Annotated in this window: 96 protein-coding genes and 5 tRNA genes; 39 read left to right on the top strand and 62 right to left on the bottom strand. The window is 66.1% G+C overall.

Going from position 1 to position 97,066, the window contains the following annotated elements; translation table 11 throughout:
* Nucleotides 1–154: 154 nt before the first annotated feature.
* Nucleotides 155–961, bottom strand: a complete 807-nt coding sequence (locus tag ABWP84_RS03745; protein WP_353210650.1) for a UDP-2,3-diacylglucosamine diphosphatase — start codon at nt 959–961, stop codon at nt 155–157.
* A 324-nt stretch (nt 962–1,285) separates the two neighbouring features.
* On the opposite strand from ABWP84_RS03745, the gene ABWP84_RS03740 reads away from it, so the two are divergent.
* A complete protein-coding gene (locus ABWP84_RS03740; protein ID WP_353210649.1) occupies nt 1,286–2,827 on the top strand; it encodes a D-aminopeptidase in 1,542 nt (513 codons plus the stop codon).
* Here the strand turns inward: ABWP84_RS03740 and ABWP84_RS03735 are convergent.
* Genes ABWP84_RS03735 through ABWP84_RS03715 form a run of 5 tightly spaced genes read right to left on the bottom strand, consistent with a single transcriptional unit; the run spans nt 2,824 to nt 6,823 of the window.
* A complete protein-coding gene (locus tag ABWP84_RS03735) occupies nt 2,824–3,966 on the bottom strand; it encodes an NADH:flavin oxidoreductase/NADH oxidase (RefSeq protein WP_353210648.1) in 1,143 nt (380 codons plus the stop codon). The genes ABWP84_RS03740 and ABWP84_RS03735 overlap by 4 nt on opposite strands.
* A gap of 31 nt (nt 3,967–3,997) precedes the next feature.
* Nucleotides 3,998–4,393, bottom strand: coding sequence for a Rieske (2Fe-2S) protein (locus tag ABWP84_RS03730; protein ID WP_353210647.1), 396 nt, complete (start codon nt 4,391–4,393; stop codon nt 3,998–4,000).
* The gene (locus tag ABWP84_RS03725) at nt 4,390–5,487 is read right to left on the bottom strand and encodes an amidohydrolase family protein (RefSeq protein WP_353210646.1); all 1,098 of its coding nucleotides are present in this window, start codon (nt 5,485–5,487) and stop codon (nt 4,390–4,392) included. The genes ABWP84_RS03730 and ABWP84_RS03725 overlap by 4 nt, the downstream gene beginning before the upstream one ends.
* A complete protein-coding gene (locus ABWP84_RS03720) occupies nt 5,484–6,524 on the bottom strand; it encodes an amidohydrolase family protein (protein ID WP_353210645.1) in 1,041 nt (346 codons plus the stop codon). The genes ABWP84_RS03725 and ABWP84_RS03720 overlap by 4 nt, the downstream gene beginning before the upstream one ends.
* On the bottom strand, nt 6,524–6,823 hold the full coding sequence (locus tag ABWP84_RS03715; protein WP_353210644.1) for an antibiotic biosynthesis monooxygenase: 300 nt from the start codon (nt 6,821–6,823) through the stop codon (nt 6,524–6,526). Before ABWP84_RS03715 ends, ABWP84_RS03720 begins: the two co-directional genes overlap by 1 nt.
* Before the next feature lie 92 nt (nt 6,824–6,915).
* Here ABWP84_RS03715 and ABWP84_RS03710 point away from each other — a divergent pair, with 92 nt between their 5' ends.
* The gene (locus ABWP84_RS03710) at nt 6,916–7,884 is read left to right on the top strand and encodes a tripartite tricarboxylate transporter substrate-binding protein (protein WP_353210643.1); all 969 of its coding nucleotides are present in this window, start codon (nt 6,916–6,918) and stop codon (nt 7,882–7,884) included.
* A gap of 19 nt (nt 7,885–7,903) precedes the next feature.
* Here the strand turns inward: ABWP84_RS03710 and ABWP84_RS03705 are convergent, their stop codons facing one another.
* The 8 genes from ABWP84_RS03705 to ABWP84_RS03670 form a co-directional block, all read right to left on the bottom strand.
* A complete protein-coding gene (locus ABWP84_RS03705) occupies nt 7,904–8,860 on the bottom strand; it encodes an MBL fold metallo-hydrolase (protein WP_353210642.1) in 957 nt (318 codons plus the stop codon).
* Between the two features lie 41 nt (nt 8,861–8,901).
* Nucleotides 8,902–9,882: an MBL fold metallo-hydrolase gene (locus tag ABWP84_RS03700; RefSeq protein WP_353210641.1), complete on the bottom strand. Its 981-nt coding sequence runs from the start codon at nt 9,880–9,882 to the stop codon at nt 8,902–8,904.
* A gap of 98 nt (nt 9,883–9,980) precedes the next feature.
* Nucleotides 9,981–11,204: a class I SAM-dependent RNA methyltransferase gene (locus ABWP84_RS03695; protein WP_353210640.1), complete on the bottom strand. Its 1,224-nt coding sequence runs from the start codon at nt 11,202–11,204 to the stop codon at nt 9,981–9,983.
* Complete coding sequence (locus tag ABWP84_RS03690) at nt 11,201–11,362, bottom strand: hypothetical protein (protein WP_353210639.1); 162 nt, start codon at nt 11,360–11,362, stop codon at nt 11,201–11,203. The genes ABWP84_RS03695 and ABWP84_RS03690 overlap by 4 nt, the downstream gene beginning before the upstream one ends.
* A complete protein-coding gene (locus ABWP84_RS03685) occupies nt 11,359–12,549 on the bottom strand; it encodes an acyl-CoA dehydrogenase (RefSeq protein ID WP_353210638.1) in 1,191 nt (396 codons plus the stop codon). Before ABWP84_RS03685 ends, ABWP84_RS03690 begins: the two co-directional genes overlap by 4 nt.
* Nucleotides 12,550–12,636: 87 nt before the next feature.
* Nucleotides 12,637–14,667, bottom strand: a complete 2,031-nt coding sequence (locus tag ABWP84_RS03680; RefSeq protein WP_353210656.1) for a DEAD/DEAH box helicase — start codon at nt 14,665–14,667, stop codon at nt 12,637–12,639.
* 365 nt (nt 14,668–15,032) lie between these two features.
* Nucleotides 15,033–15,986, bottom strand: coding sequence for a tripartite tricarboxylate transporter substrate binding protein (locus tag ABWP84_RS03675; protein WP_353210637.1), 954 nt, complete (start codon nt 15,984–15,986; stop codon nt 15,033–15,035).
* On the bottom strand, nt 15,986–16,876 hold the full coding sequence (locus tag ABWP84_RS03670; protein WP_353210636.1) for an alpha/beta hydrolase: 891 nt from the start codon (nt 16,874–16,876) through the stop codon (nt 15,986–15,988). The genes ABWP84_RS03675 and ABWP84_RS03670 overlap by 1 nt, the downstream gene beginning before the upstream one ends.
* A gap of 129 nt (nt 16,877–17,005) precedes the next feature.
* Between ABWP84_RS03670 and ABWP84_RS03665 the strand changes: the two genes are divergently transcribed.
* The 3 genes from ABWP84_RS03665 to ABWP84_RS03655 are packed head-to-tail and all read left to right on the top strand — an operon-like array spanning nt 17,006 to nt 19,160.
* Nucleotides 17,006–17,485 carry a carboxymuconolactone decarboxylase family protein gene (locus ABWP84_RS03665; protein WP_353210635.1) on the top strand — a complete coding sequence of 160 codons (480 nt, stop codon included), beginning with the start codon at nt 17,006–17,008 and terminating at the stop codon, nt 17,483–17,485.
* The gene (locus ABWP84_RS03660; RefSeq protein ID WP_353210634.1) at nt 17,482–18,375 is read left to right on the top strand and encodes an NAD(P)-dependent oxidoreductase; all 894 of its coding nucleotides are present in this window, start codon (nt 17,482–17,484) and stop codon (nt 18,373–18,375) included. The genes ABWP84_RS03665 and ABWP84_RS03660 overlap by 4 nt, the downstream gene beginning before the upstream one ends.
* On the top strand, nt 18,372–19,160 hold the full coding sequence (locus tag ABWP84_RS03655; protein ID WP_353210633.1) for an N-acyl homoserine lactonase family protein: 789 nt from the start codon (nt 18,372–18,374) through the stop codon (nt 19,158–19,160). Before ABWP84_RS03660 ends, ABWP84_RS03655 begins: the two co-directional genes overlap by 4 nt.
* A gap of 351 nt (nt 19,161–19,511) precedes the next feature.
* Here the strand turns inward: ABWP84_RS03655 and ABWP84_RS03650 are convergent.
* Nucleotides 19,512–19,586: transfer RNA gene (locus ABWP84_RS03650), tRNA-Glu, on the bottom strand.
* 96 nt (nt 19,587–19,682) lie between these two features.
* Between ABWP84_RS03650 and ABWP84_RS03645 the strand changes: the two genes are divergently transcribed.
* Nucleotides 19,683–22,061 carry a 1-deoxy-D-xylulose-5-phosphate synthase N-terminal domain-containing protein gene (locus ABWP84_RS03645; protein ID WP_408904232.1) on the top strand — a complete coding sequence of 793 codons (2,379 nt, stop codon included), beginning with the start codon at nt 19,683–19,685 and terminating at the stop codon, nt 22,059–22,061.
* On the opposite strand, the gene ABWP84_RS03640 is transcribed toward ABWP84_RS03645, so the two are convergent.
* The 13 genes from ABWP84_RS03640 to ABWP84_RS03580 all read right to left on the bottom strand — a co-directional run bounded on the left by ABWP84_RS03640 (nt 22,062) and on the right by ABWP84_RS03580 (nt 37,748).
* Nucleotides 22,062–23,663, bottom strand: a complete 1,602-nt coding sequence (locus tag ABWP84_RS03640) for an MFS transporter (protein ID WP_353210632.1) — start codon at nt 23,661–23,663, stop codon at nt 22,062–22,064.
* A 145-nt stretch (nt 23,664–23,808) separates the two neighbouring features.
* Nucleotides 23,809–24,885 carry a photosynthetic reaction center cytochrome PufC gene (gene pufC, locus ABWP84_RS03635; RefSeq protein WP_353210631.1) on the bottom strand — a complete coding sequence of 359 codons (1,077 nt, stop codon included), beginning with the start codon at nt 24,883–24,885 and terminating at the stop codon, nt 23,809–23,811.
* The gene (gene pufM, locus ABWP84_RS03630) at nt 24,882–25,853 is read right to left on the bottom strand and encodes a photosynthetic reaction center subunit M (protein WP_353210630.1); all 972 of its coding nucleotides are present in this window, start codon (nt 25,851–25,853) and stop codon (nt 24,882–24,884) included. Before pufM ends, pufC begins: the two co-directional genes overlap by 4 nt.
* 17 nt (nt 25,854–25,870) lie before the next feature.
* The gene (gene pufL / locus ABWP84_RS03625) at nt 25,871–26,698 is read right to left on the bottom strand and encodes a photosynthetic reaction center subunit L (RefSeq protein ID WP_353210629.1); all 828 of its coding nucleotides are present in this window, start codon (nt 26,696–26,698) and stop codon (nt 25,871–25,873) included.
* A 134-nt stretch (nt 26,699–26,832) separates the two neighbouring features.
* Nucleotides 26,833–27,012: a light-harvesting antenna LH1, alpha subunit gene (gene pufA, locus ABWP84_RS03620; protein ID WP_353210628.1), complete on the bottom strand. Its 180-nt coding sequence runs from the start codon at nt 27,010–27,012 to the stop codon at nt 26,833–26,835.
* Between the two features lie 321 nt (nt 27,013–27,333).
* On the bottom strand, nt 27,334–28,776 hold the full coding sequence (gene bchZ, locus ABWP84_RS03615; RefSeq protein WP_353210627.1) for a chlorophyllide a reductase subunit Z: 1,443 nt from the start codon (nt 28,774–28,776) through the stop codon (nt 27,334–27,336).
* Nucleotides 28,773–30,260: a chlorophyllide a reductase subunit Y gene (gene bchY, locus ABWP84_RS03610; protein ID WP_353210626.1), complete on the bottom strand. Its 1,488-nt coding sequence runs from the start codon at nt 30,258–30,260 to the stop codon at nt 28,773–28,775. Before bchY ends, bchZ begins: the two co-directional genes overlap by 4 nt.
* Nucleotides 30,261–30,265: 5 nt before the next feature.
* Entirely contained in the window at nt 30,266–31,237 is a 972-nt protein-coding gene (locus ABWP84_RS03605) for a chlorophyllide a reductase iron protein subunit X (protein WP_353210625.1), read from the bottom strand.
* Nucleotides 31,238–31,275: 38 nt separating this feature from the next.
* Entirely contained in the window at nt 31,276–32,208 is a 933-nt protein-coding gene (bchC, locus tag ABWP84_RS03600) for a chlorophyll synthesis pathway protein BchC (protein WP_353210624.1), read from the bottom strand.
* 80 nt (nt 32,209–32,288) lie between these two features.
* On the bottom strand, nt 32,289–33,398 hold the full coding sequence (locus ABWP84_RS03595) for a methyltransferase (protein WP_353210623.1): 1,110 nt from the start codon (nt 33,396–33,398) through the stop codon (nt 32,289–32,291).
* Complete coding sequence (locus tag ABWP84_RS03590) at nt 33,398–34,276, bottom strand: polyprenyl synthetase family protein (protein WP_353210622.1); 879 nt, start codon at nt 34,274–34,276, stop codon at nt 33,398–33,400. Before ABWP84_RS03590 ends, ABWP84_RS03595 begins: the two co-directional genes overlap by 1 nt.
* A gap of 80 nt (nt 34,277–34,356) precedes the next feature.
* Complete coding sequence (locus tag ABWP84_RS03585) at nt 34,357–36,054, bottom strand: amidohydrolase family protein (protein ID WP_353210621.1); 1,698 nt, start codon at nt 36,052–36,054, stop codon at nt 34,357–34,359.
* Complete coding sequence (locus tag ABWP84_RS03580; RefSeq protein WP_353210620.1) at nt 36,051–37,748, bottom strand: amidohydrolase family protein; 1,698 nt, start codon at nt 37,746–37,748, stop codon at nt 36,051–36,053. Before ABWP84_RS03580 ends, ABWP84_RS03585 begins: the two co-directional genes overlap by 4 nt.
* A 103-nt stretch (nt 37,749–37,851) precedes the next feature.
* Between ABWP84_RS03580 and ABWP84_RS03575 the strand changes: the two genes are divergently transcribed.
* Nucleotides 37,852–38,166, top strand: coding sequence for an NADH dehydrogenase ubiquinone Fe-S protein 4 (locus tag ABWP84_RS03575; RefSeq protein WP_353210619.1), 315 nt, complete (start codon nt 37,852–37,854; stop codon nt 38,164–38,166).
* 39 nt (nt 38,167–38,205) lie between these two features.
* Nucleotides 38,206–38,282, top strand: a tRNA-Arg gene (locus ABWP84_RS03570).
* Between the two features lie 138 nt (nt 38,283–38,420).
* Here ABWP84_RS03570 and ABWP84_RS03565 read toward each other — a convergent pair.
* Nucleotides 38,421–38,494, bottom strand: a tRNA-Cys gene (locus ABWP84_RS03565).
* 90 nt (nt 38,495–38,584) lie between these two features.
* On the opposite strand from ABWP84_RS03565, the gene ABWP84_RS03560 reads away from it, so the two are divergent.
* The 3 genes from ABWP84_RS03560 (at nt 38,585) to ABWP84_RS03550 (ending at nt 41,472) form a co-directional block, all read left to right on the top strand.
* The gene (locus tag ABWP84_RS03560; RefSeq protein WP_353210618.1) at nt 38,585–39,241 is read left to right on the top strand and encodes a protein-L-isoaspartate O-methyltransferase; all 657 of its coding nucleotides are present in this window, start codon (nt 38,585–38,587) and stop codon (nt 39,239–39,241) included.
* A gap of 145 nt (nt 39,242–39,386) precedes the next feature.
* Entirely contained in the window at nt 39,387–40,886 is a 1,500-nt protein-coding gene (locus ABWP84_RS03555) for a TolC family outer membrane protein (RefSeq protein ID WP_353210617.1), read from the top strand.
* A gap of 55 nt (nt 40,887–40,941) precedes the next feature.
* Nucleotides 40,942–41,472: a DUF2497 domain-containing protein gene (locus ABWP84_RS03550; protein WP_353210616.1), complete on the top strand. Its 531-nt coding sequence runs from the start codon at nt 40,942–40,944 to the stop codon at nt 41,470–41,472.
* A 126-nt stretch (nt 41,473–41,598) separates the two neighbouring features.
* On the opposite strand, the gene ABWP84_RS03545 is transcribed toward ABWP84_RS03550, so the two are convergent.
* Nucleotides 41,599–42,714 (bottom strand): diguanylate cyclase, encoded by a 1,116-nt coding sequence (locus ABWP84_RS03545; protein ID WP_353210615.1) that lies wholly within the window; start codon nt 42,712–42,714, stop codon nt 41,599–41,601.
* 116 nt (nt 42,715–42,830) lie between these two features.
* On the opposite strand from ABWP84_RS03545, the gene ABWP84_RS03540 reads away from it, so the two are divergent.
* Nucleotides 42,831–43,988, top strand: coding sequence for an amidohydrolase (locus ABWP84_RS03540; protein WP_353210614.1), 1,158 nt, complete (start codon nt 42,831–42,833; stop codon nt 43,986–43,988).
* A 313-nt stretch (nt 43,989–44,301) separates the two neighbouring features.
* On the opposite strand, the gene ABWP84_RS03535 is transcribed toward ABWP84_RS03540, so the two are convergent.
* Both ABWP84_RS03535 and ABWP84_RS03530 read right to left on the bottom strand, forming a co-directional pair.
* Nucleotides 44,302–44,448 (bottom strand): hypothetical protein, encoded by a 147-nt coding sequence (locus tag ABWP84_RS03535; protein ID WP_353210613.1) that lies wholly within the window; start codon nt 44,446–44,448, stop codon nt 44,302–44,304.
* 247 nt (nt 44,449–44,695) lie between these two features.
* Nucleotides 44,696–45,532 carry a CarD family transcriptional regulator gene (locus ABWP84_RS03530; RefSeq protein WP_353210612.1) on the bottom strand — a complete coding sequence of 279 codons (837 nt, stop codon included), beginning with the start codon at nt 45,530–45,532 and terminating at the stop codon, nt 44,696–44,698.
* A 103-nt stretch (nt 45,533–45,635) separates the two neighbouring features.
* Here ABWP84_RS03530 and ABWP84_RS03525 point away from each other — a divergent pair, with 103 nt between their 5' ends.
* The 6 genes from ABWP84_RS03525 (at nt 45,636) to phnE (ABWP84_RS03500) (ending at nt 51,084) form a co-directional block, all read left to right on the top strand.
* A complete protein-coding gene (locus tag ABWP84_RS03525; RefSeq protein WP_353210611.1) occupies nt 45,636–46,139 on the top strand; it encodes a hypothetical protein in 504 nt (167 codons plus the stop codon).
* A gap of 267 nt (nt 46,140–46,406) precedes the next feature.
* Nucleotides 46,407–47,222 (top strand): phosphonate ABC transporter ATP-binding protein, encoded by an 816-nt coding sequence (phnC, locus tag ABWP84_RS03520; protein WP_353210610.1) that lies wholly within the window; start codon nt 46,407–46,409, stop codon nt 47,220–47,222.
* A 23-nt stretch (nt 47,223–47,245) separates the two neighbouring features.
* Nucleotides 47,246–48,268, top strand: a complete 1,023-nt coding sequence (gene phnD, locus ABWP84_RS03515) for a phosphate/phosphite/phosphonate ABC transporter substrate-binding protein (protein WP_353210609.1) — start codon at nt 47,246–47,248, stop codon at nt 48,266–48,268.
* A 31-nt stretch (nt 48,269–48,299) separates the two neighbouring features.
* Complete coding sequence (gene phnD, locus ABWP84_RS03510; protein ID WP_353210608.1) at nt 48,300–49,337, top strand: phosphate/phosphite/phosphonate ABC transporter substrate-binding protein; 1,038 nt, start codon at nt 48,300–48,302, stop codon at nt 49,335–49,337.
* A 5-nt stretch (nt 49,338–49,342) separates the two neighbouring features.
* Nucleotides 49,343–50,227, top strand: coding sequence for a phosphonate ABC transporter, permease protein PhnE (phnE, locus tag ABWP84_RS03505; RefSeq protein WP_353210654.1), 885 nt, complete (start codon nt 49,343–49,345; stop codon nt 50,225–50,227).
* On the top strand, nt 50,224–51,084 hold the full coding sequence (gene phnE / locus ABWP84_RS03500) for a phosphonate ABC transporter, permease protein PhnE (protein WP_353210607.1): 861 nt from the start codon (nt 50,224–50,226) through the stop codon (nt 51,082–51,084). The genes phnE (ABWP84_RS03505) and phnE (ABWP84_RS03500) overlap by 4 nt, the downstream gene beginning before the upstream one ends.
* A gap of 6 nt (nt 51,085–51,090) precedes the next feature.
* Here phnE (ABWP84_RS03500) and ABWP84_RS03495 read toward each other — a convergent pair whose 3' ends face one another.
* The gene (locus ABWP84_RS03495) at nt 51,091–52,062 is read right to left on the bottom strand and encodes a tripartite tricarboxylate transporter substrate binding protein (protein WP_353210606.1); all 972 of its coding nucleotides are present in this window, start codon (nt 52,060–52,062) and stop codon (nt 51,091–51,093) included.
* A gap of 179 nt (nt 52,063–52,241) precedes the next feature.
* Here ABWP84_RS03495 and ABWP84_RS03490 point away from each other — a divergent pair, with 179 nt between their 5' ends.
* Both ABWP84_RS03490 and ABWP84_RS03485 read left to right on the top strand, forming a co-directional pair.
* A complete protein-coding gene (locus tag ABWP84_RS03490) occupies nt 52,242–53,462 on the top strand; it encodes an acyl-CoA dehydrogenase family protein (RefSeq protein ID WP_353210605.1) in 1,221 nt (406 codons plus the stop codon).
* Nucleotides 53,463–53,477: 15 nt separating this feature from the next.
* The gene (locus ABWP84_RS03485; protein ID WP_353210604.1) at nt 53,478–53,885 is read left to right on the top strand and encodes a VOC family protein; all 408 of its coding nucleotides are present in this window, start codon (nt 53,478–53,480) and stop codon (nt 53,883–53,885) included.
* 3 nt (nt 53,886–53,888) lie between these two features.
* Here ABWP84_RS03485 and ABWP84_RS03480 read toward each other — a convergent pair whose 3' ends face one another.
* The 4 genes from ABWP84_RS03480 to mutM all read right to left on the bottom strand — a co-directional run bounded on the left by ABWP84_RS03480 (nt 53,889) and on the right by mutM (nt 56,835).
* Nucleotides 53,889–54,404, bottom strand: a complete 516-nt coding sequence (locus ABWP84_RS03480; protein WP_353210653.1) for a tripartite tricarboxylate transporter substrate-binding protein — start codon at nt 54,402–54,404, stop codon at nt 53,889–53,891.
* Nucleotides 54,307–54,855, bottom strand: coding sequence for a tripartite tricarboxylate transporter substrate-binding protein (locus ABWP84_RS03475; protein ID WP_353210603.1), 549 nt, complete (start codon nt 54,853–54,855; stop codon nt 54,307–54,309). Before ABWP84_RS03475 ends, ABWP84_RS03480 begins: the two co-directional genes overlap by 98 nt.
* 19 nt (nt 54,856–54,874) lie before the next feature.
* Nucleotides 54,875–55,837, bottom strand: a complete 963-nt coding sequence (locus ABWP84_RS03470; protein ID WP_353210602.1) for a tripartite tricarboxylate transporter substrate binding protein — start codon at nt 55,835–55,837, stop codon at nt 54,875–54,877.
* Between the two features lie 104 nt (nt 55,838–55,941).
* Entirely contained in the window at nt 55,942–56,835 is an 894-nt protein-coding gene (gene mutM, locus ABWP84_RS03465) for a bifunctional DNA-formamidopyrimidine glycosylase/DNA-(apurinic or apyrimidinic site) lyase (RefSeq protein ID WP_353210601.1), read from the bottom strand.
* Between the two features lie 26 nt (nt 56,836–56,861).
* Here mutM and ABWP84_RS03460 point away from each other — a divergent pair, with 26 nt between their 5' ends.
* The 8 genes from ABWP84_RS03460 (at nt 56,862) to ABWP84_RS03425 (ending at nt 63,594) form a co-directional block, all read left to right on the top strand.
* On the top strand, nt 56,862–57,629 hold the full coding sequence (locus tag ABWP84_RS03460; protein ID WP_353210600.1) for a class I SAM-dependent methyltransferase: 768 nt from the start codon (nt 56,862–56,864) through the stop codon (nt 57,627–57,629).
* A 55-nt stretch (nt 57,630–57,684) separates the two neighbouring features.
* Entirely contained in the window at nt 57,685–58,884 is a 1,200-nt protein-coding gene (gene coaBC, locus ABWP84_RS03455) for a bifunctional phosphopantothenoylcysteine decarboxylase/phosphopantothenate--cysteine ligase CoaBC (RefSeq protein WP_353210599.1), read from the top strand.
* Nucleotides 58,881–59,321, top strand: coding sequence for a dUTP diphosphatase (dut, locus tag ABWP84_RS03450; protein WP_353210598.1), 441 nt, complete (start codon nt 58,881–58,883; stop codon nt 59,319–59,321). Before coaBC ends, dut begins: the two co-directional genes overlap by 4 nt.
* Nucleotides 59,318–60,103: a molybdopterin-synthase adenylyltransferase MoeB gene (locus tag ABWP84_RS03445; RefSeq protein WP_353210597.1), complete on the top strand. Its 786-nt coding sequence runs from the start codon at nt 59,318–59,320 to the stop codon at nt 60,101–60,103. The genes dut and ABWP84_RS03445 overlap by 4 nt, the downstream gene beginning before the upstream one ends.
* Complete coding sequence (locus ABWP84_RS03440; protein WP_353210596.1) at nt 60,100–60,471, top strand: DsrE family protein; 372 nt, start codon at nt 60,100–60,102, stop codon at nt 60,469–60,471. Before ABWP84_RS03445 ends, ABWP84_RS03440 begins: the two co-directional genes overlap by 4 nt.
* Nucleotides 60,472–60,554: 83 nt before the next feature.
* A complete protein-coding gene (locus ABWP84_RS03435; RefSeq protein WP_353210595.1) occupies nt 60,555–61,514 on the top strand; it encodes a tripartite tricarboxylate transporter substrate binding protein in 960 nt (319 codons plus the stop codon).
* Nucleotides 61,511–62,641: a CaiB/BaiF CoA-transferase family protein gene (locus ABWP84_RS03430; RefSeq protein ID WP_353210594.1), complete on the top strand. Its 1,131-nt coding sequence runs from the start codon at nt 61,511–61,513 to the stop codon at nt 62,639–62,641. The genes ABWP84_RS03435 and ABWP84_RS03430 overlap by 4 nt, the downstream gene beginning before the upstream one ends.
* Nucleotides 62,638–63,594 carry a tripartite tricarboxylate transporter substrate-binding protein gene (locus tag ABWP84_RS03425; protein WP_353210593.1) on the top strand — a complete coding sequence of 319 codons (957 nt, stop codon included), beginning with the start codon at nt 62,638–62,640 and terminating at the stop codon, nt 63,592–63,594. Before ABWP84_RS03430 ends, ABWP84_RS03425 begins: the two co-directional genes overlap by 4 nt.
* A 343-nt stretch (nt 63,595–63,937) precedes the next feature.
* On the opposite strand, the gene ABWP84_RS03420 is transcribed toward ABWP84_RS03425, so the two are convergent.
* Nucleotides 63,938–65,014, bottom strand: a complete 1,077-nt coding sequence (locus ABWP84_RS03420; RefSeq protein ID WP_353210592.1) for a serine hydrolase domain-containing protein — start codon at nt 65,012–65,014, stop codon at nt 63,938–63,940.
* A gap of 90 nt (nt 65,015–65,104) precedes the next feature.
* On the opposite strand from ABWP84_RS03420, the gene ABWP84_RS03415 reads away from it, so the two are divergent.
* Nucleotides 65,105–65,854, top strand: a complete 750-nt coding sequence (locus ABWP84_RS03415; RefSeq protein ID WP_353210591.1) for an SDR family oxidoreductase — start codon at nt 65,105–65,107, stop codon at nt 65,852–65,854.
* A gap of 376 nt (nt 65,855–66,230) precedes the next feature.
* Here the strand turns inward: ABWP84_RS03415 and ABWP84_RS03410 are convergent, their stop codons facing one another.
* Together ABWP84_RS03410 and ABWP84_RS03405 are read right to left on the bottom strand one after the other, a co-directional pair.
* The gene (locus tag ABWP84_RS03410; RefSeq protein WP_353210590.1) at nt 66,231–66,386 is read right to left on the bottom strand and encodes a DUF2256 domain-containing protein; all 156 of its coding nucleotides are present in this window, start codon (nt 66,384–66,386) and stop codon (nt 66,231–66,233) included.
* Complete coding sequence (locus ABWP84_RS03405; protein WP_353210589.1) at nt 66,386–66,652, bottom strand: DUF6476 family protein; 267 nt, start codon at nt 66,650–66,652, stop codon at nt 66,386–66,388. Before ABWP84_RS03405 ends, ABWP84_RS03410 begins: the two co-directional genes overlap by 1 nt.
* Nucleotides 66,653–66,707: 55 nt before the next feature.
* Here ABWP84_RS03405 and ABWP84_RS03400 point away from each other — a divergent pair, with 55 nt between their 5' ends.
* The gene (locus tag ABWP84_RS03400; RefSeq protein ID WP_353210652.1) at nt 66,708–67,622 is read left to right on the top strand and encodes an RluA family pseudouridine synthase; all 915 of its coding nucleotides are present in this window, start codon (nt 66,708–66,710) and stop codon (nt 67,620–67,622) included.
* Between the two features lie 243 nt (nt 67,623–67,865).
* Nucleotides 67,866–68,729, top strand: coding sequence for an RNA polymerase sigma factor RpoH (gene rpoH, locus ABWP84_RS03395; RefSeq protein WP_408904231.1), 864 nt, complete (start codon nt 67,866–67,868; stop codon nt 68,727–68,729).
* A 995-nt stretch (nt 68,730–69,724) separates the two neighbouring features.
* Here the strand turns inward: rpoH and ABWP84_RS03390 are convergent.
* From ABWP84_RS03390 to phnG, 14 genes are all read right to left on the bottom strand, one after another.
* Entirely contained in the window at nt 69,725–70,255 is a 531-nt protein-coding gene (locus ABWP84_RS03390; protein WP_353210587.1) for a hypothetical protein, read from the bottom strand.
* A gap of 141 nt (nt 70,256–70,396) precedes the next feature.
* Nucleotides 70,397–70,486 (bottom strand) — tRNA-Ser (locus ABWP84_RS03385).
* Nucleotides 70,487–70,542: 56 nt separating this feature from the next.
* Complete coding sequence (locus ABWP84_RS03380; protein WP_353210586.1) at nt 70,543–71,436, bottom strand: helix-turn-helix transcriptional regulator; 894 nt, start codon at nt 71,434–71,436, stop codon at nt 70,543–70,545.
* Nucleotides 71,437–71,612: 176 nt separating this feature from the next.
* A complete protein-coding gene (locus ABWP84_RS03375; RefSeq protein ID WP_353210585.1) occupies nt 71,613–72,488 on the bottom strand; it encodes a 2-hydroxy-3-oxopropionate reductase in 876 nt (291 codons plus the stop codon).
* A gap of 5 nt (nt 72,489–72,493) precedes the next feature.
* Nucleotides 72,494–73,279 carry a 2-oxo-tetronate isomerase gene (otnI, locus tag ABWP84_RS03370; RefSeq protein ID WP_353210584.1) on the bottom strand — a complete coding sequence of 262 codons (786 nt, stop codon included), beginning with the start codon at nt 73,277–73,279 and terminating at the stop codon, nt 72,494–72,496.
* A 49-nt stretch (nt 73,280–73,328) separates the two neighbouring features.
* On the bottom strand, nt 73,329–73,922 hold the full coding sequence (locus ABWP84_RS03365; protein WP_353210583.1) for a pyridoxamine 5'-phosphate oxidase family protein: 594 nt from the start codon (nt 73,920–73,922) through the stop codon (nt 73,329–73,331).
* A gap of 8 nt (nt 73,923–73,930) precedes the next feature.
* Nucleotides 73,931–74,605, bottom strand: coding sequence for a DUF1045 domain-containing protein (locus tag ABWP84_RS03360; RefSeq protein ID WP_353210582.1), 675 nt, complete (start codon nt 74,603–74,605; stop codon nt 73,931–73,933).
* Complete coding sequence (locus tag ABWP84_RS03355; RefSeq protein ID WP_353210581.1) at nt 74,602–75,750, bottom strand: alpha-D-ribose 1-methylphosphonate 5-triphosphate diphosphatase; 1,149 nt, start codon at nt 75,748–75,750, stop codon at nt 74,602–74,604. Before ABWP84_RS03355 ends, ABWP84_RS03360 begins: the two co-directional genes overlap by 4 nt.
* Nucleotides 75,735–76,430 carry a phosphonate C-P lyase system protein PhnL gene (gene phnL / locus ABWP84_RS03350; protein ID WP_353210580.1) on the bottom strand — a complete coding sequence of 232 codons (696 nt, stop codon included), beginning with the start codon at nt 76,428–76,430 and terminating at the stop codon, nt 75,735–75,737. The genes ABWP84_RS03355 and phnL overlap by 16 nt, the downstream gene beginning before the upstream one ends.
* Before the next feature lie 55 nt (nt 76,431–76,485).
* Nucleotides 76,486–77,256 (bottom strand): phosphonate C-P lyase system protein PhnK, encoded by a 771-nt coding sequence (phnK, locus tag ABWP84_RS03345; protein ID WP_353210579.1) that lies wholly within the window; start codon nt 77,254–77,256, stop codon nt 76,486–76,488.
* Nucleotides 77,253–78,122, bottom strand: coding sequence for an alpha-D-ribose 1-methylphosphonate 5-phosphate C-P-lyase PhnJ (locus ABWP84_RS03340; RefSeq protein WP_353210578.1), 870 nt, complete (start codon nt 78,120–78,122; stop codon nt 77,253–77,255). The genes phnK and ABWP84_RS03340 overlap by 4 nt, the downstream gene beginning before the upstream one ends.
* Entirely contained in the window at nt 78,119–79,198 is a 1,080-nt protein-coding gene (locus ABWP84_RS03335; RefSeq protein ID WP_353210577.1) for a carbon-phosphorus lyase complex subunit PhnI, read from the bottom strand. Before ABWP84_RS03335 ends, ABWP84_RS03340 begins: the two co-directional genes overlap by 4 nt.
* On the bottom strand, nt 79,198–79,776 hold the full coding sequence (phnH, locus tag ABWP84_RS03330) for a phosphonate C-P lyase system protein PhnH (RefSeq protein ID WP_353210576.1): 579 nt from the start codon (nt 79,774–79,776) through the stop codon (nt 79,198–79,200). The genes ABWP84_RS03335 and phnH overlap by 1 nt, the downstream gene beginning before the upstream one ends.
* A complete protein-coding gene (gene phnG, locus ABWP84_RS03325; RefSeq protein ID WP_353210575.1) occupies nt 79,773–80,246 on the bottom strand; it encodes a phosphonate C-P lyase system protein PhnG in 474 nt (157 codons plus the stop codon). The genes phnH and phnG overlap by 4 nt, the downstream gene beginning before the upstream one ends.
* 86 nt (nt 80,247–80,332) lie before the next feature.
* On the opposite strand from phnG, the gene phnF reads away from it, so the two are divergent.
* A complete protein-coding gene (phnF, locus tag ABWP84_RS03320; protein ID WP_353210574.1) occupies nt 80,333–81,073 on the top strand; it encodes a phosphonate metabolism transcriptional regulator PhnF in 741 nt (246 codons plus the stop codon).
* Nucleotides 81,073–82,209 carry an alpha-D-ribose 1-methylphosphonate 5-triphosphate diphosphatase gene (locus ABWP84_RS03315; protein WP_353210573.1) on the top strand — a complete coding sequence of 379 codons (1,137 nt, stop codon included), beginning with the start codon at nt 81,073–81,075 and terminating at the stop codon, nt 82,207–82,209. The genes phnF and ABWP84_RS03315 overlap by 1 nt, the downstream gene beginning before the upstream one ends.
* An 85-nt stretch (nt 82,210–82,294) precedes the next feature.
* Here ABWP84_RS03315 and ABWP84_RS03310 read toward each other — a convergent pair whose 3' ends face one another.
* A complete protein-coding gene (locus tag ABWP84_RS03310) occupies nt 82,295–82,696 on the bottom strand; it encodes a MarR family transcriptional regulator (RefSeq protein ID WP_353210572.1) in 402 nt (133 codons plus the stop codon).
* Between the two features lie 227 nt (nt 82,697–82,923).
* Nucleotides 82,924–84,318 (bottom strand): leucyl aminopeptidase family protein, encoded by a 1,395-nt coding sequence (locus tag ABWP84_RS03305; RefSeq protein WP_353210571.1) that lies wholly within the window; start codon nt 84,316–84,318, stop codon nt 82,924–82,926.
* 67 nt (nt 84,319–84,385) lie between these two features.
* Here ABWP84_RS03305 and hslV point away from each other — a divergent pair, with 67 nt between their 5' ends.
* Both hslV and hslU read left to right on the top strand, forming a co-directional pair.
* Complete coding sequence (hslV, locus tag ABWP84_RS03300) at nt 84,386–84,964, top strand: ATP-dependent protease subunit HslV (protein ID WP_408904233.1); 579 nt, start codon at nt 84,386–84,388, stop codon at nt 84,962–84,964.
* The gene (hslU, locus tag ABWP84_RS03295) at nt 84,964–86,280 is read left to right on the top strand and encodes an ATP-dependent protease ATPase subunit HslU (protein ID WP_353210569.1); all 1,317 of its coding nucleotides are present in this window, start codon (nt 84,964–84,966) and stop codon (nt 86,278–86,280) included. The genes hslV and hslU overlap by 1 nt, the downstream gene beginning before the upstream one ends.
* A gap of 271 nt (nt 86,281–86,551) precedes the next feature.
* On the opposite strand, the gene ABWP84_RS03290 is transcribed toward hslU, so the two are convergent.
* From ABWP84_RS03290 to ABWP84_RS03265, 6 genes are all read right to left on the bottom strand, one after another.
* A tRNA-Glu gene (locus tag ABWP84_RS03290) sits at nt 86,552–86,626 on the bottom strand.
* Between the two features lie 74 nt (nt 86,627–86,700).
* Complete coding sequence (gene recJ / locus ABWP84_RS03285) at nt 86,701–88,386, bottom strand: single-stranded-DNA-specific exonuclease RecJ (protein ID WP_353210651.1); 1,686 nt, start codon at nt 88,384–88,386, stop codon at nt 86,701–86,703.
* Between the two features lie 157 nt (nt 88,387–88,543).
* Nucleotides 88,544–89,545 carry a class II fructose-bisphosphatase gene (glpX, locus tag ABWP84_RS03280; RefSeq protein ID WP_353210568.1) on the bottom strand — a complete coding sequence of 334 codons (1,002 nt, stop codon included), beginning with the start codon at nt 89,543–89,545 and terminating at the stop codon, nt 88,544–88,546.
* A 49-nt stretch (nt 89,546–89,594) separates the two neighbouring features.
* A complete protein-coding gene (locus ABWP84_RS03275) occupies nt 89,595–90,887 on the bottom strand; it encodes a homoserine dehydrogenase (RefSeq protein ID WP_353210567.1) in 1,293 nt (430 codons plus the stop codon).
* Nucleotides 90,884–92,095: an LL-diaminopimelate aminotransferase gene (locus ABWP84_RS03270; RefSeq protein WP_353210566.1), complete on the bottom strand. Its 1,212-nt coding sequence runs from the start codon at nt 92,093–92,095 to the stop codon at nt 90,884–90,886. The genes ABWP84_RS03275 and ABWP84_RS03270 overlap by 4 nt, the downstream gene beginning before the upstream one ends.
* A gap of 81 nt (nt 92,096–92,176) precedes the next feature.
* Nucleotides 92,177–92,653, bottom strand: a complete 477-nt coding sequence (locus ABWP84_RS03265; RefSeq protein WP_353210565.1) for a hypothetical protein — start codon at nt 92,651–92,653, stop codon at nt 92,177–92,179.
* A 147-nt stretch (nt 92,654–92,800) separates the two neighbouring features.
* On the opposite strand from ABWP84_RS03265, the gene ABWP84_RS03260 reads away from it, so the two are divergent.
* Genes ABWP84_RS03260 through ABWP84_RS03245 form a run of 4 tightly spaced genes read left to right on the top strand, consistent with a single transcriptional unit; the run spans nt 92,801 to nt 96,962 of the window.
* Nucleotides 92,801–94,603: a class I poly(R)-hydroxyalkanoic acid synthase gene (locus tag ABWP84_RS03260; RefSeq protein ID WP_353210564.1), complete on the top strand. Its 1,803-nt coding sequence runs from the start codon at nt 92,801–92,803 to the stop codon at nt 94,601–94,603.
* A 52-nt stretch (nt 94,604–94,655) separates the two neighbouring features.
* Nucleotides 94,656–94,913, top strand: a complete 258-nt coding sequence (locus ABWP84_RS03255) for a type II toxin-antitoxin system prevent-host-death family antitoxin (RefSeq protein ID WP_353210563.1) — start codon at nt 94,656–94,658, stop codon at nt 94,911–94,913.
* A complete protein-coding gene (locus tag ABWP84_RS03250; RefSeq protein WP_353210562.1) occupies nt 94,910–95,299 on the top strand; it encodes a type II toxin-antitoxin system VapC family toxin in 390 nt (129 codons plus the stop codon). Before ABWP84_RS03255 ends, ABWP84_RS03250 begins: the two co-directional genes overlap by 4 nt.
* A 31-nt stretch (nt 95,300–95,330) precedes the next feature.
* Nucleotides 95,331–96,962: an FAD-dependent protein gene (locus ABWP84_RS03245; RefSeq protein WP_353210561.1), complete on the top strand. Its 1,632-nt coding sequence runs from the start codon at nt 95,331–95,333 to the stop codon at nt 96,960–96,962.
* Nucleotides 96,963–97,066: the final 104 nt, after the last annotated feature.

Raw genomic sequence — 97,066 nt, 5'->3', positions numbered from 1 at the left:
GCGGCCCAGTCCGTCCAGGCCACGCTGGTGGGCGCGGCCAGGCCTTCCAGCGCCCGAACCACGCCATTGACCTGCGGCGTCCAGGCGTCGCTCACCATAAGCAGGCGGATGGGGGTGAGACGGCTCTGAGGGCGCTCCAGCGTGGCCAAGTCGCTCAAGCGGGAACAGGCTCCGTCACGGCCACAGGATTGCGCCACATGCTCAGGCGATTCTCCGCCGCCCAGTCGATCAGGCGGAACTGCCCATTGGCATCCTCGACCAGCGCGGTGCAGCTCTCCACCCAATCGCCGTCATTCATATACATCACGCCATTCACCTCGCGCATTTCGGCGTGATGGATATGGCCGCAGACCACGCCATCCAAACCGCGCCGGCGCGCCTCATTGGCCAGCGCCGCCTCAAAGCGGTCAATCGTCTTCACCGCCTCCTTCACCTGGCGCTTGAGCCATTGCGACAGTGACCAATAAGGGTAGCCAAACCGGCGGCGCACATTATTGAACACCCGATTGAACACCAACGCCCAATCATAGGCCCAGTCACCCAGTAGTGCCAGAAATTTGGCATAGCGGATCACGCCATCGAATTCATCGCCATGAATGATAAGATATTTGCGGCCATCAGCAGCCTCATGCACCGCCTCGCGCACCAACTTCACACCGGCGACCTCAAGGCCGAGCCATTGGCGAAACACCTCGTCATGATTGCCCGGTATGTAGGTCACGCGGGTGCCGGCCTCGGCCTTGTCGAGGATCATCCGCACCACGGTGTCGAATTCATCATGCCAGTACCAGCTCTTTTTCAGCCGCCAGCCATCCACCACATCACCCACCAGATAGAGATGGTCGCAATCCGTGCGGCGGAGAAAATCGATCAGAAAATCGCTGCGGCACCCTCTGGTGCCGAGATGAAGGTCCGAAATGAAGACGCTGCGGTAGCGTGTCTTGGGCCCGGTATGCTGCATGTCCGACTAGCCTATCTGTTCGACTCTGGAAACGCTCAAAGATCTCGGCCTCCGAATATACGCCGCACGCGGCATGTCGCGTGAAGTTTGCGTGAAGCAAGCAATTATCAGCACGCAGCATTGATGCCCATGCAGGCCCCGTCATTGAATCGTCATTAAAACGAAACCTTAGTGTCATATGATTTATTTATCAGCCTCGAAGATGGGCGATTTTTAATCTGAGCCTGACCTAATCCTGCCGCTGCGGATGAAAATCCACCCACCCCCATCCCCCTTCGCCTGAAGCGGGATTGACGCCCCCGCCTAGCGTGCTGGCATGGCGGCATGAACCTCGACACCTGCCTCTCCCATCTCCCACGCGCCTATCCCGGCCCCGGCGGCGCAGTGGCCGTGCTGCGCGGTTCCGAGGTGCTGGCCCGCCATGCCTGGGGCTATGCCAATGCCGAAAGGCGCATCCCCTTCACCCCGGCCAGCCTGTTTCGCGTCTGCTCCATCACCAAGCAATTCACCTGTGCCGCGATGCTCGATGCCTTCCCCGACCCGGCGCTGCTCGATGGTGATGTGCGCGCCATGCTGCCCGGGCTTGCCGGCCTGGTGCCGGGGGCGCTGCACCTCGCGCATAACCAATCGGGCCTGCGGGATTACTGGGCTGTGGCCATGCTGCATGGCAGCCCGGTGGAGGCGCCTTTTGGTGATGCCGAGGCCGCGCGAGTGCTGCGCGGCACCACCAGCCTGCATTTCGCCCCCGGCAGCCGCTATTCCTATGTGAACCAGAATTTCCGCATCCTCTCCGATATCCTCGCCGCCCGCGCGGGCCGGGATTTCGCCACCCTGCTGCGCGAGCGGGTGCTGCACCCTGCCGGTATGGGCAGCGCCATCCTCGCCGCCGATACCCGCGCGCTGCCCGATGGCAGCGAGGGCTATGAGGGCAATGTCGCCAGCGGCTTCCGCCCCGCCGAAAACCGCATCCTATGGACAGGCGATGCCGGCCTCGCCGCCTCCCTCGATGATATGATCGCCTGGGAGCGCTTTATCGACACCACGCGCGACGCGCCCGATGGGCTCTATCGCCGGCTCTCAGCACCGGTGCATTTCGCCGATGGCGCCCCGGCCCCCTATGGTTTTGGCCTTGGCCGAGGCGAGGAATTCGGCCGCGCCATCACCGGCCATGGCGGCGCCCTGCGCGGCTGGCGCAGCCACCGTCTGCATATGGCGGCTGAGCGGCTCTCGGTGGTGGTGCTGTTCAACCATTTCGGTGATGCCGCCAGCGCGGCGCTGGACCTCTTGGCCGCAGCCTTGGGCGAGTCCCGCCCCACACCTGAACCGCGCCCCGCCCTTCCAACTTGGCTAGGCGCCTATCGCGACCCCGAAAGCGGGCTGGCCGTGCGCTTCGATGCCACCCAAGATGGCCGGGTGCGGCTACGCTTCGGCCATGGGCCTGAAATGCTGGAGCCCGCCGAGGACGGCTCCGCCGGCAATGGCCGCACGCAGGTTTTCCCGCGCGACGGCACCCTCATCATGGCCCGGCCTCAGGAAAATTTCTCCACCACCCTGCAGCCGGCGCCCCTGGGCCAATCCGGCAGCATCGGAGGCCAATATCGTTGCGCCGAACTCGACGCCACGCTGACCATCACCGAGGCCGGCGGCGTGGCCTATGGCGGCTTTGGCGGTTTTCTGGGCCAGGGCCGAATGGAATTGCTGGAGCCCATCGCCCAGGACCTCTGGGCCCTGCCATGCCCCAGGGCGCTGGACCACACCCCTCCAGGGGATTGGACGCTGGATATCACCCGCGACGCCGGCGGCGCGGCAACCGGCATCACGCTAGGCTGCTGGCTGGCCCGCGGGCTGCGCTACCAGCGGGTTTAGCTCAGCATCGCCCGCTCATATTGCACCGGCCAGGCCTGGTCCGAACGCAATGCGCGCGCGGCCAGCAGCGGCCAGCTCGGCTCGGCCATCAGCTTGCGGCCCATCAGAATCAGGTCCGCCCTACCATTGGCCAGGATTTCCTCAGCCAGATCGGGCGTATTGATCATCCCCACCGCACCCGTGGCGATGGCCGCCTCGCGGCGGATCGTCTCGGCAAAGCGCACCTGATAGCCCGGCCCCGGGGTGATTTTCTGCCGCGGATCATTGCCCCCGGTCGAGCAATCCATCAGATCGACCTGCCCAGTGGCGGCCAGCATGCGGGAAATCTCCACCGCATCAGCCATGGTCAGCCCCCCCTCGACCCAATCGGTGCAGGAGAGGCGGACAAATAGCGGCAGCTCCGCTGGCCATTCGGTTCGCACCGCAGCCACCACCTCCAGCAGGAAGCGGGCACGCCCGGCCAGATCGCCGCCATAGCCGTCATTGCGCTGATTGCTCAGCGGGCTGAGGAATTCATGCAACAAATAGCCATGCGCCGCATGCAGGTCGATAATCTTGAAGCCGGCCTCGCGCGCCAATTTGGTCGAATGGACGAATTCGGCGGTAACGCGGGCAATATCCTCGTGGCTCATGGCGCGCGGCACATGATGCCCCGGGGCAAAGGCCAGCGCGGATGGCCCAATCACCTCCCAGCCACCATCGGCAATGGCATGCGGCCCGCTGCCCTGCCAGGGCACATGGATGGAAGCCTTGCGGCCTGCATGGGCAAGCTGCACCGCCGGCACCGCGCCCTGGCTTTCGATAAAGGCAACAATGCGCGCCAGCCCATCGCGCTGCGCCTCATTCCACAGCCCCAGGCATTTGGCGGTGATCCGCCCCTCGGCCGAAACATGGGTGGCCTCGGTGCAGACAATCCCCGCCCCGCCGGTCGCCCGCGCGCCCAGATGCACCAGGTGCCAATCATTGGGCATGCCATCAATGGCGGAATACTCGCAGAGCGGCGAGAGCATGATCCGGTTCTTCACCGTCACACCGCGAAAGGTGATGGGACGGAACAGATGCGGGTCACGGCCCGGCTTTTGGAGGCGGCGATGATCCTCGCCGGAATTGGGACCCTGGGGGGATGTGGCTGTGCTCATGCACCCAGGTTAACGCCACCCCGCGCGGCTGTCACACCTCCACCACGACATAAGAATTCTCCACCGCCACGCTGAAGGATTCGGCGGCCAACAACTCGCCGCATTCCACATGCGCATCATAGGCGCGCGTCTTCACCCGGCGCGGATCAAAGAAGGATTTGCCGGTGCGAATGTCGAATTCCCAGGCATGCCAGGGGCAGCGCACCACCTCACCCCGGCGGGCATAATCATATTGGCCCGGTGCGGTGCTGCAGACATGCCCCATAATCTGCCCCGCCGAGAGCGAAGCCCCCTGATGCGGGCAGCGATCAGCCAGCGCAAAAAATTCGCCGCCCAGATTATAAACCACAATGCGCTTGCCGCCGGCTTCCGTCACATGCCGTGCACCCGCAGGGATGGCAGCCACCTCCGCCACCACATGCTTCACCACCCGTAAACCGCCCTGGCATTGCCGCCATAAATCGCCGCCCGCGTCTCGGCCGGCAGCCAATTCGGGATCGACAGCCGCGGATCATCAAAATCCCAATGCGGATAGTCGGAGGCATAAAGGATCTTGTCCCAGCCAATCCATTCCATCGTATCCCGCAAATGCTCCGGCCGCTCGGGCTCCTCGATCGGCTGGGTGCTGACCCAGACATGGTCGCGGATATATTCGCTGGGCTTGCGCTTGAGATGCGGCACCTCGCAGCGCAGGCTGGGATAAATCTTGTCCAGCCGCCACGCCACCGAGGGCAGCCAGGCCATGCCGCATTCGATCAGCACGATCTTCAGCCGCGGGAAGCGCTCAAACACCCCCTCCACCACCATCGAGATCAGCAGCGACTGGCAGGAGGTGGCATGCTCGCTCACCTCCTCGATATAGAAGCTGGGCCAGCCGCCATTGGTCATCGCCCAGCCGGAATAGCCAAAGGCATGAATGCCCACCGGCAGCCCCGCCTCCTGCGCCGCCTCATAAATCGGCCAATAGCGCGGATTGCCCAGCGGCATCGACGTGCGGCTCATCAGCAGCACCTGCGAGAAGCGAGGGTCACCAGCGCGCTTGCGAATCTCCCGCGCACTCGCCTCGGGGTCCTCGTAGGGCACCACGATGGAGGCGCGCAGCCGCGGCTCCGGCACCACCCATTCCGCCAATTGCCACTCATTCACCGCATGCGCCATCGCGGCCGAGAAGCCATCATTGGTATCCCCCTGGCCCGAGGGTTGCAGCGGGTTCAACAGCCCCACATCCACGCCGTAATGGTCCAGATGCTGCGCGCGGAAGAAGGCGAGGTCGCTGGCGGGGGAGCCACCCTGCGGCGTCCAGGCATCCCGCCGGCTGGCCAGCGGCTGAGATTTCGGGAAGGGCGTGCCGCGCACATAGCCATGCCGCGGCCGCAGACCATAGCTGTGCATCCGGTGCCGCATCTCAGCCGAGAGCCAGGGGTCAAAGGCATGGCGGGATTGCGCGCGCGGATGAATATCCACATCGCATAGCCCCAGCGTGGCCGAGGCGGGCTTCGCATTGGCAAGCATCATGTTCATGCCGGCACCCTTTCGAGACGATGATACAACGCCGCCGCATTGCCGCGGAGGAATTTTTCGCGATCCACCCCGGGAGGCAGGCTCGGCAGCCCATCATAATTCCAATGCGGGAAATCACTGGCCCAGAGCAACAATTCCTGGCTGCCCAGATGGCCCAGCAGCTGCGCCGCCGCCTCATCGGGCGCATCAAAGGGCTGGGCGGTGAGACGAATATGCCGGCGCACCGTCTCGGCCGGCGGCTCGGCCTGCCAGGGGATTTCAAACCGCACCCCCTTCCAGCCCTTGCTCATCCGCCAGAGAAAAGCCGGCAACCAACTCACCCCACTCTCGGCCAGCACAACCCGCAGCCCGGGGAATTGCACAAACACCCCCTCGGTGATCAGCGAGGCCACAGCACTTTGAAATGCCTGCTGCTGGGCGGCCACATCCTCCATATACCAGGAGACCCAGCCCAGTGAGGTCACGGGGTGGCGATAGGCGCTGCCGGCATGCAGGCAAAGCGGCAGCCCATGCTTCTCCAGCGCCGCATAGACCGGCCAATGGGTCCGCCGCCCATGCGGAAGCTCACCCATCACCAGGCGCATGGCCTGCACGAAGCGCCGGTCGGGGGCGAGACGCTCAATCTCCGCCAACGCATGCTCGGTCTCATTGGGCAGCACGATGGAGGCCCGCAGCCTCGCGTCACGTTCCAGCCACTCCGCCCGCACCCAATTGTTCAGCCCTTGGGTGAAGGCGCGGTTCATATCGGCGTTGAAAATCAGTTGCACGCCATAGATCGGGTTGAGAATGCCAATGGCCGCACCCGTCTGATCCAGCCAGGCCTGCATCTCGGCCAGGCCAGGAAAGCCGTCCTGCGGGCGCCAATCGGCGCGCACCGTGCGCGGCGCATGGGGCGGGTAGGATTGGCTCTCAAACCCCTCCAGCCCGCGCTGGTCGATGCTATCGGCCCAGAAGGGCTCAAGATGCGGTCGCAGCGCATCGAGCCCCGGCACCATGGGGTGCAGATCGGCGTCGATGGCGCCTTCAAACCCCCGCATCACATGCTGCAAAGGCTGAGCGTGCGGCCGGTGATCAGGCTCGCATAGGCATCACGCACCCGCGCCAGACGCGGGTTTTCGCCATGCGCCTTGAAGGCGGCGTCATCGGCATAAACCTCGACCAGCATCACCCGGCTGCGATCCGGCTCACCCTTCTTCATCGGCTGCAGCACATCGAATTGCTGGCAGCCCGGCTCCTCCGCCTTAGTCATCCGGGCATGCTCGGAAATGATCGCGGTGAAGGCGGCATGATTGGCCTCCTCCATCTGGAATTCGACGATGATGCCAATGCGTGCCATGGCTGGTTTCCTCTTTCTGTTGGTGGCAGGTTAACCGCCAAGCGCCCATCTGCAAGGGCAGGTCGCCAATCTGGGAGAGAAACATGGCTGCAATGGACCGTCGCACCCTTCTGGGTGGTGCAATTCTGGCCGCGGGCCTGGCTGCCCCCGCGCGGGCGCAGACCGTGGGCCGCAATGGCCGCGTGGTCATCGGCTTTCCCGCCGGTGGCAGTTCGGATGTGGTGGCGCGGCTCTATGCCGAGCGGCTGCGCGGGGTTTACGCGCCTAATATGATCGTCGATGGCCGCGTCGGCGCTGCCGGGCGCATCGCGGTGGAACACGTGCGCGATGCGGATAAGGACGGCACGACCTATTTGCAGACCCCGGCCTCGATGCTCACCTCGCAGCCGCATATCTTCCCCCGCGAAGTCCGCTATGACGCGCTGACCGACCTGATCCCGGTCTCCACCGTCTGCTCCTTCCCCTTCGCGCTGATCGTGCCCATGGCCCATCCGGCGCGTGATCTGGCCGGCTTCGTGGCCTGGGCCCGGGCGCAGCAGGGTGAGATCCCCTTTGCCTCGCCGGCAGCCGGCGCCACGCCGCATTTCATGGGGCTGATGCTGGCCGAGGCGATTGGCGTGCGGATGACCCATGTGCCCTATCGTGGCGCGGTGCCGGCGATCCAGGATGTGATCGGCAATCGGCTGAACATGTTTGTCGGCGCGCTGGGCGATGTCTCGCCCCATCATGGCCAGGGGGTGCGGATGCTCGCTGTCTCCTCGGCGCAGCGTGTGGCGCGCTACCCCGATGTGCCGACCTTCGCCGAACTCGGCTATCCGGCGCTGAGCCAGGAGGAATGGTTCGGCGCGCTGCTGCCCGCCGGCACGCCAGCCCCCATTGTCCAGGGCCTCTTCGATGCCATCCGCCAGGTGGCGGCGCGGCCCGACATGGTCGAGGCGCTGGGCCGGCTGGAATTCGCCCCCACCATCTCCGCCAGCCCCGCAGCCTTCGCCGCGCAGATCAGGGCCGAGCGGGAGATGTGGGGCCCCATCATCCGCAATTCCGGCTTCAAGCCGGAATAACGCGCCGGGGGCGCCGCCTTCAGCCCCAATCGGCCGGCACAAACCGAAAGCCCTGCGCCTCGCGCAGGATGAAACCAGTGGCGGGGAAGGGAAAGTGAAACCCCGTCACCCGCACCCGATCCGCCGCCATCCGGTCCAACACCCGCCGGCGCGTGGCAGCCCCCGCCGCGCCATCAAAATCGAACAGGGTTTCGTAATCCGGCCGCCGCGCGATCAATTCCGGCCGATGGGTGATATCGGCCAGATAGACCAATTCCGCCGCGCCATCGGCGATATGCCAGATGGTATGGCCGGGCGAATGCCCCTCGGCTGCATGCATGCGAATGCCAGGCACCGCCTCGGCGCCATCGTTCAATTGGCAGATTTTGCCGCGATAGGGGGCAAAGCGCCGTGCAGTATTGGCGAAATTGGGCCGCTGGCGGGGCGGGCTGCGGGTTTCATTGCCCGCCTCCGTCCACCAGGCCCATTCGCGCGCCGGCACCACCACCTCGGCATTGGGGAAGGCGGCGCCGCCTTCGGCCGTGATCAGCCCATTGATATGGTCGCCATGGAAATGCGAGATCACCACGGTGGAAACCCTGGCCGGGTCCAGCCCCGCCGCCGGCATGGTGGCCAGCAGCCGCCCCAGCGTCGCCCCCGGCGCCTGCGGGCCATTGCCGGTGTCAAACACCACCAGATCCCGCCCGGTATCGACGATGGTGACGGCATAGATGTTGCGATAATCGGTCGGCCCCAGAAAGCTCTCGGCCAGCACCGCCTGCACCTCTTCCAAAGGCGCATTCTGCACCAGGCCCTGCACGGGCATGATGCGAAAGCCATCATAGATGGTGGTGACGGTGAATTGCCCCAGCTTGAAGCGATAAAAGCCCGGGGCAGTGGCAGGCGCCGCCGCGGCGGGCGTGGGCTGAGCCACCGCCGCGCGGGCCAGCAGCGGCGCGCCCAGCGCCGTGGTCATCATCAAGCGTCGTTGCGCCATGGGGTGTCCTCCGAGGTAAAAACCGGCCGTGGCCCTGATGATCAGACCGCGCTTGACCAATCGCCCGGCACAAAAATAAAGCCCTGCACCCCACCCGAGACATGCCGCGCCACATAACCATTGGCCGGGAAGGGGAAGTGATAGCCGGTGACGCGAATACGGTCCGTCGCCAACATATCCAGCACCCTCCGGCGGGTGGCTGCGGCCATATCGCCATCAAAGTCAAAAATGATCTGCCATTCCGGCCGGCGCATCATGAATTCCGGCCGATTGGTGATATCGGCCACGAAGACCATCTGCGCATTGCCATCGGCGATGCGATACAGCGTATGCCCCGGGGTATGGCCATAGGCGGCAATGGAGGTGATGCCCGGCAGCACCTCAACCCCCGCCGCCACCTGGCGGATCTTGCCCTGATAGGGCGCAAAACGCCGCGGCACATTGGCGAATTGCGGCCGCTGGCCCTCGGGGCTGCGGCTTTCATTCGCGGCTTCGGTCCACCAGGCCCATTCGGCGGCGGGCACGATCACCTCGGCATTGGGGAAGGCGGCGGCATTGGCGGCATTGAGCAGGCCATTGATGTGGTCGCCATGGAAATGGCTCTGAATCACATGGGTCACGCGGGCGGGGTCTATCCCTGCTGCGGCCATATTGGCAATCATCTTGCCATTGGTGGCAGCCGCCGGGGTCACGCCATTGCCGGCGTCAAACACCACCAGGGTCGCGTCCTTCTGGGCGAAGGTGATGGTGAAAGGCACGGAAAGCGAGTCGGTGGCCATGAAATTCTCGGCCAGAATCCCCTGCACCTCGGCAATCGGCGCATTGCGCACAAAGCCCTCCAGCGGCCGGCGAAAAAAGCCATCATGCACCGTGGTGATGGTCCAAGCCCCCACCTTGAAACGATAAAACCCGGGCGCCTGCCCCAAAGGCGCGGCGGCAGGGGCCTGCGCCATGGCGGGAAGCCCCCCCGCCGCGATGATGACCGCCGGGGCGGCGAGGGCGATGCGTCGTGCGATGGTCATGAAGGTTCCTCTCCGTGGCACAGGGCCTGATATGACCATGTGATGCGACAAAGCCGCGTCAAAAGCCATGGTAAAATATCCCGCTCCGGCGCTGCGGATCAGCGGCCCGGCTTGGGCGGGGCGAAACCCACCACCGCCTCGATATGAGGTGACCAGAGGAACTGATCGATCGCCGTGGCCGAGGTCATCACATAGCCCGCTTCGCGCAGGGTGCGGGCATCTCGCTCCAACGCCACCGGGTTGCAACTGACATAGACGAGATGCGGCTTGGGCCCACGCGCGATCTGCGCCACTTGCTCCGCCGCACCGGCATAGGGCGGGTCGAGCACCACCACGGCGCATTTCGCCAGTTCCGCCGGCAGCAGCGGCTGGCGAATGAGGTCTTTTCGCGCCGCGCTCACCCGCCCACCGGCAGCCCGCGCCGCGGCATCGAGGGCCGCCACCGCCTCGGGATCGCCCTCATAGGCCAGCACCCGGGCGCGCTCGGCCAGTGGAAAGCTCAGCGTCCCCAGCCCGGCAAAGAGATCAGCAATCAGCGCCCCGCGCGAGAGCTTGGCCGGCAGCGCCGCCAGCACAGCGGCAATAATCGCCGCCTCCCCCTCCACCGTGGCCTGCAAAAAGGCGCCCGGCGGGGGGGCCACAACGCCACGGCCAAAATTATGGCGCACCGAGGCAATCTGTGCTGCCACCCCCTCACGCGTGGCAATGCGCTTCAGCCCTTCGGCCCGGGCAAAATCCGCCAGGCGCTGAATATCCACCGGCGTCAGCTTGCCATCCAGCCGCAGCAGAATATCCGGCCCCGAATCGAGCAAATTGATCGCGGCATCCGCGCGCTGGCGCAGCGCCTGCAAGGGCCGCAGCGCCGCCGCCAGCCTGGGCAGCAGCGCCATGATCTCAGGGCGCAAGACCCGGCATTCGGGTATGGCCAGCACGCCCTGGGGCCCATGAAAGCCAATGGTCAGGCTGCCATCGGTGGCACGCAGAATCGACAAATCCGCCCGCCTGCGCGCGGCCGGTGGGCTGACATGGCCGAGCGTAACGCGCGCCTCGGCAAACCCCGCCTGGCGTAGCGCATGCTCAACCCGGCCGCGCTTCCATTCCGATTGCGCCGCTCCTGACCAATGCTGCAGCGCACAGGCGCCACAGAGCGAAAAATGCGGGCAGGGCGGGTCCACCCGCTCGGGGCTTTCGCGCAGCAACCGCCCTTCGGCCGAGAGAATCTCCCCCGGCAGCGCACGCGGGATATGCCGCCGCGCCCCATCCGGGGCCAGGGCCACGCCATCGCCGGCGCTGCCCATGGCAATAATGGTGGTCTCGCTCATCGCGCTCCCCGCTCGGCCATGATGGTCTCCGCCAGAAAAGCCAGCATCGCCGCCATGACGGCCAGCTTGGCATTGAGCGCCGTCATCGTGGTGGTGAGCAAAAAGTCGGGGGCGAGGGCGAGGCTGATCGCCCTCTCCACCGCCTCAGGCGGGGTCAACCAAAGGCATTCAGGCCGGTCTGCGCGCGGCCGAGGATGAGCGCATGCACATCATGCGTGCCCTCGTAAGTGTTGACGGTCTCCAAATTCATCACGTGGCGAATGACGTGGTACTCATCCACAATGCCATTGCCGCCATGCATATCGCGCGAGAGGCGGGCGATATCGAGGCTCTTGCCGCAATTGTTGCGCTTGACGAGGGAGATCATCTCCGGCGCCACGCGCCCCTCATCAAATAGCCGCCCAACCCGCAGCACCGCCTGCAAACCCAGCGTGATCTCTGTCTGCATATTGGCCAGCTTGAGCTGGATCAGCTGCGTCGCCGCCAGCGGCTTGCCGAACATTTTGCGGTTGAGCGTGTATTCCCGCGCGGCATGCCAGCAGAATTCCGCAGCACCCAGCGCGCCCCAGGCAATGCCATAGCGTGCGCGATTGAGGCAGGAGAAGGGCCCCGCAAGCGACTTCACGCCAGGTAGGCGGTTCTCATCGGGGACGAAAACCTCATCCATCATGATCATGCCGGTCACCGAGGCGCGCAGCGAGAACTTGCCCTCGATCTTGGGCGTCTCCAGCCCCTTCATGCCGCGCTCCAGCAGGAAGCCGCGCAGAATACCCTCATCATCCTTGGCCCAGACGACGCAAACATCGGCGATGGGTGAATTGGTGATCCAGGTCTTCGAGCCACTCAGCAGATAGCCGCCATCCACCTTCTTCGCCCGGGTGCGCATGGAGGAGGGGTCGGAGCCGGCATCAGGCTCGGTCAGGCCAAAGCAGCCCACCCATTCGCCGGTGCGCAGCTTGGGCAGAAATTTCTGCTTCTGCGCCTCCGAGCCAAAGGCGTGAATAGGGTACATCACCAGGGAGGATTGCACCGAGAAGGCCGAGCGATAGCCGCTATCCACCCGCTCAACCTCACGACTCATCAGCCCATAGGAGACGTAGGAGACGCCAGCGCAGCCATAGCCCTCCAGCGTGGCACCCAAAAACCCCTGCTCGCCGAACTCATTCATGATCTCGCGGTCGAATTTCTCCTGCCGATTGGCCATCAGCACGCGCGGCATCAGCCGGTCCTGGCAGAAGGCCCGGGCGGCGTCGCGGATCATCCGCTCATCTTCTGAGAGCTGATCATCGAGCAGCAGCGCGTCGTCCCACTGGAAGCTCGCCTTCACCGGCGTCATGGCGTTCATCGCTTTATCCTCCGAATGGCCCAGCCTCCCGCAATGGGGCTGGGCGATGCAAGGTTGAGTTTGGCCCGGGGGCCGGCTTGGCAAGCCTCAGCCGGCCTCGGTGGGGGCTTGCGCCATCACATGAGGGGCGGCGCTGTCGGCCATAGGCTCGGCGATGATCTCGGCCGCCATGGCCGGCGGCGGGAGCAACTCCGCCTCGATCTCCGCCGCACGGTCCCGACGGGGCTTGGGGATGGCAATCAGCATGAAGGCCGGAATGCTGTCACCAAAGCCGCGCACTGCCGGCCCCAGATCATCATCGCGCCGGCGCGGCCGGTCATCGCGGCCGCGGGCGCGGTCATCGCGGCGCGGCTCGACATCACGGCGCGGCTCGCCCTCGCGGCCGCGTGGGCGATCCTCGCGGCGGTGGCGCGGGGCCTCGGCCAGTTCTTCGGCGGCCACCACGGGGGCAGCCTCGCGGCGGGGGCGGTCCTCGCGGGCCGGGCGGTCCTCACGGGCGGGGCGGTCCTCACGGGCGGGGCGTTCACCCCGGTCACGTTCACCCCGGTCACGTTCGCCCCGGTCACGTTCGCCCCGCTCGGGCCGGCCCCGGGGGCCGCGCTCTTCCCGCGGGCGGTCGCCACCACGGCCACCGCGCTCGGACGAGCGGCCAGGTGCGCGCGCCGCACCACCCCGGCCACGGCCACGCGGCCTGGTCAGCGCCTCGGCAATTTCCTCATCGGCGATGGTGTCGAGGCCCGCAATCACGATGCGCGGCAATGGCTGGCCGATCAGCTTCTCGATGCCGGCCACATTGCGCGCATCATCGGCGGTGGCGATGGAGAAGGCGCGGCCCTCGCGCCCCGCCCGGCCGGTGCGGCCAATGCGGTGGACGTAATCTTCCGAATGGAAGGGCACGTCAAAATTGAACACATGGCTGAGGCCGCCAATATCAATGCCGCGGGCTGCGACATCCGAGCAGACCAAGAGTTGCAACTCATTCGCCTTGAAGGCGTTCAGCGTCGAAAACCGCACCGACTGGTCCAGATCACCATGCAGCGCGCCAACCCTGAACCCGTGCTTCTTCAGCGACTTGTAGAGGATATCCACCTCGATTTTGCGGTTGCAGAAGATCAGCGCATTGCCAACCTCCTCCGAGCGAATCAGGCGGCGCAGCGCCTCGCGCTTGTCATGCGGCTGCACATAGACAAGCCCCGAGGTGATGGTGGTGGCGACCGAGGCGGGCCGTGACACGGTGATCTCGCGCGGGTTCTGCAGGAAAGCATCCGCGAGCCGGCGAATTTCCGGCGCCATGGTGGCAGAGAAGAACAGCGTCTGCCGCGTCGGCGGCAACATGCCCACAATGCGCTCGACATCAGGGATGAAACCCATATCGAGCATGCGGTCAGCTTCGTCGATCACCAGCAGCTTGCAATCGGCCATCAAAATCCGGCCACGGTCGAACATATCCAGCAGCCGGCCGGGGGTGGCGATGAGCACGTCCACGCCCTCATTAAGCACCCGCTTCTGCTCATCCATGCTCTCGCCGCCAATCAGCAGCGCGTGGTTGAGGTTGAGGTATTTGCCGTATTTGACGAAATTCTCGGCCACCTGCAGCGCCAATTCGCGCGTCGGCTCCAAAATCAGGCTGCGCGGCATGCGCGCCTTGGCCCGGGAGCCGGAGAGGATATCCAGCATGGGCAGCACAAAACTGGCCGTCTTGCCCGTGCCAGTCTGGGCGCAGCCCAGAACGTCGCGGTTCATCAGGACGACAGGAATGGCCTGTTCCTGGATCGGCGTGGGGTAGAGATAGCCTGCCTCGCTCACGGCCCGGACCAACTCATCGCTCAGCCCCAGATCGGCGAAGGTGGCGCGGGGCGCCGCATCTTCCTCGGGCTCATCCGCCCCCGTCTCTTCCTCGGCCTCTTCCTTGGGCCCGTCAGCAGCATCCAGCTCCGCCAAAGGCTGCTCAGTCAGCGCCCCAGCAGTCAGCGCCCCAGCAGCCAGCGCCTCGGCAGCCACCGCCTCGGTAGCCACCGCCTCGGTAGCGACCGGCTCGGTAGCGACCGGCTCGGCAGCGACCGGCTCGGTGGCCGCAGCCTGAGCCTCGGCGACAGCAACAACCGCCACCGCCGCCATCTCGGGCGCTGCGGCGGCAAGCTCCGCCTCAGGGCGCGCCGCTGATGCGTCTGCCACCACCATCATGGCGGTTTCCTGGTTGGTTTCCGTCACTGGCTCTGCCGTGCGGGTGGTGTCTTCAGTCAAATGCAAACTCTTTTTGAACAGGGTGGTATCACTGCGCCGATGCCGCGCGGCCTCGGCCTTTTGGGTTGCGCTTCATCGAGCGTCCCGGGCGGGCCTGGCGCGGCTGGGGCAGGCTCTCCCGCCCCGCAACCTCGCCCATATGCGCCGGCGGCCTGCGTTGCGCAAGCATTTGCTGGTTTTGCCGCCCGCGCCGGATGCATGACAATTCTGCGCCATGGCCCCGGCGCGGCGGCGGGGCGTTATTCGATGGTGATTCCGGCCGCGCGAATCACCGCCCCCAACTCCTCCACCTCGCGCCGGGCGATGACGTCCAACTCGGCGATGGTCATGGGCGAAAGTGTCGCCCCGGCCTCGGTGGCGCGGGCCAGCAGGGTGGCGTCCTGCGCCAATTCGCGCAGCGCTGCGTTGAAGCGCTCGCGCATCGGCTGGCTCATGCCCGCGGGGCCGAAAAAGGCGAACCAGGCATCAATGGTAAAGCCGGGCAGCCCCGCCTCGGCCGTGGTGGGCACATCGGGCAAGCCTGCGGCGCGCCTGGCACTCGCCATGGCCAGCGCCTTCACCCGGCCGGCCTGAACAAGCTGCACCGCCGAACTCGGCGTGGTGATGAACATCTCCACCCGCCCGCCCACCACATCCTGCAGCGCCGGCGCCGCGCCGCGATAGGGCACATGCACCATCTCCACCCCAATCGCGCGGGCAAACAGCACGCCGGCAATATGCTGGATGCTGCCAATGCCCGAGGAGGCATAATTCATCGCCCCCGGCCGCTGCCGGGCGAGGGCGATGAATTCGGCCAAGTTGTTCACCGCCAGATTGGGTGCCGCCAGAATCACATGCGGCGCCATGGTCGCCATGCCCAGCGGCACGATATCGCGATTCGGGTCCCAGCCCGGGTTCTTCATCATTGCCGGGTTGCCGGCGTGGTAGCCGCTATATTGCAGCAGAATGGTGTGGCCATCGGGCGTGGCGCGGGCCGCGGCCTGGATGGCGATATTGCCATTGGCACCGGGCCGGTTCTCGATCACCACCGGCTGGCCCAGCAACCGGGCCATCCCATCGGCGAAGAGCCGGGCGGCGAAATCCGTGCCGCCGCCGGGCGGGTTGGGCACCAGCACGGTGATCGGGCGGCTCGGCGCCCATCCCTGCGCCAGAGCAGGGGTGGCAAGCAGCAGCGGCAGGGCGCGACGTTTCATCAAATGAATCCTCCAAGGGCGGCCAGCACCTCTTCGGGTGCCTCTTCGGCCAGATAATGCCCTGAGTTTACCGCATGACCAAGGACCGGACCGCTGGCATAGCCCCGCCACACCGCCAGCGGCTGATACCAGGCGCCGATCCGCCCCTTGCTGCCCCAGAGCACCAGCAGCGGGCAGGTGATTCGCTGCCCGGCGGCGCGGCTGGCGCGGTCATGCTCCAGATCAAGGCTGGCCGCCGCCCGGTAATCCTCGCAAATGGCGGTGACGGTGCCGGGCTCGCTCAGCGCGGCGAGGTAATCGGCGCGGGCGAGGGGGTGGAAGAAGCTGCGATCCTTGGGTTCGCGGCTGGTATGGATGTCGAACCATAATTCGACATTCTGCTCGATCATCCGCTCGGGGCCCGGATGCGGCTGGGCGAGTGAGAACCAGTGATAATAGCCCATGGCGAAGGCCATATCGCCATGTTCGAAATGATGCAGCGTGGGCACGATATCCATCACGCAAAGCCGCTCCACCGCCTCAGGGTATTGCAGCGCCATGCGATGGGCGAGGCGCGCACCACGGTCATGGGCGATGATGCTGTAGCGGGCAAAGCCCAGTTGCCCCATCAGCCCATGCGCATCGCGCGCCATTTCCTGCTTGGAATAGGCCAGATGGCTGGCGCTGGGCGGGGGCTTGGCCGAGAAGCCATAGCCACAGATATCGGCGCAGATCACCCTATGGCTGCGCGCCAGCACCGGGGCCAGCTTGTGCCACATCGCATGGGTCTGCGGGTTGCCATGCAGCAGCAGCGGCGGCGGGCCGGAACCGCCAATGCGATAGCGCACCTCATGGCCGCCAATGCTGGCGGTGTGCAGATCAAAACCCGGGAAAAACTCTGTGTCGTTCATGCGCAGCCCTGGCCCCTCCGACCCTCTTGCCGCGCATTGCGCCATTGCCCTGCGCCCGCGGCAAGCCGGTTGACGCGCCCTTGGTGGGGTAGCAGCGTGGCGGTTCAACCTCAGGGGGATGCCAATACCATGGCCAAGGATGATGAAGCATTGTTCGACAAGGGTCTGCCGATCCGCCGCGCCGTGCTGGGCGCGGAATATGTCGATGGCTCGATGGCGAAAGCCGATGATTTCATGATGTCGTTCCAGCGCGCCACCACCGCGATTGCCTGGGGCTGGGCCTGGGGTGACCCGACGCTGGACCGCAGGACGCGCTCGATGCTCAACCTCGCCATGCTGACCGCGTTGGGCAAGACGCCGGAGATCAAGCTGCATGTGAAGGGTGCCTTGAACAACGGAATCTCGGTGGATGAGATCAAGGCCGTGCTGCTGCACGCCACCGCCTATTGCGGCATTCCGGCCGGGCTCGATGCCTTCAAGGCCGCGCATGAGGTGCTGCTCGCCGAGGGGGCGCTGCCGGTGAAGGCGGCCAAGGCGGAGAAGAAGGCTGCCCAGCCCAAGGCCGCGCCGGCCAAGGCCAAGCCTGCCAAGAAGAAGTCCGCCAAGTGAAGCGCCTCGCATTCATCGGCATCGGCAATATGGGTTGGCCGATGGCGGCCAATCTGGTGTCGAAGGGCTTTGACGTCACGGTCTGCGATACCGATGCCGCCCGGGTGGCGCGCTTCGTGGCCGAGATTGGCGGACATGCTGCCGCCGGTGCCGCCGAGGCCGCTGCCGGGGCGGAGGCGGTGATCACCATCCTGCCCACCTCCAAGCAGGTGGCCCAGGTGGCCGCCCTGGTGAAACCGGCCATGGCCAAGGGCAGCCTGTTCATCGACATGACCTCAGGCCAGCCTGGCGCCACCCGCAGCATTGCGGCCGATCTGGCCGAGGTTGGTGTTACGATGATCGACTGCCCGGTGAGCGGTGGCGTGCCGCGGGCCAAATCGGGCGAATTGGCCATCATGGCGGGCGGCGAGGCGGCGGATCTCGACCGGGCCGATGCCGTGCTGCATGCCATGGGCACCTCCATCCATCGCTGCGGCGCCATTGGTGCTGGGCAGGCGATGAAGGCGCTGAACAATCTGGTCTCCGCCGGCGGGTTTTTGATCGGCATCGAGGCGCTGCTGATGGGCCAAAAATTTGGCCTCGACACGGCCTTGATGGTGGATGTGCTCAATGCCTCATCCGGCATGACCAATTCCAGCCAGCGCAAATTCAAGCAATTCGTGCTCTCGCGCCGCTTCGACAGCGGGTTTGGGCTGGATTTGATGGTGAAGGATATTGGCATCGCCCTGGAATTGGGCCGCGATGGCGGTGTGCCGGTGCCTTTCTCGGCGCTATGCCGCGAATTGTGGCTGGCGGCGGCGACCACGCTGGGCCCGGGTGAGGACCATACTGCGGTGGCCAAATTCTCCGAGAGCATGGCCGGCAGCGCGCTGGGCGGGGGCAATTCATGATCTGGGAAGCCTTTGCCGTTCGCTATGCCCGGCATGATCGCTCGGCCCAGCTTTGCCACGCCTATCCGGTGGCGGACCCGCATGAGGCCATGCCGCTGGATTTCTTCGTGTGGCTGCTGCGCGCCCCCGATGGGCGGGAGATCGTGGTCGATACCGGCTATGACCAGGAATCTGCCACCAGGCGCGGCCGCCCGCTGGGCCGGCGGGTGGATGAGGCGCTGGCGACGATTGGTTGTGACAGCGGCACCGTGGCCGATGTGGTGATCAGCCACCTGCATTGGGACCATGTGGGCAGCCTGGACCAGTTTCCGGCGGCGCGGTTCCATATTCAGGAGCGCGAACTGCATTTCGCCACCGGCCGGCACATGTGCAGCCCGGCCATTCGGGGCCCCTTTGATTGCGCCCATGTGGTGGCGATGATCCAGGCGCTCTATGCCGACCGGGTGGCGGTGCATACCGGCGATGTGGAGATTGCCCCTGGCGTGACGTTGCACCGGGTGGGCGGGCATTCCGATGGCTTGCAGGTGGTGCGGGTGATGACGGCGCGCGGGCCGGTGGTGATTGCCTCTGACGCTATGCATTTTTATGCCAATGCGGCCAGGGAGAATCCTTTCCCGATCATTTTCAATCTGGGCGACATGGTGGAGGGCTGGCGGATCACCCGCCGGCTGGCCGGGGGCGTGGAGAGCGCGGTCATCCCGGGGCATGACCCGATCGTGCTCAAGCGCTTCCCCAATGTGGTGGCGGGCGAGGTGGCGGCGCTGCATTTGGCGCCGCTGTTTTGATTGTTTGAGATCAATGGGTTGTGCGTGATGGCGCGAAATATGCGCTATTCGGACAAATTGCCCTGCGCGCCCGCCCTGGTGGTTTGATCCGGGGCGGGGGAGGGGGGCGAGGGGCATGCTGTCTCCTGCGGTGGGGCGGTGAGATAGCAGCAGTGGCTCAAGGTTTAAAGGAAAAAATGCCTTAGTCGCTTCTCCTGCCTCAGCGAGTGGGCTGGCTGCGAGAGCCCCGGGTGCGGCCGGGGAGGGTCGGGACTGGGGAAATTGGTGGGCGGGAAACTTGGCGATCGCCGCTGGACTTGCCGGGACAATTGCCAAGCCGCAGTGCCTAAGGTGGCGTTTTCGGAAAGCCGATGGTGACCCCTGCGGGAATCGAACCCGCCTTTGCAACGTGAGAGGCTGCCGTCCTAACCGATAGACGAAGGGGCCAGAGGGGGCGCTGTTACGCCCCCCTTGCCCGCCTGTCCAGCCTCTCGCCACCGCGCCCCGGTCATGGCTAGACTGACCCAGCCAGGGAGAGCACCCATGACCCATCAGGGAAAACCCATCCCCGCCATCGCGGCCGACAATATTGCCATGCTGCATGCGCTCGAGAAAAAGCTCCTCTGGCTCTCGGCCTGGATGATCCACCACGCCAACCACATCCGCCCCAATCGCGATGGGCTCAAGGTGGGCGGCCACCAGGCGAGTTGCGCCTCGGCCGTCTCCATCCTCACCGCGCTGTATTTCGATGCGCTGCGGCCGCAGGATAGGGTGGCGGTGAAGCCGCATGCCGGGCCGGTCTTCCATGCCATCAATTGGCTGCTGGGCCGGCAATCGCGCGACAAGCTGGAAACCCTGCGCCAATTTGGCGGCATTCAGCCCTATCCCTCGCGGATGAAGGATGGGGCGGAGGTGGATTTCTCCACCGGCTCGGTGGGCCTCGGCGTCGCACTTACCAGCTTTGGCGCCTTGGTGCAGGATTATGTCCGGCTCCATAAGCTGGCGCCCGAGGGCCTGCCCGCCGGGCGCCATGTCGCCATTGTGGGCGATGCCGAACTCGATGAGGGCAATATTTACGAAGCCCTGCTGGAGGGCTGGAAGCACGATATCCGCAATGTCTGGTGGGTGGTGGATTACAACCGCCAATCGCTCGATTCCGTGGTGCCCGACCGGTTATTTGGCCGGATCGAGGGGCTGTTCCGCGATATGGGCTGGAATGTCGTCACCCTCAAATATGGCCGCAAGCTGGAAGCCGCCTTTGCCCGCCCGGGCGGCGAGGCGCTGCGCCGCTGGATCGATGATTGCCCCAATTCGCTTTATGCCGCGCTCACCTTCCAGGGTGGTGCTGCCTTCCGTGCCGCGCTTCTGAGCGAAATCGGCCGCGAACCGGCCATTCGTGCCATTATCGATCCGCTGAGCGATGATGAACTCCACGCCCTGATGAACAATCTGGGCGGCCATGATATCGAGACGCTGACCGAGGCGTTCCGCGCCGCCGATGCTGAGGGCGACCAGCCCACCTGCTTCATCGCCTATACCATCAAGGGCATGGGCCTGCCCTTTGCCGGCCATAAGGACAATCATTCCGGCCTGATGACGCCGGGCCAGATGCAGCAATTCAAGGCCGAGATGCGCATTCGCGACGGCCATGAATGGGATTTTTCCGAAGGGCTGGATGTCTCGCCCGAGGCGTTTGGCGCGTTTCTGCGCCAGGTGCCTTTTGCTGAGAAACTCACCCCAGGCGGGCGGCGGCTCTCGGCGCCCAGCGTGCCCATCCCCGCCAGGCTGCCGCCGCCGCGCGCCACCCCGGGCAAGAAACTCTCCACCCAATCCGCCTTTGGCGACATCCTGGCCGAGATCGGCCGCGGCGAGGGCGAATTCGCCGCCATGGCCAGCCGGATTGTCACCACGAGCCCCGATGTCACCGTCTCGACCAATCTGGGTGCCTGGGTGAACCGGCGGGGGATTTTTGACCGGCATCTGAAGAATGACGTCTTCCGCGATGCCAAGCTGGCCTCGGCGCAGCGCTGGGGCATGTCGCCCGAGGGGCAACACATCGAACTCGGCATCGCCGAGCAGAACCTCTTTCTGGTGCTGGGCGCGCTGGGCCTCGCCCATACGCTCTATGGCGCGCGGCTGCTGCCCATCGGCACGGTGTATGACCCCTTCGTCAATCGCGGCCTCGATGCGCTGATTTATGGTTGCTACCAGGATGCGCGCTTCATGCTGGTCAGCACGCCATCGGGGCTGTCGCTGGCGCCGGAGGGGGGGCAGCACCAATCCACCAATACGCCGCTGATCGGCATGGCGCAGGATAGGCTGGCCAGCTTCGAGCCGGCCTTCGCCGATGAGTTGGCGGTGCTGATGCGCCATGGCTTTGCCATCATGCAGCAGGAGCAGGGAGGTTCCAGCATCTGGCTGCGCCTCTCCACCCGCGGCCTCGAGCAGCCCGGCCGGGTGCTGGATGAGGCGGCGGTGATCGAGGGCGGGTATTGGATGGTGCCACCCGCGCCCGGCGCGCGCATCGCCATCGCCTATCAGGGGCCGGTGGCACCCGAGGCCATGGCGGGCTTTGCCGCGTTGCGGGAGGAGGAGCCGAGTGCGGGGCTTTTGGCCATCACCAGCCCCGACAGGCTGCATCAGGGCTGGCTCACGGCGCGGGCGCGGGCGCGGGGCGGGCCTGCGGCTACCTCGCATATCGAGGCCCTGCTGGCGCCGCTGGCGGCCGATGCGGGGATCGTGACGGTGCTCGATGGCCACCCGGCATCGCTGTCATGGCTGGGGGGCGTGCGGGGGCATCGCATTGCGGCGCTGGGCGTGGATCATTTTGGCCAGGCGGGCGACATTCCCGCACTCTATGCCGAGTATGGGCTGGATGTGGAGACCATCCTTGATGCTTGCGCGCAGGTGATGCTGGGCTAACTACACCACATGGAGGTAGCGCACCGCCTCCGGCCCCTCGGCCGAGCGGTCATAGCCCATCGCGGCGGCGACGATCGCGCGGTCCGTCTCGGTCATCCTGGCCTCTTCGCGCAAATGTTCGGTCCAGCTCTCGATGGACCATAGCTCCACATAGCGTTCCGGCCGGGCGATATCCTCATAGAGCCGCCAAGTGGCGGCACCCGCGCGCAGCCGCACCCGGCGCACCTCCTCCATATGCGCCAAGAATCCCGCGCGGGATTCGGGGGCAACCTGATAGCGCACCACCTCCAGCACCCGGCCGCTATCGCCGGCCAGCAGTGGCCGTAGGGCATCGGCGGCCGGGGCGGGGGAGGGCGCCTGTGTCGCGGTGGCGGCGTAGCTGGTGCTCTCGGCATCGAGGCTGCGGCCGCGCACCAAAAAGCCGCCGATGAGGCCGCAGGCGGCGAAAAGTGCCAAAGCGCCGCCCGAGCCGGCATGCTCGCCAATCCAGCCTGCCACGGCCGAGCCCAGGGTCATCGCACCGAAGAAACCCATCTGGTAGATGCCCATGGCGCGAGCGCGCACCCAATTGGGGGCAGCGAGGGAGGCGGCCGCCTGCAATGTGCTGGCCGCCGCCAGCCAGGCCATGCCGTAAAGAAAAATACCCACCCCCGCCGCAACCCAGCCCAGGCCGAGCAGCGCCGCGGCCGCAATCACCGCCATGGCGAGCGCCGAGAGGGCCGAGGCCGCCCAGACGATCTGGCTGCGGTTCATCCGCCCGCGCAGGCTGGGCATGAGGAAGCCGGCGGTGACCGCACCTGCACCCATGGCGCCCAGCATCAGCCCGAAGGCCTGCGGCCCCAGGCCCAGCTCCTGGCGTACCAGCAGCGGCAGCAGCCCCCAGACCGCCGCACCGAAGAGGAAGAACATGCAGGCGCGGATAATGGCCGAGCGCATCGCCGGCGTCGCCGCCACAAAGCGCAAACCGGCACGGATGGCGGAGAGGAAATTCTCCCGCGGGCCATGCCGGGGCGTGGGCTCGCGCTTCCACATCAGCAATGCGCCGGCGAGGGTGAGGATACACAGCGCATTGAAGGCGAAGGCGGCGGCGGTGCTGTAGCTGGCGATGATCACGCCGCCAATCGCCGGGCCCAGCGCGCGGGCAATATTGAAGCCAATGCCATTCAGCGCGATGGCGCCAACGAAATCCTCGCGCGGGACCAATTCAGGCGTCGTGGCGGCCCAGCCAGGAAAGCTCATGGCAAGGCCCGCGCCGAGCGCGAAGGTAAAGCCGAGCAACCCCCAAGGCCCGAGCACGCCCGACAGATCGAGCGCGCAGAGCAGCAGCGCCACCACAGCTAGCCACGCTTGGGTCATCAGCAAATAGGTGCGCCGGTCCATGATATCGGCGAGCGCGCCGGCCGGCACTGCCAGCATGAAGACCGGCAGCATCGAGGCCGCCTGCACCAGCGAGACCATGATGGGTGAGGGGCTGAGCGTGGTCATCAGCCAGCCCGCGCCGGTGTTCTGCACCCAAAGGCCGATATTGGAGGCGAGGTTGGCGATCCAGAGCATCCGGAAAGCCGGGTGACGGAGGGGTATGAAGGCGCGGGGCAAGGGCATGAGGCCGCAGATGGGCCTGTGCGGCCGTGGCTTGCAACCGCAAACTGCGCCCTGGCCCGAGAATTCAACACCCTGCCATGCGGGCGAAAAAAAACGGCCGGACCCGAAGGCCCGGCCGCGCTGTCTCACCCCGCAATTGGGGAGGTTACTGAATGCGAGGCCCGGCCACCTCGGCCCGCTGGGCGGCGGGTGCCGGCAGCAGTTCGGGGTAGTCACGGATCATCGGCGCGCCATACATCGGCTTGTTCACGCCCTGGTGGCAGGTCGTGCAGTTTGCCTTCAGCGTATCGCCGAGCGGCCCGAGACGGTTGGCCGGGAAGCGCTCACGCAGGCTCTCGATATAGGTGTTATTGATATCGCGGACCATGCGGATCCCCTGCCAGGCGAGGGCACGTTGCGGCGGGCTCTCTTCCCAATTCGCGAAGGCGCGGCTGTTGTGGCAGAAGGTGCAGTTCACGCCGAGCGATGTCGACATGTGCATCATCAGCGAATAGGTCCATTCCGTTTGCTGGATGGACTGGCGGCTTTCCGGGCGGGGGTGCTGGTTGGCACCCTGCATCCGGATTTCCTGCGCGCCCATCAGATAGGGCGTGAAGGGGTCGAGTGGCAGGTCGGACAGGCCGGCTGCCAGGCTCGGGCGGTTCTGCTCGCCCGGGCCGGTCAGGAAGTTCGGCCCCGTGCTGCGCGGCGCCTCGTGCCAGACATTGGCGGGCACCGACTGGCCACGGTGGCAGGTCCAGCAGGTGACGCCGGTCTGCGCCGTATGCGGCGTCCATTCGCTGTTGAGCGCCATGGTCATTTGGATCATGCGGCGCGCGACATGCTTTTGGTACTTGTCATCCGAGGCGAAATTGCCCGCGACGTGGCAGCCATTGCAGCCCACCGCATCACCCTCGCCAGGGTAGAGCCACTGGGTCATCACATTCATGATGCGCCCAAACTGCTCCACGCTGAGATGGCCCAGCACGGGGACATTCTCGTAGACTTCCCGGGCGCGTTCGCCAGTGGCGTCGGCCGCTTCGGGGGCTTCGGGGGCCTGGTTGGCGGCCACCATCACCACCGCGGTGCGGGGGTTGTCCACCCGCCCCATGGAGGTGCCGCGGAAGCCGCCCTGCACGGTTTGCACCGGCAGCCGCTCGAAGGTGAAGAGCAGGCCAAAGCCGATCACCGCAGCCGCACCGGCCAGCGAGAGCAGCGTGACGTTGGTCGTGTTGAACCTCATCGCGGAGCTCCTTGCAGGTACGGGTTCACGGTGTCGTAGGGCGGATAGGAGGCGACGAAGCCGCGATCCATGGCCCAGAGGTACCAGTTATCGACCAGCGTGCCGGTCAGCAGGATGCCGATACCACCTGTCACCGGGGTGAGGATGGCGAACCACCAGGCCCAGCGATGGATGCTCTCGTAAGTGGCGTTGAAGCCCATGGTCCAGCGCCAGAACAGGCCCGCACGCTCGGCCGCGGTGCCGCGGTCGATGGTGTGTTCCACCTCACGCTCGCCGCCGAAGCGGCCCACTGCCAGGATGGTCGCGCCATGCATGGCGAAGATCAGCACCGATCCGTAGAGGAAGACGATGCTCAGCGCATGGAACGGATTGTAGAAGAGGTTGCCGTAGCGGATGGAGAAGGCTGCGGTCCAATCCAGGTGCGAGAAGATGCCAAAGGGCACCGCCTCACTCCAGCTGCCCATCATGATGGGGCGGATGAAGCCGAGCACCAGGAAGAGCCAGATGGCGCCCATGAAGGCCCAGGTGGTGTGGGTGCCCAGGCCCAGCGACTTCGCCCTGGCATAGGTGCGTGCGCACCACAGCAGCAGCGAGGCGGTGAGGCAGGCGCCCGCAAGCAGCCACCAGCCGCCCTCATGCATGGGCATCATCAGCCGCAGGCCATGCTGGGGCAGCGGCGGATCGAGCGAGAGCCAAAAGAGGTCCCGCACGAAGAGCACCGGATTCCAGTTCACCGAGGCCAGCATGTTCAGCCCGATGATCTCGAAGGCGATGAAGCCCAGCATCAGGGAGAGCACGCCATAGGTGCCCAGATACATCGGGCCGATCTGGGCATCGCCCAGCTTGCCGGCCAGATGGCTGAAGCCGAAGGGCTTCGAGCGGGGCTCATCCTCGGCCGGCAGTGGCACACCCGGGTAGAGCGGGCCACGGACCTGGATCCGGGTGAAGAGATATTGGTATTCAGCCATGTTTCCTTGCCCCTCTCTCAGATCGACCAGAATGGCAGCTTGAGCCACCAGCCCCACCATTCGGGCCAGCCGCGCGTCCAGAAGGGACCGCTGATGACGATGCAAATCGCCGACCAGATGCCCGCGCTGAGCGCGAGGAAGAGACCCAGCCGGTGGATGCCCAAAGTGCCGATCGAGTAGCCGATGAAGTCACGGTAGAAGCTGTTCTCATGCTCGGCGCCCTTCACGGCCTCACCCTTGGCGGGGTTGATCGCGGCCAGCACCAGCGAGGCGTGGAGCGAGAGGGCGAAGGTCGTGGTGAAGAACAGCGTCACCGCGATCATATGTGCCGGGTTGTAGTGGAAATGCAGATACTGGTAGCCGACGTTGGACACCCAATCGAGGTGACTGAAGATGCCATAGGGGAAGCCATGCCCCCAGGCGCCCATCAGCACGGGGCGGATCACGTTCAGCGTGAAAAAGGCGAAGACGGCAACCGAATAGGCCACCGGAATATGCATTCCCATGCCGAGCTTGCGGGCGATTTCAGCCTGGCGCAGCGCCCAGCTTCCAAAGGCACCCAGGGCACAGATGGTGATCACCTGCCAGTATCCACCCAACGCCATCGGCGCCAGGCGCAGGCCATAGGCGATATCGGGCGGTGCAATATTGATCCGCCACGGATTGAACGTCCCTCCACCGGCGGCGGCCACCAGGATCAGCGCCGTCCCGAGCAGGGAGAAGAAGATCGTCGTGACACCAAAAAGGCCCACGTAGAAAGGCCCCACCCAAAAATCAAACAGGTCGCCGCCGACGAGGGTGCCGCCGCGGACCCGGTACTTTTTCTCGAAACTGAGTACAGCCATGGGCCGGAACCCCCTTCATGCGTTGAAGAGCCATGACGGGGGCCGCATGCCTCCGTCAGCAGTCACGGTCTTAGTCGGTGGCGGGCGTACCGGGTCAGTTGAACCGGCGCGAACCCGCCACCGACCGAGCCGCGTCAGCGGCGCGGCAGCGCGGTGTTGGCCGTCGCCGTCGAAGCTGCGCACCAGCCCAGGTGATCGCAGTAGCGCGGCGAGCTGAGAACGGCGAAGTGAATCACGGCCGCAATCGTCACCACGCCCAGCGCCCCGGCAACGCCGACCCGCAGAGGGTTAACAACCATCCAAATTTTATGCATGTATCGATCTCCTTGATGTTCCCGGGCCTGCGGATGCGGGCCCGCGATGATTGTCAGAACATCCGCCAGTCAGCAGGGGCGGAGTTGCCGTAAACAAGCGGGCGCCACAGCCAAACGAGGACGTGGGCACCCATCGAGGCGAAGACTGAGAAGACCCAACCCTGGACGACCAGGCGATGGATTTCGCGGGCTTCGTTCTCGGTGATTCCGTTAGCCATAATTAAACCTCCGAGCTGGCCTTTAGGCCATTGCAGCGCTCACCCCGCGCTGCTGGGACAACCAGGACGACACGCGCCATGGAAGAGGGATGGAGGGCGCGCATCAGCGCACGCCCTCAAGTTGGAGAGCGGCCGCAGCACGCTCAGGGGTGACATGGGTCTCACCCGCTTCGCGGGCGGCGGCCTCCACCTGCTCGCGCAGCCGCTTGGCGGCCGAGATGCGCAGCAGGAAGGGTTGGTCGGAGACCTGTTCGTCGAGCAGCGCCAGCGCCTCTTCATCCCAGCGATAGGGCAGGGGCACGGGCGTTGCAGCAATGCTGTCCATCTGGGTGGAAAGCGGCAGGATGTGGAACAACGCGTCGAACATCGCGTTGCAGTATTCCTGGATCAGATAGGTCGCGCCCGCATAACCCATGAAGGGCGTGCCGGTGGCGCGGCGGATGATGGCGCCGGGGAATGAGGCCGGGATATACGCGCAACGCGCCCCGGTTTCGGCCGCATAAAGCCGCTCATTATAGGAGCCGTACAGCACCAGCGGCGCACGGGTCTTGATGAGTTCGCGCACCGCCTGATTGTCCGGCTTCACGCCTGGCTCGCGCGAGATGGCGAAATTGACGGGGATGCCCATCTCCTCGCCAAAGAAGCGCGCCATGCCGCGGGCATAGGTGCCGGTGGCAACGATGCCCACCGAGGCCGAGCCGTAGAAATCCTGGGTGACCGAGCGCCACAGATCCCACATCGGCTTGAGCGTGGTGTGCTTTTCGGCCGCGATGAAGGGCTCGGGGTCGAGACCCGTCAGTTCACCGAGTTTGCGCAGGAAATTGGTGGTGGCAAACATGCCGATGGGCGCGCGCAGCCAGGGCCTATCCAGCGCCTCGCACAGCAATTGGCCGAATTCGCGGTACATGCAGATATTCACATCCGCATTGGGCAGCTTGATCACGTCTTCCACATGGCTGCCGAGCGGGAAGGTGAGGTTCACCTCGCAGCCAATGCCCTCCACCAGGCGGCGGATTTCGGCCACGTCGGAGGGCATGTTGAAGGTGCCATAGATGGGCCCGATGATATTGACCCGCGGCACCTCGCCTTCCTTGCGGACACGCGGCTTCACCTTGCCGCGCTTGGCGCCGAATTCGCTCCAGAGCCAATTGATCGCGCGGTCAGCGCATTGCCACTGGTCTTCATCGATGGTGCGCGGGATGAAGCGCTGCAGGTTGGAGCCTTCCGGCGTCACGCCGCCGCCGATCATCTCGGCGATGGAGCCGGTGACCACCACGGCGGGCAGGTCCGGGTCCTGGGTAGCCGCGGCGCGCTTGAGCAATTGCTCGGTGCCGTTCTGCGATAGTGCGTCCTCATCGATGCCGGTGACGACCACGGGCAGCTCATGCGGCGGCAGGGCGTCGGTGTAGTGCAGGACCGAGGTGACGGGCAGGTTCTCGCAGCCCACCGGGCCGTCGATCACCACGCGAAGGCCGCGAATGGCCGAGAAGGCATAAACCGCGCCCCAATAGCCGCCGGCGCGGTCGTGGTCGATGACGAGGCTCATGTGCCCACCGCCTCTTCCGCCTTGGCCTTCGCCAGGCGAAGCTTCTTATTGCGCTCGCGGAAACCCTTTGGTTCCTCGGGCACGCCGCGGAAGCCGTAGCCGGCGCGGTCGGGCGTGCCGACGCCATCGAAGAAACTGACCATCCGGCCAAAACGCTCGGCCGATTTGGTCTGGTTAGCGACGATCGCGGCGAGCGAGCCGGCACCGGCCGGGCCGAAGAGCGGCCGAGCGGAGATCATATTGGTGAAATAAAGCGCTGGGATGCCCAGCTCCTTTGCCTTTTGCACGAGCGGGGTGGTGCCGATGGCGAGGTCCGGGCGGACCTCCATCATCGCCTGCACATCCTGCTCCAGGCTGGCGCGGTACTGCACATGCACGCCGCGGGCGGCGAGCCATTCACGGTCCTGCTCCGACCATTCGGTGCGCGGGCAGGCGGTGCCGACATAGGGCACCTCGGCACCGGCTTCGATCAGCAGGCGGGCCACCAGCAACTCCGAACCCTCATAGCCGGAGACGGTGAGGCGCGCATTGATCGGGTTGGCTGCCAGCACGCCGCGAATGGCGGGGATGAAGCGGGCCTTGGCGTCGTCGATTTTTTGCGGCTCGACATTGGCCGCGCGGCCGATCGCTTCGAGCCAGGCGGCAGTGCCCTCCACCCCCACCGGGCCGCTGCCCACCACGGGGCGGCCTGCGTTGCGGAACTCGCGGATAGCGGCCGTGTAGAAAGGGTGCACTGCACCCACCGCCACGGCGTCCAGCGCCGCATAGAGATCACGCCATTCGCGCGCCGGGGTTTGCGGTGCGAGCCCCAGGCCCATCGGTGAGAGCATGGCCGCCACACCCGGCGGGTCGGCCGGGAAGAGTTCACCGATCAGCGCCACGGTGCGCTCATTTTCGACCAGGTTGCGCGGTCGGGCGACGGGGCCGGCCTCGGCCTCCAGCCGCGCGGCCTTCAGCATGGCGCCGGCCAGAACATCCTTGGCTTCGGCATGGGTTGGTACACCAAAGCCCGGCACATCGATGCCGATGACCCGCACGCCATCAATTTGCTTTGGCAACTTATCCAGCGGCACGCCCGAGGCGGTGGGCACGCAGAGATTGATCACCACCACCGCGTCGTAATCGGCGGGTTTGGCGGTAATATGCACCGCCTCGATGATGTCCTCGTAGAGTTTGCCAGTGACGAGCGTTTCCGAATTGAACGGCACATAGCCGACCGAACGGCGCGCCCCATAAAAATGGCTGGTGAAAGTCAGGCCATAAACGCAGCAGGCGCTGCCCGAGAGGATGGTCGCCACCCGCCGCATCCGCAGCCCCACGCGCAGGGAACCAAAGGCCGGGCACATGCTCTGCGGCTGGTCATGCGGACCCTTGGGGTAGTCCTTTGCCAGCTGGTCCAGCACCTCGGATTTGCCGGCCGCGCGTGCGGCCTCGGCCAGGGTATCGGCGCTGGAGCAGGAGGCGGTTTCGGGGAGGGCCGTCATACCGATCAGGACCCCTCGTAAACCACTTCGAGGGAGGGTTTGGCCAGCACGGCGGTGGCGCACATGTCTTCCATGGTGGCGGGCACCAAGGTGACGCCACGGCCCACCGCCTCGCCCTTGAACAGGCCGAGCAGCTCATCCTGGGTGAGCGGGGTTGGGCGCACCGGCGGCGCTTCGGCCACCTGCAGGCCAAGCTCCGCGAAGAGCGGGCCCCAGACGCTTTCGGGCGTGCCGATGATTTCGTAATTCGCGCTCTTCTTGCGGATATCATCATCGGCGGGGATGGCGGCGAGGACGGGGATGCCGACCTTGGCGGCAAAGGCCTGCGCCTCGCCAGTGTGGTCATCCTTGTTGATGACCATGCCGGCCACGCCGACATTGCCACCCAGACGGCGGAAATAATCCACCGCCGAGCACACATTATTGGCGACATAGAGCGATTGCAGATCATTGCTGCCGACAACGATCACCTTCTGGCACATGTCACGCGCGATCGGCAGGCCAAAACCGCCGCAGACCACGTCGCCGAGGAAATCGAGCAGGACATAGTCGAAATCCCACTCATGGAAGCCGAGCTTTTCCAGCAGCTCGAAGCCATGGATGATGCCACGCCCGCCGCAGCCGCGGCCCACCTCCGGCCCGCCGAGTTCCATCGCGAAGACGCCATCGCGCTTGAAGCAGACATCGCCGATGGAGACCGGCTCACCCGCCGCCTTCTTGCGCGACGAGGTCTCGATGATGGTGGGGCAGGAGCGGCCGCCGAAGAGCAGGGAGGTGGTGTCGCTTTTCGGGTCGCAGCCGATGAGCAGCACACGCTTGCCCTGGGCGGCCATCATGCAGCTGAGATTGGCCAGGGTGAAGGATTTGCCGATGCCGCCCTTGCCATAGATGGCGATGACCTGGGTCTTACTCTTGGCCTCACCCACCAGGATGCCATCGGGCTCCTGTGCGGCTTCGGCGCGCAGCGCGTCGGTCATGTTGCTTTGCGCAGATGTCGGCTTCCCGGGGACGGCATTCATGCGTTTATTCTCCAATCGAGCACCATTTTCAGGCACAGGGGGTCAGTGAAGGCGGTGCGGTAGAGCGCATCCACATCGGCCGGGCGGCCGCTATGGGTGATCAGGCCGCTCATATCGAGGCGGCCATCGGCGAGCATGGCGTTGACGCTCACCAAATCATCGGCCTGCCATTCGGCGGCGACGCGAATCCGCGCCTCGCGCATGAAGGCGGGCGGGAAGGGGAAGGAGAGGCGGTCGGAATAGAAGCCGGCCAGAATCACCTCATGGCGCGGTGCAAGCCGGGCGATGAGTTTTTCCAACAGGGCGCTATCGCCGCTGACATCGATGATGCCGGCGTAATTGTGCCTATCATCCTCGCCCGGATGGATCACCTGATAACCCCTCGCGCCCAAGGCACGGTCGGGGTTGGTTTCCCACACCACCGGGGTGCCGCCCTGGGCGATAATGAGGCGGGCGAGCAGCCGGCCGAGCACGCCATGGCCCACGATCAGTTCAGGCAGGTCATGGCCGGCAAGGGCATGTTGCGCGGTGGCAGCCAGGGCGAGGAGCACGCCATCGCGCTCCAACCCATCGGCCAGCTTGGTGACCCGCGTGCCGGGCACCACCAGCCGCGCCGCCGCACCGCCAAACAGCCCGCGCACATCGCCAAAGCATTTTGCACCGGGAACGAAAACCCGGCTGCCAATCTTATGGCCCGATTGTGGGCCGGCGGCGCTCACCAGCCCCACCGATTCGTAACCAGGGACCAGCGGATAACCCATGCCGGGGAATTGCGGCATCTTGCCCGACCAGAGCAGCCGTTCTGTCCCGGTGGAGATGCCCGACCATTCGATGTCCACAACCACGTCAGAATCCGTGGGCGGGCTGAGCTGCAAGCGGCTCAACTCCACCCTTTCCGGCTCTCGCAGCAGCACTGCCAACGTGTCCACCTGGACTCCTTACTCCCTGATCGTTGTAAATCTAAAACGAACTCGAAAACTGTCAAGCGAGATGGACAGTGTTTGCTGTTCTATTTGGCAATTGCGTGAATCACCTGGGTTTGCAGCGGCGTGGCGGTGGGCAGCATCCGGGCCTGGCCGAAACCGGCCCGGCCCAGCATCTCCATCAGCAATTCCGGCCGCCGCGCCCGGCCGCTGCCCATCGCGTGCAGGTAGAAGTTGAAATAGGCCGCGCCCATCGCCTCGGCCCCCACCGTGCCAGCCATGGGTTCGGCCAGGATCAGACTCGCACCGGGCTCCAATGCCGCCCGCGCCCGGGCCAGCAGGGCCTGTGCCTTGTCGTCATCATGGTCGTGAATGACACGCACGAAGGAGATCACATCGGCGCCGCGGGGCAGGGAATCGGCATGAAAATCGCCGCTATTGCATTGGCTGCGCGCCGCCATGCCCGCAGCCCCGAGTCGGGCCCGGGCGAGTTCCGCCACCGGCGGCAGGTCGAACAGCATGAGGTTGAGGCCCGGGTGGCGCTCGCCGGCCGATTGCAGGAAGGCGCCTGCCCCCCCGCCCACATCCATCAGGCATCGATGGGTCGAAAAATCATAGGCATCAAGGATTTCAGCGGCAACCAAAGGCTGGCTCGCCGCCATCAGCGCCGAATAGGGCGCGGTATCCTCCGCCCCCAGGCCGGGGCGGCGCCCGCCATCGGCATAGCTCCAGAATCGGCCCAGACGCCCGCCGCCACCCTCGCCACGCAGCATCGCCAGCGGGTCGGCCATATCGGCATAGAGCATGGCGTGGTGGCGCACCATTTCGGCGATGGCGATATTGCCCACCATCGGCCCGCCCAGCGGCCCCAGCCCGTAGCCGCCCTGGCGATGCTGGGCGAGGCCGAGTGCCGCCGCCGCCTCCAGCAATTGCTCGGCCGCGCGCTCGGACAGGTTCAGCCGCCCCGCCAGCCGCGCCAGCGGCTGCGGCCCCTCGGCGAGGATGGTGAAGAGGTCAAGCTGCACGCAGGCCAGCAGGATTTGCGAATAGACGAACCCCGCCGCCAGATCGAAGAGCGAGGCGGCGCGGTTGCGCGACATGGCGCGCGTGGCCCAGAAGCGGCCCGCCCAGCGACGAAACTCCGGCCGCGCGACCATCCGGTCACGGAACCGCAAAACAAACTCGGGCAGCGGCATCAGGCGGCGTAAACGGCCAGGCTGCGGGGAACGAGGCGTTTGGATTCGCCGCGAATAATGGCTTCAAGCGCATCCGCGCCAGGGCAGGCGGGGATGGCGGCGATGGCCTCTTCGGCCAGGCTGCGCAGGCGCTTGAGCGCGCCTTCCACGCCCAATTCGCGCACCGCATTGGGCCGGCCCAGGGCCGTGTCCTGGCGGATGGGCTTGCCCATTTCCGCCTCATCATCGGCCACGGCATCGCCAATATCATCGGCCACCTGATAGGCCTCGCCCAGCTTGGCGCCGAGCGGGCGCCAGCGCTCGGGGTCCGCCCCCGCGGCGGCGGCGCCGGCGGCAGCGGCGCCGGCAAAGAGCGCGCCGGTCTTGCTGCGGTGGTACATCGCCACATCCACCTGGGGTTCGCATTCCCAGGCCTGGCCGGCGACGATGCCAAAGGGCGCGCCCACGCTCTGCGCCACGATGCGCAGCACCGCGCCGGCTTTCTGGCCCTGGCCGGGTCGGGCAGCGGCACGGCCGATCAGGTCAAAGGCCAGCACGATCAGCGCATCGCCGGCCAGCAAGGCCACAGGCTCGCCAAAGGCCTTGTGCACGGCGGGGCGGCCGCGCCTTGTGGCGGCATTGTCGAAGCAGGGCATGTCGTCATGCACCAGCGAGGCGCAATGCAGCAGCTCGATGGCAGCAGCGGCAGCGGCGGCCAGCTCCGAGCCACCTTGGCCACAGGCCGCCGCGGTGGCCAGGCAAAGCCGCGGCCGCACCCTTGCACCGCCGGGGAAGACGGCATGGTTCATCGCCCGGGCCAGCAGCGGCGGCGTCAGGCTGCCCTCTGTCTCCCCCAGCGCATCGGCAAGGGTTTTTTCGATGCGCTGAATGGCATTCATGGGCCGACCTCCGTCTGGAGGTGGAAGTCTAGCCGCAATCGAAACGAACTGTCACGCGGATTAGACGCAAACTGTCAAGTTTACCTGTCACTGCGCAGCAGCCGCCCCGGCAAGGCGCCGGTGGCCACGCCGTCACGATAGGTCACCACGCCGCGCTTGATGGTGGCGCGATAGCCCCGCGCCGGTTGCAGCAGCCGCCGCCCGCCGGAGGGCAGGTCATGCACCATGCGCGGCGCGGGCAGCGCGAGTTCAGCCTCGGCGATAAGGTTGATATCGCCCAGCAACCCCGGGCGAAGCACGCCGCGATCGGTCAGGCCCATGGCGCGGGCGGTGTCGGAGGTTTGCCGCCGCACCAGCTCCTCCATGGCGAAGCCGTGCCGCGACCAATGCGCCAGGACAAAGGTGGGGAAGCTGCCATCGGAGATGAAGCCGACATGCGCCCCGCCATCGGAGAGGCCGATGATGGTGTTGGGGTGGCGCAGCAATTCGGCACTGGCATCAAGGGTGTAATCGGCAAAATTGGTCAGCGGCGCGAAGATGAAGCCATTGCCCTCATTCTCCACCAGCAGATCATAGGCCAGCGCCTCGGGGGCCATGCCCCGGCGCGCCGCCTCGGCCTCGATGCTGCTCTCGCGTGGCGGGGCGTAATCGGGGGGCGTGCCAAAGGCGAACATCCGCGCCCAGGAGAGGCGGGTGATGAGCGGGAAATTCGAGCCGCTGATGCGGTCTTCGCTGAGAATGGCGGCGCGGCGGGCGGGCTCGCGCATCGCCGCCGCGCGGGCGGCGGGGGCGAGATGGGCGATTTCCTTGTAAGATGCGCAGCCCGAGAATGGGTTCTGGCTGCCCAGCAACCCCAGCAAAATCCCAATCGGCCGCGGCGGAAATACCGGGCGAATCACCAGCCCATCGGCCGCCGCCTGGTTGGAGAGGGCGAGAAGCTCGCGCCAGGCCTCGGTCCGGTCGTGCCGCGCGGTCAGGCTGAACAGGATGGGTTGATGGAACCCTTCGGCGATGCGGCGCACCATCGCGAATTCATGCGCCGGGTCTGGGGTGTTCCAGTCGCTCACCAATTCGAGCAGGCCGCCGCCGCCATCCTTCATGCCTGCGACGAGGCCGGCCAGTTCTTCTTCCTGCGCTTTCAGCGTGGGCGTGGGGTCGCCGGCCAGGGTCTTGTGGCTGATGGTGCGGCTGGTGGATGCACCGAAGGCACCGGCGGCGACTGCCTCACGGGTCAATTCGCGCATGGCGGCGATCTCGGCCGTGGTGGCATTGTCGAGGCGCAGCGCCCGCTCGCCCATCACATGCACCCGCACCGCGCCATGGGGCAGCAGCGCGCCGATATCAATGTCGCGCGGGCGGCGTTCCAGCGCGTCGAGATATTCGGGGAAACTCTCCCAGGACCAGTTCAGCCCCTCATGCAGCACGGGGCCGGGGATATCCTCCACACCTTCCATCAGCGCGATGAGCGTGTCGCGATCCGCCGCGCGGCAGGGGGCGAAACCCACGCCGCAATTGCCCATCAGCGCCGTGGTCACACCATGCCAGGCCGAGGGGGCGAGGTGGCTGTCCCACACCGCCTGGCCATCATAATGGGTGTGGATATCGACAAAGCCCGGGGTGACCAGCAGGCCATGGGCGTTGATTTCCTCCGCGCCGCGCGCCGGCACCGTGCCGATGGCGCTGATCATGCCGCCATCGATGGCGATATCGGCGGCGAAGCCGGGGCGGCCGGTGCCATCCAGCACATGGCCGCCGCGAATGACGAGGTCGTGGCTCATGATTGTGCTCCGCGAATGAGACGGCCGGGCAGGGCGCCGGTGGCCTGGCCATGGGCATGGACGATTTGGCCGGCAACGAGGGTGGCAGCATAGCCGGTGGCGCCCTGCACCAGGCGCTTGCCGCCGGCGGGCAGGTCATAGCGCATCACCGGCCGCTCCAGCCCCAGCCGCTCCATATCGATCACATTGATATCGGCGCGCCGGCCCACAGCCAATTGGCCGCGATCATGCAGGCCGAGCGCCGCCGCATTATCGGCCGAGAGGCGTTTGACCGCGAATTCCAGCGGCAGCCGCGCACCCCGTGCCCGGTCACGCACCCAATGGGTAAGCATATGGGTGGGCGCCGAGGCATCGCAGATATAGCCGACATGCGCGCCGCCATCGCCCAGCCCCATCAGGGTATGCGGGTGGGTGACCATGTCGCGGATCGCGTCGAGATTGCCATGGGCGTAATTCAGCAGCGGCCGGTTGAGGATGGCGCGGCCATCATCCTCCAGCATCCAGTCATAGCAGAGGTCTTCCTGGTCACGGCCCTGGGCGGCGGCCTGGGCGGCGATGGAGGCTTCGGGCGGCGGCTCGTAATCGGTGGTGAGCTTATAGATGCGGCTGTAATTGGTCAGCCGCGCGGCGAGGGCCGGGTCGCAGGGTTCGGCCAGGATGCGCGCGCGCCGTGCCGGGTCGCGCAGGGCGGCAGCGCGCTCGGGCATAGGCAAATGGGCGATCTCGCGGAAGGCGCTGCGGGTGTGGAAGGGGTGCTGGCTGAGTTCGAAGCCGAACATCAGCCCCACCGGGCGGCCCATCACCTGGCCGGTGATGGACAGCCCTTCGGCATTGGCGGCCGAGACGCGCTCCAGCAGCCAGCGCCAGAAATCGGGCTTGGATTCGCGTTGCAGCAGGGAAAACGTCATCGGCCGGCCGCAGAGCCGGGCGATGCGGACCAGCCGCTCCCATTCCTCCTCTGCCGGGTCATCGAAATCGGAGATCAATTGCATCCAGCCGCCACCCAGTGCGGCGGCGATTTCGGCCAGCTCGATCTCGGCCGCGCCCAGCGTGGGGGTGGGCTCGCCGGCCAGGGTGCGATGGGCGATGGCGCGGGAGGTGGAAAAGCCGAGCGCCCCGGCGGCAATGCCCTCGCGCGCCAGGCGGGCCATGGCGGCGCGGTCCTCGGCGGTGGCGGGCTCACGCTCGAAACCACGCCGGCCCATCACATGCACCCGCAGCGCCGCATGCGGCACCTGGGTTGCGATATCCATGTCATAGGGGCGGGATTCGAGGGCGTTGAGGTATTCGGGGAAGGATTCCCAATTCCAGGGCAGGCCCTCGGTCAGCACCACCTCGGGCAAATCTTCCACACCCTCCATCAGCTTGACCAGCATATCGCGGCTTTCCGGCCGGCAGGGGGCGAAACCCACGCCGCAATTGCCCAGCAAGGCGGTGGTGACGCCATGCAGCGAGGAGGAGAGGATTTGCGACGTCCATGTCGCCTGCGCATCATAATGGGTGTGGATATCGACAAAGCCCGGCGTGACCACATGGCCGCGCGCATCGATCTCGGGCGTGCCGCGCGGGGCGGTGATGTGGCGGGAGATGGCGGCGATGCGCCCATCGGCGATGGCGATATCGGCTTCATAGGGCGCAGTACCGCTGCCATCGACCACTTGGCCGCCGCGGATGATCAGGCTTGCTTCGGGCATGGGCGTTCCCCCTCTTTGACGGCGAGCTTGCCACCGGCTGGGCGCTGCGACCAGATGCCGCTATAAAGCACCGGTTGAGACGAGGTTTGCGATGAGCATGACAATGCCAAAGGCACGAATTTACAGCCCCCCGCGCTCGGCCATGCAATCCGGCCAGGCGGGCCTGGGCCAATGGCTGCTTGAATTCGCCCCCGATGCCCGGCCCCGGCTGGACCCGGTGACCGGCTGGTCGGGCGGGCTTTCGACGGAACGGCAGGTGAAGCTGCGCTTCCACACGCTGGAGGCAGCGCGGGCCTATGCCGAGGCGCAAGGCCTTGATTACGCTGTGGAGGCCCTGCCGGCGGGGGTGAAGGCCATCAAGCCGAAGGTCTATGCCGATAATTTCAAATATGGCCGGGCGGAGAATTGGACGCATTGAGCGGGCAGTTGCCTGCTATGCCATTCCCGCCCCGCCTATGTGCCCATAGCTCAGTTGGATAGAGCAGGAGCCTTCTAAGCTTCAGGCCGCTGGTTCGAATCCAGCTGGGCACGCCAATTTTTCACCCCCTTTGGCCAAAAACCCGCCTATCGGGTGCGGCCTTCCCCTCTGCGGGCGCAGCGCGCAGGCCGAATGCCGCCCAAACGGCACCGAGCCGGCCATCATCGCCGCCAACATCACAAAAAATGAGGAGTTGGAGGTCCGAGGCGGAATCGAACCGCCGTAGGGGGATTTGCAGTCCCATGCCTGACCACTCGGCCATCGGACCTCACACCCTCTCTATCGTGTGCCTGCCGCCCATGGTCAAGCGGGCCGCGCTGCCGGTATAACGCGGCAACAAAGATGAGGCAGGGTTTCCATGGCATACGCGGCGGCGCGCAAATTCATGGTCGATGGGCAGCTTCGCCCCAATAAGGTGACTGATCCCCTGGTGCTGGCCGCCATGGCCAGGCTCGAGCGCGAGGCCTTTGTGCCGGCCGCTGCCCAGGCGCGCGCCTATGCCGATGAGGCCGTGCCGCTGGCCCCGGGCCGGGCGATGATGGCGCCCATGATATTGGCCCGGCTGCTGCAGGCCGCCGCGGCGCGGCTTGGCGAATCCGCCCTGGTTGTCGGCGCGGGCAGCGGTTACGCCGCCGCCGTGCTGGCTGATCTGGGCGCTGTGGTGACCGCGCTGGAGGAGGATGGCGCCCTGCTGGCCATCGCCCGCCAGGCCTGGCCGGTCGTGCTGCCCGGTGCGGTGCCGCTGGCGGTGCAGGGGCCATTGGCCCTGGGTTATGCTGCGTCTGCGCCATACCAAATCATTCTGATCGATGGCGCGGTGCCCGCCCTGCCAGAGGCAATTGCGGCGCAATTGGCCGAGGGTGGCCGCGTGGCCATGGTGCAAACCCGCCCCGATGCGGTGCCCCAGGCCGTGCTGGGCACCAAGCTGCATGGCAAAATCTTCATGAGCCCGGTGATGGATGCTACCGCGCCAGCGCTGCCCGGCTTCGCGCCTGCCCCCAGTTTTGTCTTTTAGGGCGCTAGCTGCCGCTTGTGGCGTCAAGCGCGCCATTGCGTTAACCTGCCTCATGCGAGAAGAGCTTGCCAGCGGACTAAAAGCAGCCCCATCTCGCACTGCTCCAATAGGTCAACCGAACTGCCGCCGACCCGATGAGGATGACATGACAAGCAAGCCGACGAACCGCCAATCCGCTGCTGCCATGGTCACGGCTGGTATTCTCGCCGCTGCCATGCCCGCCTCGGCGCAGTCGCTGCAGGATGCGCTGGCCACGGCCTATGCCAATAACCCCACCCTGCTGGCGGCGCGCGCGCAATTGCGCACTGTGGATGAGAGCGTCCCCCAGTCCCTGTCAGGCTGGCGGCCGACCGTTGTGGTGAGCGGCAGCGCCGGTGCGGCCGATCAGCGAACCCGCAGCCAGGCGCAGGTGTTTCGCAACGACAACAGCAATTACTTTCGCGATCCCTCGGCCAATATCGTCAGCCGTGAGACAGGCTTTACCGGGGCTTCGAACTTCATCTCCACCACCCAGCGGCAGGAGCGCACCTTCGCCACCGGCAGCATCCAGATGACGCAGCCGATCTATCGCGGCGGGCGCACCATCGCCTCCGTCCGCAATTCGGAGAATCGGGTGCTCGCCCAGCGCGCCCGCCTCTATGCGGTGGAGCAGGGCGTGATGCTGGACACCTCCAATTCCTACATCGCGGTCATCCGCACGCAGGAGGAGGTGCGGCTGAACATCAATAACGAGCAGGTGCTCACCCGCCAGCTGCAAGCCACCAATGAGCGCTTCCGGGTGGGTGAAATCACCCGCACCGACGTGGCGCAGGCCGAATCGCGCCTCGCCGGCGCGCGGGCCACCCGCGCCCAGGCCGAGGGCCAACTCGAGATTGCCCGCGCCACCTTCCAGCGCCTGGTCGGCCAGGCGCCGCAGCGCCTGGTCGCGCCGCAGCCCTTGCAGGCCCCGGTGCGCAGCGCCCAGGCGGCGCAGGAGCAGGCGGCGAATAACAACCCCGCCGTGGTGGCGACCTTGTTCGACGAGGCCGCCTCGCGCGATGCCATCGACATCCAGCTCTCCGCGCTGATGCCGCAGGTGAGCGTGACCAGCCAGGCTTTCCGCAACGACAATGCCGCCGTGCCACATAGCCGGGTCAATGGCGGGCAGGTGACGGCGAACCTCTCCGTGCCGATCTACCAAGGTGGCGCGGAATACAGCCAGGTTCGCCAGGCGCGGCAGGAGGCTCAGCGGCAGCGTTCGCTGGTGGCCGATGCCCGGGCCGTGGCCGTGCAGCAGGCCACCAGCGCCTGGGAGGCCCTGCGCAGCACCCGCGCCCAGGTGGAAAGCGTCCGCGCCCAGATCCGCGCGCAGGAAATCGCCCTTGATGGCGTGCAGCGCGAGGCCATTGTGGGCAGCCGCACCACGCTCGACGTGCTCAACGCCGAGCAGGAATTGCTCAATGCCCGCGTCTCCCTGGTGCGGGCGCTGGCAGATAATATCAATGCCTCCTACTCCGTCGCCTCCGCCGTGGGGCGGCTGACGGCGCAGGATCTCGGCCTGCCGGTCGAGTTCTACGACATGCGTGCCTATTACAACGCCGTGCGTGACCGCTGGGTTGGCCTGGGCGACTATGCGCGCTCGGCCGCCGCCACCACAACCCGCTGAAGGGCTGAGGCCAATGAGTGGAACGGGGAATAACAAGCCAGGCGCCGAGCCATCGATGGATGATATCCTCGCCTCGATCCGCAAGATCCTGAACGAGGATGAGGGCTCGGCCGGGCCCGCCACAAAGCCCGGAACCCGCGCTGAACCTTTGGTGCTGACCGAGGAGATGCTGGTGAGCGAACCCCAGGCGTCACTCCCCCAGGCACCACTCCCCCAGGCGCCCCCCCACCCCGCGGCGCAGCCCGAAGCGGTGCCCGCCCTCGCGGCCATTCCCGCCTTTGCGGCGGAGCCTGCCTTTGTTGCGCCGGTGCCGGCGCCATTGCTGGAGCCCGCAGCGCTGCTGTCCGCCCCTGAACTGGTGGCCCCCGCCGCCGCCGCTGCCGCCGCCGCTTCGGTGGGCCAACTGGTGCGTGCGGTGACGCAGGAGCGCGGCAGCGCCATCTCCCGCGGCGGTCCCACCATTGAGGATGTGGTGCGCGAGGAAGTCCGCCCCATGCTGAAGGAATGGCTGGACAAGCACTTGCCGGGCATTGTGGAGCGCGCGGTGCGCGCCGAAATTGAACGGGTTGTGAACCGCGGCGGCTGACCTGCGGCGGCTGATCTGGGGCGGCTGACCTGGGGTGGCTGACCTGGGGCGGCTGATCTGGGGCGGCTGATCTGGGGCGGCTGGGCGTCAAAAGCCTCAGCCCCAAATCTGCTGGCTTTGGGGCGTTCAGGTCCAGTTTTTCACCGTGGCGTAGCGTGGTGTGGCGGAAATTGTGGCGTGGGATGCGGCGACTGGCGCTGCCATAGGCTCCCAGCACACCCTGTTCCGGCCCTCCTGCTTGGCGCGATAGAGCGCGCTATCCGCCCTTTCGAGCGTGGCGGCCACATCCTCGCCGGGTAGGAGTTCGGCCAGGCCGAGTGAGATGGTGACATCGCTCAACCTCTCACCGCTGCGGCGCATGGCAAGGCGCTGGCCCGATACCGCCAGGCGCAGACGCTCCGCCTCCTCGATTGCGGTTGCGAGGTTCTGGCCGGGCAGCAGCACCGCGAACTCCTCGCCCCCGAAGCGTGCCACCATGCCCCCCAGCGGCAGGCCATTGCGGATGGTCGAGGCGGTGCGGCGCAACAGCGCATCGCCCACGGGATGGCCAAAGCGGTCATTCACCCGTTTGAAATGGTCGATATCGACGAGCATAAGGCTGAGAGGCTCGCCACTGCCCTCGGTGGCGGTGGCCATGCGTTGGAGGGTTTCGTCAAAGGCGCGGCGATTGGGCAGGCTGGTCAGCGCATCGGTCATCGCATCGCGCCGCGCATCCTGCAATTCGGAGCGCAAATGCTCGATCTGCTGGGTGGATGCGGCGAGTTGGCCGCTCATCTGCTTGCTGCGGCGGGCCATTTCGCGGGCTTCATCGGCCAGCCGGGAGAGCGCTTCACGCAGGCGCTGCGCATCCGGTGCCGGGCCGGTGGAGAGTTCATCGAGGGCATTGCTGAAGGCGGCGGTGTCGGCCCCATGGGTATCGAGGCTGCTCATCGCCTCCTTCAGGGTGCCGCTGAGCCGGGTCAGCGCATCGCTCAACACGCTGAATTCGGGCAGATGTTCGAGGTGGCGGGCATTGAGTTCGCGCATCAGCGAATCATTGACCACACCCCCGCTGATCGCAGCTTCCAGCGCCTCACTCAATTCGGGCAGGCTGCCGGCGTGATGCTCGAACCACACGGCGTAATAGGGCGGCAGCGGCGCAAGCCCATGCGATTTGATGGAATCGAAGGCCGCCCGGGCAAGCGCCATTGCCGTGACCAGCGGCATGGGCTGGAAAGGGTATTGGGGCAGAGGCACTGCCATGGATCATCCGCCTCCTGGTGGGGGCGCCCAGAATGAAGGCAAAATATGAACGGGCCCTTGCTGAAGCGGCGGCGGCTGCACTGGGCAAGTCGCGCTGGGGCCCGTAACCTCAACCAATGGACCCAAGCCTGCATCATCGCCTCACCCAATGGCGACGCCACCTCCATGCCCATCCGGGCCTGACCTTGCATGAGCAGCACACTGCGGCCTTCGTGGTTGAGAAGCTGCGCGAATTGGGGGTGAGCGAGATCACCCCCGGCGTGGGCGGCCATGGCGTGGTGGCAACCCTGCGGCGGGGCAGTGGCCAGGGGGCGAATCGGGCGGTGGGGCTGCGTGCTGATATGGATGCGCTGCCGATCCAGGAAACCAATCTGGCGCTGCCCTGGTCGAGCACCATCCCGGGCGTGATGCATGCCTGCGGCCATGATGGCCATACCACGGCGCTGCTGGGCGCGGCCAAGCTGTTGTTGGATGACACCTCCTGGTCGGGCACGGTGCAGCTGGTGTTCCAGCCGGCGGAGGAGGGCGGTGGCGGCGCGCGGGCGATGATCGCCGATGGGCTGTTCCAGCGTTTTCCGATGGATCGCATTTTTGGCTGGCACAATTGGCCTGGCCTGCCGGTGGGCACGGTTGCGGTGCATGAGCGGGCGGTGATGGCGGCGGGTGCGCGGTTTGATATCGCCTTTGAGGGCCATTCGGGCCATGCCGCGCTGCCGCATATGACGCGCGACCCCATGCTGGGGTTGGGCCATGCCATTGTGGCGTTGCAAAGCATCGTGGCGCGGGGCGTGGACCCGCTGGCGAGTGGTGTGGTGAGCGTGACCATCGCCCGCGCGGGCGAGGCGCAGAACCAGATTGCTGGCAGGGCGGAATTGATGGGCACCGCGCGCTGGCTCGATGAGTCGGTGGGCGATTATATCGAGCAGCGGATTCGCGAAGTGGCGGCGGGTGTGGCGGCGAGCTTTGGCCTTTCGGCCATTGCGCATTTCTCCCGCGGTGTGCCGGTGACGGCAAATTCGGCCGCTGAGCGGGAGATTGCCGCAGGGGCGGCGGCGGCGGTGGCGCCGCTGCGGCGTGACATGCCCCCGGCCATGACGGGCGAGGATTTTTCCTGGTTCCTGGCGGAGGTGCCCGGCGCCTTTGTCTGGATTGGCAATGGCCCGGCCGAGGCTGGGCGGGAATTGCACAATGCCGGTTATGATTTCTCCGATGATGTGCTGCCCTATGCCTCGGGGTTCTTGGCTGAGGCGGCGAAGCGGGCGCTGGCCGGATAAGGCGAGGGGCCACGCCAAGGCTCTGAAATGTAAAACATGTCGTATTCGGACAAATTGCCGCGGCCGTGTTCGATGCGGGTTTGGCGGCGGCACGGCCGCCGCGAGGCCGGCATGCCAAGACCGCGCATGGAGGCAAGACGGATTCAATTATACAAACAGCAAAACGGAAGATATTGTAATTCAATGTCTCGCAATAGTCAATAAAATCCTAACCCCAATCAAGAGCGGACATATCGAAGATGCAAGAAACTGAGTTTCTTGCCGGGGTGCAGGGGCAGCGCCCCTGCCTGACGCCGCATGAACAGATTCGGCGCTAACGCCGCATACCAATCACCGCGCCCTGTTCATCGCGCACCCTTTGCTCGGCGGCGATGCGCTCGCGCTCAAGCCGAGCCAACCAGCGCTGCCGTTCGCGCCGTTCATCGGCTGATTCCGCCGCTCGCGCCGTGCTGCCGGACATGCAAGGCGCGAAGCCCTGGCTTCCCGGGGGGAAGCCGCCATCAGAACATTGGCTGACATGGCGCGTAAAAGGGTTTTCGCCGGCGCATCCCGCCAGCCCCAATAGAGCAGATAGGGCGAGGAGTGCCGCCCGGGGCTGGGATTTCATGGCCGGATGGGGAGATGCCAAGGCGGGGGCGGATCCTTCAAGATAGCGATATCATATTCCTTGGAATGATGAATTGGCAATGGCCCGGCCTGGGCCCTGATCACTCTTCCTCGATCGGTTCCTCGATGGGCTTAGCGCCGGGTTTTTCGGCGCTGCGCATATGGGCGATCAGCCGCTCGATGGCGGTGGGCTTGTCGGTTTTCTCGATGGCGGCGAATTCCATGGCCAAGCGGTCAAGCGCCTGCTCATAGATTTGCCGTTCGGAGAAGGATTGGTCCGGCTGGCCGGCATTGCGGAAGAGGTCGCGCACGACTTCGGCGATGGCGACCGGATCGCCCGAATTGATCTTCGCCTCATATTCCTGGGCGCGGCGGGACCACATGGTACGCTTGATGCGTGCGCGGCCCTTCAGCGTGTCCAGCGCGAGTTTCACCAGGGCGGGGCCGGCCAGTTTGCGTAGGCCGGCACTGGCGGCCTTGTTGGTGGGCACGCGCAGCGTCATGCGGTTTTCCTCGAAGGTGACGGTGATCACCTGCAGGGAAATTCCCGCCACATTCACATCCTCAATGCCCTGGACCGTGCCGACGCCATGGGTGGGATAGACCACCATGTCGCCGGTGCGGAAATCCACCTTGACCGGCGGGGCTTTGGGGGCGCCGGCCTGGGCCTCGGCCATGCCACCGCTGCGCAGCGCGCCCATGGGCATGCGCGGCGTGATGCTGAAAGCGGGGCGCATGCCGGGCATGCCGGGGCGCGACATTCCCGGGCGTTGGGCGATGGGTGGCGAGATGGTCTGCACCGGTGGGGGGGGGGGGGGGGCGGCGGCGGCTTCGGCGGCGGCCTTATCGGCGGCGGCTTTGGCGGCGTTGCGCGCAGCGGCCTCCTTGCTGGCCGTGGCCGAGGCCATCAGCGCCTGGGCCGCGGCGGCATTGCTCATGGCCTTGCGTGGGGCTGGGGCAGGGGGGGCGGCGGGTTCTGCCGCAGGCGCCGCGGCTGGCTTGGAACGGGTTTTCGCGGCTGGCTTGGCGGTTTGGGTCACAATGTCTTTCAAATCGGGCTTTGCTGCCGGCCCTGCGGCTTTGGTGGATGCGCCTTCGGCGGCGGGGGCCCGGGCGGTGGGTGCCCGGGCGGCGGGTGCCTGGACGGCGGGTGCCTGGACTGCGGGTGCCTGGACTGCGGGTGCCTGGGCGGGAGGTGTCTGGGCGGAGGGTTTTTTGGCGGCGGGGGTCTTCGCAGTGGCGGGTTTGGTGGCGGCGGTTTTGGTGGTGGCGGCTGGTGCGGCCTTTGCTGCTGGTTTCCTCTCCGCCGCTGCCCCGGGGGGCGTGGCGGCTGGTTTGGCGGCTGGTTTCGCCGCTGGCTTAGCGGCGGGCGAGGCGGTTTTGGCGCCGCCAGGCCCCTGGGCGGCCTTGGCCGGGGTTGCGTCGCTTTCGGCTTTCGGCCGCTTGGCACTGGGCATGGAGCAAACCTTTCAATCACCGCGCCTGGCAGTAGCGCGGCCACCTGGAATTCTCGCCTTATGCCGTCACCAAGGCACGCGCGGGTGATCGAGCCATCCGGCCCTCAGCCCCCTTGTCACGCGCCATCGCATGGCATTGCGCCGAGGAGGTCTGACGCCTTTGTACCGGCAATGGCCTGAACAAAGTGCAAATCGAGCACCGACATCCCCTATCGCCCTGCATGGGTATCATAAAATTGACCCTCCGTCACGTCTGGCTGGCTGAGCGGCGTTGCACTGCCACGAGGCTTTCGTCAAACCGTCATTCAATTGCAACTTTTGCCGTCTATCGCCGCCGCTCATTCAAGGTAAAGCCATGCTTGAGATCGAGGGATTGACGCGGCAATACGGCGCGGTGCGCGCGGTGGACCAGGTGTCGCTATGCATTCCCGATGGCCAGATGGTGGGAATCATCGGCCGCTCTGGTGCGGGCAAATCCACCTTGCTGCGCCTGCTCAACCGCCTCGCCGAGCCTTCGGCGGGCAGCATCCGTTTTGGCGGGCAGGAGGTGAGCCAATTGCAGGGCCAGGCCCTGCGCGACTGGCGCACCGGCTGCGCGATGATCTTCCAGCAATTCAACCTGGTGCAGCGGCTTGATGTGCTGACCAATGTGCTGATCGGGCGGCTGAACCACCGCCATGGCATGCTGGCCCATCTGGCTTCGCTTTTTGGCCAATTCTCTGCCGAGGAGCGGGCCATGGCGCTGGCCACACTGGATCGGTTTGATCTGCTCGGCACCGCCTTGCAGCGCGCTGATACGCTCTCGGGCGGGCAGCAGCAGCGCGTGGCGATTTGCCGGGCGCTGATGCAGCAGCCGCGCATCCTGCTGGCCGATGAGCCGATTGCCAGCCTCGACCCGCAAAATGCCCGGGTTGTGATGGATGCGCTGCGGCAGGTGAACCGGCAGGATGGGCTGACAGTGCTGGTCAATCTGCACCATCTCGACACCGCGCGCGCTTATTGCGACCGGATCATCGCCATGCATTCGGGCCGGGTGATGTTCGATGGCCTGCCGGGGGAACTCACCGCCGAGCGGGTGGCGCAGATCTATGGCGTGAGCGAGGCGGAGTTTCATGCCGCCGAACCCCCAAGTGCCGCCATGATGCCTATGCCATCCGGCGCGCTCGTCTGAACTTTCAACAACAGGAGACCACCATGCTTTCACGCCGTCTCTTCGGCGCTGGCCTTGCCGCTGCGCCGCTGTTTTCCGCCATGGCCCAGACGGGATCGCCCGCTGCGGCGCTTCAGGTGGCCCCTGGCGCGCGCCGCAGCGCAGATGCCGCAACCGCCATGCCTCCCACCGGCCGCAAGCCCTGGGCTGCGCAGGTGCCGCAACTGCGCATCGGCCTCTTGGGTGGCGAGAACGAGGCCGACCGGCTGGGTCGCTTCGGCGCCTATCAGGCCTTGCTGGCCAGCACCTTCGACATTCCCGTGCGGCTCTTCGCCGCTTCGGATTATGCCGGCGTGCTGCAGGCCTTCTCGGCCGGGCAGATTGAAATCGCCGGCATGGGGCCCTCGGTCTATGCCGGCACCTGGATCGACACCAATGGCCGGGTTGAACCACTGATGGTGCCCGAGGAGCGCGATGGCTCGATCTCCTATATCGCTGTGATGGTGACGCGCGCCGATAGCGGCATTACCGACCTTGCGGGGATGCGCGGCAAGTCGCTGGCTTGGGCCGATGCGAATTCCACCTCGGGCTATCTGGTGCCGCGCTTTGCGCTGCGGCGACAGAATATTGCGGTGGAGAGCGGCCAGTATTTCTCCCGCACCGGTTTTGGCGGCGGACATGAGCAGGCGGTGGTGGCCGTGCTGCAGCGGCAATACGACGCATCGGTGACCTGGGCCTCCGGCCAGGGCGATCTGGAGCAGGGTTTCAGCCGTGGGAATCTGCGCGCGATGGTCGATAAGGGCATGCTGAACATGCGTGACCTTCGGATCATCTGGAGTTCCGACCCGATTATCAACGGCCCGCTGACGGTGCGCCGTGAACTGCCCCAGGCGTTCAAGGACGACATCACCAACTTCCACCTGGCGCTGCCCAAGACCCATCCGCAAATCTACGAGCAGATCGAGCGCGGCGGCGGCACGGGCTACCGCACCGTGACGCATGAGCAGTTCCAGTTTCTGGTGGATATGCGCCGCGAAGAGGCGGCCGAGCGGCGCCGGCGTTCCTGAACCTCACCTCGTCGAGACTGCCATGACCTGCATGCTTTTGCCTCGCCGTGCCCTTCTTGGCGCAGCGCTTCTGGCGCCCGCCTTGGCACCCGCCTGGGCCCCCGCCTGGGCCCCCGCCTGGGCGCGCGGCCAGGGCGGCGATGCTTGGCGGCCGCGGCGCAGCGCCGAGGGCGGGCATACACTGCCCGAACCCGGCCGCCGCGCCTGGGCGGAGGCGGTGCCGCAAATCCGTGTCGGCCTGATGGGCGGCGAAAATGAGGCGGATCGGCTTGCCCGCTTCGACGGGCTGCGCACGCTGCTCGAGGAGACTTTCAGGGTTCCGGTACGGCTCATGCCCGCCTCCGACTATGCCGGCGTGCAGCAGGCACTCGGCGCGCGGCAGATCGAATACGCCGCACTCGGTGCCTCCGCCTATGCCGGCACCTGGATCGACACCAATGGCGGCGTGCAGCCCATCGCCACCATCGAGGGTGAGGATGGCTCGACCAGCTATATCTCGGTCATTGTGGTCCGCGCCGATAGCGGCATCAATGACCTCGAAGGCCTGCGCGGACGCAGCCTGGCCTGGGCTGACCCCAACTCCGCCTCGGGCTACCTCATTCCCCGGTTTGAACTGCGCCGCGCCGGGATCGGGGTGGAGGCGGGGCAGTATTTCGGCCGCACCGGCTTTGGTGGTGGGCATGAGCAGGCGGTGGTTGCCATGCTGCAACGGCAATATGACGCGGCGGTGACCTGGGGCTCGGGCACTGGCGATGCCGCCCGCGGCTTTAGCCGCGGCAATCTCCGCGCCATGGTGGAGAAGGGCATGCTGCGGGCGGGTGAGTTCCGCATCATCTGGCAAAGCCGGCCGATCCAGAATGGCCCGCTGACCATGCGCACTGATCTACCTGCAGAATTTCGAGAGGATATTATGCGCTTCTACCTGGCGCTGCCCGGCGCGCGGCCGGAGGTTTTTCGCCAGATCGCGCGCGGCGAGGGCTTGGGTTTCCGCGAGGTGCGCCATGAGGAGTACCAGCTCTTCATCGATATGCGGCGCGAGGAAGCGGCCGCGCGCAGGCGGCGCGCGTGAGCGGCATGGCAAGGCCCGCCAATGGCCCGGTGGCCAGGATGGAGGCCGCCTTTTGTGAATTGCGCCGGCAGCGCCGCAACGCCACCCTGCTGGGCGGCGCCATCCTGCTGGCCTGCCTGCTGATGGCGGGCTGGGTGAGCGAATTCCACCCCGCCACCTTATGGGCGGGCCTGCCGCGGATTGGCGAATATTTCAGCCGCATCGCCCCGTCGCTGGAATGGGGCAAGCTCTTCGCTGGCACTGATACCGAGGGTTCGCTGGCGTTTTGGATGTATCGTCTGGACGATTGGGGGCTGCTGCTGTTTGAGACAGCACAGATGGCAGCCCTTGCCACCTTGATGGGGGCTGCGGCGGGGCTGCTGCTGGCCTTTCCCGCCGCGCGCAATCTGGGCCTGCCGGGCTGGATGAGCGAGGTAGCGCGGCGGCTGTTGGAAGCCACCCGCACCGTGCCGGAAATTGTCTTTGCCCTGATCTTCGTCTGGGCTTTTGGTGTAGGCGCGCTGGCGGGGATATTGGCCATTGCGCTGCACACGGCCGGGGCTTTGGGAAAGCTCTTCGCCGATGCCATGGAGAATATCGAGATGCGGCCATGGGAGGGGGTGCGGGCCTCGGGCGGGTCGTGGTTCCAGGCCTGCCGCTATGCGGTGCTGCCGGCGGCGGCACCAGACCTGCTCAGCTACGCCATGCTGCGCTTTGAGATCAATCTGCGCTCGGCCAGCGTGATCGGCTTTGTCGGCGCGGGGGGCATTGGCGAGGAGCTCTATAAGGTGATCAGCTTCAATTATTATGAGGAGATCAGCGCCATTATCCTGCTGGTGATTTTGGCGGTGGTTTGCATTGATCTGGCCTCTGACGCGTTGCGCCGGCGGGTGATTGAGGCGGTGTCGTGAGCGGGGCGATCAATCCCGGCGGCCATAGCCTCAGCCCGGCCGAGGTGCAGGCTCGGCGGGCCAGGCTGCCTGCGGCCTTTGGGCCCAGCGGGGCGGTGCGGGTCTGGCGGGTTCTGGGTCTGGCCGGCTTTGTGGCTTGGCTTTTGGCCACGCTGTGGTGGTTTGATGTAACGCCTTGGCGGCTTTGGAATGGCTTGCAGGGCCTGGGGGTGATTATCCGCCTGATGATCCCGCCATCGCCGGGTGAATTGTGGCTGGATATCCTCAAAGGGCTGGCTGAGAGCCTGGCCATGGCTTTTCTGGGGACATTCATCGCGGCCGTTGTGGCCGTACCGCTGGGTTTTCTGGGCGCACGCAATGTGGCGAGCAGCGTGCTGTTCCGGTTTTCGCTGCGCCGGGTCTTGGATGGCATGCGCGGCGTGGATCAGTTGATCTGGGCGCTGGCCTATGTCCGCGCCGTGGGGCTGGGGCCGCTCGCGGGGGTGCTGGCGATCGCGACCGCCGATATCGCCGTGCTGGCCAAGCTCTATGCCGAAGCCATCGAGAATGCCGAGAAGAAGCAGGCCGAGGGCATTGCCGCTGCCGGCGGCTCACCCACCCTGGTGATGCGCTTTGGGATATTGCCGCAGGTGGCGCCCATCATGCTGGGCCACGCGCTGTATTTCTTTGAGAGCAATACCCGCTCGGCCAGCATTCTGGGCGTGGTGGGGGCGGGTGGCATCGGGCTGCAGATCGCCGAGCGGATCCGCGTGCGGCATTGGGACGAGGTGGCCTTCATCATCATCATGATGGTGATGATGGTGATGGCGATTGACTGGCTCTCGCGGCGGCTGCGGCAGCGCCTGATCGGCGGCTGAGAGCGCCTATTCCACTACGATATTTCCTGCCCGCGCGACCCGGCCCCAATTCTCCCGCTCGGCGCGCATGAAGGCCTGCGATTCGGCTGGCGTGCTGCGCCGTGGTGCGGCACCCAACTCGCGCAGGCGGCCGATCATCGCCTCCTCACCCAGCACCTGGTTCACTGCGGCATTCATCCGCTCGATCACCGCCCCCGGCGTGGCGCGCGGCGCCATGAAGGCGTACCAGGCCACCACCTCGCGCGCATCGAGCCCCAGCTCCAGCATGGTGGGCACCGCCGGCAGCCGCTCGGAACGCTGTGCGCCCGTCACCGCCAGGGCCCGCACCCGCCCGGCCGAAACATGCCCCCAGCCCGCGCCCAGGCTATCGACCATGATGGGCACCTGGCCGGACACCACATCCATTTGCGCCTGGGGGGTGCCGCGATAGGGCACGCCGGGCATCACCAGCCTATGGCGCAGCTTGAAATCCTCCACCAGCAGATGGTTGATCGAGCCGGAGCTGGGATTGGCATAATTCCAACGATCCGGCTCGGCCTGCACCCGGGCCACCAGCCCTGGCATGTCCTGGAAGGGCGAGGCGGGGTTCACCACCCAGATCAGCGGCGATGTCACGGCCACCGCGATGGGGGCCAGGTCCTCCACCGGGTCGAGCGGCATATTGCGATAGATCGCGGTGTTGACGGTGATGGCGCCGATATGGCCGAAGAGCAGCACATGGCCATCGGCGGGGCTGCGCTGCACCTCGGCCATGCCGATATTGCCATTGGCGCCGGGCCGGTTGTCCACCACCACCGGCTGGCCGAGCAATTCAGCCAGGCGCGGGGCCATCAGCCTGGCATAAGTGTCATAGCCGCCAGCGGCGCTGGGCACGATGATGCGCACCGGGCGGGTCGGCCAGGCCGGCTGGGATTGCGCCAAGGCGGGCATGGCGATGGCAGAGGCCATGGCGGCACGCCGCGTGAACCGAATGGGCATGTTACCCTCCCTTTTGGCCATGGGTCAGGCCCTGGCGTTTATGGGCCTATCGGGCCATCACCTGGGTTGCGGGTCAAGTCGGCCATGCAGCCGATTGACGGGGGCATCGCCCGGGCGTCAAACTTGGCGCAACAACCGCCTGGCTTTCTAAGTTCCGGGCCTTTCAAGGGAGTACCGGCGTGAGCGTAGCCATCAGCCGTGCCGTCGAAACAATCTTGCCCGCCGAGGTGCTGGCGGCCGATCCGGTGGCCCGCGCCCGCGCCCTGGTTCCCCATATTGCCGCGGCCGGGCCGCGTATTGAGGCGACGCGCGAATTGCCGCCCGAATTGCTCGCCATGCTGCATGAGGCGCGGATGTTCCGCACCCTGATGCCCCGGGCCTTTGGCGGCGAGGAGATCAGCCCGCAGGCCTATGTGCAGATGATGATTCACATCGCCAGCGCCGATGCCTCCACCGCCTGGTGCGTGGGCCAGGCCTCGGGCTGCTCGATGGCCGCGGCCTATATGGAGGCTGAGGCGGCGCAGGCGATTTGGGGCGCGCCCAATGCGGCGCTGGCCTGGGGCACGGTGGGGCCGGACCAGATCGCCCAGGTGGTGGATGGCGGCTACCGCGTGACCGGCACCTGGCCCTTTGCCAGCGGCGGGCGCCACGCGACGTGGTTTGGCGGCCATTGCCGCGTGCGCGAGCGCGACGGCAGCATGCGGATGACCGCCGAGGGCACGCCTTATGAGCGCACCATGATGTTTCCGCGCAGCAGCATCTCCATGGTGGATCGCTGGCAGGTGATGGGCCTGCGCGGCACCGGCAGCGACACCTATAGCGTGAGCGACCTTTTCGTGCCCGAGGCCTTCACCGTGCGGCGCGACCGTGATGATGAGCGCCGCCCGCATGGCGAGAGCACGCTGTATCAATTCACCACGACCCATCTCTATGCCTCGGGCTTTGCCGGCGTGGCGCTGGGCATTGCGCGCGGCATGCTCGATGCCTTTGTCGAATTGGCGGGCGAGAAGACCCCCACCTCCACCAGCCGCATGCTGCGCGACAGCCCGGTGCTGCAAAGCGGCCTCGCTTGGGCCGAAGGCAAGTGGCGCGCCGCCCGTGCGGGGTTGGTCAGCGTGCTGAGCGAGACCTATGAGCATGTGAGTGCCGGCGGCAGCATGACCACCGACCAGAAGGTGGCGATTCGCCTCGCCTCCACCTTTGCCATCCATCAGGCCAAGGAGGTGGCGGATTTCGCCTGGACCGAGGCGGGGGCGACGGCGATCTTCCTCACCCAGCCCTTTGAGCGCCGCTTCCGCGACATTCATGCCGTCACCCAGCAGGTGCAGGGGCGGCGCAATCATTTCGAGACCGTGGGGCAGCACCTCATGGGCCTTGCCCCCAATCCCCGTTTTCTCTGAGCCGGAGCTTAAGACATGCCGTTGGAAGGCCTGAACCACTACACCATCCGCCCCTTCGATCTGGAGCGCACCCGCAGCTTCTATGTCGATCTGCTCGGCCTGGAGGTGGGCTATCGCCCGCCGCTCGGCTTTGAGGGGTATTGGCTGTATTGCGGCGGCAACCCGACCGTGCATCTGATCGGACCCCGCCCGCAGCGCGAGGCCGGCTGGCCGGAGCGGGTGGTGGGGCCGACCGGGCTGCTCGACCATATCGCCTTTTCCTGCACGGGCCTCGCCGAGATGAAGGCGCGGCTGGGCGCCAGCGGCGTCACCTTCGAGGAGCGGGTGATCCCGCGCGACCAGCAGACCCAGCTTTTCCTGCACGACCCCGATGGGGTGGCGGTGGAGCTGAACTACCCCCCCGCCGAGACCGTGGCGGCGTAAAGACTATTCCTGGGCGATGCCGGCGCGGGCGATCAGCTCGCGCCACATCGTCACTTCCCGGCTCACCCGGCTGGCCAGGGCCTGCGGGCCATTGGGGCGGACCACAAAGCCGGCCGCCTGCATGCGGGCGAGGGTTTCGGGCTGGCTCATCACCGCCATCGCCTCACGCGCCAGCCTGGCATTGATCGCATCGGGCGTGCCGGCGGGGGTGAAGAGGCCGTGGAAGGTCTCGGTGACGAAATCGGGATAGCCCAGTTCCAGCATGGTGGGCACATCGGGCATGTCGAACCAGCGCTCGGGGCCGGTGAGTGCCAGGGCGCGCAGCCGCCCGGCTTTGATCTGGCTGTGTGAGGAGGCGAGCGCGGTGGCGCCGATCTCGGTATTGCCGGCGAGCAGGGCCTGCACCGCCAGGGCAGCGCTGCTATTGGCCACCTGCAAAAAGCGGATTCCCTTGATGATCGCCAGCCGCTCGCCCGCCAGATGCGGGGTGGAGCCGGTGCCGGGATTGGTGAAATGCATCCCCCCCCGCGGTGGCACGGGCGCGCTCCACCAGCTCATCGAGGCTTCGAATGGGCGATTCGGCGCGGGCGAGAAACACATCGGGCGAGGCGCCGATTTCGGTCAGCGCCACGAAATCGCGCACCGGGTCGTAGCCGGGGTTGCGGAATAGCCCGGCATTGATGACGAAGCCGGTCGAGGTGACCAGCAGCGTATAGCCATCGGCAGGGGCGCGCGAAGCTGCCGTCACGCCGATATTGCCGCCCGCGCCACCGCGATTCTCGATCACCACCGGCTGGCCGAGCGCGGCTGAGAGCCCATTGGCCAGGATGCGCGCCACCACATCGGTGGGCCCGCCGGGGCCGAAGGGAACCACAATGCGCAGCGAGCGGGTGGGCCAGCTTTGCGCCAAGGCGGGCAGGGCGAGGGCGGGCAGGGCGAGGGCGGCGCGTCGGGGGAGGGCGGTGGTCATGGCTGTCTTCTCCAATCTTCTATTCGACCGTGGCGCCGGAGAGGCGGACGAGTTCGGTCACGCGCGGCAATTCGGCCCGTTGCAGGGCAGCGAATTCCTCGGGGCTGCTGCCCACGACTTCATAGCCCAGCGCCTCCATTCTCGCGCGCAGGGCAGGCTGACGCAGCGCCTGCGCCACCTCGCGCGAGAGGCGCAGCACCACCGGGGCGGGGGTGGCGGCGGGGGCAAAGACGCCCAGCCAGGAATTGAAGACATAGCCGGGCAGCGCCTCACCCACCGCGGGGATATCGGGCATTTGCGCCGAGCGCGCCTGCCGGGTGATGCCCAGCGCGCGGACTTGGCCGGCGCGGACCTGCTCGATGGCCTCGACCACGGGGGTGAACATCACATCCAGCCGGCGGGAGACCAGATCGGCCATGGCCGGTGCGCCGCCGCGATAGGCCACCTGGGTGAAGCGCAGCCCCGCCTGATGCTCGAAGAGGGCAGCGGCGAAATGCTGCGAACTGCCCGCACCGGCGATGCCGCAATTGAGCCCGCCCGGCGTGGCGCGGCCGGCGGCGATCAATTCGGCCACATTGCGCGCCGGCAGATCGGCGCGCACCACCATCAGGCAGGCGCTGAGGGCGACCAGCGACACAGGCGCGAAATCGCGCACCACGTCAAAGCCCAGATTGCGATAGAGCGCCGCATTGGTGGCATGGGTGCCCATGGAGCCCATCACCAGCGTATAGCCATCGGGCGCGCTGCGGGCGACATGCTCATTGGCAAGGTTGCCGGCGGCGCCGGTGCGGTTTTCCACCAGCACCTGCTGGCCCAGGCCCGGGGCGATGCCCTGGGAGACCAGCCGGGCGGTGGTGTCGGTGCTGCCGCCGGGGGCGAAGCCCACCAGCATGCGGATGGGCCTCTCGGGGCTCCATTCGGCTTGGGCGTGGACGGCCCAGGGTGCGGCCAGCATCAGGCCCAGGCTGCGTCGCAGCATCATCGCCTCTCCTCCCGTGGCCGGCATTATGCGCTGACCTTTCGTGGAGGTGATGGGATCACCGATCGGGGCAGGCTGTCCATGGCCCTGTGATGGGCTGGGTGCTGCTATTTCTGGTGCCGGGGGCAGAAGAAGCTGGCGCGGCCCGATTGCACGATCTTCTGGATGCCCTGGCAGGGCGGCACGCCGGGGCAATCGGCGCAGGGCTGGTCCTGGCGGCCATAAACCTCGAAGCGTTCCTGAAAGAAGCCCACCTCGCCATCGGCGCGAACGTAATCGCGCAGGCTGGAGCCGCCAGCGGCAATGCTCTCGGCCAGCACCGCCTTGATGGCCGGCACCAGGCGGGCGGCGCGGGCGCCGGGGATGGTCTCGGCCAAGCGGAGGGGGGAGATGCGGGCGCGGTAGAGCGCCTCGCTCACATAAATATTGCCCAGCCCCGCCACAAGTTTCTGGTCCAGCAGTGCCGCCTTGATGGGGGTGCGCTTGCCGGCCAGGGCGGCGGAGAGGGCGGCGGCGTCAAAACCATCCTCCAGCGGTTCGGGGCCGAGGCCGGCGAGGAAGCGATGGGCATCCTCATCGGCGGTGGGGACGAGGTCCATGGCGCCGAATCGGCGGGGATCGACAAAGCCCACCCGCCAATCGGCGGTTTCCAACACGATATGCTCATGCAATTCGGGGGGGGCATTGTGGCCGCGCGCGTCCGAGGCGCCACCTTGGGGCTCCAGCCGGATCACCATGGGGGAATGCCGGGCCCGTGCCACCATCCGGCCCGACATGCCCAGATGGATCAGCAGGCTATCGCCGCCTGAGAGGCGCATGAGCATGTATTTGGCCCGCCTGCGGAATCCCAGCACCTGCGCGCCGGTCAGCCGCGCCGCCAGACCGGGGGGCAGGGGCCATCGCAGGTCGGGCCGGCGCACCTCGGCGCGCTCTATCACGGCGCTCACGAGCACCGCGGCCAGGCCTCGCATCACGGTTTCGACTTCGGGCAGTTCGGGCATGCGAATCACTGTGCTAAGAGAGCGAGATGATGAGCGATGCACCCTTCCACGAGAAGAACACCTCCACCGCCGATTTCGGTTATCGCGATGTCCCGCGCGCCGAGAAGGCCAATATGGTCCGCGCCGTCTTTGACAGTGTGGCGCCGAAATATGATGTGATGAATGACGTCATGTCGCTCGGCCTGCATCGGGTTTGGAAGCGGGTTTTTCTGAATGCGATCGGGCCGCGGCCGCATGAGACGTTGCTCGATCTGGCCTCGGGCACCGGCGATATCGGGCTGGGCGCGAAGAAGATGGGCATGGGGCGGGTGATCTGCACCGATATCAACCCCTCCATGCTGGCCCTTGGCCGCGACCGGGGGCTGAATATGGGCCTGGCTGCGGGGGTGGATTTCATGGTGGTGGATGCCGAGAAAATCCCGCTGCCGGATCGTTCGGTGGAGAAAATCTCCATGGCGTTTGGCCTGCGCAATTGCACCGATAAGGATGCGGTGCTGCGCGAGGCGCGGCGGGTGCTGCGGCCCGGTGGGCGGTTCTTCTGCCTGGAATTCTCCCGGGTGGAGGTGATGGCGCTGGAGAAGATTTACGATTTGTGGAGTTTCAAGGTGCTGCCGCGCCTGGGCGAGCGGATCGCCAAGGATAGCGAGAGCTACCAATATCTGGCCGAAAGCATCCGGATGTTTCCGGACCAGGAAAAGCTGGCGGGGATGATGCGCGAGGCGGGGCTGGAGAAGGTGGGCTATCGCAGCCTCTCGGGCGGGATTGTGGCGATCCATTCCGGATGGCGGCTGTGATTGCGGGTTTGGGGAGGCGCTGCCTTTCCAAAGCGGGCGGTAAAGGGCGCTTTGCGTGAAGCTTCTGGTCATCATCTCGGGCAGCGTTGCGGCCTTCAAGACGCTGATGTTTATCAGGCTGGCCCGCGCTGCTGGGCATGAGGTGCGGGCCATTCTCACCGAGGGCGGCGCGCGTTTCGTCACCCGCGAGGCGGTGGCGGCACTCACTGGCGGGCCGGTGCATCATGATCTTTGGGCGGCTGAGGAGAGCATTGGCCATATCCGGCTGGCGCGCTGGCCGGAGCGGATCGTGGTGGCCCCCGCGAGTGCCAATATGCTGGCGCGAATGGCGCATGGGCTGACCACGGATTTGGCCTCCACCGTGCTGCTGGCCAGCCGCGCGCCGGTGCTGGTTGCGCCGGCGATGAACCCGGCCATGTGGGAACACCCGGCGACCCAGGCGAATGTCGCCATGCTGCGCGGCCGTGGCGTGGGGTTTGCCGGGCCTATTGAGGGCGCGATGGCGGAGCCGGAGAGCGGGGCCGGGCGGTTTATCGAGCCGGCGGATTTGCTGGCGGCGCTCACTGAGGCAAGGCCGGGGGCAGGGGCAGGGGCAGGGGCAGGGGCAGGGGCGCTGGCCGGGCGGCATGCGCTGGTCACCTCCGGGCCCACGCATGAGCCGATTGACCCCGTGCGCTATATCGCCAATCGCAGTTCCGGCCGGCAGGGCCATGCGATTGCGACGGCGCTGGCGGCCCTCGGTGCGCGGGTCACGCTGGTGAGCGGGCCGGTGAGCGTGGCGGACCCGGCAGGGGTGCGCGTGCAGCGGGTAGAGACCGCGCGCGAGATGCTGGCGGCCTGCGAGGCGGCGCTGCCGGCGGATATTTTTGTCGCCGCCGCCGCCGTGGCCGATTGGCGGGTGGCGGCGGAGGCCACGCAAAAAATGAAGAAGGAGCCGGGTGCCGGCGCGCCGGTGCTGAACATGGCGCTGAACCCGGATATTCTGGCCAGCCTTTCGCGTCACGCCGCGCGGCCGCGGCTGGTTGTGGGGTTTGCCGCCGAGACCGAGCAGGTGGTGGGCCATGCCCAGGCCAAGCTGGCCCGCAAAGGCTGCGACTGGGTGATTGCCAATGACGTGTCGGGCGATGTGATGGGCGGGCTGGAGAATAGGGTCCATCTCGTCACCGCCCAGGGGGTGGAGGATTGGCCCCGCCTGCCCAAGGAGGAGGTGGCGAGCCGCATCGCCGCCCGCATCGCCAAGGAGTTTTGTCCATGACCATTCTGGTGCAACGCCTGGCCCATGCCGAGGGGCTGCCACTGCCGGCCTATGCCACGGCCGGGGCGGCGGCGATGGATTTGCTGGCCGCGGTGGCCGCGCCGGTGGTGGTTCCGCCGGGCGGGCGGGTGCTGATCCCCACCGGGCTTAGGGTGGCGCTGCCAGCGGGGCATGAATGGCAGATCCGCCCGCGCTCGGGCCTGGCGCTGAAGCATGGTGTGACGCTGGTGAATGCGCCGGGCACGATTGATGAGGATTATCGCGGCGAGGTGGGGGTGATTTTGCTCAATACCGGCGCTGAGGATTTTGTGGTGGAGCGGGGCATGCGGGTGGCGCAGGCGGTGCTGGCGCCGGTGGTTCGGGCGGTGTTTGAGGAGGTGGTGGTGCTGCCGGAGACCTCTCGCGGCACGGGCGGGTTTGGCTCTACCGGCGCATGAATCTTGATTTCACCGAGGCTGAACTCCACCGCTACTCCCGCCACATCCTGCTCGGTGAGGTCGGCGCTGTAGGCCAGGCCAGGCTGCGGGCGGCGCGGGTGTTGGTGGTGGGGGCGGGGGGGCTGGGTTCGCCGCTGGCGCTGTATCTGGCGGCGGCGGGGGTGGGCTGCATTGGGTTGGTGGATCATGACCGGCTGGAACTGTCCAACCTGCAGCGGCAGATTGCCCATACCACCGCGCGGATTGGTCAGAACAAGGCGGAGAGTGCGGCCGAGGCGCTGCGGGCGCTCAACCCTGAGACCCGGGTGGAGATTCACGCCATGCGTATGGATGCGGCAGTGGCGAAAAGCCTGATCCCGCAATACGATATTATCTGCGACGGCACCGATAATTTCCCCACGCGCTTTCTCTTGGGCGATGCCTGCCATCTGCTGAAAAAGCCGCTCGTCTCCGCCGCCGTGCTGCGCTTTGAAGGCCAGCTTTCGGTGTTTCAGAGCCATATCGACAAAAATCCCTGCCATCGCTGCCTGCATCCTGAGCCGCCGCCGGATGGCATGATTCCTAGCTGTTCCGAGGCTGGCGTGCTGGGTGCCGTCACCGGCGTCATGGGATGCTTGCAGGCGACGGAGGTGCTGAAGCTGATCCTGGGCATTGGCGAGACGCTGACCGGGCGGCTGCTGCTATGGGATGCGCTGGATGCGCGGATGCGCACCATCAAGCTGCGGCGTGACCCGGGCTGCGCGCTGTGCGGCGATGCCCCCACCATTCACGCCATGCCATGAACCCGCTGGGTATTCTGCTGATTTCGGGTGGGCATGAGCGGGCGCATTATGCGCTGGTCATGGCCACCGCCGCCGCCGCGCTCGGCCGGCCGGTTACCCTCTTTGCCACCAATGCCGGCATTCGGCTGTTGCTGGCCGACCGCCCGCTGGAGGCTGACCCGCGCGAGGCCGAAATCACCGCCCAGGGCGTGGCCGGTATTCGCGCCCTGCTGGAGGCGGCGCAGGAGCTGGGCGTGGGGCTGAGCATTTGCGATTCCGGGCGGATGACCGAGGGGCTGGGCGGTGCTGCGCTGCTGGAGGGGGTGGTGGTGAGCGGTGCGGTGGGGTTTCTGGGCGAGACCCATGGGGCACAAATGCTGTCGATTTAGCCCCCCCGGCAGGCCTGGGACGGGTGACCTTCTCGCCTCCTCGGCGAAATGCCATGCTGCATCAATAAAGATTGGAGGATCCCATGCTCACCACCCGCCGCGCCCTGCTGGCCGCGCCCCTGGCGACACCCGCCTTCGCCCAAGCCTGGGCCCCGAGCCGCAGCGTGACCATCCTCATCCCCTTTGCCGCAGGCGGTGCCACCGATGTGATGGGCCGGCTGATCGCCCAGCCAATGAGCCAAAAGCTGGGGCAGAGCGTGGTGGTGGAAAATATGGCCGGCGCCTCGGGCGGTGTGGCCGCCGCGCGGGTGGCGCGCAGCCCCGCCGATGGGCATTTGCTCTTCCTCGGCCATATTGGCGTCTTTGCCTTCAACCAGCATTTGTTCAATCGCCTGGCCTATGATCCGGCGGATTTCATGCCCGCCGGGTTGGTGGCGACCAACCCGATGGTGCTGATCGTCAGCCGCCAATCGGGCATCACCAATATGGAGGAGTTGCAGGCGCGCGGGCGGGCCGGGCGGCTTTCCATTGGCAGTTCGGGCCTGGGCACCACGCTGCATATGGGCGGGGTGATGGTGAATAAGGCGCTGGGCGGTGGCAATACGCTGGTGCCCTATCGCGGCGGCGGCCCGGCCATCAATGACCTGCATGCCGGCGTGCTGGATGTGGTGGTGGACCAGGCCTTGACCGCGCTGCCGGCGGTGGAGGCGGGCGCGCGCGCCATCGCCGTCACCGGCCCCACCCGCCTGCCGCAAATCCCTGCCACCCCCACCACGCGCGAGGCGGGGCTGGGGGCGCTGGACCTCGAGGTGTGGAATATTCTGACCGCGGTGCGCGGCACGCCGCCACACATCATGGCGGCGGTGACGGCGGCGCTGGCGCATGCGCTGGATGATGCGCATGTCCGCGCCCGTTTCGAGGCGGCCTCGGCCCGCGCCCCTGGGCCCGCCGAGCGCGGCCCGGAGGTGGCCATCAGGCTGGTGCGTGAAGAGCAGGCCCGCTGGGGCCAGTTTATCCGCGAGGCCGGGATTGAACGCGAATGACCCCCGGCAAGCCCCTGGAGGGCCTTCTCGTCGTCTCGATGGAACAGGCGGTGGCGGCACCCACCTGCTCGGCCAAGCTGTGTGATGCGGGAGCGCGGGTCATCAAGATCGAGCGCGCCGAGGGTGATTTCGCCCGTGGCTATGATGCGGCGGCGAATGGGCTCTCGACCTATTTCGTCTGGCTGAACCGGGGCAAGGAGAGCGTCTGCCTCAATATCAAGGATCCTGCTGACAAGGCGCTGCTGGAGGCGTTGGTGGCGAAGGCGGATGTGTTCATCCAGAACCTCGCGCCGGGTGCGATGGGCCGGGCCGGCTTTGGCGCGGCAGCTTTGCGTGAAAAATATCCTCGCCTGATCACGGTGGATATCTCCGGCTATGGCGAGGATGGCGAATATGCCGCGATGAAGGCCTATGACCTGTTGGTCCAGGCCGAGAGCGGGCTGGCCAGCGTCACCGGCCGGGCCGAGGGGCCGGGGCGGGTTGGGTTTTCGGTTTGTGACATTGCCTGCGGCACCATGGCGCATGCGGCGGTGCTGGAGGCGCTGATCGAGCGTTCGATCACCGGCCGCGGCAAGGGTGTGGCGGTCTCGCTCTTCGATGGCATGGCGGATTGGATGAATGTGCCGCTGATGTTTTTCGAGGGCACGGGCAAGACGCCCGCGCGCATTGGCATGGCCCATCCCAGCCTCTGCCCCTATGGCGCCTTTGAGACGAAGGATGGCGCGCAGATTCTGATCTCGATCCAGAATGAGCGGGAATGGGCCGATTTCGCCACCCATTTCCTCGGCGATGCCGGGCTGACCACCAGGGCGGAATTCGCCACCAATATGGCCCGGGTGGCCAATCGGCCGATGGTGGATGCGCATATCGCCGGCGTCTTCGCCAGCCGCACGCGCAGCGAATGCGTGGCCGCGCTGGGGGCGGCCAATACCGCCTATGGCTTCATCAATGGTGTGGAGGGCCTGGCCAGCCACAAGGCGCTGCGCCGGGTGGTGGTGGAGACCGAGCGCGGCCCGGTGGCCATGGCGGCGCCCGCCGCCCGCTTCTCCGATGGCGCCCGGGCCTTGGGGCCAGTGCCCGCTTTGGGCGCGCATACTGCGGCGGTGCGTCGGGAATTCCTGCCGTGAGGCGCCGCGCCGTGCTGGCCGCCGGCCTGGCCGCGCCCGCGCTGGCGCAAAGCCCATGGCCGCGCCGGCCCATCACCCTGATCGTGCCCGCCGCCCCGGGCGGGGCCACCGATGTGCTGGGCCGGGTGATGGCGCAGAGCCTTGGCACCACGCTGGGCGTGGCGGTGGTGGTGGAAAACCGTGGCGGCGCTGCCGGCTCCATCGCCACTGAGGCTGCGGCTGCCGCCAATCCTGATGGCCATAGCATTGCCATTGGCATGATCAGCACCCTGGCGGTGAACCCGCATATTTATCCAAGGCTGCGCTATGACCCGCAGCGCGACTTCGCACCCATTGGGTTGATCGCCCAGGTGCCGATGGTGCTGCTGGCGCAAAAACGCCTGGCCGAGGGTGGGTTGGCCGGGTTTATCGCCCGGGTGCGGGCGGCGCCGGATACGATTTCCTATGGCTCGGCCGGGGCTGGCTCCAATGTGCATATTGGCATGGTGGCGTTTCTGGACGCGGCGGGGCTGCAAATGGTGCATGTGCCCTATCGCGGCTCGGGCCCCATGACGATTGATCTGGTGGCCGGCAATATTGATAGCGGCATGACCGGCACCCCCGCCGCCCTGCCGTTGATCCGCGCTGACCGCATGGCAGCGCTCGGCACCACCGCGGCCAGGCGGCTGAGCCAGACGCCCGATGTGCCGGCCATATCCGAGACCCTGCCGGGATTTGAGGCGATGCAATGGTATGGGCTGGTGGCGCCCGCCCGCACCCCGCCGGAGATCGTGGCGCGGCTGCATGCGGCGACCAATGCGGCCCTGGCCGATGAGCAGGTGCGGCACCGGCTGGCCGATGAGGGGGCTTTGCCGGATCCCCGCAGTGCCGAAGAGTTCCGCGCCTTTATTGTCGCCGAGTTGGAGCGCTGGGGGGTGGTGGCGCGGCGTAATAATCTTCGGCCGAATGAATAGGCTGATGTTGGAAAGCGCTCGTGGCGGAGAGAAAAAAGAGCGAAAGGGCTTTGCCCTCTCGCGCTCTCCCACCAGGAAAATGATTTTCCTGGACCTTTGAATAATTTTAGGGCTCGCTTTCTTTGCAATGTCTAGCCGTTGAGGCACTAATAATTTATTGTACAGTAATACTGTTGTATTATAAGTTTTTTAAAAATAATTCATTTGTATAATTTTTATTTAAAAAATAAATTAAACGAAGGCGCAGGAAACTCGTCGACATACATGTCGACTCTGCTGGGGTGCTCGAGGGGCAAAGCCCCTCGATCTTATTTACTCTCGATGTTCGTTGTCCAGCAGCCTGCTAGACAATCGCCGCATGCACAACATTGCTCAGCGTATCCATGCGCAGCGCATGCCACTCCTCATCCGCCGCCCTGGTATTGGCGATGAACGCAAAACTGGTGCCGCTTGCCGGGTCTGCCCAGCAATAGCTGCTGCCCACGCCGCCATGGCCGAAGGTGGCGGGGTGGGCGATGGCGCCCAGGCCGCGGATGCTATCGCTGAAGCCGCGCGAATGCGGCCCCAGGCCGCGATGCATGGCAAAGCCCTGCGCCAGATCCGGCCTGTCGCCGGTGAAGTTGCGGGTGACATATTCCAGCATGCGCGGTGAGACCAGGCGCGGCCCATGGCCGATCAGCGCCTGGTAGAACAGCGCCATGGCGCGGGAGGTGGCATAGCCGCCGCCGCCGGGCACGCCGGCCGCGCGATGCGCCGGGCCGCATTCGGGCATGCGCGGCACCATGCCATTGCCGCTCGGGTCATGCATATCGGCGGCGCGGTGCTGCTCGGCCGGCGGCAGGCCGACGAAGAGTTCGCGCTCCAGCCCCAGTGGCTGGATAATGCGGGCGCGGATGAAGTCGCGGTGATCCTCGCCGGTCACCGCGCGGATCAGCGCCGCCGCCACCCAATGGGCCGCCGCCGGGTGATAATGCACGGTGCTGCCTGGCGTGGTTTCCAGGGTGAAGTTGCACACCACCTCGCGCAGCAGGGCAGGGTTCTCCCAGGCCGCCTCGGGCACCTGGGCATTGGGGAAGCCACCCTGATGCGACAGCAGATGGATCAGGCTGATGGCTCCCTTGCCATGCGCCTCGAAGCCGGGGAGGTGGCGGGCCACGCTGTCGGAAAACCGCAGCCGGCCTTCCTCCACCAGCATCCAAATGGCGCAGGCGGTGATCACCTTGGTGTTGGAATAGAGCAGCCAGAGCGTCTCCTCGCTGGCCTTTTGGCCGAGGCGGGCCTCGCCGGCCACCTGGTGCAGCGCCACCTCGCCATGGCGGGCCACGGCGAGGGTGGCGCCGGGGTGGCGGCCCTCGGCAATGTGCTGGGCGATGATGTCCGTGGCGCGGCTGAGTTGGGCCTGGTTGAGGCTGGCGGTCATGGCGTGGCTCCCTTTTGCGGCAGCTAAGCCTGGATTGGCCGCTATGCACATGGGGGGTGGCGGGGCAGGATGGCCACAGAGGAGAAAGCCATGAAGACAGCCATCGTCACCGGAGCGGCGCGCGGCATCGGCCTTGCCACCGCGCGTAAATTTCTGGCCGAGGGCTGGGCCGTGGCCTTGCTCGATATTGAAGATGCGACCCAGGCGGATTGCCCGCAAACCACGCTGGCGCTGCGCTGCGATGTGTCGGACCCCGCTTCGGTGGAGGCCGCGGTGGCGGCGGTGGGGCAGCGCTTTGGCCGGATCGACGCGCTGGTGAACAATGCCGGCATTGCCATCTTCAAGCCGCTGCTGGAGACCTCGCTGGAGGAATGGAACCGCGTGCTGGCGGTGAACCTGACCGGCCCCTTCATTATGGCGCAGGCCGTAGCACCTTGGATGACCCAGGGCGGCGCCATGGTGAATATCACCTCTATCTCAGGCCTGCGCGCCTCCACCCTGCGAGTGGCCTATGGCACCTCCAAGGCGGGGCTGGCGCATTTGACCAAGCAATTGGCGGCGGAATTGGCCGGTTTGGGCATTCGGGTGAATGCGGTGGCGCCGGGGCCGGTGAACACCGCCATGGCCCAGGCGGTGCATACACCCGAGATTCGCGCCGATTACCACGATGCCATCCCGCTCAACCGCTACGGCCTGGAGAGCGAATTGGCCGAGGTGATTTTCTTTCTCTGCTCCGACAAGGCGAGCTACGTGACAGGCCAGGTGATGGCGGTGGATGGCGGGTTTGAGGGAACCGGCATTGGACTGACAACATTGCGCGCGGCGCGTCGCAATCTCTGACGCGCCTTGGTAGGCTGCTGAAACACGCTGATGGCGGAGAAAAAGAGCGAAAGGGCTTTGCCCTCTCGCGCTCTCCCACCAGGAAAATGATTTTCCTGGACCTTTGAATAATTTTAGGGCCCGCTTTCTTTTCAATGATTAATTGTAAAGGCGGGGATATTGTACTGTTAATTTTAAAAATTATATTCTTAATACTTAAAGAAATTATATTTACTAAATAACAAATATCTTTATTTAATAATTATCCAAAACCTAAATTAAACGAAGGTGCAGGAAACTCGTCGACATACATGTCGACCCTGCTGGGGTGCTCGAGGGGAAAAGCCCCTCGATCTTCTTCCCTCTCAATTTTTGTTTTCCACAATCTGTAAGATATTCATCCCCGCTTTGCCAAAGGGTGGCGCCCGGTGCGGCAGGCATCCGAGCAATATTTCACTTCGGCCCAGATTTTCTGCCATTTTTTCCGCCAGGCGAAGGGCCGGCCGCAGGCGGCGCAGGTCTTTTCCGGCAGGTTAGGCTTTTGATGCGCCATCAGCGCGCCCGCAACTCGCCCACTTGGCGCCCTTGCGCGTCGAGCAGCAGCACCCGGCTGCCCTCCGGCCCATCGAGCCATATGGCGAGGCGGTTCTCTACGCCGGCGATTCCCATGATCCTGTTGCCGGCGGGCAGGTTCGCTGTCACATCTGCGGGCCCGCGGGCCGGGCCGCCGCTGCGCTGGATCAACAGGACCACCAGTATGACGGTGCCGGCCACGATCAGCACGCCCATCCCCACAACCAAAGCCTTGAGCGCACCCATCTTGCAGCCACCTTCCGAGATTCACGAGATTGCAGCCGGCCCCGAGCACGCGACGATGCGCGTGGACCGGTTCCTGGCTGACGCCATAGGTTCTCTCTCGCGCTCGCGCGTCAAGGCTTTGATGGAAACCGGCCATGCGACGGTGGATGGCGCGCCGCTCACTGACCCCTCTGCGGCGGTGCGACCTGGTGCGGCCTATCGCCTCAAAGTGCCGCCGCCGGTGCCGGCCACGCCGCTGCCGGAGAATATCGCCCTCGATATTCTTTTTGAGGATAAGCACCTGATTGTGCTTAACAAGCCGGCAGGGCTGGTGGTGCATCCCGCCCCCGGCAATGCCGATGGCACGCTGGTAAACGCCCTGCTGCACCATGCCGATGACCTCTCGGGCATTGGCGGCGAGGCGCGGCCGGGCATTGTGCATCGGCTGGATAAGGAAACCTCGGGCATCATGGTCGTGGCCAAGAGCCAGCCCGCACATATTGCGCTCAGCGAGGCCTTTGCCACTCGTGACCTGGACCGAGAATACCTCGCCTTGTGCTGGGGTTTGCCGGCGCAGATGCAAGGTGAGATCGAGGGCAATATTGGCCGCCACCCGACCGATCGCAAACGGATGGCGGTGGTGGAGCGTGGCGGCAAGAGCGCGCTCACCCATTATTGGGTTGAGGAGGCCTTTGGCACGGCGGGCTGCCTCATGCGCCTCAAGCTTGCCACCGGGCGGACGCATCAGATTCGCGTCCATCTCTCCCATGTGGGGCACCCGGTGATGGGGGACCCGGTCTATCTGCGTCGGATACCCGCCGCTGCTGCGGGGCTGGCTAAACCGGCGCGGGAGGCGGCCATGGCTTTTCCCCGCCAGGCGCTGCACGCCGCCACGCTGGGCTTTCGTCATCCCATGACTGGGCAGGCGCTGCGTTTCTCAGCAGACCCCCCGGCGGATATGGCTTTGTTACTGGAATGTCTCCGCGCGTAACCTGACCGTTGCAGTCTGTTTTGCTTGCGGTGCAACCAAAACGTTGCTATAAAGTTTCCCACGGTGACCTCGCTCGGGTGCCGCGCAAACCCAAGGCCAGAACCTCGCCCCGACGTGACCGGGGCAGGCGGCCGGGTGGGCCCGGGCAGGCGATCACCGCAACGCCGCAATGGGCGCCGCCGTCACGGGGCGCAGTTGAGGCACTTGGAAGGCAGGATCTGCATGGCTTCCCTTGCTATACCTATGGCCCCTGAGGGCAATCTTTCGCGTTACCTGCAGGACATTCGGAAATTCCCGATGCTCCGGCCGGAGGAGGAGCTCGAACTCGCCCGCCGCTGGCGCGACACTGAGGATGAGCAGGCGGCGCATCGCCTCGTGACCTCGCATTTGCGCCTCGTGGCCAAGATCGCCATGGGCTATCGCGGCTATGGCCTGCCGGTTGGGGAACTGATCTCCGAAGGCAATGTAGGCATGATGCAGGCGGTCAAGCGCTTTGACCCTGATCGCGGCTTTCGCCTGGCGACCTATGCCATGTGGTGGATTCGCGCCGCCATTCAGGAATATATCCTGCATTCATGGTCGCTGGTGAAAATGGGCACGACGGCGGCGCAAAAGAAGCTGTTCTTCAATCTGCGCCGGCTGAAAGGCCAGATGGCGGCCTTTGAGGAGGGCGATTTGCAGCCCGAACAGGTGGCCAAGATTGCCCATACGCTGCAGGTGTCTGAGCAGGATGTGGTCTCGATGAACCGCCGCCTGAGCGCGCCCGATAACAGCCTCAACGCGCCCCTGCGCGCCGATAGCGAGGGTGAGTGGCAGGATTGGCTGGTTGATGACAGCGATAATCAGGAAACCGTGCTGGCCGAAGCCGAGGATATGGGCAATCGCAAGCAATTGCTCGGCGATGCGCTCAAGACGCTCAATGAGCGTGAGCGGCATATCCTGATCGAGCGCCGGCTGAAGGATGAGCCCACCACGCTTGAGGAACTCAGCCAGCAATATAATATCAGCCGCGAGCGGGTGCGGCAGATCGAGGTGCGTGCCTTCGAGAAATTGCAGAAGAGCATGAAGACCCAGGTGGTCGAACGCAGGCTGGCAGTGCCGGCCTGAATTGTGCCGCGGCCATGGCGGGAGCCCCGCCATGGCGTTGCCTGGTGACGGTGGCTCGGCGGCGCGAGAGGAGGCTGAGCCGGGCCGTGCGGCAGAAACGGTGGGCAATTGGCCTTGCCACATTCGGCGGCCTGAAGCCGTTTCACCGCCAGCGAAGACGGGGAAACGGCCCTAGACGCGGGTTTGATAATGTTACGCTTTTGACCTGTGGAGGCGGGTTGAGGGTGTCGAATGGAGCGCCCGGCAATGCCGTCAGGCCGCTGGCGGTGGCCGAGGCTTCAGCCCCGATATTGCTGGCCTTTGCCAAATCCTGCCGGGGTTCAGCGGCTGGGGCGGCTCCTTTGTCCTCCGGCATGCTCGATCTTTCCGAGTTTCGGCGACAAAAGCGGTGATGTGATGTTGTGAGACGGTCTGATTGTTCTGTGGCGGTGAACTCAAAATGAACCCGTTTCCGCATGATACCATGATGGGGATGGCGGCTTGTTTCGCAATTCGAGCAAATGATACCGATGTGGCATTGAAGATCGTGTCATTGGGATGGCAAAGCCTGCCGCCACACCCGACAAGCCCACCACCGCCAAGCGCTCTTTTGGCCGCCCAAGAAGAGCGCCACAGGGCCTTTCTAGGGCTGATTGCTCATCATCTTGGCTCATGTCGGAGGGGGAAGTAGTCCTATTCTGTGACGCTGACCCAGCGCAACGTGTCGGTTTTGGTGAGGACCGAAAGGACTGCCGGTGATAATTTTTTATTGAGTTCAGCTATTTAATTAAGAATGATGGCGGACAGACTTACCCCCTGCCACCGCCCCTAGGTCATCCTCGGAGAACTCATCGCTGGCTTTGGCGGTGCTGGTAGCCTCGGCCTTAGCATCGCTGGCCTTTGCCAGGTCCTGCTGGGCTTCGGTGGCTTTGGCTGCTTCTTCGTTCTTCGCGTTCTCAGGCAGGGTCTGACCTTCGGGTTCTTCTATATTGAATATTATGCGGCCGGGTTAGCGATCAGTTCTGCCTTGAAGGCAGGGTCACGCCATGCCTTGGCGATGATCTTGGCGAATTGGTTGTCGTTTTCAGGTATGGTCTGTCTTTCAAAATTTTGGGGACAAAAGCCGTTTTTTGATAATTTGAGATTGTAAGGCTTTTAGATAGTTTGAAATCAGAAAAATGCGGCAATGCCAGAAACTGATTTTGCATTTCTGCGGGAAAGGAAAGAGCCACGCCCATAAGCACCCCTATGGCCCGAGCAATGACCGGCCTGCCGGTTGCAACGGTTCTTCGCGTCGTGTGGGTTATGACACCGACCATGGCCAGACGCAGGGAGCGGGCTAAAGGCCGGTATGTGGTGGCATGGTGATGGTTGTGGTTTGCCCTGAGGGCGGCGGTGATGGTGGTGACGGCAGGTGGTGGATAAGAATATGCATCGCGAACCGCGATGAGCGCCTTTTGCGATAATGCCAGCAGGCTTCGGGCATGCCCAAGGCGGAACTGCTCCAGCAGGGGCTTTGAGGGGCAGGGCGCTGACAATTTTGGCACGGGCCGGGAGGTGAATGGCCCCCACTGTCTCCCGGTAACCCTGTCTCCCGGTAACCCAGCTGCGTTTGTGGGTTTTATTGTGGGCCAAATGGATCTGTTGACCATATAACTTAAAATATTCAGATACTTATCGGGAAATGGTGGCGGACAGGGTGGGATTCGAACCCACGGAGGGCGTGAACCCTCGGCGGTTTTCAAGACCGCTGCCTTCAACCACTCGGCCACCTGTCCCGCATTGGCATGATAGCCGAGGCCGCGCGCCCTTCCCAGCCCGCAACCGGGCAAAATCACGCCGCGCTGCGCGCCATATGCTCAGCCTCCGCCACCATGGCCTTCAGCCGCTGCGCCGCCGGGTTGCCCTTCAGCGCGTCGCGCCACATCCCCTCAGCCACGCGCTGATGGGCGGCCACCGCGTCATCAGCGCTGGTGACAGAGGCCACGCCCGAGGCCATCCAGGGCAGGCTATCAACAGGGAAGGGGCTGCTGACCACATGCGCCCGCTCCCGCCCGCGCAGAATACGAAAGCTGGCCGCGGGTTCGGGGCCCTGGGTCAAGCCAATTTGTAGCCCCATCGGCGAGAATTCCATCAAATTGGCGAGGTGGAGCACCTCCACCCTCGCCGCCTCGCAGGCATGGCTCCGTATATTGCGCGAGACGGCGAGCGAGCCGGCAATGCCATCGGCCAAAAATCGCTGAATAGCGCCCTCGGTCAACACCGCGATCACATTCGGCCGGCGTGAAGCGTAATTGCTTCTTCGCTCGCGCATGGTTTGCGCCGCTTGCTCGATCGCGGCGCGGGCCGCGGCGCGGTCCGGAGCAGCTTGCGCCGATTCTGTCCAGACTTCGTCAATGGCGCCATCAAAAGCGTCAGTGGTAACAGGGTAGCAAAGCCGCCCACCCACATGCAGCACATGGTCTGCCTGTTCCTCAAGGTTGCGCAGCCTGTCGCCAAAGGCGGTGGGGCGGGAGAAATACTCAATCCCCACACCAAGCAGCGACAGGGGCGAGACCTTGATCAATTCGGCCAGGCGCCGAATGGTCTCAAGCTTAATCACCTCGCCCTTTTCATAACGGTAGAGGGCTGCGCGTGAGACGCCGAGGCGCACCGCGATTTCTTCCGCTCGCATACCGGATTCGAGCCGGTATGCCCGCAATTGCTGACCTATATCGGCAAATTTCACATCAACCTCCAACTCGTCCAAAAATCATGCTGGCGCTGGGTGGGGTGAGCGAAAATCTCACCACGCATGGAATGGATACGAAATTTCCACCAGCTTGCCAACATATTCATACTCACGAATGAGTGAGAATCGCAGCATAGCTTAAATCATTTTTTGCCGAAATAGTTAATTCCCAATCATCTAATTTTATGTGCCGCCAGTGTCTCCAGCGCCTGAATCATCCCCGAATGGTCCAGCTGGTCTCCACCCATCGCCGCGACGGCGGAGAAAAGCTGCTGCGCGGAGGCCGTATTGGGCAATGCCACGCCCAATTCCTTGGCCGATTGCAGCGCCAGATTGAGGTCCTTCTGATGCAGCGCAATGCGAAAGCCCGGCGCAAAGGTCCGGTTGATCATCCGCTCGGCATGCACTTCCAAAATACGGCTATTGGCAAAGCCGCCCATCAGCGCCGCGCGCACCTTGGCTGGGTCCGCCCCCGCCTTGGAGGCAAAGACCAGCGCCTCGGCCACCGCCTCGATATTCAGCGCCACGATGATCTGGTTCGCCACCTTGGTCACTTGGCCGGCACCATTCTCGCCCACCAGGGTGATGTTCTTGCCCATCAGCTGAAATAGCGGCAATGCCCGGTCAAACGCCGCCTGCGGCCCGCCGATCATGATGGTCAGCGCCGCATTTTTCGCGCCGATCTCGCCGCCCGAGACGGGCGCATCAAGGTAATCGCAGCCCAGCGCATTCACCTTCAGGGCGAAATCCTTGGTCGCCGTGGGCGAGATGGACGACATGTCGATCACCATCTTGCCGGCCGAGAGCCCCGCCGCCACGCCGCCGGCGCCAAACAGCACCCGCTCCACATCGGGGGTATCGGGCACCATGAGGATGATCACCTCGCTCGCCGCCGCCACCGCCGTGGCATCGGCCAGCACGGTGAAGGCTGCCCGCGCCTCGGGCTTGAGGCTCGCCCGCTCGGGCACCGCCACCTCATGGCCGGCCTTGCGCAAATTCTCCGCCATGGGCAGGCCCATAATGCCCAGCCCGATGAAACCGATCTTCATAACGCTCACACTCCCGTCTTATAGGGTTGAAACCAGCCCAGCCCAGCGACGGTATCGCCCGCCGGCCGATACTCGCAGCCTATCCAGCCGCGATAGCCTCCATCGTCGATGGCCTTGAACACGAAAGGCCAGTTTACCTCGCCCGTGCCCGGCTCATGCCGCCCGGGCGTGTCGGCTACCTGCATATGGGCGATATAGGGCAGGAGGGCCTTCATCCGCGGCACCAGGTCACCCTCGGTGATTTGGGTGTGGTAGAGGTCGAATTGCAGGCCCAGCCGCTCGGGCCCCACCGCCTCGATCACCGCCACCGCATTGGCCGTGCCGGTCAGCGAATAGCCCGGCATGTCGCGCTGGTTGATCGGCTCGATCACGCAGGTCACGCCCTGGGCAATTGCCCGCTCGGCCGCCCAGGCCAGGTTGATGGCGTAAAGCCCGGTCATGGTGGCGGGCGCCACGCCGGCAGGCGACATCCCCGCCATCACATGCAGCCGCGGGCAGCCCAGCGCTGCGGCATAATCCAGCGCCTTCATGATGCTGTCGCGGAACTCCTGCCCCCGGCCTGGGATGCAGGCCATGCCGCGCTCACCATTCGCCCAATCGCCCGGCGGCGCATTGAACAGCACCTGGGCCAGGCCGTTATCCTTGAGCCGCATGGCGATTTCGGCGGCCGGAAATTCGTAGGGGAAGAGAAATTCGACCGCTTCGAACCCCGCCGCGCGCGCTGCGGCGAATCGGTCCAGGAAGGGCAATTCATTGAACATCATGGATATATTGGCGGCAAAACGCGGCATGCTGGGCTCCCATAGCTTGCCTCAGGGGTAGAACTTCCGCGCCCTGGTGTCACCACATGGTGGTGCGGGCGCGTCCGGGCCATTCACGGTCATAGGCCTCGCCGCCCACCTCGCCCGCAGTCATTCCGGCCAGAATTTGCCCCGGGCTGGGCAGGCCCGTGGCCCGGGACTGGCTTGCTGCATCCCATAGCCCCGCACGGATGATCGCGCGGGCGCATTGGAAATACACCTCCTGCACGGTGATCACCGTCACGCTGCGCGGCCTCGCCCCCTCCACCGCAAAACTCTCCAACATGGCCGCATCGGCGGTCAAATGCGCCTGGCCATTGATCCGCAGCGCATTGCCGCTTCCGGGGATGAGAAACATCAGCGCCACCCGCGGGTCGCGGATGATATTGCGCAGGCTGTCGATGCGGTTATTGCCGCGCCGGTCGGGCATCAGCAGCGTCGTCTCATCGGCAATCCGCACCAGCCCACGCGCATCACCACGCGGCGAGCAATCCATCCCCTCCGGCCCCACCGTGGCCAGGGCGCAAAACGGCGCGGCCTCAATGATGCGGGCGTAATCGGCGGTGATATGCCGCGCCACCTTGCGCAGGCTCGGCGCGCTGGGCGTGCCATAGAGCGCTTCCAGCTCTTCCATTGTGCGGATCATGCGCTGCCTTTCAGGGCGAAACGTTCGGCGATGAGGAAGGCTGCACCCGGCGCGGCCTGGGTGAAAAGGCAGATCTCGGTCACCAGCCGCGGATTGGCGGGGATATTGCCAAAATGCGCCTGCAGCGGCGGCAGAATGGCATCACGCTCGCCCGGTTGCAGCCGCCGGGTCAGGGTGACGTGAAACTGCCATTCCGCCAGCACATAGGGGTAGCCCCATTGCGCCAGCATCGCCTCATGCGCCCCCGAGAGGGGGGCACGGCGGCGGCGTTCCAATTCCGCCGGCTCGGGCGGGGCGCGAAAGCCATCCAACCCGGTCACGCAGGCATCGGCCAGGGCATGCAGGGGCGGGCAAGGCGCCGTCTCGCGCAGCGCCAGAAACCCCTTGAGGTCCTGCACGGAGAGCGGCGGCAGCGAGAAGGGCCGGGTGGCCGCTGCCAGGCCCGCCACCGCATCACGCAGCGCGCCATAAGGCTGGGCCAGGCGGAAGGGCGGCTTGAGCGTGGCATGCAGCCCATAGCCACGTGCATCGGCGGTGATCTCGGCAATGCTCGGCACATCCGGCTGTGTCAGGCTCGCCGCCGTCTCAGCATCCCGCCCCAGCCAGCGGCTGCCCAGCGCATGCAGGGGGTCATTGATCTCAGGTGCCCAATAAATTGCCGCCCGCATCATGCGACGCGCATGCCCCCGCGCCAGACCCGGCGGACAAAGGGCAGCCCCACATGATGGCGCAATTGCACGATATCGGCACGCAGCCCCACCGCGATGGAACCGCGATCGGCCATGCGGCACATCCGCGCCGGATTGGCGGTGATGGTGGCAATCGCCGCCGGCAGGCCCATCACCTCGGCGCAGGCATAGGCCGCCTCGATCATCGCCGCCGGCACGTAATCGGAGGCGATGGTATCCAACGCCCCCGCGCGCACGATCTCCATCACCGAGACATTGCCCGAATGGCTGCCGCCACGCACGATATTGGGCGCCCCGCCAATCACCGCCACGCCCATATCCCGCGCCGCCTCCGCCGCCTCCATGGTCACTGGAAACTCACTGATACGAATGCCCAGCGCCGCATGGGCGGCGATCTGCTCGGCGCTCTCATCATCATGGCTGGCGATGGGCAGGTTGCGATGCGCCACGCGCTCGAGCACCCATTGCCGATTGCCCGGCACCACCTCCTCGCGCTTGGCGCGCAATTCGGCAATGCGCTGCATCACCTCGGCCTCGCCCCAATTGGTTTGCCGCACCCGCATCTTGATATAGCGATTGATGTCGCGGTACTGGCCCACGCCAGGCGAGTGGTCCATGACGCTGAGCATCGCCACCAGCGGGTGGTCGGCCACCGGGTCGAGGATGCGCGGCGTGTCGCGCGCGGGCAATTCGCAGCGCAAATGCAGCAAATGCTCGGATTTCATCAGCCCGGTGGCATGCATCTCGGTGAGGTCACGCACGCCATCAAGAAAGGTCTGGTCGCGCTCCTGATCAAAGCCCAGATCGCCAATGCACAGCGCATCCAGCACCGTGGTGACGCCAGCCGCGGCGCATTGCGCGTCATGCGCCAGAAAGGCGCTGCGGCTGGGCCAGCGGGCATTCGCGCGCGGCTGCACCTGGCGTTCCAGATTATCGGTATGCACATCGACGAGGCCGGGGATGATGTCATCGCCCTCGCAATCGCGCGCGGTCGGCGCATGGCTGCGGCCGGGTTGCACCTCGGCGATCAGCCCATCGCGCAGCACCAGCGTGCCGTGGATCACCGCATCGCTCAGGATGATGCGGGCATTGGTCAGGATGGTCTCGGGGGTCATGCGGTCTCGCATACAGGTTCGATGTGCAACAGGCGATCGGCCACGCGCTCGCGCACGGGCAGATCGTGGAAAATGCCGATAATGGCCTGGCCGGCGGCCTTGGCCTCCTCGATGAGGGCGATCACCACCGCGGCATTGGCGGCATCGAGGCTCGCGGTCGGCTCATCGATCAGCAGGACGGGATGGGCGGCGGCAAAGCCGCGGGCAAGGTTCACCCGCTGCTGCTCACCGCCCGAGAAGGTGGCGGGCGGCAGCCCATGCAGGGAGGGGGGCATATTCAGCCGGGTGAGCAGCGCCGCCGCCCGCGCCCGCGCCTCCTCCAGCGGCACGCCGCGCGCGCACATCGGTTCGGCCACGATATCAAGGCTGGGCACGCGCGGGATGACGCGCAGGAATTGGCTGACATAGCCCAGCGTGTCGCGCCGCACCTCGCGCATCTGCCGCGCATCGGCGGCGGCGATATCCACCATCGCGCCGTGATGGCGCAGATGAATGCTGCCGCCATCGCAACCGTAATTGCCATAAAGGCAGCGCATCAGGGTGGATTTCCCCGCCCCCGAAGGCCCGGCCAGCGCCACGCATTCCCCGGCGCGCAGGGTGATATCCACATTGCGCAGCACGGCCATGGCAATGCCGCCCTGCAGATGCAGGGTGAAGGATTTTTGCAGGCCCTGGGCCTGGAGCATGATCATGCCGCCCCCGATCGCTGGAGGGCGGCTTTCGCCCGGAGGCGTGAATCGGTGGCCGTCATGCCGCCAGCACCGAAGAAACCAACAATTGGGTATAGGGGTGCTGCGGGTCATCCAGCACCCTATCGGTCAGCCCTTCCTCGACCACCTGCCCATGGCGCATCACCACGATGCGATGGGCGAGCAACCGGGCGGCGGCGATATCATGCGTCACCAGCAGCACTGCCAGCCCCAAATCCGCCACCAGCCCACGAATGAGATCCAAAAGCCGCGCCTGCACCGAGACATCGAGCCCCCCGGTCGGCTCATCCATGAACACAAGCCGCGGATTGGTCACCAGCGTGCGGGCGATCTGCAGCCGCTGCTGCATGCCGCCGGAAAAATTTTTGGGCGATTCATCCATCCGCGCCGGGCCCATCTCCACCCGCTCGAGCCAATGCGCCGCCACCTGGCGGATATGGCCGTAATGCCGGTCTCCGGCCGCCATCAGCCGCTCGCCCACATTGCCACCGGCCGAGACCTCCATGCGCAGCGCATCGCGGGCATTTTGGTGCACAAAGCCCCAATCGCTGCGCATCAACCGGCGCAGCGCGGCATCGGATGCATCGAGAATGCTATGCGTGGCGCCGGCGGCATCACGATAGAGCACCGCGCCGGCATCGGCCCGCTGCATCCCCGCCAGCACCCGCAGCAGCGAGGATTTGCCCGAGCCGCTCTCACCCACAATCGCCACCACCTCGCCCGGCCAGATCGAGATCGCCACGCCATCCAGCGCGCGCACCGCGCCGAAGCGCAAATCCAGCCCCTCGGCCTGCAGCAGCGCGCTCATGGCGCATCCTCCAGCGGCGGGCGGGAGGCACAGTAATCGGTGTCCGAGCAGACATGCATCCGCCCGCCGGCATCATCGGTGATCACCTCGTCGAGGTAGCTCTCCTCACTGCCGCAAATCGCGCAGGCATGCGGCGCGCGCACCGGCTTGAAGGGATGATCCTCAAAATCGAGGCTGCGGACATCGGTATAGGGCGGCACGGCGTAAATCCGCTTCTCCCGCCCCGCACCGAATAATTGCAGCCCGGCATTCATGTGCATCTTCGGATTGTCGAAAGCTGGAATGGGCGAGGGTGACATGAGGTAGCGGTGATTGACCATGACGGGGTGGTTGTAGCTCGTCCCCACCTCACCCTGACGGGCGATATCCTCATAGAGTTTGACCTGCATCAGCCCGTAATCGGCCAGGGCATGCAGCTTTGTGCTCTCCGCCACCCGGGGCTCCAGCTTGAACAGCGGCTCGGGCATCGGCACCTGATAGACCAGGATTTGCCCCTCGCGCAGCGGGGTTTCGGGAATGCGGTGGCGGGTTTGAATGATGGAGGCCTCGGCCGTGCTTTCGGTGGTGGCCACACCCGCCACGCGGGAGAAGAAGCGGCGGATCGAGACGGCATTGGTGGTGTCATCAGCGCCCTGGTCGATCACCTTGAGCACATCCGAAGGCCCCAGCACCGCCGAGGTCACCTGAATGCCACCCGTGCCCCAGCCATAGGGCAGCGGCATTTCCCGCGCGCCAAAGGGCACCTGATGGCCCGGGATGCACACGGCCTTGAGCAGGGCGCGGCGGATCATCCGCTTCGTCGCCTCATCGAGATAGCCGAAATTATAACCGGCGAGGGGGCGCGGCTTGGGGCTGGTTTCGCTCATGGCGCGCGCTCCGCAAACCAGCGGGCACGGATGGCGCGGATTTTTTCCAATTCGCTCTGGAAATCGACGTAATGCGGCAGCTTCAAATGTTCGACGAAGCCGGTGCTTTCCACATTGTCGCAATGATAGAGCACGAATTCGGGGCTTTGCGCCGGTGCTGTCGCCACCTCGCCCAGTTCGGGGGCGCGCAGCGCGCGGTCCACCAGCGACATCGCCATGGCCTTGCGCTCATTCTGCCCCACCACCAGACCATAGCCGCGGGTGAATTGCGGTGGTGCCTCGGCGGTGCCGGCGAATTGGTTCACCATCTGGCATTCGCTCACCATGATATCGCCGATATCAATGGCAAAACCCAGCTCCGGCGGCTCGATCTCCACCCGCACCTCGCCCATGCGAATCTCACCGACAAAGGGATGCGCATTGCCGTAGCCGCGCTGGGTGGAATACCCCAGCGACAGCAAAAACCCCTCATCGCCGCGCGCCATGGCCTGCAGCCGCAGCGCTCTATCGGCCGGAAAGGCCAGCGGCTCGCGGGTGATATCGGGCGGCTCGGCATCGGAGGCGAGGTCAGGCGCCATCAGCCCCTCCTGCGCCAGGATGGCGGTGACCGCCGGCATGCGCCCAGCCTCCTCTTTCGCCTCGGCGGCGGGCGGCGGTGCTGCCAGCCCCTCGGCCTCGAGGGCGAAATCCAGCAGCCGGTGGGTATAGTCAAAGGTTGGCCCCAGCACCTGGCCGCCGGGCAGGTCCTTATAGGTGGAGCTGATCCGGCGATGAATCGCCATCGCCGCCGTATCGACCGGCAGGGCATAGCCAAAGCGGGGCAGGGTGGTGCGATAGGCGCGCAGCAGGAAGGCGGCCTCTGTGCTGTCGCCGCGCGCCTGTTTCAGCGCCAGCGCCGCCAGGCCACGATCGGCGCAAGCCCCCTCGGCCATCACCCGATCGACTGCCAGGCTAAGCTGCTGCTCGATTTGCGCGGTGGAGAGTTCAGCCAGCGCGGTATCGCCGCGCCGCGCCTCGGCCAGCCAGGCATGAGCATGGCCGATGGCGGTCTCACCGCCCTTGACCGAGACATACATCAGCGCTCTTCCCGAATGATGGTAGTGCGCGGCAGCCCGACAATATGCCGCCCAGCGCAGAGCATAATGTCCAGCCCGCGTGGAAACAGCGCCCCCAGCGCCGCACGCTCGGCCACGAAACCCAAAGGCGCGCCGCTCACCCGCAGCGCTGTGGTGGTTTCGATACCCGGCCCGGACAGGCTCCACCCCGCAGCCGCCTCCAGCGCGCTCACCTGCAGCAGCAAGGTCGCACCATCCTGCGGCGCCTCATCACTGCCCAGTGCGAGGCCGGCCAGCGCGGGCGGCGCACTGGTCGCGGCCAGGAAGCGCGCAGCATGGGCGGGGGCGAGCGGCGCGCCGGTGTGAAAGCGCAGCCAATCCGCCACCGCCGCGCCGCCATCATGCCATAGCGGCGTATCGGCATCGCACAGCGCCAGCGCCAGCGCCGCCATGGCCGGCCCAAGCGGCGCGGGCGCCTGCGGCACATCCGGCAATGCGACGATCCGCCCCGGATGCGACAGGGCATGCAGCATGGCACGAAAACTCGATTGCGCGCCCAGCACAGGGTCAGCGAAGCCGGGGGTCATGGGGCTGCTCATCGCATGGTGGCCATGGTGAAGAATTGCACCCGCGTGGCCTCGGCGCGGCGGGCATCGCGGGCGCGGCGCGCAGCCTGCTCGGCGGCCAGCGGCGCAATCACTGCGGCCAGCAGCGCTGGACGCAGGGCAGGGTCCTGCAAGGCGGCATCGAGCATGGCGGCGAGTTCGGCCTGCTCCATATCGCGCCCCAGCACGGTGGCATGGCCCATACGCCCGGCCATATCCACCGTGCAGCGTGTGGCGGTGGCCTCTGTCAGGTTGAAGGGCGCACCATCACCACCCATGCGCCCGCGCAGCATCACAAGGCCGATCTCAGGCCCGCGCAAACGGGTGTGCGGCGGTAGCCGCGCGCAATGTGGCCGCAGCGCATCGGCCGCCGCGCGGGCGAGCACCGCCATCCATTGCTGCCGCTCGGCGGTTTGGGATGGGGGCGCGTCTGGTGGCGTTTCTGGGAGTGAGGTCGTGATCATCGGGATGTCTAGACAATCCCATGCGGCGCGCGATATCGTCAACCAGATGATCCCACGGAAAGGGCGGCTCATTGCTTGAAGCTTCGATGACAATGCTGACAACCCCCCTGCCGCGCGGCGATGGCCTCGCCCTGTGGCGGCAGATCGCCTCGCGGCTGGAAGCGGCCATCACCAGCGGCCAATTGGTCGCCGGTGCCCGCCTGCCCACCGAGACCGATTTGGCCGAGGCGCTGGCCGTCAACCGCCACACCATCCGCCGCGCCATGGAGGAACTCACCGGCCGCGGCCTTGTGCGCGTCGAGCAGGGCCGCGGCTCCTTCGTGGCCGAGGAGGTGGTGGAATACCCCCTTGGCAGCCGCACCCGCTTCTCCGAGATCATCCGCGCGCAATCGCGCGAACCTTCGGGGCGCATCATCCGCATCGCCGAAATCCCGGCCGAGGGCCGGGTGGCGGAATTGCTGAAACTGCGCCGTGGCCGGGCCGTGGTGGTGGCCGAGCGTTTGGGCTTCGCCAATGGCCGTGCCATCCTGCTGGGCATGCATCATTTTCCGGCCCATCGCTTCGCGCGCATCGCCGCCCTGCTGGCCGATAACCCCTCCATCTCCGCCGCCCTGGCGGCGAGCGGCGTGCCGGATTACCGCCGCCAGATCACCCGCATCACCGCGCGCATGCCAAGCCCGGAGGAGGCGGAACTCCTCGGCCAGGCCCGCACCCGCCCGCTGCTGCTGGCCGAGGCGGTGAACACCGACCCCGAGGGCGTGCCGGTGGATGTCACCTTCACCCGCTACGCGGCGGGGCGAACGCAACTTGTGGTGGAGGGCGCGTGATGGCCTGGTCGATCGAAGGCGGTGCCGTGCTCGGCGCCGATGGGCTGAACCCCAGCACCCTGGCACTTGCCCAAACGCGCGTGGCCGAGGCCGCCCCCGCCGGCGCCAAGCGCCTCGATGCCACCGGCTGCTGGGTGCTGCCCGGCATTGTCGATATCCATGGCGACGCGCATGAGCGCGCGCTGCAACCGCGCCCAGGGGTTGGGTTTGCCGCCGATTTCGCCCTGCGCGACACGGCGGCGCAATTGCTGGGGGCGGGCATCACCACCGCCTATCTCGGCCTCACCCTCTCCTGGGAGCCGGGGCTGCGCTCGGTCGAGATGTTCCGCGCCCTGCTGGCGGCCCCCGCACCGGGCGGGCCGGATATCCGGGTGCATCTGCGCTTCGAGGCGGATAATCTCGGCGCGCTCGATGACGCGCTGCAGGCCATCGCCAAAGGCCAGGTGCATCTGCTGGGCTATAATGACCACACGCCGGGCATCGCCAAAAAAGTGACGGACCCGATGCAATTGGCCAAATATGCCGGCCGGGCCGGGGTTTCCGATGCCGATTTCCGCGCCCTGGTCGATACCGCCATGGCCAGCCGCCCCGGCGTGGCGGCCGCCCGCGCGGCACTCGCCGCCGCCGCCCAGGCCGCCGCCATCCCCATGCTCAGCCATGACGACCCGCATATCGAACAACGCGCCGCCTTCCGCGCGCTTGGGGCCAGCATTTGCGAATTCCCCATCACCGAGGCGGTGGCGGAGAATGCCCGCGCCCATGGTGAGCATGTGGTGATGGGCGCGCCCAATGTGGTGCGCGGCGGCAGCCATATGGGCTGGGCCTCAGCCGCGCCGCTGGCCGAGCGCGGCCTCGTCACCGTGCTGGCCAGTGATTACCATTGGCCCGCACTTTTCGCAGCACCCTTCGTCATGCTGCGGCGCGGCGTGTTGGATGTGGCGGCGGCCTGGGCGCTGGTCTCGGCCAATCCGGCCGAGGCGCTGGGCCTGACCGATCGCGGGGCTTCGCGCCCCGGCCAGCGCGGCGATGCGCTGCTGGTGGCGGGCGGCGCGGCGGCGCCCAAACTGGTGGCGGTGTTTGTCGCCGGTGAACTTGCCTGGATTGCGCCAGGCGAGGCGGGGCGGTTGGTGGGGTAGGACAAGATCGAGGGGCTTTGCCTTTCCGCTCCTCTACTCAGCAATGAGCGTTGTCCAGCACCCCGCTGAGCCCAAGCCGCACCTCTCAGCCGGCGCGGCGGCCTTCCTCGGCGAATTCGGCCATCACCCGGTCGAGCGGTAGGGCAACCTGGCCTTCGGCTTCGGCCATGGTCTGGCGCAGGTCGCGCAGCAATGCGGCGCCATTCACCGTGCGCTGCACCAGCACGCTGCGGCGGTCCATCGGGTCAAGCTTGCGCCGGGCGAGGTCAAACTCGCCCAGCCGGTCCAGCGCGCGGGTGATGGCAGGCTTGGAGACATTGAGTTCGGCCGCCAGGCCGCGCACTGTGTGCGGGCCTTCGGCGAGATAAACCGTCAGAAACACGCCAAGCTGGCGGGCCGAAAGATCCGGCCCATCGCGCCGGACCAAAGACACCACGGTATCGCGCAGCACACCAACCATACGGTCGGCTTGTAGGGTATCGGGCATGGTCGCCATTCCTTTCGCGAATCTCGCAGCCTTCCCTCCCGGCAGGGTGGGGCAGCACGCGAAGCAGCCTCAGTCCGTTATCGTGATCTTCTCTAGGAATCCTATAGGCCGAACTTGACAAGTCTAGTCAAGATTTATGTGAATTATCGGCAATGTTTTTGCCGAAAAATTGCCAGGCCGCGCCGCCGCCATCACCGCAATCGGCAGCGAATCAGCCGATTAGACAATTAACGGATGGAATCGCGGTAAATTGCCAAACCGGATTGAAGCGCGCGCAGCCCCGTGGCCTCGCCCCCCTCCGGCCGGCCGGGGCGGTTCGCATCATTCCAGGCATACAGGTCCAGATGCGCCCAGGGCACAGCCTTGGGCACGAATCGGCGCAGAAACAACGCCGCCACCACCGCCCCGGCGCTGGGTTTGCTGGACACATTGTTCAGGTCAGCCACGCCGCTATCGAGCCAGCTGTCATAGCCATCATGCAGCGGCAGCCGCCACAGCGGGTCATGCGCCGCGCTGCCGCCCTGCAACAAGGCATCGGCCAGCGCATCATCATTGGCGAAAAGCGCTGGCAGGTCCGGCCCCAGCGCCACCCGCGCCGCCCCTGTCAGCGTCGCGCCATTGAGGATCAGCGCCGGTTGGTGTTCGGCCGCGAAGGTGAGTAAATCGGCCAAAACCAGCCGGCCCTCGGCATCGGTATTGCCAATCTCCACCGAAAGCCCCGCCCGGGTGGCGATCACATCGCCGGGGCGGAAGGCCTCGCCGGAGACGGAATTCTCCACCGCCCCCACCACCAGCAGAATGCGCCAGGGGGCGCGCGCCGCCATGAGGCAATCGGCCAGCGCCAGCATCACCGCGGCCCCGCCCATATCCTTCTTCATCCGCAGCATGGCCGAGGGTGGCTTGAGGTCGAGCCCGCCCGTGTCAAAACACACGCCCTTGCCGCAGAGTGCCAGCAGCGGCGCATCCGCCTCGCCCCATTCCACAATGGCGATGCGCGGCGCACGGGGGCTGCCACCGCCCACCGCCTGCACCGCGGGAAAACCCTCGGCCAGCGCCGCGCCCTCGATCAGGCGAAACCGCGCGCCATGGCGGGCAGCCACATCGCCCACCGCGGCCGCCAATTCGGCCGGGCCGAGCGCATTGGCCGGGGTATTGATCAGGTCACGCGCATGATTGGTGGCCTGCAACTGGGCCAGGGCGGCCTGGTCACTGGCCGCACCGGGCAGCACCAGCCGGGCCGGGGCGCGCTTGGGCTGCTTGAAACGGCCATAGCGATAGGCCCCCAGGCCCCAGCCCAGCACCGCCGCCGCGGCATGTTCTGGCGCGGCCAGATGCCACAGGCTGTCCTGCGGCAGGCCAAAGGCGAGGCCGCCAAAGCTCATCGGTGTTACCGGGCCATCGCCCAGGCCCAGCACCGCGCTGGCCAGCCCGCCGCTGCCATCGCCACCCAACGCGGGCAGCAACATCAGTGCCTGCGCCTGGCCGGTGAAGCCGCAGGCCTCACAATAAGCGCGATGGGCGGGTGGCAGGGCCTCGGCCAGCCCGGCGGGGGTGACAATATGCAGGGGCAGCGAATCCCCAGCCTCGGCAAAGCAGCTTTCCATGCCCCAGGGGTAGCCCATTCAATTCCGCTGCGCCACCGCCCCGCCATGCGTTGCAACCGGCGGCGCATCGCGCCACATGAGCGGCATGATGAACACGTATGACCGGCCGCACGACCCGCTGGGTTGGCATGGCACCACCATCCTCTGCGTCCGCCGCCTTGGCCCTGATGGCCAGATGCAGGTGGCCATGGCCGGCGATGGCCAGGTCTCGATGGGACAGACCGTGGTGAAGGGCAATGCGAAGAAGGTGCGCCGCATCGCCGGCGGCCGAGTGCTGACCGGTTTTGCCGGCGCCACCGCCGATGCCTTCACCCTGCTCGAAAGGCTTGAGGCGAAGCTGGAACGCTTTCCGGACCAATTGGAGCGCGCCTGCGTCGAATTGGCCAAGGATTGGCGGACCGACCGGTATTTGCGCCGGCTGGAGGCACTGCTGGCCGTCGCCGATAAGGACCGCTCCCTGCTGCTCACCGGCCAGGGCGATGTGCTGGAGCCCGAGGATTCGGTCATTGGCATCGGCTCGGGCGGCAATTACGCCCTCTCCGCCGCGCGCGCTTTGATGACGGTGGAGGGGCTCTCCGCCGAGGAAACCGCCCGCCGCGCCATGAAGGTGGCCGCCAGCATCTGCGTCTATACCAATGGCAATTTTGTGCTGGAGACGCTGTGATGGATGCCGTGAACCTCTCCCCGCGTGAAATCGTCAGCGAGCTTGACCGTTTCATCGTCGGCCAGAATGACGCCAAGCGCGCCGTGGCCATTGCTCTGCGCAACCGTTGGCGGCGCCAGCAATTGCCCGAGGCCATGCAGGCCGAGGTGGTGCCCAAGAACATCCTGATGATCGGCCCGACCGGCTGCGGCAAGACCGAGATCGCCCGCCGCCTCGCCCGCCTGGCCAATGCCCCCTTCATCAAGGTGGAGGCAACCAAATTCACCGAGGTTGGCTATGTCGGGCGCGATGTGGACAGCATTATCCGCGACCTGCTCGAAGTCGCCATCGCCCAGCTGCGTGAGGCCGCCCGCAAGGGCGTGCAGGCCCGCGCCGAACTCGCCGCCGAGGAGCGGCTTCTCACCGCCCTGGTCGGCGAAGGTGCGGCCGGCGAGACGCGGCAAAAATTTCGCAAAATGCTGCGCTCGGGCGAGATCGAGACCCGCGAAATCGAGGTTCAGGTCAGCGACCCCACTGCCAGCCCCATCGGCATGCTGGAAATGCCGGGCATGCCCCCCGGCATGCAGGGCATGCAGGACCAATTGGCAAAAATGTTCGGCAAGGGCGCCAAACCGCGCAAAATGAGTGTGGCCGCGGCGCGTGAGGCGATGCAGCGCGAGGAGGCCGACAAGCTGCTCGATGACGAGGCGCTGACCCGCGATGCGGTGCGCCATGTCGAGAATAACGGCATCGTCTTCCTCGATGAGATCGACAAGATCGCTCGTGGCTCGGGGGCCGATGGCGTGCGCGGCGGCGATGTCAGCCGCGAGGGCGTGCAGCGCGACCTGCTGCCGCTGATCGAGGGCACCACGGTCAATACCAAGCATGGCGCGGTGAAGACGGATTTCATTCTCTTCATCGCCTCGGGTGCCTTCCACCTCTCCAAACCCTCCGACCTGCTGCCCGAATTGCAGGGCCGCCTGCCCATTCGCGTCGAGTTGAAGGCGCTCACGCGCGAGGATTTCCGCCGCATTCTGCGCGAGCCGGAGCATTCCCTGGTCAAGCAATATATCGCGCTGATGTCCACCGAAGGCCTGACGCTGGACATGGCCGAGGATGCGGTGGATGCGGTGGCCGACCTCGCCGCCGATATCAATGCCAATGTGGAGAATATCGGCGCGCGGCGCCTCTCCACCGTGCTCGAACGCCTGCTGGAGGAGATCAGCTTCACCGCCTCTGACCGCCCGGGTGAGACGGTGCGGGTGGATGCGGCGCTGGTGGCCGAGAAGGTGGCGCCGCTGGCCGGCTCGGCCGATTTGTCGCGCTACATTCTGTAGCGCCGCGGCCTTTTTTTGGACAATAAATCCGACAATCAAACAGACGCGACGGCCCCAGGCCGCGCGCGCCGCTCACGATAGGATGACCACGCCAGGCCACCGGATACCAGCCGAGGCGCAGGGTGACACGCCCAAAGCGGAGCGGCGCCTGATGGCGGTGACCGCGATGGCCAAAACCACCCAAAACGCGAACAAAAAACTGTAAACCCCAAACGTCAGAGTTTACAAAAAGCGACCTAACGTCTCGGCTTTATTGGAAAAAACAAGTGGCTGGTGACCCGTGCGGGAATCGAACCCGCCTTTCAGCTGTGAAAGAGCCGTGTCCTAACCGATAGACGAACGGGCCACTCGTGAGGGGGGGATACGCGGCGAGGCTGCGGCGGTCAATCCCCGCAGGCCCAAGGATATGTGATCAGATGCTCATACCCGCGCCGCATCGATAATCTGAAACCCGGCCGAGACCTGGTCTTGCCACCGCTCTGCCCGCAAATGCCCCACCAGATGCAAGCCCACGCCGCGCGCGCCCAGCAGCAGCTCGGCCAGCGGGCCATCCTTGGCGCGGAAGCACACCGCCTTAAGCCGGCCGCCATCCTCGCCTTCGAGAAAGGCGCGCACCACGCTGCCCTCGCGGCCCACCCTATCGGCCTTCACCACGCGCACGCGCGGCAGGGCGAAGAGCGGCTCCTCATTGCCGGCGCCGAAGGGGGCAAGCCGCTCGATCTGCCCGGCCATCTCCACCGTCGCACCGCGCAGGGTGAGGCTGCCATCAAGCAGCAATTCACCCCCCGGCGGCAGGGCGGCGGCGCCAGCCAGGCGCTCATTCAACACAGCATGGAATTCCTCGAGACGCTCCGCCGCGCAGGAAAATCCCGCCGCCATGGCATGGCCGCCCCCGGTCAGCAGCATCTCTTTCGCCCGGGCATAAAGCACGGCGGCACCCAGATCGAGCCCGGTCACGCTGCGGCCCGAGCCCTTGGCCACCCCATCGGACACCCCCGCCACCAGGCTGGGCCGATTGAATTTTTCCTTCAGCCGCGAGGCCACAATGCCCACCACGCCAGGATGCCAACCCTGGCCATGCACCAGCAGCACCCCATGGCCGCGGGCGAGTTGGGCGGCACCCTGGTCCAGCGCATCCTGCAGCACCGAGGCCTCCACCTCCTGGCGCTGGCGGTTCACCGCATCCAGCCGCTCGGCCATGGGGGTGGCCTCCACCGAATCGGCGGCGAGCAGCAGGCGCAGGCCCAGGTCAGGCTCGGCGATGCGCCCGCCGGCATTGATGCGAGGGCCGAGGGCAAAGCCCATCGTATAGGCCGAGGGCTCGCCCTTGACGGCGGCGACTGCCATCAGCGCCGCCAGCCCCGGCCGGTTGCCGCGGGCCAGCACCCGCAACCCTTGCGCGACCAGCGCGCGGTTGACGCCCAGCAGCGGCACCACATCGCACACGCTGGCCAGTGCCACCATATCGAGCATATCGAGCAGGTCAGGCGCGGGCCGCTTGGCGAAATACCCCGATTGCCGCAGCACCCGATGCGTCGCCACCAGCGCCAGAAAGGCCACGCCGGCAGCGCAGAGATGGCCCAAGCCCGAATGGCAATCCAGCCGGTTGGGATTGACCGCGGCTAGCACCGGAGGGGGCGCGCCCTCGGCCTTGTGGTGGTCGAGCACCACCACATCGGCACGGCCTTGGGCTGCGGCCAGCGCCGCATGGGCGGCAATGCCGCAATCGACGCAGATGATCAGCCGCGCCCCGGCATCGCAAAGCGAGGCAATGGCGGGGGCATTGGGGCCATAGCCCTCGCGCAGCCGGTCGGGCACGTAATGGCTCACCTGCCCGCAGCCCAGATCGCGCAGGCCCTGGACCATCAGCGCGCCGGAACAGGCGCCATCCACATCATAATCGGCAAAGACCGCCACCGCCTCATCGCGGCGCACCGCCTCGGCGATGCGCGCGGCGGCCTCATCCATATCGCGCAGGATGGCGGGGTCGGGCAGCAGGGCGCGCAGCTTGGGGGCGAGGAAATCGCCCGCCGTATCGGGGCCAATGCCACGCGCGGCGAGCAAGCGGCCGACCAATTCTGGGATATCGAGGCGCTGGGCGAGCATCAGCCCGGCGCGCTCATCGGCGGCGCGCCAGGACCAGGCGCGCCCCGTGGCGCTTTGCGCCACACCCAGTGCCACGGCGCTTTGCGTCACACCCAGTGCCACGGCGCTTTGCGCCACACCCAGTGCCACGGCGCTTGGTGCCACGCCCAGCCCGGCTTCAGGCAATGAAGGAGACCGGCTTCACGTTGAAATTGTGATGGCCCTCAACATAGCGCACCGTGCCGGATTTGCTGCGCATGACGATGGAATGGGTGAAGGCGCCGCCGCCAAAGCGCCGCACGCCCTTGAGCATCGGCCCCGTGGTCACGCCGGTGGCGGCGAACATGACATTGCCCTTCGCCATTTCCTCCAGCCGGAAGATCCGGTTGGGCTCGGTGATGCCCATGGATTTCGCCCGCTCGATCTGGCTGTCATCCTCATAGATCAGCCGGCCATACATTTGCCCGCCGATGCAGCGCAGCGCCGCCGCGGCCAGCACGCCCTCGGGCGCGCCACCCCAGCCGACATACATATCCACCCCAGCCTCGGGCTGGCTGACGGCCACAACGCCGGAGACATCGCCATCGGGAATGAGCATGACGCGCGCACCCGCAGCGCGGCAGGCTTTCAGCAATTCCTTGTGGCGGTCACGGTCGAGCATGCAGACGGTGAGGTCACCCACATCGCATTTCTTGGCGCGGGCGAGGGATTTGAGGTTCTGCTCCATGGTGGCGTCGAGGCTCACCACATCATTGGGCAGGCCGGGGCCAACCGCCAGCTTGTCCATGTAAATATCCGGCGCGTGCAGAAAGCCGCCCTTTTCGGCCAGCGCGATGGTCGCCATGGCATTGGGCCCGCCCTTGGCGGTGAGGCTGGTGCCCTCCAGCGGGTCCACCGCGATATCGGCCAGCGGGCCGCCGCCCGATTTGGCGTAAAGGCCTACCTTCTCGCCGATATAGAGCATCGGCGCCTCATCCATCTCCCCCTCGCCGATCACCACGGTGCCGTCGATCGCCACCGTGTCGAAGGCGTGGCGCATGGCTTCCACCGCCGCGCCATCGGCGGCGTTTTTATCGCCCTTGCCCACCCAATTGGAGGCGGCGAGGGCGGCAGCCTCGGTCACGCGCACCAATTCGAGGGCGAGGTTGCGGTCGGTCACCTGACCATCGGTGGGCGTCATGCGGCAAGCTCCGGCGTTATGGCGGGGTGAGATTGGTGAGGGCAGGGGGTCACAGCGCCTCGATTCGGATCAGTGCCGGTTTTTCCAGCACGCAATCCAGCGCTGCGAGGCGGCTCATCGCGGCCTGCATGGCCGCCTCCTCGCATTCATGGGTGGTGAGCACCACCGGCACCGCCTCGCCCGGCGCGCGGCCGCGCTGCAGCATGGATTCGAGCGAGATCGCCGCATCGCGCAGCACGGCGGTCACATCAGCGATGACGCCCGGCCGGTCGAGCACCATCAGCCGCAGGTAATAGGCGCCGCGATGGCGCTGCATCGGCAAAGCAGGGGCGTGGCTGAGCGCGGATTGCTCGGCACCCCAGACCGGGCTGTGGCGGTCGCGGGCAATGTCGATCAGATCCGCCACCACGGCGCTCGCGGTCGGGCCACCGCCGGCGCCGCGGCCCTCCAGCATCACCCGGCCGACCGCATCACCCTCGGCGACGACGGCATTGAACACGCCATCCACCCGGGCGATGGGCGCGCTGAGCGGCACCATGCAGGGATGCACCCGGGCGGAGACGCCGCCCTCGCCATGCTCGGCGATGCCCAGCAGCTTGATGCGGAAACCCAGCGCCTCGGCCATGGCGATATCAACGGCGGAGATTTCGCGAATGCCCTCGACATGCACCTCATCAAAGGCGACGGGGCGGTTGAAGGCCAGGGCCGCCAGGATGGCGAGTTTATGGGCGGCATCAATGCCATCAATGTCGAAGGCGGGGTCGGCCTCGGCATAGCCAAGCTTTTGCGCCTCGCGCAGCACTTCGGCGAATTGCAGGCCGCGGATGCGCATCTCGGTGAGGATGTAATTGCAGGTGCCGTTGAGAATGCCGGCAACGCGGCGAATCTGATTGCCGGAAAACCCCTCGCGCAGCGCCTTGATCGCCGGGATGCCGCCAGCCACCGCCGCCTCGAAGGCGAGGGTTACGCCCTTCTGTTCGGCGAGCGCCGCCAATGCGCGGCCATGAATGGCCAGCAGCGCCTTATTGGCGGTGACCACCGGCTTGCCCGCGGCGAGTGCGGCCTCAACCAGGGCGCGGGCGGGGCCTTCGCTGCCGCCAATGGCCTCGACCACCACATTCACACCCGGATCGGCGGCGAGCGCCACCGCATCCTCATACCAGCGCAGCCCGGCCAGCGGCACGCCGCGATCCTTGTTGCGGTCACGCGAGGAGACGGCGGTGACCACGATGGGCCGGCCGGCGCGGGAGGCAATGAGGCCCGCATTGCTGCGCAGCAGATTGGCCACACCCGCCCCCACAGTGCCCAGGCCGGCGATGCCAATGGCGAGAGGCTTGCTCATACTTCAGACAATTCCTCGATGGGGGCGGCGTTGTCGCCGGCCAGAAAGCCACGAATGCCGCGCAGGGCCTGGCGGATGCGGTGATTATTCTCGACGAGGGCGATGCGGACATGGCCATCGCCATGCTCACCAAAGCCAATGCCCGGGGCGACGGCGACCTTGGCCTTTTCCAGCAGCAGCTTGGAGAAGCCAACCGAGCCGAGATGGCGGAATTTTTCCGGAATCGGCGCCCAGAGGAACATCGAGCCCTCGGGTGAGGGCACGTCCCAGCCAGCCGCATGCAGGCCTTTGACCAGCACATCGCGGCGGTCCTTATAGAGCACCCGCATCTCGGCCACGCAGTCCTGCGGCCCGTTCAGGGCAGCGGCGGCGGCGATCTGGATGGGGGCGAAGGCGCCGTAATCGAGATAGGATTTCACCCGGGCCAGCGCCGAGATCAGCCGCGGATTGCCCGCCGCGAAGCCCATGCGCCAGCCTGGCATATTGTAGGTTTTCGAGAGGCTGGTGAATTCCACCGTGCAATCCATCGCGCCGGGAATTTCCAGCACTGAGGGCGGCGGCGTCTCGGAAAAATACAGCTCGGCATAGGCAAGGTCGCTGAGGATGAAGAGTTCATGCTTCAGGGCGAGGGCGACCAGGTCCTTGTAGAATTCCCGGCTGGCCAGCAGCGCTGTCGGGTTGGACGGAAAATTCACGATCAGCGCGGTGGGCTTGGGCACGGAATGGCGCACCGCGCGGTCAATCGCGGCCAGCATTTCATCATCAGGCGTATAGGGGATGAAGCGGGCCGAGGCGCCGGCAATGATGAAGCCGAATTGATGGATCGGGTAAGAAGGGTTGGGCACCAGGATGGTGTCGCCGGGGCTGGAAATAGCCTGGGCCAGATTGGCCAGCCCTTCCTTGGAGCCCAGCGTGGCCACCACCTCGGTCTCCGGGTTGAGCTTCACGCCGAAGCGGCGATCATAATAACCGGCCAGCGCCTTACGCAGCCCCGGAATGCCCTTGGACATGGAATAGCGATGGGTGCGCGGGTCGGCCACCGCCTCGATCATCTTGGCGACGATATGCGGCGGCGTCGGGCTATCTGGATTGCCCATGCCAAGGTCCACAATATCCTCGGCCGCGGCGCGGGCGCGGGCCTTGGCCGAGTTCACCTCGGCAAAGACATAGGGCGGCAGACGGCGGATGCGGTGGAATTCTTCTGGCATGAAATATTCGCGTGCTAGGGGTTCAAACCCCTCTTGTAGCCCAGCCAGCCGGCGGGTGCCACACGGGCGAGGGCGCTCAGTTTATAGTCTGGGTGGCGGCGGCGGGGTGCTGTCAGCCGGGCCCAGAAGGTCGGGCGTGGGCAGGGCGGGCACCTCGCCCGGCTCGGGCGCCACAGCGCCGGGGGCGATCAGCGCGGGCCCCGACCAGGGGATGGCAGAGGCGGCCGCCAGATTGGGCCGGGCGGGCGGGGCGGCCGGAATGGCGGGCGTGCCCGGGGCGGCGGCGGTGAAGACGGCCGGGCCGGCGCGCATGGCCAGCGGCTCGCGCGAGAGGGCGCGGTCCTGTGCGAGGGCATTGTCCAGGCTCATGCGGGTGGCGGGGTCCGGCCGGCTCGGCCGGGGCGGCACCTGGCCGAGATTGCCGCTCGGCTGGTCGAGCCCCGGCGGGGGGATGCGGGATTGGAAATTCGCCCCGGAGATTTCCCGAAACAGGGTGCGCGGCCGCAATTCAGGCGGCACGGCGCAGCCCAGCAAAGGCGATGCCGCCAGCAGCGCCATCAAAATGCCGCGTGCTTGCGCGCCCCATCTGTGCTTTCTACCCTGCAACAGCTTCACCGCCATGCGCCTTACCAACTCCGCCCCCGGTTTGCCCGGATGTGGCGCCGCTTGGAAGAGGGCGGGGGCACAACATCTCTTGGACGCATAATGGCCGATAAGAACAACAACGAGACACCCCATTTCGGCCTGCCGGAACCGGCGCTGATGACCCGTACCATGGCCGAGGTGGCCGAGCGAGGCCAGCGCATCGTGGGCGACTTCCTCCGCCGCCAGGCCGAGGATTCCTCCAAGCCCGATCCGCTGAATATCGGCCATGCCTTCATGGAGATGACGGCGCGGATGATGGCCAATCCAGCCCAGCTCGTGCAGGCACAGATCGGCTTCTGGCAGGATTACCTCACCCTGTGGTCGAACACCGCGCGGCGGATGATGGGCGGCGATGCCCCCGCGGTGATCGAGGAGCCGCGCGGCGACCGCCGCTTTAAGGATGATGCCTGGCGCGAGAATGAAGTATTTGATTTCATTCGGCAAAGTTATTTGCTGAGCAGCCGCTATTTCACCTCCGTGGTGCAGGGCACTGAGGGGCTGGACGCCAAGACGGCGCAGAAGGTGGATTTCTACACCCGCCAATTCGTCGATGCGATGAGCCCGGCGAATTTCGTCATGACCAACCCCGAGGTGCTGCGCCGCACCGCCGAGACCGGCGGCGCCAATCTGCTCAAGGGGCTGACCAACCTGCTCTCCGACCTGGAGCGGGGCAAGGGCAAGCTGCGCATCCGGATGACCGATGACAGCAAGTTCAAGGTGGGCGAAAACATCGCCGTCACCCCCGGCAAGGTGGTGTTCCAAAACGACCTGATGCAGCTGATCCAATACGCGCCGACGACCGAGACGGTCTATAAGCGGCCCCTGGTGATCTTCCCGCCCTGGATCAATAAATTCTACATCCTCGACCTGCGGCCGAAAAATTCGCTGATCCGCTGGGCGGTCGAACAGGGCCACACCGTGTTTGTCGCAAGCTGGGTCAACCCCGATGAGCATTTGTCGGAAAAGGGTTTCGACGATTACATGAAGGAGGGCGTGCTCGCAGCACTCGACGCCATTGAGGCGGCGACAGGCGAGCGGGCGGTCAATGCCATCGGCTATTGCCTGGGTGGCACGCTGCTGGCCACGACCTTGGCCTATATGGCGGTGAAAAAGGACACGCGGATCAAGACCGCGACCTATTTCGTGACCATGACCGATTTTGAGGAAGCCGGCGAATTGGGCGTCTTCATCGATGAGGAGCAGTTGCAGGGGCTGGAGGAGCGCATGGGCAAGCGCGGCTTCCTCGATGGCCGGGAGATGGCCACCACCTTCAATATGCTGCGCGCCAATGACCTCATCTGGTCCTTCGCGGTGAACAACTATCTGCTGGGGCAGGAGCCCTTCCCCTTCGACCTGCTGTACTGGAATGATGACAGCACCCGCATGCCGGCGAAGATGCACAGCTTCTATCTGCGCCGGATGTATCAGGCGAATGATCTGTGCAAGCCAGGCGGCATCACCCTGCTGGGCACCGCCATCGACCTGCGTAAAATCAAGGTGCCAAGCTATCTGGTCTCCACCCGCGAGGACCATATCGCGCCCTGGAAGAGCACCTATCGCGGCACCCAGCTTTATGCCGGGCCGGTGCGCTTCGTGCTGGCGGCCTCGGGGCATATTGCCGGCGTGGTGAACCCCCCCGAGGGCGGCAAATACAGCCATTGGGTGAATGAGGAATTGCCCGCCAGCCCGGATGAATGGTTTGCCGGCGCCACCGAACTCTCCGGCAGTTGGTGGCCGGATTGGCAGCGCTGGGTCACCGGCCAGGACAAGGCCATGGTGCCGGCGCGGGTGCCGGGCGAGGGCAAATTGCCGGCCCTGGAGGATGCGCCGGGTGGCTATGTGCGGGTGATGGCGACGGATTGAACTTGCGCGCGTGTCGCGTTTTGTGTACGCCTACTGTTAAAGGAGGCCGGCCATGGAAGCGCTGATCGACGACCTCAATGTCCGGGAGCTGCGCGACAACCTCGCCGAGCACCTCGCGCGCGTCGCCGCCGGCGCGTCCCTGGTCGTCACATCGCGCGGCCGGCCGGTCGCCCGCCTCGTGCCCTATGTGGCGGCCGAGGCCCGGCGCTTTGGCTTCATGGAGGGGCAGATCGCCTTTCTCGATGAGGATGATGGCATGGAGACGGATATCGCCGCCTCCATCATCGCAGAGCTTGATCCGCCGGTTTGAGGCTGCTGCTCGATACCCATGTGCTGCTCTGGTTCGCCGCCGGGCACCCCCGGCTGGGGGCGGCAGCGCGCGAGGCAATCGCCGCGCCCGATCATGAGGTGCTGGTGAGCACCGTGTCGCTATGGGAGGCGGCGATCAAGGTGCGGGTGGGCAAGCTGGCGGTGGACATACCCGCCCTCACAACCGGCTGCGTGCGGGCCGGGTTTCGCATTGTGGCGCTTTCGCCGCTCCATGTGGCGCGGCTGATGAAGCTGCCGCTGCCGGGGGAACATCGTGACCCCTTCGACCATTTGCTGCTGGCACAGGCGGCGGCGGAGGGGGCGCAATTCGTCACCGCCGATGCGCGGCTGGCGGGTTTTGGCGTGGCATTGCTGCCCGCGGCTTGAGCTTTGCCCGCCGCGGTGCCACCTGAGCGCCATGTTGCGACTGCACGACATCACCCTGGCTCTCGACCATGACGCCGCCGCCCTGCCCGCTGCCATCGCGGCACGGCTGGGTGCGGTGCCGCGGCATTGGCAGATCGTCCGCCGCGGGGTGGATGCGCGCAAGCGCAGCGAGATCAAGCTGGTCTATTCCATCGATGTCACGCCCGCCGAGGACCCGCCTGGGCATCCCAAAACGGTCTCTGCTCCGGAGATGCGCTACCGCTTCGTCGCCGACGCGCCAGAACACCTCGCCGAGCGCCCGGTGGTGGTGGGCACCGGGCCTTGCGGCATTTTCGCCGCCCTGCTGCTGGCGCAGATGGGCTTTCGGCCGATCATCCTCGAGCGCGGCCAAAAAGTGCGGCAGCGCACCAAGGACACCTGGGCCCTGTGGCGGCGCAACATCCTCAACCCCGAATCCAATGTGCAATATGGCGAGGGCGGTGCCGGCACCTTCTCCGACGGCAAGCTCTATTCGCAAATCCGCGACCCGCTGCTGCATGGCCGCAAGGTGCTGACGGAATTCGTCAAGGCCGGCGCGCCGGAGGAAATCCTCTGGGTGGCCAAGCCGCATATCGGCACCTTCCGGCTGGTCTCCATGGTCGAGCGGATGCGGGCCGAGATCGAGGCCCTGGGCGGCGAATATCGCTTTGGCACCAAGATGGAGGAGGTGCTGCTGGGGGTGGATCGCCAGGTGCTGGGCCTGCGTCTGTCCGATGGCACCACGCTGCCCACCCGGCATGTGGTGCTGGCACTCGGCCATTCCGCCCGCGACAGCTTTGCCATGCTGCATGCGGCTGGCGTGGCCATGGAGGCCAAGCCGCTCTCCATCGGCGTTCGCATCGAGCATCCGCAGGCCATCATCGATGCCGCCCGCTATGGCCATGCCGCCGGCAACCCCATCCTGGGGGCGGCGGATTACAAGCTGGTGCATCACGCCGCCAATGGGCGATCGGTCTATAGTTTCTGTATGTGCCCGGGCGGGCGGGTGGTGGCGGCGGCCAGCGAGCCGGGGCGGCTGGTCACCAATGGCATGAGCCAATATTCGCGGGCCGAGTTCAACGCCAATGCCGGCATCGTGGTGGGCATTTCGCCGGCGGATTTCCCGCAGGCCGGGCCGCTCGGTGGCATCGCCTTCCAGCGGCATTGGGAGGAGCAGGCTTTTATCGCCGGCGGCGGCAATTATGCCGCGCCGGCGCAGCGGGTGGAGGATTTTCTGGCCGCCCGCGCCTCGGTCTCGCTCGGCGCGGTGGTGCCCAGCTACAAGCCGGGTGTGACACCCACCGATCTGGCGCGCTGCCTGCCCGATTTCGCCGTCGCCGCGATCCGCGAGGCGCTGCCCGCCTTTGGCCGGCAGATCCGCGGCTTTGCCATGGGCGATGCGGTGATGACCGGGGTGGAAACCCGCACCTCCTCGCCGCTGCGCATTGGCCGCAGCGATGGTTGCGAAAGCCCCAATACGCCGGGGCTCTACCCGGCCGGCGAAGGGGCGGGCTACGCCGGGGGCATTCTCTCGGCCGGGGTGGATGGCATTCGCGTGGCCGAAGCGGTGGCCTGCGCCATGCTGGGCACATCCTTGCCGGTGGAACGCAGGCGCGCCGCACCGATGAGCGATGGCTGGGGCTGATGATCTGGAGCCGTTTTCCTGGAGCTTTGAAATTTATCAAAATCAGAATCTAACGAAGGTGCAGGAAACTCGTCGACATACATGTCGACCCTGCTGGGGTGCTC

Source organism: Rhodovarius sp., assembly GCF_040399605.1.
Classification (GTDB): Bacteria; Pseudomonadota; Alphaproteobacteria; order Acetobacterales; family Acetobacteraceae; genus Rhodovarius; species Rhodovarius crocodyli_A.
Note: the sequence above shows the minus strand (reverse complement) of the source record. Positions and strands in the feature narration are given on the sequence as shown.

Bases quoted from the DNA above. Each gene is read 5' to 3' on its own strand.
- ABWP84_RS03745 (WP_353210650.1), bottom strand. From the start codon at position 961: ATGCAGCATACCGGGCCCAAGACACGCTACCGCAGCGTCTTCATTTCG.
- ABWP84_RS03740 (WP_353210649.1), top strand. From the start codon at position 1,286: ATGAACCTCGACACCTGCCTCTCCCATCTCCCACGCGCCTATCCCGGC.
- ABWP84_RS03735 (WP_353210648.1), bottom strand. From the start codon at position 3,966: ATGAGCACAGCCACATCCCCCCAGGGTCCCAATTCCGGCGAGGATCAT.
- ABWP84_RS03725 (WP_353210646.1), bottom strand. From the start codon at position 5,487: ATGAACATGATGCTTGCCAATGCGAAGCCCGCCTCGGCCACGCTGGGG.
- ABWP84_RS03720 (WP_353210645.1), bottom strand. From the start codon at position 6,524: ATGCGGGGGTTTGAAGGCGCCATCGACGCCGATCTGCACCCCATGGTG.
- ABWP84_RS03715 (WP_353210644.1), bottom strand. From the start codon at position 6,823: ATGGCACGCATTGGCATCATCGTCGAATTCCAGATGGAGGAGGCCAAT.
- ABWP84_RS03710 (WP_353210643.1), top strand. From the start codon at position 6,916: ATGGACCGTCGCACCCTTCTGGGTGGTGCAATTCTGGCCGCGGGCCTG.
- ABWP84_RS03705 (WP_353210642.1), bottom strand. From the start codon at position 8,860: ATGGCGCAACGACGCTTGATGATGACCACGGCGCTGGGCGCGCCGCTG.
- ABWP84_RS03700 (WP_353210641.1), bottom strand. From the start codon at position 9,882: ATGACCATCGCACGACGCATCGCCCTCGCCGCCCCGGCGGTCATCATC.
- ABWP84_RS03695 (WP_353210640.1), bottom strand. From the start codon at position 11,204: ATGAGCGAGACCACCATTATTGCCATGGGCAGCGCCGGCGATGGCGTG.
- ABWP84_RS03685 (WP_353210638.1), bottom strand. From the start codon at position 12,549: ATGAACGCCATGACGCCGGTGAAGGCGAGCTTCCAGTGGGACGACGCG.
- ABWP84_RS03680 (WP_353210656.1), bottom strand. From the start codon at position 14,667: ATGGCGGCGGTGGCGGTTGTTGCTGTCGCCGAGGCTCAGGCTGCGGCC.
- ABWP84_RS03675 (WP_353210637.1), bottom strand. From the start codon at position 15,986: ATGAAACGTCGCGCCCTGCCGCTGCTGCTTGCCACCCCTGCTCTGGCG.
- ABWP84_RS03670 (WP_353210636.1), bottom strand. From the start codon at position 16,876: ATGAACGACACAGAGTTTTTCCCGGGTTTTGATCTGCACACCGCCAGC.
- ABWP84_RS03665 (WP_353210635.1), top strand. From the start codon at position 17,006: ATGGCCAAGGATGATGAAGCATTGTTCGACAAGGGTCTGCCGATCCGC.
- ABWP84_RS03655 (WP_353210633.1), top strand. From the start codon at position 18,372: ATGATCTGGGAAGCCTTTGCCGTTCGCTATGCCCGGCATGATCGCTCG.
- ABWP84_RS03645 (WP_408904232.1), top strand. From the start codon at position 19,683: ATGACCCATCAGGGAAAACCCATCCCCGCCATCGCGGCCGACAATATT.
- ABWP84_RS03640 (WP_353210632.1), bottom strand. From the start codon at position 23,663: ATGCCCTTGCCCCGCGCCTTCATACCCCTCCGTCACCCGGCTTTCCGG.
- pufC (WP_353210631.1), bottom strand. From the start codon at position 24,885: ATGAGGTTCAACACGACCAACGTCACGCTGCTCTCGCTGGCCGGTGCG.
- pufM (WP_353210630.1), bottom strand. From the start codon at position 25,853: ATGGCTGAATACCAATATCTCTTCACCCGGATCCAGGTCCGTGGCCCG.
- pufL (WP_353210629.1), bottom strand. From the start codon at position 26,698: ATGGCTGTACTCAGTTTCGAGAAAAAGTACCGGGTCCGCGGCGGCACC.
- pufA (WP_353210628.1), bottom strand. From the start codon at position 27,012: ATGCATAAAATTTGGATGGTTGTTAACCCTCTGCGGGTCGGCGTTGCC.
- bchZ (WP_353210627.1), bottom strand. From the start codon at position 28,776: ATGAGCCTCGTCATCGACCACGACCGCGCCGGCGGCTATTGGGGCGCG.
- bchY (WP_353210626.1), bottom strand. From the start codon at position 30,260: ATGACGGCCCTCCCCGAAACCGCCTCCTGCTCCAGCGCCGATACCCTG.
- ABWP84_RS03605 (WP_353210625.1), bottom strand. From the start codon at position 31,237: ATGACCGACGCGCTGCGCGCCGAAGCCGCACAGGAGCCCGATGGCATC.
- ABWP84_RS03595 (WP_353210623.1), bottom strand. From the start codon at position 33,398: ATGCCGCTGCCCGAGTTTGTTTTGCGGTTCCGTGACCGGATGGTCGCG.
- ABWP84_RS03590 (WP_353210622.1), bottom strand. From the start codon at position 34,276: ATGAATGCCATTCAGCGCATCGAAAAAACCCTTGCCGATGCGCTGGGG.
- ABWP84_RS03585 (WP_353210621.1), bottom strand. From the start codon at position 36,054: ATGAGCCACGACCTCGTCATTCGCGGCGGCCATGTGCTGGATGGCACC.
- ABWP84_RS03580 (WP_353210620.1), bottom strand. From the start codon at position 37,748: ATGCCCGAAGCAAGCCTGATCATCCGCGGCGGCCAAGTGGTCGATGGC.
- ABWP84_RS03575 (WP_353210619.1), top strand. From the start codon at position 37,852: ATGCCAAAGGCACGAATTTACAGCCCCCCGCGCTCGGCCATGCAATCC.
- ABWP84_RS03560 (WP_353210618.1), top strand. From the start codon at position 38,585: ATGGCATACGCGGCGGCGCGCAAATTCATGGTCGATGGGCAGCTTCGC.
- ABWP84_RS03555 (WP_353210617.1), top strand. From the start codon at position 39,387: ATGACAAGCAAGCCGACGAACCGCCAATCCGCTGCTGCCATGGTCACG.
- ABWP84_RS03550 (WP_353210616.1), top strand. From the start codon at position 40,942: ATGGATGATATCCTCGCCTCGATCCGCAAGATCCTGAACGAGGATGAG.
- ABWP84_RS03545 (WP_353210615.1), bottom strand. From the start codon at position 42,714: ATGGCAGTGCCTCTGCCCCAATACCCTTTCCAGCCCATGCCGCTGGTC.
- ABWP84_RS03540 (WP_353210614.1), top strand. From the start codon at position 42,831: ATGGACCCAAGCCTGCATCATCGCCTCACCCAATGGCGACGCCACCTC.
- ABWP84_RS03535 (WP_353210613.1), bottom strand. From the start codon at position 44,448: ATGTCCGGCAGCACGGCGCGAGCGGCGGAATCAGCCGATGAACGGCGC.
- ABWP84_RS03530 (WP_353210612.1), bottom strand. From the start codon at position 45,532: ATGAGCAATGCCGCCGCGGCCCAGGCGCTGATGGCCTCGGCCACGGCC.
- ABWP84_RS03525 (WP_353210611.1), top strand. From the start codon at position 45,636: ATGTCTTTCAAATCGGGCTTTGCTGCCGGCCCTGCGGCTTTGGTGGAT.
- phnC (WP_353210610.1), top strand. From the start codon at position 46,407: ATGCTTGAGATCGAGGGATTGACGCGGCAATACGGCGCGGTGCGCGCG.
- phnD (WP_353210609.1), top strand. From the start codon at position 47,246: ATGCTTTCACGCCGTCTCTTCGGCGCTGGCCTTGCCGCTGCGCCGCTG.
- phnD (WP_353210608.1), top strand. From the start codon at position 48,300: ATGCTTTTGCCTCGCCGTGCCCTTCTTGGCGCAGCGCTTCTGGCGCCC.
- phnE (WP_353210654.1), top strand. From the start codon at position 49,343: ATGGCAAGGCCCGCCAATGGCCCGGTGGCCAGGATGGAGGCCGCCTTT.
- ABWP84_RS03495 (WP_353210606.1), bottom strand. From the start codon at position 52,062: ATGCCCATTCGGTTCACGCGGCGTGCCGCCATGGCCTCTGCCATCGCC.
- ABWP84_RS03485 (WP_353210604.1), top strand. From the start codon at position 53,478: ATGCCGTTGGAAGGCCTGAACCACTACACCATCCGCCCCTTCGATCTG.
- ABWP84_RS03480 (WP_353210653.1), bottom strand. From the start codon at position 54,404: ATGCATTTCACCAATCCCGGCACCGGCTCCACCCCGCATCTGGCGGGC.
- ABWP84_RS03475 (WP_353210603.1), bottom strand. From the start codon at position 54,855: ATGACCACCGCCCTCCCCCGACGCGCCGCCCTCGCCCTGCCCGCCCTC.
- ABWP84_RS03470 (WP_353210602.1), bottom strand. From the start codon at position 55,837: ATGATGCTGCGACGCAGCCTGGGCCTGATGCTGGCCGCACCCTGGGCC.
- mutM (WP_353210601.1), bottom strand. From the start codon at position 56,835: ATGCCCGAACTGCCCGAAGTCGAAACCGTGATGCGAGGCCTGGCCGCG.
- ABWP84_RS03460 (WP_353210600.1), top strand. From the start codon at position 56,862: ATGATGAGCGATGCACCCTTCCACGAGAAGAACACCTCCACCGCCGAT.
- dut (WP_353210598.1), top strand. From the start codon at position 58,881: ATGACCATTCTGGTGCAACGCCTGGCCCATGCCGAGGGGCTGCCACTG.
- ABWP84_RS03445 (WP_353210597.1), top strand. From the start codon at position 59,318: ATGAATCTTGATTTCACCGAGGCTGAACTCCACCGCTACTCCCGCCAC.
- ABWP84_RS03440 (WP_353210596.1), top strand. From the start codon at position 60,100: ATGAACCCGCTGGGTATTCTGCTGATTTCGGGTGGGCATGAGCGGGCG.
- ABWP84_RS03435 (WP_353210595.1), top strand. From the start codon at position 60,555: ATGCTCACCACCCGCCGCGCCCTGCTGGCCGCGCCCCTGGCGACACCC.
- ABWP84_RS03430 (WP_353210594.1), top strand. From the start codon at position 61,511: ATGACCCCCGGCAAGCCCCTGGAGGGCCTTCTCGTCGTCTCGATGGAA.
- ABWP84_RS03420 (WP_353210592.1), bottom strand. From the start codon at position 65,014: ATGACCGCCAGCCTCAACCAGGCCCAACTCAGCCGCGCCACGGACATC.
- ABWP84_RS03415 (WP_353210591.1), top strand. From the start codon at position 65,105: ATGAAGACAGCCATCGTCACCGGAGCGGCGCGCGGCATCGGCCTTGCC.
- ABWP84_RS03410 (WP_353210590.1), bottom strand. From the start codon at position 66,386: ATGGCGCATCAAAAGCCTAACCTGCCGGAAAAGACCTGCGCCGCCTGC.
- ABWP84_RS03405 (WP_353210589.1), bottom strand. From the start codon at position 66,652: ATGGGTGCGCTCAAGGCTTTGGTTGTGGGGATGGGCGTGCTGATCGTG.
- ABWP84_RS03400 (WP_353210652.1), top strand. From the start codon at position 66,708: ATGCGCGTGGACCGGTTCCTGGCTGACGCCATAGGTTCTCTCTCGCGC.
- rpoH (WP_408904231.1), top strand. From the start codon at position 67,866: ATGGCCCCTGAGGGCAATCTTTCGCGTTACCTGCAGGACATTCGGAAA.
- ABWP84_RS03375 (WP_353210585.1), bottom strand. From the start codon at position 72,488: ATGAAGATCGGTTTCATCGGGCTGGGCATTATGGGCCTGCCCATGGCG.
- otnI (WP_353210584.1), bottom strand. From the start codon at position 73,279: ATGCCGCGTTTTGCCGCCAATATATCCATGATGTTCAATGAATTGCCC.
- ABWP84_RS03365 (WP_353210583.1), bottom strand. From the start codon at position 73,922: ATGGAAGAGCTGGAAGCGCTCTATGGCACGCCCAGCGCGCCGAGCCTG.
- ABWP84_RS03360 (WP_353210582.1), bottom strand. From the start codon at position 74,605: ATGATGCGGGCGGCAATTTATTGGGCACCTGAGATCAATGACCCCCTG.
- ABWP84_RS03355 (WP_353210581.1), bottom strand. From the start codon at position 75,750: ATGCGAGACCGCATGACCCCCGAGACCATCCTGACCAATGCCCGCATC.
- phnL (WP_353210580.1), bottom strand. From the start codon at position 76,430: ATGATCATGCTCCAGGCCCAGGGCCTGCAAAAATCCTTCACCCTGCAT.
- phnK (WP_353210579.1), bottom strand. From the start codon at position 77,256: ATGAGCGCGCTGCTGCAGGCCGAGGGGCTGGATTTGCGCTTCGGCGCG.
- ABWP84_RS03340 (WP_353210578.1), bottom strand. From the start codon at position 78,122: ATGAGCGAAACCAGCCCCAAGCCGCGCCCCCTCGCCGGTTATAATTTC.
- ABWP84_RS03335 (WP_353210577.1), bottom strand. From the start codon at position 79,198: ATGTATGTCTCGGTCAAGGGCGGTGAGACCGCCATCGGCCATGCTCAT.
- phnH (WP_353210576.1), bottom strand. From the start codon at position 79,776: ATGAGCAGCCCCATGACCCCCGGCTTCGCTGACCCTGTGCTGGGCGCG.
- phnG (WP_353210575.1), bottom strand. From the start codon at position 80,246: ATGATCACGACCTCACTCCCAGAAACGCCACCAGACGCGCCCCCATCC.
- phnF (WP_353210574.1), top strand. From the start codon at position 80,333: ATGACAATGCTGACAACCCCCCTGCCGCGCGGCGATGGCCTCGCCCTG.
- ABWP84_RS03315 (WP_353210573.1), top strand. From the start codon at position 81,073: ATGGCCTGGTCGATCGAAGGCGGTGCCGTGCTCGGCGCCGATGGGCTG.
- ABWP84_RS03310 (WP_353210572.1), bottom strand. From the start codon at position 82,696: ATGCCCGATACCCTACAAGCCGACCGTATGGTTGGTGTGCTGCGCGAT.
- ABWP84_RS03305 (WP_353210571.1), bottom strand. From the start codon at position 84,318: ATGGGCTACCCCTGGGGCATGGAAAGCTGCTTTGCCGAGGCTGGGGAT.
- hslV (WP_408904233.1), top strand. From the start codon at position 84,386: ATGATGAACACGTATGACCGGCCGCACGACCCGCTGGGTTGGCATGGC.
- hslU (WP_353210569.1), top strand. From the start codon at position 84,964: ATGGATGCCGTGAACCTCTCCCCGCGTGAAATCGTCAGCGAGCTTGAC.
- recJ (WP_353210651.1), bottom strand. From the start codon at position 88,386: ATGCTCGCCCAGCGCCTCGATATCCCAGAATTGGTCGGCCGCTTGCTC.
- glpX (WP_353210568.1), bottom strand. From the start codon at position 89,545: ATGACGCCCACCGATGGTCAGGTGACCGACCGCAACCTCGCCCTCGAA.
- ABWP84_RS03275 (WP_353210567.1), bottom strand. From the start codon at position 90,887: ATGAGCAAGCCTCTCGCCATTGGCATCGCCGGCCTGGGCACTGTGGGG.
- ABWP84_RS03270 (WP_353210566.1), bottom strand. From the start codon at position 92,095: ATGCCAGAAGAATTCCACCGCATCCGCCGTCTGCCGCCCTATGTCTTT.
- ABWP84_RS03265 (WP_353210565.1), bottom strand. From the start codon at position 92,653: ATGGCGCTGCTGGCGGCATCGCCTTTGCTGGGCTGCGCCGTGCCGCCT.
- ABWP84_RS03260 (WP_353210564.1), top strand. From the start codon at position 92,801: ATGGCCGATAAGAACAACAACGAGACACCCCATTTCGGCCTGCCGGAA.
- ABWP84_RS03255 (WP_353210563.1), top strand. From the start codon at position 94,656: ATGGAAGCGCTGATCGACGACCTCAATGTCCGGGAGCTGCGCGACAAC.
- ABWP84_RS03245 (WP_353210561.1), top strand. From the start codon at position 95,331: ATGTTGCGACTGCACGACATCACCCTGGCTCTCGACCATGACGCCGCC.